The organism is Kribbella monticola (assembly GCF_003261635.1).
Classification (GTDB): Bacteria; Actinomycetota; Actinomycetes; order Propionibacteriales; family Kribbellaceae; genus Kribbella; species Kribbella monticola.
The window spans coordinates 1-115,343 of sequence record NZ_QFXK01000018.1; the positions used below are offsets into that span (position 1 = coordinate 1).

Below are 115,343 nucleotides of genomic sequence, written 5' to 3' on the forward strand. Positions count from 1 at the left end.
CCTCCAGCCATCCCCGCACGCCCACTCCCAGCCATCCCCACACGCCCACTCCCAGCCAAGGCACACCCAACCCGACACCCGAGCCAGCAAAACAAGCCCCAACCACGACCAACCCCCTTGGCCCTGTTCGCGCCTTCCCAATGGCCAGCGACCCACCACCCCTAACCGCCGCCCCCGACTTCGATCCTTGGGGTGAGCGGACCCCCGACACCAGATCCGGCAGCCCCCGACCACTCGCCACCACCGCCGACCCCAGCCACCCCGCGGTTCCACGTAACGGATCCGACAGTCGTCCCGTCGACGCCACTCACGCCTTCGACCCCTGGGGCCTAACGGCACCGAACAACCCATCCAAAGATCGACAGTCCGCCCCCAACCCGCCCGCCTGGGACCCCGTCGTACTGAACACCAACACCGACGCCGACAGCCACGCCGACGCCGACGCCGGAACGTCACCCGTCCCCGCTCCCGCCTTCGACCCATGGGCGACCGACGGTCTCGATACCGGCTAGCAGCCGCCATCACCGGACCGGCCGCAGCTGACGACCGACCTGGCTTCCTCTCGGCACTCTGCGGGACGGACGACAGTGCCCCATGCCCGCCCGTCTACGCGACTCCAACCGCCTTGCAGGACAAGGTTCCGCAGTCGGAGTCGACGACTCTCACCGGTCAGGCGAGAAGTTCGAGCGGCTGGTCAGCGAGATGGAGGCCAACCAGCGGAGGCGCTGTATTCGCGGCTGCGGAATCACCAGCGACTGCTCCGGTCCGGGCAACCCGTCGTACTGGTCGTAGCACTGGAGCGGTGGTACCCATCGCCTGCCACCGAGCCTGGGGTCCCGGTCGCCGCCGGTACTGCGGTAGGCGATCGCCCGTCAGCAACTGCCGCCGCTGCCCACTCCATGGGATCAGTCCACCCCATGGGGTCACTCATGAGCCAGGGGCTCTGGGTCGGCGGCAGACGGCCTCGCTCCAGCGCGCGCCAAGAGCTCTGAGTCGGTGTCAGACGGCATCGATCAGCGTGTGCCACGAGCTCTGGGTCAGCGGCAGGCGGCCTCGCTCCGGCGCGCGCCACGAGCTCGCAGGCGGTGTCAGACGGTATCGGTCAGACGTGAGCCACGAGCTCTGGGTCGGCGGCAGGCGGCATTGTTCAGGCGCGCGCCACGGGCTCGCAGTCGGTGTCAGGCGGCGTCGGTCAGGCGTGAGCAGGAACTCTGGTTCGGTGCTGGCGCATCGGTCGGGTCTGGGCCAGGAGCTTTAGTTCGGTGTTAGGCGGCGTGGCGGTCAGGCGTGGGTCAGGAGTTTTGAGTTTGTCGCTGAGGTGGTGGGGTGGTGGCGGTGGGCGGCTATTGCTGCGGTTAGGGCTAGGGCGGCCATTATTAGGGCTGAGGTTAGGACTGTGGGGGTGGTGCCGAGGGTGCCTAGGAGGAGGCCGGCGGTTAGGGGGCCTAGGGAGTTCGCGCCGGAGGTGACGAGGGAGCTGACGCTGCCGGCTCGGCCCTGCATTTCTTCGGGGGTGATCTGGACCTGGTAGACGCCGCCTACGACGTTCATGAGGCCGCCGGCCCAGCTCATGGCGGCGAAGAGAGCGCCGAGGATGAGAGGGCTGTCGGTGAAGGCGATGGTGGGGATCATCAGGAAGCGGAGCAGGAGGGTGCCGACGAAGAGGATGCTCAGGCTGAGGCGCGACATGAACCATGAAGCGCACAAGGCGCCGAGGAGTCCGCCGATGCCACTGGCTACGCCGATGATGCCGATCGTCGCTACGGAGCGACCGCTCTCGCGGATGATGAGGACCATCGAGAGGCTGAGTACTTGGGTGATGATGTTGGTGCACGAGATCAGTACGAGGGCGCTGCGGAGGAGTTTCTGGCCGTGCATCCAGCGGAGCCCTTCGGCGAGTTCCTTGGGTACGCTGCGGCGCGCGGTACGGCGTTCCTTCTGGAATGGGGTGCGGATGGCGAGCAACGTCAGCAGCGAGAACAGATGGCCGAGCACTGTGACGATGAACGGCATCCACGAGGCCAGCGAGAGCAGCCCGGTGGAGATCGGCTGGCCGAGGAGACCGGCACCTTTGCTGCGGGCCTCGTTCTGGGAAAGGGCCTTCGGCAACTGTTGAGGGTGCACGACAGCTCGTACTGCGGCGCGCTCGCTCAGCTGGTAGCCGATCGCGGCGCTGCCCTCCAGGAAGGCGGCGACCAGCAGATGCGGCAGTGACAGTCCACCCATGAACAACGCTGCCAGCACACTGCCGATCGCAACTATGCCGATCACATCGCAGGCGATCATCACCTTCTTGCGATCCAGCCGGTCGACCACGACGCCCGCCGGCAGCTGAATCACCAGCTGCGGCAGTAACGCGGCGAACCCGACCAAACCCGCCCGCTCCGGCGATCCGCCGTCGAAGACGACCAGCAACGGCCAGGCGATCGAGCTGACCCGCATCCCCAGGATCGAGAATGCCGCGCCGGACCAGAGCAACCCAAAGTCCTTGTTCTTCCACAAAGCCAAGGGCTCCCCACCCCCACCACCTTCGGTAGCGGAGGTGGGGCTCGGAGCGCTGGTCCCACCACGGGCGGGGGCGGAGGCGGGGGCGGAGGCCGGCGCTGGATTGGTTGGGGCGGAGGCGGGAGTCGGGCTGGGGGTGGGGGTAGAGGTCGAAGCGATGGCCCCACCACCGGCGGGGGCGGGGGCGGAAGCCGGCGGTGGTTTGGCTGGGGTGGGGGTGGAGGTTGGCGGCGGGTTGGCGGGGGTGAGGAGCCGGGGTTGGGTGGGTTGGGTGGTCATTGCGTGGGCCCGGGGCGGCACCAGGTGAGGACTGCCATGGCGGCGTGCATCTTGTTCTCTGCCTGGTCGAAGGCGATGCTCATCGGGCCGTCGAGGACTTCGGCGGTGACTTCTTCGCCGCGGTGGGCCGGGAGGTCGTGCAGGAAGATCGCCTGGGGGTTGTCGTCCCAGAGGGCGAGGTTGACCTGGAAGGGGGCGAAGATGTCGCGCCAGTTCGCGTCGGGCTTGGTGGTGCCGGTGGTCTGCCAGCGGGTGGTGTAGATCGCGTCCAGCTCGTCCGGCAGGTCGTCCATGTCGTGGCGCTCGATCATCACAGCTCCACACCGCGCAGCGTGAGCAGCAGCCCGGGCAGCGATCTCCGGGTCCAGCCCATAGCCAGGAGGTGTGCGCAGTTCGAGGTGTACGCCGGGGTAGCGGGTGGCGGCCAACGCGATCGAAGCAGCCGAGTTGTTGCCCTCCCCGACGTACAGGAGTCGGAGGCCCTCGATCTTGCCGAAGTGCCGTTGCAGGGTGACGAGGTCGGTGATCGCCTGCGTCGGGTGTTCGGCGGAGCTCATCGCGTTGATCACCGACATCCGCTCCTGCGATGCCCAGGCGCGCATCTCGGCAGGGTCGCCCGCGGTCCGCGCGACCAGTACGTCGAGCATCCGGGAGAACACCGCACCGGTGTCCTCGCTCGTCTCGCCGGTGTTCAGCTGCAGATCATCGGGGCCATAGGCAACTATCTGGGCGCCGAGCCGCAGAGCGCCTGCAGAGAAGGCAGTACGGGTCCGGGTCGATGTCTTGCGGAAGTAGATCCCGGCGATCTGACCGGTCAGCGGGAGGTCCAGCGAAGCCCGGCGCGACGAGTAGTCGTCCCCGCGGTCAACCACGTAACGCAGGTCCTCATCGGTCAGATCATCGGTCGAGATCAGGTGTCGAACAGTCATCACCAGTACTCCTTAGGAAGAGGCGAGGCCGGAGGCCGGTCACGAAGAGGCGAGCCGGGAGGCCAGTCAGGAAGAGGCAAGCCGGGAGGCGAGGCCGGGAGACCAGTCAGGAAGAGGCGAGGCGGGAGGCGAGGCCCTGGGCGAGGTTCTTGCCGGCGGTGGCGTTGGCGAGCAGGACGAAGCCGTGGCCGGGACCGGTGCGGCAGATGGTGCCGCCGTAGTACCCGCGCGGTTCGCCGCCGTGGCCGAATTGCACGTCGTCGCCGTTCAGCTCGACGGTCGCGCCGAGGCCGAACGAACCGTCGCCGGAAGGCGTCAGCATCTGCCGCGCGATCGCCTGCGACAGCAGGGCTCGCGGCCGGCCGAGGTACGACCGGCGGATCTCCAGCGTGAGCGTGGCGATGTCGCCAGCCGTTGTCCACAATCCGCCAGACGCGGCATCCGCCCGCACTCGCCAACCACCTTCCAGCGGTACGCCGTCAGCCAGATGACCCAACGCGACAGCTCGCCCGACCGGGTACGACGGGTCGTAGCTGGACCCCGACATCCCCAGCGGATCGAGCACGAGCCGGCGCATCACCATCTCGAAGGACGACCCCGTGACGTCCTCGATCACCTGCTGCAGTACGACGAAGTTGGCGCCGGCCTTGACGAACTTCTCCCCCGGCTTGTGCTCGCACCGGATCGGATCGTTGGTCGCAGGCCCGGTGCCATTCAGTACGTCGAGCAGCGTCGGCACCGCAGCGCCCGGAGCAACTCCGCCACCAGGCGACACCGTGAACCCCGACCGATGGCCGAGCAGTTGCCGCAGAGTCACCCGCGGACGACCCGGCACCTCCCAGCTGGTCAAGTAGCGATGTACGTCCTCGTCGAGATCCAGCACCCCTTCGTCGACCAGCTTCAACGCACCGACCGAGCTGACCAGCTTGCTGACCGAAGCGACCGTGAACAGGGTGTCCCCCGTCACCGCCTCACCGCCATCACTCACCACTCCGAATGTCCGAACGGCAACCAGTTCGCCGCCTTCCATCACGGCGACAGCAGCTCCGGGCACGCCCAGTTCGCCCATTGCTGAAGGCAACATGTCGACACCGGGTCCGTACCAGCTCGCCACCGAAGAGCCACGCTCGGCCGCAAGCGCAGCATCGACAGCCAGCGCGAGGTGGTCCAGCCGGTCGCTGTCGTAGTACATGAACAGCGACAGCGGCAGGCCCTTCGCCTTGGCCTTCGAGACCGTCTTCACCAGCAGCATCGAGTAGCCACCGAGGTCGAAGAAGTGGTCGTGCCGGCCGACCCGCGGGAGGTCGAGCAGCTTCGCCCAGATCTTCGCCAGGACCCGCTCGGTCTCCGTCTTCGGCGGCACAAACGCGGGACCCTCAACGGAAGGACCAGCAGGCCGAGCAGTCAACCCAGCCCGATCAGCAGCAGGCAGCAGCTCGTACGTGTCCCACCGAGCGTCCGGTGCCTCCACCAGCGCCTCGAGCGCCTTCCGGTACATCGCGGCCAGCTTCTCGGCCGCCGCCCGGTCGAGCGCATGCGTGTTGGAGCGAACAGCCAAGTACCCCGGCCCGGTTGCCACCGACAGCGGGAACTCGGTCGTCCCGCTGGCAACGCTCGCGTCCAATCCCTCGATCCCGCTCCCGTCGGCTCGAGCCGCCACCGACGAGTAGTCCTGATAGCTGAAGAAGACGTCCAGCAGCCGACGCTCCGCACTGAACTCCCGCTGGATCACCGGCATCGGGAAGAATCGGTACGGCCACAGGTCCGCTTCTGCCGCAAATGTCCGCGCCACCAACTCGCGCCAGCTTCCAGCTGTACGCCGATGCGTCACCGGCAGCATGTTCAGGTGCATGCCGTAGACCCGCTCGGCACCTTCGACCGCCGGCCGGATGTGGCAGGTCAGTCCACTGTGGAACTCACGGCTGTCGGTCAGCGAGCTCAACACCGCCAGATGAGCCGCGAAGAACACACTCTTCAACGACGTCTGCGCCTCGGAAGCGACCGCCCGCAGCTTCTGCTCCAGATCGGCATACGACACCTCGATCCGGTACGCCGTACGCTCGCCCGCCGGATCTCCCGCCCAGCCGGCCGGGATCGTGAACTTCGGCAGCGCCGCCACCTTCGCCCAATACGCCCGATCCTCATCCGAACGCAGCGCACGAAGCTCACCGGCGATCGCGTCCGCGAACCGGACCGGTGGTGCCTCATAAGCCACTTGCTCGACACCGTCACGGAAGCGCAGGTAGTAATCCAGCAACTCCATCACCAGCCCGTGATGACTCCAGCCCTCCAGAATCACGTGGTTCTGGGTGACGGTCGCCTCCCAGCTGTGCTCGTCGATCTTGTGCACGGCCAGCCGTAGCAGCGGCGGCGCCTCGTGGTCGAAGTGCGTCGCCTGCTCCCGAGTCTTGAAGGATGCAATCGCCTCCTCCTGCGCAGAGACAGACGGCCCAGTGAGGTCCTCCACGTGCAGCGGAAGCTCCGCAGTCGCATAGACAAGTTGCATCGGCACGGAGAAGTTCTCCAGGTCGACGCCGGTTCGCAGTACCTCGTGCCGCTCCACCAGCAATGCCGCTGCCTGCCGCAAAGCCTCGACGGACAAGGGCTTCTCGTCGGTGAGCCGGGTCGAGACGACGTTGTGGTAGTTCCGCGGCGTCTCACTCGACAGCAGCTCGACCATCATCCCGGTCTGCGCCTCGGACAACGGATACGCATCCACAACACCAGCGGGAACCAACGCCCTGTCGTCCGGCGAGATCAACTCGAACGGCTCGACAGCAGCCTCGGCCACGACGGCGGGCCGGCCGGTGATCTTCTCGGCAAGAGCAGCCACGGTCCGCAGCTCGAAGACATCCCGTACGCCGGCGTCCAGCCCGGCACGACGCAGCCCGCCGATAACGGAAACGGCACTGATCGAGTCGCCACCCAGATCGAAGAAGCTGTCGTACGCCCCCACCCGATCGATCCCGAGCGCCTTACGCCAAACCTCAGCCACCTGCTGCTCGGCAGCCGTCCGCGGCGCCACGAACTCGGCCGCTTCCACCGTGAAGGAAGGCGCCGGCAAGGCCGCCCGATCGAGCTTCCCACTCGCCGTGAGCGGCAACGAAGGCAACCGCACAAAGGCCGCAGGCACCATGTACTCCGGCAGCCACCCGGCCACGACGTCCCGCAGCTCATCGAGATCCAAAGCGTCACCAGCCGGTACGACGTACGCCACCAGCTTCTTGTCGCTCACCCGGTCCTCGCGGGCGATCACGGTCGCATGCCCCACAGCCGGGTGCCGCAGGATCGTCGTCTCGACCTCGCCGAGCTCGATCCGGTAGCCGTGGATCTTGACCTGGTCGTCGACCCGGGTCGGGCAGGTCAGCGTCCCGTCCGCGTTCCAGGCGGCCAGGTCGCCGGTGCGATACATCCGCTCTCCCGGCGTACCCCACGGGCAAGCGACGAACTTCGCCGCCGACAAGTCCGGCCGGTTCAGATAACCACGGGCGACCTGCGGCCCCGCGACGTACAGCTCGCCGACTACCCCGACCGGAGCGGGCTGCAGATGAGCGTCCAGTACGTAGATCCGGAGGTTCGGCATCGGCCGGCCGATCGTGACCGGCCCGTCGGCCAGCGGATCGCCCGGCGCGAAGCTGATCGCCGTACAGGCCACCGTGGTCTCGGTCGGTCCGTACTCGTTGATCACGGCAACGTTCGGGTTCGCAGCCCGCCAGGCCTGCATGACCTCGCCGAGCAGCGGTTCGCCGCCGGTCATCACCATCCCGGCAGGCGACCAGGCAGCTGACAGCTCGGCCAGCATCGGCAAGTGGCTCGGGGTCACCTTGACGAAGGCCGGCTTGGCCATCGGCTCCTCCTCGGTCCCGTCCAGCGCCCCCACGATCACCGTGCCGCCGAAAGCCAGCGGACCCCAGAGCGCGTTCACGGTCAGGTCGAACGAGGCCGACGAGTGCAGCAGCGACGACTCCTTGAGCGGCGGGCATTCCTCCGCACACCAGGCCAGGTAATTCGCGACCTGGCGGTGCTCCAACACAGCGCCCTTCGGCTTGCCGGTCGAGCCGGACGTGTAGATCACGTAGATCGCGTTCTCCCGCCGCAGCGGGGAGATCCGGTCCGCATCGGTGATCGGTGCACCCGATTCATCGGCGTACGACGCTGCGTCGGTGAGCAGCACCGGTACGTCGCCGACGGGCAGCCGGTCGAGCAAGGCGTCAGCCGTGAGCAGGAGGACCGGCGTCGAGTCGGTGAGGACGTACTCGACGCGGTCGGCCGGGTTCTCCGGGTCGATCGGTACGTAGACACCACCGGCTTTGATGACGGCCAGCAGCGCCACGATCAGCTCGGGCGATCGCGGCAGTGCCACCGCGACCCGAGCCTCCGGGCCGACGCCGCGAGCGATCAGCAGGCGGGCCAGCTTGTTCGCCTGCTCGTCGAGTTCGGCGTACGTCAGCTCGAGCCCGCGTGCGAGCAGCGCGGTCTTGTGCGGGTTCTGGACGACGGAGTTCTCGATCAGGTCGAGCAGGATCGGCGGTTCCGGATCGCCGTCGGGACCGTTGGCGAACTCGCCGAGCACCTGGGCCGCCTCACCGGCGGGCAGGTGGCTCAGCCGGGCATCGCCGTCGGGGTCAGCGGCCATCGCTTCCAGCACCGAGCGGTAGATCCCGGCCAGTCGCTCGGCGTTCTCCAGGCTGATGACGCGGGAGTCGGCGGTCAGGATGATGTAGCCACCCCGAGAAGAGACTGTCAACGGTACTTCGGTGATGCTCTCGTTCTGCAGACTCATCCGCCGCGCCGCGACGACCGGCATGTCGTCGAGACACTCGTAGCTCTCGCCGGCGTACGGGTCGACCAGGTCGTCGTCGAGCTGACGGAAGTCCTGGTAGTTGAAGAACACGTTGATCAGCCGCCGGCCCGCATCGCGCTGGATCTGCGGCATCGGGTAGCGGCGGTGCGGCCAGAGTTCCAGCTCTCGGGCGAAGGTCTGCTCGACCAGTTCGCGCCAGGTACGGGCACCCCGCTCGACCGGGAACGGCAGCGTGTTCAGGTACATCCCGTGCACCTTGTCCGCACCCGCTGCCTCGGGTCGCGCGTCGCAGACCAGTCCGGTGGTGAAGCTGGTCTCGGCGCTCAGCAGGCTCATCACCTTGAGGTGCGCGGCCAGCATCACACTCTTCAGCGACGCATCCGCCTTGGCAGCAAGGGCTCGCAGCCCGTCTTCGAGATCCATGCTCCGCGCACCGGCGTACAGCGCACTCGCTTCGCCAGACTCGCCCCAGCCCGCAGGCAGCTCGACCGGGTTGTAGCCGGTGGCAACATTCAGCCAGTAGGCCTTGTCCTCCGATGAGGCGACGGATGCCAGCTCACCGGCGATGTAGTCGGCGTACCGGACCTTCGGCGCCTCGTGAGCTTCGAGCTCGACGCCGTCGCGGATCGCGCGGTAGGTGGTCACCAGCTCCATCAGCAGCGAGTGGTAGCTCCACCCCTCCGAGACCGCGTGGCACTCGGTGCTGGTCAGCCACCAGCCGTCGGTCTCGCCTGTCGTGTGCACGTGGAAGCGCAGCAGCGCGGGCGACGACAGATCGAACGGGTTCGCGCGCTCCGCGGCTCGGAACGCCCGCAGCGCCTCGTCGCGCTGCTCAACAGTCACGTCACCGAGCGACGTGATCCCGACCGGCATGACAGCTTCGGCGTGGATCAGCTGCAGCGGACGCGAGTACGAACTCAGGTCGATCGACGTCCGCAGGTTCTCGTGTCGTTCGACCAGGATCGCGGCTGCTCGCTGCAGCGCGGCGGGCGCGAGCGGCTGGCCGTCGAGGATCCGGTGCGAGGTCGTGTTGTGGTAGTGCGCCTCGTCCTCTCCAGCCAGCATCTCCGCCACCATGCCGGTCTGCGCTTGAGACAACGGATAGGCATCGGTCACCCCTTCCGGGAGTCGTTCGCGATCCTCCGCCGTGATCAGGGCGAAGGGAGCGACGAACGTCTCCTCCCTCGCCGCGCGGCCGGTCAGCTTCTCCGCCAGCGCCGCCACGGTGCGGTATTCAAAGACGTCCCAGACCGCCACGTCCACGCCGGTCTCGCGCAGCGCGCCGACCACCGCGACCGCGCTGAGTGAGTCGCCGCCGAGCTCGAAGAAGCTGGTGTGCACGTCGACCTCGGTCAGGCCGAGCACCTTGCCCCAGACCGCGGCCAGCTGCTCCTCGGTCGTCGTCCGGGCGACAACCTTCTCGGTCGAAGGCTGCGACGGAGCACCCGGTGCCGGCAGCGCCCGAAGGTCGGTCTTGCCGTTCTCGGTCAGCGGGATCGCGTCCAGTACGACGAAGGCCGACGGAACCATGTACTCCGGCAGCCACTCCTGCACATGTCCACGCAACCCGGCCTGGTTCAACTCCACACCAGCAGCCGGTACGACGTACGCGACCAGCCGCTTGTCGCCGGCCAACCCGTCGCGGGCCACCACGATCGCCTGGCTGATCCCCGCGTGCCGCTGCAGCGTCGTCTCGATCTCGCCGAGCTCGATCCGGTAACCGTGGATCTTGACCTGGTTGTCCACCCGGCTCGGGCAGGTCAGCGTGCCGTCGAGATCCCACGCGGCGAGGTCGCCGGTGCGGTACATCCGCTCGCCGGGCGCACCCCATGGGCAGGCGACGAACTTCTCCGCGGTCAGGTCGGGACGGTTCAGATATCCGCGAGCCACACAGTCACCCGCGACGTAGACCTCCCCGACGACACCGATCGGCGCGGGGCGGAGGAACGCGTCGAGCACGAAGATGCGCGAGTTCGGCATCGGCTTGCCGATCGCCAGTCCGCCTGCGGGCAGCTCGTGGTCCGGCTCGATCCGCAACGCGGTACAGCCAACGGTCGTCTCGGTCGGTCCGTACTCGTTGATCACGGTCACGCCGGGGTGCTTGGCCCGCCAGGCGTCGACAGACTCGCCGGTCAGCGCCTCGCCACCGGTCATCAGGTCGACCGTCGGCGAGAACCCGTCCGGCAGCTCCACGAGGAACGGGAGATGGCTGGGCGTCACCTTGACGAACGTTGGCGCCACCTCGGGAGCAGGCGCACTGCCGTCCAGCGAGCCGATGACCACGTGGCCCCCGAGCACCAGCGGTCCCCACAAAGCGTTCACGGTCAGGTCGAAGGACACGGACGAGTGCAACAGCGAGGAGCCCGCCAGACCGTCGTACTCGCGGGCGCACCAGGCGAGGTAGCCGGAAAGCTGTCGATGCTCGATCACCACGCCCTTCGGCCGCCCGGTCGAACCGGACGTGTAGATCAGGTACGCCGGGTTGTCGGGGCCGGCCGTCACGCCGAGATCCTCGGTGGAGAAGCCGGCGAAGCGGGCCTGGTAGTCGACGGCAACGGTCGGTACGGAAGTTGCCGGGAGCCCCGAAGTCGACGCTCCGGAGACCAGGATCAGCTCGGGATCGGAATCCTCGAGGATGTAGCTGTTCCGGTCGGCCGGGTAGTCCGGGTCGATCGGAACATAAGCACCACCGGCCTTCAGTACAGCCAGTACTGCGACGATCAGGTCGGCCGAACGGGGCATCGCGACAGCGACCCGCGACTCGGGCCCCACGCCCTCGTCCACCAGGAAGCGCGCCAACTGGTTCGCGCGCCCGTTCAGTTCGCCGTACGACAGCCGGGTCTCGCCGTCGACGACCGCGAGCTCATCGGCAGCCTGCCGGGCAACCTGCAGATAGACCGGGTCGGTGATCTCCAGCTCGCCACCACTACTCGCGAACCCGTCCGTCAACTGCTCGAACTCGGCCGCGCCGTACATCTCCAACGCGGACAATCTCGTCGACGGCGCCTCGACAGCGGCCGCGAGCAGCCGGACGAAATGCCCGGCCATCCGCTGCACCGTCGACCGGTCGAACAACGCGGTCGCATACGTCAGTACGCCGTCCAGCGCACCCTCGGCCGTCTCGGTGAGTTTGAGGTTGAGGTCGAACTTCGCCACGGTGAAGTCGCTCCGGACCGGCTCGACCACGACCTCGCCGAGCGTGAACGCGTCGGGCTGCGCCTGCCGCACGATGAAGGCGACCTGGAACAACGGCGGCCGGGACATGTCCCGCTCGGGCTGCAGCTCGTCCACCAGCTTGGCGAACGGCACGGTCTGGTGGTCGTGCGCGTCCAGTACCCGGGCGCGGGTCTCCTTGACCAGCGACTCGAAGGTCGGGTCACCGGTCCAGCGGTTGCGGATCACCAACGTGTTGATCCCGTAGCCGATCAGCTGCTGCAGCTCGGGCCGGGTCCGGCCGGAAACAACGGTGCCCACGGCAACATCCTGCTCACCGGTGTAGCGCGACAGCATCAGCTGGTACGCCGTCAGCATCACCACGAACGGCGTGGTGTCGTGCCGGCGAGCCAGTTCGCGCACCTTGCCCGCCAGACCGTCGGGCAGGGCGAACGGAAGGTCGGCGCCTGCCTTGCTCCGGACGGCCGGGCGAGGCCGGTCCGACGGCAGGTCCACCGGGCGGATCCCGTCGAGCTGGTCACGCCACCAGGCGATCTCCTTGGTCAGGTCCTGCGATCGCTGCCACGCCGCGAAGTCGGCGTACTGGAGTGGCAGTTCGGCGAGCGACGGGCTGATGCCGGCCGCATGTGCGCCGTACAGCTCGCTCAGCTCGGCCGACAGCAACTCGGTCGACCAGGCGTCACCGGCGATGTGGTGCAGTACGACGACGAGCAGGTGGTCATCGGTTGCCGCGCGCAACAGAGTCGCGCGGGCCGGCCATTCGTGCTCGAGATCGAAGCCTGCCGAGGTTTCCAGCGCTACGAGGTCGGTCAGCTTGGCTTCCCGCTCGGCCGCCGGAACATCGCTGACGTCCACCAGGCCGAGCTCGCTGCCACCGGACGAGTCGACGACCTGGACCGGCTCACCGTCGCGCAACTCGTACCGCGTGCGCAGGATCTCGTGCCGGGCCAGCAGGTCCGCCCAGGCCCGGCGCAACGCCTCGAGGTCGAGCGGTCCGCGCATCCGCAGGGCCGCGGGCAGCAGGTACTCCGAACTGTCCGTGTCCAGCCGGTTCAGGAACCACATCTGCTGCTGGCCGAAGGACAACGGCAGCGGCTTGTCCCGGTCCGCGCGGGCGATCGTGGAGCGGGTGCCTCCCCGCCCGCCGGCCAGCCGGCGGCGGAGCAGTTCTTCGCGGGCGTCAGCGGTGCTCATCGCCTAGTTCTCCTCAGCAGTGGTAGCGAGTACTTCGGTGTCGGACAGCGCCTCGATCTCGGCCCGGATCCGGTCCTCGACGGCCGTCGCCAGTTCGGCGACCGTGGGCCCTTCGAACACAGCCCGGACCGGCAGATCGATCTCGAACGCGTTCTGGAGCTTGGCGATCAGCCGGATCGCGAGGATGGAGTTGCCGCCGCTGCGGAAGAAGTTCTCCCGGATGCCGACCTCGCGGTCCAGCAGCTCCGCCCAGATCTCCGCGATCCGTTCTTCGACGACGGTGCCCGGCAGCTCCAGCTCACCGGCTCCGGTCTTCTCCGGGACCGGCAGCGCGGCCCGGTCGACCTTGCCGTTCGCGTTCAGCGGCAGCTTGTCGAGCGCAACGAAAGCGCTCGGCACGAGGTAGTCCGGCAGCGAGCGGGCGGCGTGGGTAGCCAGGTCTTCCTCGGTGGCCGTGCCCACGTAGTACGCGACGAGTCGCAGGTCGCCGGGCTTGTCCTCCCGGGCGATCACCAGCACATCGGTGACATCGGTGTGGGCGGCCAGGACGAGCTGGATCTCCTCGGGTTCGATCCGGTAGCCGCGGATCTTCACCTGATGGTCGGTCCGGCCCAGGAACTCCACGTTGCCGTCGGGCCTGCGTCGTACCAGATCACCGGTGCGGTACAGCCGGCCGTACGGGCTCTCCAGGAAGCGCTCGGCGGTCAACTCGGGGCGGTTGATGTATCCGGTGGCCACGCCGGTGCCGCCGACGTACAACTCCCCCACGACGCCGACCGGTACAGGCTGCTGGTCTGCGTCGAGGACGTACATCGCCATGTTTGGCAGCGGCAACCCGATCGGCAGTACGTCGGAATCCTCGTCCGCCGGCACCGGGTAGATCGACGTACCGACGGATGCTTCGGTCGGTCCGTACTCGTTGATGACCCGAACATCCGGCGCGAGTGCCCGCCAGGCCTCCAACGCGCGACGGGTGAACGGCTCCCCGGCTACCACGAGTACCTTCGCCAACCCCTGTGCCTGTTCGGCGGTCAGTTGTGCCGACAGGATCTCCAGGTGCGACGGCGTCAGCTTCACGAAGCTGTACGGCGCATGCTCGGTCATCGCCTTGCCCAGATCACCGAGGTCGAGGTCGACCGGCATCATGTGCACGGTCTGCCCGGCGAGCAAAGGCGCCCAGAGATTCGGTACGCCGAGGTCGAAGGCGACCGAGGAGAACACCGGGGCACCACCCGTTTCTGCCCCGGCCAGCTCACGCGCCGCCCAGTCAAGATGGTTCACGAGACCGCGGTGCGGAACCTCCACGCCCTTCGGCTTGCCGGTCGATCCGGACGTGTAGATGACGTACGCCGCCGCGTCCAGATCGGCCTCGATCTCCAGCGGCTCACTTGACCGCGCAGCGATCAAGTCCGCGTCCTGGTCGACCAGTACTACGTTGCTCCCGGCAACATCGGCGTACCGGGCCTGCGTGATCGTAGTGTGAACCGCCGCATCCTCTTGCAGATAAGCGATCCGGTCCGCCGGGGTGGAAGGGTCGATCGGCAGGTAGGCCGCGCCCGCCTTCCACGCGCCCAACATCGACGCCAGCAGCAACGGTCCGCGGTCGAGCAGGACGGCCACCACATCACCCGGCTTGACGCCACGAGCGGCGAGGTGGTGCGCGACCCGGTTGGCGTTCCGGTCCAGGCACTTGTACGACTTGCCGCCGGTCTCGCTGGTGACCGCGATCGCGTCCGGTGTCTCGGCAGCCTGTGCCTCGAAGCGCTGCGCGGTGGTCAGCGCCGGAACCTCGACGGCGGTCTCGTTCCAGCCGACGATCAGCTGGTGTCGGTCGGCCGCTGACAGCAGGTCGACCGCTCCGAGTGGGGTCGTCGGTGCGACGGCGAAGCTTTCGAGCAGTTGCACGAAGGCCGCGGTGATCCGCTCGATCGTGCCGCGGTCGAAGAGCGCCGTCGCGTACTCCATTGCGCCGAGCAACGAACCGTCCGCCAGCTTGCGCATGTTGAGGGTCAGATCGGTCTTGGCGACCTGGAATGCGGCCTCGATCGTGGCCAGGTCGGATTCGTTGCCCTCAGCACCGGAGAAGCCTTCGCCGTGGAAGTCGAACGCTGCTTGGTAGAGCGGCGTACGGGACAGGTCGCGGTCCGGGTCCAGCTCGTCGACGAGGCGGTCGAAAGGCAGGCCAGCGTGGGCGAACGCGTCCTCGCATGCAGCCCGGACGAGGTCCAGCGACGCGTCGAAGGTCAGGTCGGCGGCCAGCTTGCAGCGCAGTACGACCGTGTTCAGGAAGAAGCCGACCAGGTTCTCCAGCTGACCGAGGTCGCGACCGGCGACCGGCGCGCCGACCGTCACATCCCACGTCCCGCTGAACCGGGCGAGCACGGTGGCGTAGGCGGTCAGCAGGGTGCTGAACGGAGTACAGCCGTGCTTGCGGCCGAGCGCGTCGAGCGCGGTGGCCAGTTCGGCGGGGATCGTGAAGGTGACCATCGCGCCGTGCGGGTCTCGGGTCAGCGGGCGGCTGTGATCCGTCGGCAGGTCGAGCGGGACGACTCCGTCGAGGGTGGTACGCCAGTGGTCGAGCTCTTGCGCGATGACCTCTTCGGTGAGCGTGCGCTGTTGCCAGGCGGCGTAGTCGGCGTACCCGAACTCCAGCGGCTCGAGGGTCTTGCCTTCCAGCAGCGCGGCGAAGTCGCGGGCGAGCACAGAGGCGGACCAGCCGTCGGTGGCGATGTGGTGGATCGCGAGCGTGAGCAGGTGTTCGCGGGGCGACCGGGTCAGCAGCGCCCGGAGTACGGGACCGTTGACGAGGTCGAAGCCGGTGCTGAACTCCTCGGTCAGAACGGCGGCCAGCTGGTCCGACTCGATGTCCAGGACCCGAAGGTCGACTGGGGCCGGCGCGTCGATGACCTGGGTGGGCTCGCCGTCGACCACCTGGTAGCGGGTGCGGAGAGTTTCGTGCCGCGCGACCAATGCGTCCACGGCCTTCTGCACGGCGCCGAAGGGAGTGTCCGCGGGGACTCGCAAGAAGGTCGGAGCAACCCACTCGCTGCTCCCCGTTTCGAGCTGCTCCATGAACCACAGCCGACGCTGGCTCGCGGACAGCGGCAACACACCCGTCCGCGGTACGGCGGTGAGCTGGGTGCCGTCGTCCATCACAGCGGAGATCAGCTTCGCCTGCGCTTCGACGGTCGTTGCCCGGAGCAACCCGCGGAGCTGGATCTCTCCGCCGGCGGTCGACCGGAGCTGGTTGGCCAGCCGGGTCAGGGTGAGCGAAGTGCCGCCGAGCTCGAAGAAGCTGTCGTGGACGCTGATCTGCTCGACGCCGAGCAACTGCCGCCAGACGTCCGCGACCAATTGCTCGGCCGTCGTCCGCGGTGTGACGTACTCCCGGCCGGCGCGGCTGAACGGATCGGGCAGCGCGTTCCTGTCCACCTTGCCGTTGGGCGTCAGCGGGAACTCGTCGACGGCCACGAAGACACTCGGCACGTGAGTCTTGGGAAGCCGGTCCAGCAGGTGGTTGCGCAGGCCGTCGGTGTTGGGCGCCTTTACATAGCCGATCAGCTGGGTGCTGCCATCCACCTTCGCCTTCGCGGTGACGACAGCGCCGGCGACGTTGTGGTGGGACGTCAGAGCGGCCTCGATCTCGCCCGGCTCCAGCCGTACGCCGTTGATCTTGACCTGGTCGTCGGTCCGGCCGACGTACTCCAGGTTGCCGTCCTCGCGCCAGCGAACCAGGTCGCCGGTGCGGTAGAGACGCCAGCCGTCCTTGCCGTACGGGTCCGGTACGAACCGGTCGGCGGTCAGATCGGGGCGGTTCAGGTAGCCACGAGCGACGCCCACACCACCGGCGTACAGCTCTCCGACGGCACCGACAGCGGCAGGCGAACCGGTGATCGGGTCGAGGACCAGTACCCGCATGCCCTTGATCGGGCGGCCGATCGGCACCGGGCCGGTCTTCTGCTCGGGATCGAAGCGGAAGGCGGTCACGTCGATCGAGCACTCGGTCGGGCCGTAGGTGTTCCACAGTTCGACGTCGGTGCACTTCAGCAACCGCTGGGCCAGCTCGGCGTGCAGCGGTTCGCCCGCGCAGGACACGAGTCGAAGGGTTCCGGTCGCATCCCACCCGGCCTCGTCCACCAGCAACCGCAGTACGGACGGCACCACCTGGAGCACGGTGATCCGCTCCCGGGTGACGGCCTCCAGCAGCGCCTTCGGGTCGCTCTCGGAACCGGCCGGTGCCAGGACGACGGTGCCGCCGCTGACGAGTGGGCCGAAGAACTCCCAGACCATGGCGTCGAAGGTGATCCGGGTCTTCTGCAGGATCCGGTCGGTCGCGGTCAGCGCCTGCGCGTCGACGGCCCAGCGAACCCGGTTCCCGATCCCGGCGTGGGTGACCGCGACGCCCTTGGGTTGGCCGGTCGATCCGGAGGTGTACATGACGTAGGCGAGGGCGTCGGGGTCGATCGCGGCAACCGGGGCGACCGGGCGGACCGCGATGGCGGTCACCAGCCGGGACGGGACGACCACCCGGGCGCCGGTGGTCTCGATCGCCTCGGTGAGGTGGTGCTCGGCAAGCACCACCTCGGCGCCGGTGTCGTTGAGGAGCCATTGCATCCGGGTTGCCGGGTAGGTCGGGTCGATGGTCACGAAGCCGGCACCGGTACGCCAGACCGCGAGCAGTGCGACCACCAGGTCGATGCCGCGCTCCAGTGCGATGCCGACGACGGACTCCGGACCGGCGCCCTCCTCCAGTAGGAGATGAGCGAGCCGGCCGGCCCGCTGGTCGAGTTCGGCGTAGCTGAGTTCGCGCTCCCCGTCCACCACGGCCGTCGCGGTCGGCGAGCTCGCCGCCTGCTGGGCCACCAGGGCGGGGATGCCGGTGAATGCGGCGATCAAAGGGTTCTCGGTGGTCTGCACACTCATGGCAGTCGTCTCCTGGCGGGATTCTGGGAACGGGTCAGGCGGTCTGGGACGCGGCGCTCGCGAGCCGACGGCGCAGGCTGAGCGGGCGCAAGTCGGTCCACGTCGTACCGATGTGCGCCAGGCAAGCTGCGCGGTCGCCCTCGAAACCGGCCGGCTGCCAGCCCTTCGGCAGCGGACGGTCGGCGAGCAGCACCGAGTACTGCTCCTCGTCGTTGCGGACCACCCGGTAGGAGCGGTCATCAGTTGCTTCAGGCATCTTTGGTACTCCGCTCAGGCAGGAATGAAGTTCTCGAAGGAGGCGCCGAGACCGCGGCGCTCCGCCTCGGTACGGACGTAGTCGGCCAGCGCCATGTCCAGCACGCCGAGACCGAACGGCGAGTAGACGACGAGCTCGTCCGGGTCGCGGTCGAGGGTTGCCGTACCGCGGAGCAGCGCGCCGATCGGTGCGTCGATGAAGGCGCGGCCGCCGGTCTGCTGTTCGGCCAGATAGAGCGAAGTGCCTTCGCGGCAGACATGATCGGCGTCGTCGACGATGTTGCGCGCGGCAACGATCGCGTCGGCGTACAGGTCACGCAGCGACAGATGCAGTACGACGGTGCCCGGCTGGCAGGCGTCCAAACCGGTGTGCGGCTCGATCGCCGTGGTGGCGAAGGAGATCAGCTTCTGCGCTTCCAGTGCGTCGTCAATCGTGACCGCCTGGAATGCCTTGACGGGCTTGATCTCCTGGCACTTCTCGGCGAAGCTCGCGGCCCGTTCGGCGTCGGTGTCGAAGACGGTGATCTCCTCGATCGAGGGCAGCGCAACGGTGAGGAAGCGGAACACCTCCAGGTTGATGACACCGGTCCCGATCAGCGTGACGCCGGTCGGCGGGTCGCCCGCGGTCAACTGCTGTGCCGCGACTGCTGCGCTGGCGGCGGTCCGTCGGGCGGAGATCTGGGAGCCCTCGATCAGCGCCTCCGGGTGACCGTTGTCCAGCGAGTTCAGCAGGATCGCCGCACTCGCGCGCTGCATGCCCTTGTCCACATTGCCCGGGAAGGACGCGATCCACTTCATCCCCGCGACCGGCCGGTCGCCGCCGGCGAAGGCGGGCAGCCCGATGATCCGGTTGCGGTTGTCGCCGGGAAAGCGCAGGAAGACCGAGTGCGGTACGGCGGACCGCCCCTCGTCGTGCAGCTGGTACGCCGCGGCGACCACGTCGAGCGTCTGCTGCTCGCTGCCGGACAGGACTTCGTGCACGTCCGAATGACCGAGGATGATCATGCGGGAACGCTCATCTCAAAGGGTTCCTTCCAAAGATGGGAGACCTCGCCGAAGTTCCGGCGGACCCAGGTGTCGGAGTAGACGGTGTCGACGTAGCGGTCGCCGCCGTCGGGGAAGATCAGCACGCAGTTCGATCCGGACGGGACCCGGTCGGAGACCTTCTCCAGCGCGGCCACGGTCGCGCCCGACGAGCCGCCGCCGAGGATCGCCTCGGTCATCAGCAGCCGGCGGCAGGAGACGACCGCCTCCAGGTCGGAGATGTGCACCACCTCGTCGACCATCGAGTTGTCGGCCAGCGGCGGCCGGACCGAGGCACCGTGGCCGGGGAGCAACCGCGCCGCGGCCGGCTGGCCGAAGATCACGCTGCCCACCGCGTCGACGCCGACCACCGTGGTCGGCAGACCGGCCCGGCGGATGTGGTCGGCACAGCCGCGCAGCGTGCCGAAGGTGCTCACCGAGGCGAACAGGTAGTCGACCTTGCCGGCCAGCGCCTCCTCGATCTCACGCATCGTCTCGTGGTGCGCGCGAGGATTCATCGGGTTGGCGTACTGGTTCGGCCAGTACGCGTTCGGGACGGCCGCGGCCAGCTCGCGGACCCGCCGCAGCCGGGCAGCGAGCAGGCCGCCGGCCGGATCGGGCTCGGTGACCACCTCCACCTCGACCTTGAACGCGTCCAGGATCGCGAGGTTGCGCTCCGTCGTGTTCCGGTCGACCACGCAGACGAAGCGCAGCCCGAAGTACCGGCAGATCTGGGCCAGACCGATGGCGAGGTTGCCCGAACTCGACTCCACCACCACCGACCGCCCCGGCACCAGCTCACCCGACTGCAGCGCGGCCCGGATCATGCTGTACGCCGTCCGGTCCTTGATGCTGCCGCTGGGGTTGAACCGTTCCATCTTCGCGAAAACGCGGGAGCCGAAACCGGGGATCAGGTTCCCCAGCTCCACCAGAGGCGTGTCACCGATGCTGTCGAGAATGCTCGGCACAACTTTTCGCGTCATCTTTGTCACCACCAACCTCACTGCTTCGCCGGTGACCGCCCGCAGACGGCCGTTCAGGGGACTCACGAACTCCCCTGAAGACTCACCGGCAGCGCCATACCGGCCCTATATGGGCAAGGCGCCGCGTGCTATCGGCGGAATATAGGCGCGCTCTGGAAGCTGAACCTTGTCGGTGACCTGTGGGTGCCGGCATCCGAGAGCACGCAAAGGAGCGAGACGACATGTCACAGACAGACGAGACCCCGGTGCTGAACCGGGTGGTCACCGCCGCCGAGGTCACCGACTTCCTCCGCGGCCGGGTGGGCCGGATGATCGGCCTCACCCCGGACGAGGTGGACCCGGCCGCGCCGCTGGCGTCGATCGGTGTCGACTCGGTGCACGCGATGGAACTGGTGGCCGAGCTCGAGGAATGGCTGGGCACGCATGTGCCGGACCACCTGGCCTGGTCCTACCCGACCATCGCGCTGATCTCCGAGCAGCTGGCGAGCGCCGAGAGCCTCGCCTGATGTCGACCGCGACCCACCCGGAGGTGAGAGCGGGCCGCAGTACGGTGCACGACACCGTCGAGGACTTCGAGGAGTTCCTCGGCGACCCGCGCGCCCCGGGCTCGCGGATCACGTTCGCCGAGCAGATGGAGTACGACGAACGCGAGGAGAAGGCCGTCCCCGCTTTCGACGCGCTGGCTGAGTGGGGCTATCCGCTGCACTACGTACCCGCCGCCGAGGGTGGCCGGTTCCACGACATGGAGCGGATGTTCGGGCTGATCCGGTCGCTGGCCCGCCGCGACATGACCCCGGCCCTCAGCTCGGGCGCCACCTTCCTCGGCGCGATGCCGGTGTGGGGTTGGGGCGACGCCGCCCAGCGCGCCCGGGTCGCCGACCTGATCAAGGCCGGTGCGTTCGGTGCGTTCGGTCTGTCCGAGGCCGATCACGGCTGCGACGTCGTGGCCGGTGAGGTACTTGCCGAGGGCGGCGACGAGGCCGGCTACCTGCTGACCGGTACGAAATGGCCGATCGGCAACGGCATCCGCAGTACGTTCGCCACCATCTTCGCCCGCACCGGCCCGGCCGGACCGCGGGGCTTCTCCGCCTTCCTGGTGGACAAGGAGAAACTCGACCCGTTGCACTGGGCAACCGAACCGCGGGTGAAGACACTGGGCCTGCGCGGCGCGGACGTCTCCGGGATCACCCTCGAAGACTGTCCGGTTCCGGCCGACGCGGTGATCGGCAGCCGTGGCCGCGGGATGGAAGAAGCGATCAAGACCCTGCAGATCAGCCGGACCCTGGTCACGGCGATGTCGATGGGCGTTGCCGACACCGGTCTGCGCACCACGCTCGACCACATCCGCAGCCGCCGGCTCTATGGCCGGACCGTGCACGAGATCCAGGTGATCCGCGAGCAGGTCCTGGCGGCGTACGTCGATCTGCTGGTCGCCGAATGCACCACGGCTGCCACCGCCCGGGCCATCTCGGTGATGCCGGAGCGGCTCAGTCTGTGGTCCTCGGTCACGAAGTACCTGGTCCCCGGCCTGATCGACGAAGTACTCGGCAGTCTCGGTTCGGTGCTCGCGGCAAGGCACTTCATGCGCGAGGGCGTGAACGACGGCATCTTCCAGAAGATGCTGCGGGACAACCGCATCGTCAGCATCTTCGAGGGAACCAGTCACGTTCACCAGCACGTGGTGGCCAGTCAGCTGCCCTCGCTGTTGCTGCGGCCGGAGTACGACCTGAACACCGAGGCACTGCTGCAGGACCTCTTCGACCACGAGTACGAACCGCCCGAGTGGGATCTGCGGTTCGACCGGTTCAAGCTGACCAACGGCGGCCTCGACGAGATCACCCAGAGCCTGCCGGACGTGGTCGCGGCGATCCCCGCGGAGTACGCAACCCTGAAACAGGTCGCGGCAGAAGTCCTTGCTGTGCAGGAGAGATTGCAGCAGGGCGTCCGGCAATTGGTGAAACAAGGCAACGATCTGCACTCGAACGCCCGCGGCTTCACGCTGGCGCGACAGCACTGCCTGGTGCACGCGGCGGCGGCTTGTCTGCACACCTGGAACGCCAACGCCGGTCGCGGCGGCTTCGTCAGCCGGCCGGAATGGGTCGTGCTCGCCCTGCAGCGGATCCTCACCCGGCTGATCCCCGACCAGCAGCTCGATCCGGACAGCCTCGTCGTCGTCGAGGCCGAGATGCTCAGCAGCTGGGAGGACGAGCGGCTGTTCTCCCTGGTCCCGCTCCGGCTCGGCGGCACCGGAACCGACTGACGTCCCCTCGACCCCCATGGCCACTGCCGCCCCGCTGATGGCCGGCGGACAGGAAGGAAACCCATGCAGCACGAGAACATCTTCGGATCGACCCGCGAGTACGCGCAGACCATCGGCGATCAGAACGCGATCGTCTTCCTGCCGGACGGCCCGGGATCGGCGGTACGGACCGAGCTCAGCTACGCCGAGCTCGACCTGCGGTCGCGGCGACTGGCCTCCTGGCTACAGGAGCATCGCACCGCGGGCGACCGGGTGCTGCTCCTCTATCCGCCCGGCGCCGCCTTCGTGACGGCCTTCTTCGGCTGCCTGTACGCCGGAATGATCCCGGTGCCCGCACCGCTGCCCGCAGGCGATGGCAAGGGCAAGGTCGACCGGCTCCGCACGATCGTCACCGCGGCCGGTTGTTCGGTGCTCTTCACCGACCACGCGAACCTCGCCGACCTGCAGGAACAGCTCGCCGAACTGATCGACACCGACATCCTCTGCGCCGCCACCGACGCCGACGACCTCGGCGACGCGGACAGCTGGCGCGAACCGGTGATTCGCCCGGAAACCCTTGCGCTGCTGCAGTTCACGTCGGGCTCGACCAGCGAGCCGCGCGGCGTGATGGTGTCGCACGGGAGCCTGTGGCACAACCTCAACCTGATCAAGCAGACCTTCGGGTTGCCGACCGGCGCCAAGGTCGCGTCCTGGCTGCCGCACTACCACGACATGGGGCTGATCGGCGGCTCACTGTCCTCGATCTTCCTCGGCGGCACATTGTCGCTGATGTCGCCGATGAGCTTCCTGCGCGACCCGTACCGCTGGCTCGACCTGATCGCCTCCGAGGGCATCGACATCAGCCCGGCCCCGAACTTCGCCTACGACCTGTGCGTACGCCGGATCAAGCCGGCCCAGGTCGAACAACTGGATCTGAGTCGCTGGCGGCATGCCCTCAACGGGGCCGAGCCGGTGGACCCCGCCACCTTGAAGCGCTTCGAGTTGCACTTCGCCGCGGCCGGCCTGAAGCCGGAAACCATCCGGCCGTGCTATGGCATGGCCGAGGTCGGGCTGCTCGTCACCGGCACCGACGAGAACCGGCGACCCAAGCCGGTGCGGGTCGACGCCGCCGACATCGAACGACGCCGGTTCACTCCGACCGACGACATGGCGGCCGGCCGCGAGCTGATCAGCAGCGGCCCGGTGCCGACCGGATTCGACCTGCGGATCGTCGACCCCGACTCCCGGACGCCGTTGGAGGACGGCCGGATCGGCGAGATCTGGCTGGCCGGGCCGAGTGTTGCCCTTGGCTACTGGGGCAAGCCGGACGAGAGCGCAGCCGTCTTCGACGCCTACACCGCCGACGACGAAGGCCCCTATCTGCGGACCGGTGATCTCGGTGTCTGCCACGACGGCGATCTCTACATCACCGGGCGGATCAAGGAACTCATCATCGTCAACGGCCGCAACATCTACCCACAGGACCTGGAGCGCCGGCTCGGCCTGCTGCACCCGGCCCTCGCCGAAGGGGCCAGCGCCGCGTTCGGCGTACCGGGTGACGGAGCCGAGCGGATCATCGTCGTGCAGGAGATCCGGACCGCGGGAGCCGCCGCGCCGACCGAGTTGCAGCAGCTCGCCGACCTGGTGAAGTCCGAGCTCTCGGCGTACGCCGGCAGCCCGGTCGCCAACGTCTGTTTCGTCAAGCGGGGCGGCGTTCTGCGCACCACCAGCGGCAAGGTCCGCCGGACCAGCATGCGCGAGCTGTTCGTCACCGACGGACTGCAGCCGCACTTCGAGGATCTCGAGCCGTCGATCAAGAAGTTGCATCGGGCAACGAATCCGCTGGAGGCACTCGCCGGAGCCGGAGTCTGACATGACCGTGGATGCCCATGGGTTCCCCCCACCGCCGACAAGCGGTGCGGTGCACCTGTTCCGGGGACGGGCCCCGACCGAACCGGAAGCGGCGGATCTCGCGATCCTGGACGCCGCGGAGCTGGAGCGGTTCGCCCGGATGGTGCCGACGGCCGGCGCGCAGTTCGCCGGCTCACGCGCCGCCGTACGCCGGATCCTGGCCGGTTACGTCCGGGAGACACCGGGCCGGCTGGGCTTCGGACGACGAAGCTGTCCAGGGTGCGGCAGCCCGGATCACGGTCCGCCTCAGCTGATCAGGCCGGCCAGCACGCTGGCGTTCAGTCTGTCGAGGTCCGACTACGACTGGCTGCTCGCGGTCACCGCGGACCGACTGGTGGGGGTCGACATCGAAGGAGCAGCAGCGGTCGACTTCGACCGGGTGGCTCCGATGGTGATGACGCCTGCCGAGCTGGCAGCGCTACGCGCCGAGCCTGAGGAGCAGGTCCGGAAGGCCGTGTTCCTGCGCTGCTGGACGCGGAAGGAGGCCGTTCTGAAGGCCAGTGGCATCGGCCTGATGGCGCCACTGCGCGAAATCGACGTCCAGCCTGCGTCCAGCGGACTCGTCACGGTGTCACACGAAGCGATCGTCGGCGCTGCGTCCTGGTTGGTTCAGGACCTGGCCGCCGGGTCGCGCTGCGTGGCTGCCCTGGCTGTCCAAGCAGGCCTGCCGGCGGTCGAGATCAGCTGGCCGGCAGTCGATTGGCAGCAACTTGCAGCCGTCGTTTCATGACAATTCAAAACCGGCCACTGCGGTGACGAAGTCGTCAATACTCGCTGAGAAGCAGCAGAACGGGCTTATCGGTAGGAGGCGATGACGTGAACGAGGATCTGGTCACCAGGTTCGGCCGGCAGGTGCTGGACGACCCGTCCCGCCCGGCGCTGATCGAGGTCAGCCACCGGGACGGGCGGGCCGCCGGCAGCACCGCGACGTACGGGGAACTGCACGACGGGGCCCGGGCCATCGCCGGGTGGCTGCGGGCACACGCAGTACCGGGTGATCGGGTGCTGTTGCTCTACCCGTCCTCGATCGACTTCGCCAAGGCGTTCTGGGGTTGCCTGTACGCCGGGTGTGTGCCGGTGCTCGCTCCCTTGCCGGGCACCTTCGGTCATCACCTGTCGCTGACCACAGGTATCGCACTGGATGCGGGGCCGCGGCTGGTCCTCACCGACACCGAGCACCTGGACGGGGTGGCCGACTGGTTGATCCAGGACCGGCTGAACGAGCTGGCCCTGTTCGCCACCGATCTCGTCGATCTGTCCCGGGTGCAGGCCGCCGGACCGATCGAGGTGCACGGCTCGTCGCCGGCGTTCGTCCAGTACACCTCGACCGGTACGGACCTGGCCGGGCACGCAATCTCGCATGCCGCACTCGCTCGCGACATCGAACTGCTCGACAACACCCTCGACCTAGCCGCCCACGGCACGGTTGGCGGCTGGTTGCCGATGCACCACAACCTCGGCCTGGTCGGCCTGCTGCTGGCGCCGCTGGCGGTCGGCGCGACCAGCGTGCTGATGTCGCCGACCGAATTCCTGAAGCACCCGCAGCGCTGGCTGGAACTGATCGACACCTTCGACCTCCGGCTCACCGCAGCACCGAACTTCGCCTACGACCACTGCGTACGCCGGATCTCCCCCGAGGCCGCCGCCTCCTTCGACCTGTCCCGGCTTCGTACCGCGGTCAACGGGCCCGAGCCGGTCTCGGCCGCGACGCTGGCCGCCTTCGCGCAGCGCTTCGCCCCGGCCGGCCTCAATCCGCGGGCACTCACCCCGGCGTACGGACCGGCTGACGGTGCCCGGCTGATCACTGTGTCCCCACCTGGTGACCGGATCGACGGACCGCTCATCACCCCGGCCGACCGGTGGGCCCTGGAACGAGACACCCTGCAGCCGACGGCCGGTGGACTCGAGCTGATCAGCTGCGGTCCCGTGGAGGGGACTGGTCTGCAGATCTTCAACGCGGCCACGCAGACCGAACTGTTGGACGGCCTGGTCGGTGAGATCTGGCTGGACGGCTATGCACCGACCGGCGACCTCGGAGTGATCCATGGCGGCCAGCTGTACCGAACCGGCCGGGTCAGTGAGCGGCTGGCCATCGACGGCCGCAGCCTCTACGCGCAGCACATCGAGCAAGCACTCTCGACACTCAACCCGGCCTTCGCGGAGCTACCCGGTTGTGTCTGCGCCGTCGACGTACCGCGAGAGGAGCTGGTGGTTCTCCAGGAGGTGCCTGCGCGCAGCAGCAGTGTGGAGCTGACGGCATTGGCCACTGTCGTTCGCGAAGCGCTACGGGATCGGTACCGCGTGCGGGTCGCCAACGTGGTCTTCCTCAGGCCAGGACAGATTCACCGAGTCGCCGGACGGGTGCAGCGCACGCTGATGCGCGAGCTGTTCCGGAGCGACGCGCTTGCTCCTGTCCACGAGGTCCTCGGTCGGCAGACCCGCCAGCGGTTCCGCTTCACCGAGCCATCGCCCGCCCACGCGTCGACCCAGCCCACCCGCCGCAGGAATGCCGCCGTGCCGGCCGTGGCGGCCCAGTGATGCACAAGCCGTACCAGTTGGCTGCTGACCTCGATGCCAAACTGGGCGACCCGACAGACCCGGGCCAGCTGTTCTCGTACGAGACCTGTGCGGGCCTGGACGCCCGGGACGAGTTCCCGGCCGCCATCTGCGAACAGCTCGACAACCTCGGCCTCTCGGCGTACTACGTTCCGCCGCAGTACGGCGGTGCGCTACAGAACTTCGAGGATCTCTTCCAGCTCCTGCGAACGGTCGCCCGACGAGACCTGACCGTCGCGGTCGCCCACGGTACGGCGTACGTCGACGCGGTACCGACGTGGATCGCCGCTAGCCCCACACTCGCGTCGCGACTCGGTGCCGAACTCGTACGCGGCCGTCTCGCCGAGCGACGATTCCAAACCAGTGCAGCGGACAGCAGCGCACCGAAGTCGATCGGGCTGCCTGTTGCCGTCGCCTCACCGGCCGGCTACCTGCTGACCGGTACGACGCCAGCGGCGCCGCGGACCCGTGGACCGCTGACCGGCCTGCTCGCCCGGACCGGCGACGAGCTGGCCGAGCTGTCGATGTTCCTGGTCGAGACCGGCAGCGCCCAGCTCGATCCGCCGGCCCGGCTGCACGGGATTCGCGGTACGGATCACGGCAGCCTCACCTGGTACGGCACTGAGGCCGACCTGATCGGCACGGAGGGTTCCGGTGTCGAGCTGGCGATGAAGAGCCGGCAGCTGACCTGGATCCTCGACGCCGCAGTCTCCCTGGGCGGCATCGACCAGGTACTACGGCTGGCACTCGGCCGGGTGATCGAGGACACCGTCTACGACCTCCGCCTGGTCGACCTGCCGCAGATCCGACGACGACTCACCGAGGCGTACGCCGATCTGCTCGCTGCCGAAGCGGTGTCAATGGTCGCCACCAGAAGCGTCCAACTCAGTCCGGACGAGCTGTCGGTGATCGGACCGGCTACGACGGTCTTCCTTCGTGAGCGGGCCGATGACCTCATCCAGCTCGCCGCGGACTTGACGACCGAAGAGGGCAGAGTCGGCAAGGCACTGCGTGATCACCAAACAGCCGGAGCCGTCACTGGTGCCACGCGAGCGCTCCGAGGCCTTGCCGGGCAACTGCCCTTACTGGCCCGCAGCTATGGACAACCAGCTCCACTGGCTGCTGCCGCGGCGCTGTCCACCGACCTACCCGACCTGCGGCCGGACCAACTCCAGCTGCTGGCCCGCAGCGGCTCAAGCCTGATGAACGGACTACCGGCCGCCGTGGCCGAGCTCGAAATGCTGGCCAACGCGGGAGTGGTCAGCCATCAGCTCGCCGACAGCGCCGAAGTACTGCGCAGCGTCGCCGACGACCTGCACTGCCGGCTGACCGATGCACTGGACCCGCCTGTCGCCCTGGAACTCGCCCGACGCTATTCGCTTTGTTTTGCTGCGGCTGCGTGCATCCAAGTCTGGCTGCGCAATTACGGCGAGCATTCCAAGGACGATCTCTGGACCGGTGCCGTCTGGCTGGAGGCCTGTCTGGTCCGGCTACTCAGCTTGCTGCGCGTCCCGCCGGCCGGCCTTGCCGAGACCGTGCAGATCGCCTACGGCCGTTTGATGCCGACGATGGTCCAGCAGCTTCGCTCCGGCCAGTTGCTGTCTCTCTTTCCGTACCCCGTGCCCGAAGAGAGTCGGGCATGACCTCGACCGAGACGCTACTGCCCGCCGCGATCGAGGCGGCCCTCGGCGACCCTGCCGATCCCCACAACCCGTTCAGCTTCGACGCCGTTCTGGGCGCGGACGAAGCCGCAGTACCGCTGCCCGGTGCCAGTGAACTGCTCACGGCGATCAACTGGAGTGCCGAACTGGTACCGCGCATTCACGGCGGCCGCCTAAGTACCACTGATCGCCTTGTCCAGTTGCTGCGCCCATTGTTCCGCAGAGACGCCACCGTCGGGCTCGGTGCGGGGATAGCGCCACTGCTCAGCGCAGCGCTCGTCTGGTCGTCCAGCGATCCCGGCCACCAGAAGCCACTCGCCACCGCCATGCTGGCCAACCGCCTGCCGCTGGCCTCGTATGGCGAGCCAGACAGCCAACTGCCCGGCTCGGAACTGATCGCACGTCGGTACGGCGACGAGCTGGCACTGGAGGGATCGCGGCCCGCAGTGTCGGCCCTGACCGGCTGGGACGCACCGGTCACCCTCGTCGCACGAACAGGCTCCGCACTGGGCAGTACGAAGTACTCGGTCGTTCTGCTGCCGCACGGGCCCAAGCCACAGGCGCCTCGGCAACACACCGGTGTCCGAGGCTTGCGATTCGGCGATCTGGACCTGGGCGCCCAACGACAGGTCGCACAACTCGTCGGCGGCTTCAACGGTGGACTGGAGCTGGCCACCACTGCTTTGACCGTCACCAGGACCACGTTGGCCGGCGCGACCGTCGGACTGCTGGACACGCAACTGCGGTCTGCACTGGATGCTGCTCAACGACGCAAGCGCCTGCCGTACGTGCGAGCTGCGTTGGCCGGTGCCTTCGTCGACCTCCTGGTGCTCGACTCTTTGGCCACTGTCGCCGGACGAGCGCTGCACCTGATGCCTGGCCGGCCTGCGAGTTACTTGGAGGCAGTGGATCGCCTGACCGCCGTACTCGCTCGTGACGTGGTGTCGGCACTTGACGGCGTGCTCGGCGTGGAGGCGCATCGGCGGGACGCGATCTTCCAGAAGCACCGGCGCGATCTGCTGGCCGGTCCGCTGGTCGCGACAGGTGGGGCACGGCGACGGGCCGGCCTGGTTCCTGGCCTACCAGGCGGCGAGACCGAGCGGGATTCTCCGGAGGCGGCCGCGCTGTTCGGTCTCGACGAGCCGCTTCCCGATCTCGACTTCGCGCGGTTGGCGAGCGCCAGGCTCAGTCCCGGCGACCCGTTGGCCGCGATCACCGCCGAGAGGCTGCCCGGGGACCTCCTCTCGTCGTACGGCGATCAGCTTGCGGCCGGCGTACGGCAGGTGCAGGCGCGTTGCCGGGCGCTGCCGCCACGCGACCGGACGCCGTTGGCGACGCCGGAGTCGTTCGCGTTGGCCGGTCGGTATGCCTTGCTGGTCGCGGCGGCGTCGTGCATCGGGGTCTGGCGTCATAACCAACGCGGCTTTCTTCAGAACCCCGCGTGGCTGACGTCGGCGCTGCACAGGTTGCTGCGGCGACTGGGTGAGCCTGCACTCAGCCTGCCGGTGGAAGTGGAAGAACGGGTGATGGCCGAGTTGCTCGATCGGCACAGCGAGCGGCGGACCTTCGACCTGACCGCAGCCCGGCTTTCGTCAGGCTGAGCAGCGCGGGTCGAGTCCGCTGAGCGCCGTGGGTCGGTTGGGCTCAGGCTGAGTCCGAGCTGGCGGGTGCCGGGACGAACTGGTCGTCGTCGTCGACGGGCAGCCAGCCGGCGCGGATCGCCCGGACGCCGGCCTGGAACCGGCTGCGGGCGTCGAGGCGGACCATCAGGTCGGCCGTCAATCGACGGCTGGTCCGGACCGAGACACCGAGCCGGCGCGCGACCACGTCGTCGGTGTGACCCTCGGCGAGCAACTGGACAACGGCTCGCTCCTGCCGGGTCAGACCGACGTCGTCGCGGCCGGACCGGCTGGCACCGAAGCTCGCGCTCTTCTCCCAGACGGCCTCGAAGAGAGCGCACAGCGCCGCGACTACACCAGTGTCGCGGATCAGCAGCGCTCCCTGCGCGGCATCGGTGACATCCATCGGGACCATCACGGCCTTGCGGTCCGCGATCAGCATTCGCAGCGGGAGCGTCGCGGTCGTCCTGATCCGGGCGCCGCGCTCGTGCAGCCAACCGACGTACCGGGCGGTGGGGCCGTCGTTGGCCAGGCTGTCCAGGTAGACGCCGCGCATCCGGACGCCCCGCTCCAGCATCGACTCGTCCAGCGGCCGGCCCGCCTCCAGAGTCGCCGCGGTCTGCGGGCCGCCGTCGGAGAAGGCCATCACCTCGGTCTCGACGCCGGCGAGCAGAACCTCCAGCCGCAGCCGGATGTTGTCCACCCCGACCAGCCGCTCCGCGTCGTGATACCCACCGGCGGCGGCGCGGTCGCCGTACTCCGCGACGATCTCCTCGATCGCGACCCGGCTGGCGACGACCTCTTTCTGCTTGTCCAGCAAGGCGAGCTCCTGCTGGGTCAGCAGCGGCACCAGGCTGACCTCGGGGCTGACCAGATGCAGTTCGTGCGGGCGTTCCCAGGAGTACCGGACCAGGGCCAGGTCGAGTAGTTCGTTGATCCCTGCCTCGAGGCGGTCGGCCGGCCAGCCCATCCGGGCCGCCAGCGGTGGGATCTCGGTCCGCGGGTCCTCCAGCAGACACCGGTAGATCTTCTCGGCGTCGGCCGACAGTCCCAACGGTCTGAGCATGTGTTCGTCCACGGATCCGCTTCTCACCGATATGCCTCCCCAAGCAGCCGGCTCCTGACCGAGGAGCCTTCCCGGCCCCGTCCTCGCACCAACTCTAAGAGCCGGCACCGACGACAGTACTGACCCGCCGGGCCAGAAGCCCGATTTGATCAGACCCGGTTGAGCGCTGAACCGATGACGCTTCGACCACGATCGAATGCCTTGCGCAGTGGGGATTGTGGGGCTAGATCGAGAGCGTCCCGATCAGCCGGCGCAGCCGCTGGTTGGTGGGCAGGTCCTCGATCATCACCGGCATCCCGTCCGGCCCGCCGAGCGGGATCCGCCAGTTCGGGTACTCGTCGGTGGTGCCGGGCTGGTTCTGGGTACGGCGTTCGCCCACCGCGTCGGTCAGCGCGACCCCGACCAACTTGGCCGGCGTGTGCGCGACGTACCGGTGCAGGGCCTCCACGATCCGTTCCACGTCGCCGTCCGCGATGCCGAGCAGATGCCTTTCCCGCAAGGCGTTCAGCCACGCGTCGCGCTCGGCCTCGTCCACTGCGAGCTCCTCGGCGACCGGCCGGGTGAGCAGGCCGAGGCGGTCGCGAAGGTCCACGTGATCGCCCGCCAGGTAGCCCGCCGTCGGAGGTAGATCGTGCGTCGTGACGGTTGCCAGGCAGAGTTCGCGCCATCGCTCGGGTGCCAGCGGCCGGCCGTCGGCGTCGCGCTCGAACCAGAGCACCGACGTACCGAGGATGCCGCGTTCGGTCAGGTAGTCGCGCACCCACGGCTCGACCGTGCCGAGGTCCTCCCCCACCACGACGATGCCGGCCCGGGCGGCTTCCAGGACCAGGATCCCGATCAGCGCCTCGTGGTCGTAGCGGACGTAGGTGCCGGCGGTCGGCGACTCCGGCGAGGTCACCCACCAGAGCCGGAACATCCCCAGGATGTGGTCGATCCGCAGGCCGCCGCCGTGCCGGATCACCGCGCGGACGAGGTCACGCCACGGCGCGTACCCGCTCTCGGCCAGCGCGTCCGGTCGCCACGGCGGCTGCGACCAGTCCTGGCCCTGCTGGTTGAACGCGTCCGGCGGTGCACCGACATGAATCCCGGCGGCGAGGAATCGTTGCAGCGCCCATGCGTCGGCGCCGTCGGGGTGTACGCCGACCGCGAGGTCGTGCAGGATGCCCAGCGACATCCCCGCGCTCTTCGCACGGGCCTGGGTCCTGGCGAGTTGCTCGTCCAGCTGCCACTGCAGCCAGCAGTGGAACTCGACCGCATCCGGATTTTCGTTGCGGAAGGCAACGACTGCCGCGGCGGACGGGTCGCGCAGTTCCTCGGGCCACTTGCTCCACTCCGGCCCGTGCACGTCGGCGATCGCGGCCCAGGTGGCGAAGTCGATCAGCCCCTGGCCCTCCCGGTCGCAGTACGCGCCGTACTCGGCGATCCGCCCGATCGACGGCCGTACGCCGAACAGCAACTGCAGCGCCTCGCGCTTGGCGGCCCACACGGTGTCGCGGTCCAGCGCGGTCGCGTCCTCGCTGAGCACCCGGGTCTGCAGGCCGAGGGTCCGGACCCGATCGCGCTCGGCCGGCGCGAGGTCGCCGTACTCGTCGATGTCCTCGATCCGCAGGTACAGCGGGTTCGCGAACCGCCGCGAGGCAGGCAGGTACGGCGAAGGCTCCATCCGCCCGGCGGTCTCCGCGGCGTGCAGCGGGTTGACCAGGACGAACCCGGCGCCCAGATCGTTGGCCGACCACGAAGCGAGATCCGCGAGGTCGTGCAGATCGCCGATGCCCCAGGAGCGACGCGAGCGGACGGAGTACAGCTGCAGCACCCAGCCCCAGGTCCGCTGCAGCTTCTGCGGTTCCAGCTTCTGCGGGGTGACGATCACCGTGCCGACGGAGACCTCCGGGCTGCCGCCGATCCGCGCACACAACCGGTGATAGCCGAGCGGCAGATCACCCGGTAGCTGGAAGGTCGCTTCACCCACCTGTACGCCGTCGACCCACTCTGGCTCGACCCAGTGCTCCTGCTGCCGGATGTCACGACGCTGACCGCCGTCCTCCAGGTCGAGCCACACCTCGGCAGTGGACCCGTGCGGCAGATGTACGGCGAACCACGGCGTCCAGCCCTCCCGCATGATCACAGTGGCGGGCAGCACCCGCCGCCAGCGAGCCTGCCGGTGCTCCGCCAACGCAGTGGCCGCCCGTTGCGGCGTCGACGCGTCCACCCCGAGCGCAGCCAGCACAGCGGCGACTACCTCACTGGAGACCTGGACATGTTTGCCCTGCCAGTCCCAGTACTCGGTCGCCACTCCGTGGGCGACGGCGAGTTCGACAAGAGCCGCAGTAGGAGCAGTCACCCGAGCGAGTCTGCCGTATCAACACACCCGGGGTGAACAGACCACCCCACCCGGGGGTGTCGGGAGACCAAGTTGTTGCGCTCGACGGCTACTCGGTGAGGCGGCGTTGGTGGCGGGTGAGGATGAGGACTGCGAGGAGTAGGGCGGCGCTGGCGATTACCAGGCCTACGGCGACGCCGGCCATGTTGTCGGTGAGTTGGTAGAGGGCAGTGGGCCAGATGACCAGTAGGATCGAGCAACCGACCACGGCGTACGCCGATGCGTGGCGGCGGCTGTAGGCGACCAGGAGGGCTGTCGGTCCCGCGGTACCGACAGCGAGGGCCATGATCTCGCCGCGCTCCTGGATGAGCCAGCAGATCGACGAGCTGAACATGGCGGCGCCGGCCAGGGACCATGCGGTCACCTGGTCGCGCACCAGGCCGAGCATCGCCATCACGAACGCCACCAGGATGAACCCGGTTCCGGCGATACCGGCCGAGTTGGTGGCGGTCCCGGTGTCGGGTGTGAGCAGGTCCGAGGTGATCACCAGGACGCCGACGCCGAGTACCGCGAAAGTTGCCACTAGCAACGATGAGCCGGCCAGCCACCAGAGCCCGACGGCGGCCAGCGCGAGCGCCACCGCGACACCGATGACACGACCCGCCTCGCCTTCGATAGCGACGTACGTGGCGAAGCCGGTGACACAGCAGCCGAGTGATGCCAGCGCCGAGCTGAGCTGGTCACGACGCTGGAGCAAGGCCAGGACGACGGCCGTTCCGAGCAGGACGACGGCTGCGCTGCCGCCGGTGCTGATCCGAGCCGCCCGGCTCATCTCACCCCAGTTGGCGAGAGTGAGGAGCGCGACGGCGCCCAGGAGCAGTGCGCCGCCGAGGTAGCCGAGCACCTCGATCATCGCGGAGGCATGCGTGGCGGCGGGCGGAGTACGTGGCGACCGGGGCTCGGCGCTCGCAGTACCGGCTGCTGGGCCGTCCGACGGCGAGTAGTCGGCCTCGGCGGCTTCGCGCAGCGCATCGGCCTGGTACTGGCGGAGCACACCCGCGCTCACCAGCCTGCGCAGCTCGTCATCCAGCCGGCTCGACAAGACCGTGCCTCCTCGGGAACTACTCGGGTCCTCGCGGACTTCTCGGGGTGGGTGCGGCGAACGTGACGGCGAACGCATCACTACAGTAGGGCGGCGAGATGCCTATTCTGCTCAGTCACCCCGTGTCCCTGTACAGTCACCCCCTGTTTTCGGTCCCCGCGACCTTCCCGACGTTCTTCCGCCGAGGTAACGACGGCAAGCTGGAAGTGACCGATCAGATCGTCACCGTGCCGGCCCGGATCGTCGGCCTGGTACTGGCGTTCTTCATCATCAGATGGCTGCTGCACAAGGCGATCCGGCGGTTCGCGCGGCGTACCGGCAACGGTGCCGTGGCCGGCGTGCTGGCCAAGTCCAAGCGCGGCCAGGAGTTCGTCGAACAGACCCTGATGAGCGAACGCCGCACCCAGCGCGCCGAGACGATCGCGTCGCTGCTGTGCAGCACGGTCACCATCATCCTGACCGCCGTCCTGGTGGTGATGGTGCTGGCCGAGCTCGGCTTCAACATCCTGCCGGTGGTGGCCTCGGCGAGCATCATCGGCGTCGCGCTCGGCTTCGGCGCGCAAACGCTGGTGAAGGACTTCCTGGCCGGCATCTTCATGATCTTCGAGGACCAGTACGCGGTCGGCGACCTGGTCGACATGGAGAAGGCCACCGGCGTCGTGGAGGCTGTCGGCCTGCGCGTCACCCAGTTGCGCGGCGAGGACGGCACCGTCTGGTACGTCCGCAACGGCGAGGTGCTGCGGGTCGGAAACCTGTCAACCCGCGACCCCGACGCTCCCCCGTCCTCGACCACCGGCGTCGGCAGCGCCGCCGAGGCGTCGGACGGCCTGGTCCAGGTCGAAGCACCCAGTGAGACACCGGCCACAGAGAGTCGCAGTACGGCGGCCGATGCCGCCGCCCCGCACCGCGGTGTCGGCGGACACGAACGCGAGAGCTGACGCAACGCGGGTGAGAGCGGTTGCAGCGGGCTATCGTTGATCAACTGATGAGCGGTTGGCTGGCGGGAGGACTCGGGGTGGCACGACCGGCAGGTTCGGCGCGGCTGTTGCGCGGGATGAACGAGGCCGCCGCCCTGGCGTACCTGTTCGAGCGTGGGCCGCTGACCCGGACCGACTTACGAGACCTGACCGGATTGTCGAAGCCGACAGCGTCCGAGGTACTGCGCCGGCTGGAGGACGCCGGGCTGGCGATCGTCGTCGGTCATTCCAGCAGCGGCCCCGGCCCCAACGCCGCCCTGTACGCCGCGAACGCCGAAGCGGGCTACATCGCGGCGTTGTCCGTCCGCGACGTCGGCGATCTCGGCCGGCCATCGGTCTCGGCCACCCTCACCGACCTGGCCGGCGAGACGCGCGCCACCGTCGAGAGCGACGTGGCCTTCGGCGGCGCCGACCCGGTCGACATCGTCGCGGACATCGTCACCGAGCTCTGCCGGAAGGCGAAGATCTCCCGCGACCTGCTGCTGCAGGTCCAACTCGGCGTACCGGGCTCCCCCGATCCGCGCACCGGCGACATCCGGTACGTCGATGTGCCGGGGCTCGACCGCCCCGGACTGGTGAACGAGATCCGCGATCGGCTCGACACCGAGGTGATGGTCGACAACGACGTGAACCTCGCGGCGATCGCCGAGCGCTCGCACGGGGTCGCGGCGGAGGTGGATGCCTTCACGGTGCTCTGGCTGGCCGGCGGTTCGGGGTTCGCGATCGACCAGGGCGGCACCTTGATGCGCGGCGCCCACGGCTGCGCGGGCGAGCTCGGCTACCTGCCGGTGCCGGCCGTCGGGACCGAGGCGCGGGACTTCCACGACCTGGTCGGTGGCGGTCCGGTTCTCGAACTCGGTGAGCGCTTCGGCTTCGCCGGCGGTACGCCGCAGGACGTGGTCAGCGCGGCCGTCGGGGCGCTCGGGGAGGACCGCGCCCAGGAATTCCTCAAGAGCCTGGCCGAGCGGGTCGCGATCGGGCTGCTCGCGGTGATCACGCTGATCGACCCGCCGCTGATCGTGCTGGCCGGCGAGGTCTCGCAAGCCGGCGGAACAGTCTTCCGCGACGAGGTGGTGGACGCCCTGGCCGCCCACTCCCCCCTCGGCACCCAGATCGAGGTCACCGGGGTCACCGGCGACGCGGTCCTGCTCGGCGCGATCAGCTCCGCGACCACCGCAGTACAGGATCGTCTGCTGGCCGGTCTCACCACGCCCCAACCAACGGCCGCTTCCAGCTGACGCCTCGCCCCGACTCACCGTCGGGCGAAGGCGCTGTGGCCTGCGCGGTGTGGCAGCATGCGCGGACTGCCATGCCATCAGTAGTCACCAAGCTCCTCCAGCGCCAGGCGGGCGAGAGCTTGGCCAAGCTCATCGAATCGCGCTACTGATGTGCTGGGGGTCCGGCCTGCCGCCCGGGAAACGAAGAACGGCCGTCGCGCAATGCGACGGCCGTTCTGCTGCATCGGGTTTCTCCGCGTCCCCGCCGACCCAACGCGAGTCGGATCGATCGCGCGGTCAGGCCGTGAAGGTGACGTCCAGGGTGATCGTCGTACCGGACAGCGCCTGCGAGACCGGGCAGTTCTTCTTCGCCTCTTCGGCGAACTCCGCGAACTGGTCGGCGGTCAGGCCGGGGACCTTGCCGTTCACCGACAGCTTGATGCCGGTGATGCCCTCACCCGGTACGAAGGTGACGTCGGCGGTGGTGTCGATCGCCTCCGGCGCGTTGCCGGCGCCGGCGAGCGCGTGCGAGAGCGCCATCGAGAAACAGGTCGAGTGCGCGGCCGCGATCAGCTCTTCCGGGCTGGTCTTGCCCTCGGCCTTGTCGTTCGACCGGGCGGCCCAGGTCACGTCGAAGGAGCCGAGGTTCGACGACTCGAGGTTGACCTGACCGGCCCCCTCCAGCAGCGAACCTTCCCAGTGGGCCTTGGCGGTGCGAATGGCAGCCATGCTTGTTGTGTCTCCTCAGAGGTCAGTTGCCGGACACGTCGATCGCGCCGGGGTACTGCGGTTCGTCGGTGTTCACCATGCTGTGCGCGGCCATCACCATGTACGTCCAGATCTCCTGGTCGCGATCGGGCTCCAGCTCGAGCTCGTCCAGCGCCGCGCGCATGTGGCCCAGCCAGCGGTCCCGCGCGGCCGGGGTGACGGCGAACGGGTGGTGCCGCATCCGGAGCCGGGGGTGACCGCGCTGCTCGGAGTACGTGCGGGGGCCGCCCCAGTACTGCTCGAGGAACATCCGGAACCGTTCCTCGGCCGGACCGAGGTCCTCCTCGGGGTACATCGGCCGCAGTTCCGGGTCCGCGGCGACCCCGCGGTAGAACGCCGCCACCAGCCGGTGGAACGTGTCGGCCCCGCCGACGGCGTCGTAGAAGCTCATCGATTCGGTCATCGCGTCCAGTGTCTCAAGTCGCCGAAATGTGCGGCACGAGGGAGTCCCGTTCGGTCTCGCTCAGCGGCCGCTTCGCCTGGGTCCGGCCGTCCACCGCGACGATCACCGACACGGCCCGGGCGTAGACGAGTTCGCTCTCGCCGCCCCGGTCGACGATCCGCGAACCGAGCGTGTACGACGTGGTGCCGACCGACTCGACCCAGACGTCCACGTCGTACGGCGGGTGCCGGAGCAGGATCGGCCGCAGGTAGTCCACCGTCTGGCTGACCAGCACACACGGGTACGCCGCGAAGTAGTCGGCCTCGCCCACCAGGTCGGACAGGAACGCGATCCGGGCTTCCTGGAGGTAGTCGAAGTACCGGACGTTGTTGACGTGGTCGTAGGAGTCGATGTCGGACCAGCGCACCAGCACCGGATACGTGAACGTCATGAGCCCACCAGCTTCGAGAGGGCCTCGCGCTCGACCGGCGTGATCCGGCGCAACCGGTTCGCGGCGAAGTCGAACGGGACCAGCCTGGTCCGCGCTTCGACGTACGTACGGCGTGGCTCGGCGTCGAGGATCTCGTAGTCGACGGTGAAGGAGGCCGCCTTGATCTCGCTGATCCACAGCTCGATCCGGACCGGCTCGGGGCGGAAGACCAGCGGAGCGCGGTACTGCACCTCGTGCCGGGCGACCAGCAGGCCGGTCTCCAGATCGTCCGCGCCGAGCTCCTTGGCCGTCCGGAACAGGAAGTCCACCCGGGCGTCCTGCAGGTAGTCGACATAACGGCCGTTGTTCACGTGACCGAGGGCGTCCATGTCGCCCCAGCGGAGCGGACAGTGATAGACGTGCCGGTTGTGAGGGCTGTCGTGATCAGCGCTGTGATCATGCACACGGCGATCATCCCATCCGGAGCACACCGGCGCCGAGCTGGCGTCGGTAGTCTGCATCCCGGACCTGTAGTCGGCTGATGAAGGAGCAGGGCGCGATGAGCGAGCAGCAGAGGGTGGCGATCGTGACCGGGGCAGCCCGGGGAATCGGTGCCGCTGTGGCCCAGCGGCTCGCAGCCGACGGCAACGCGGTCGCCGTACTGGACCTGGACGAGGCGGCCTGCGCCGGCACCGTCGAGGCGATCACCGCCGCGGGCGGCAAGGCGATCGCGGTCGGCTGTGACGTGAGCAAGGGCGACCAGGTCACCGCCGCGGTCGAGCGGGTCGCCGCCGAGCTGGGCGCGCCCACCATCCTGGTGAACAACGCCGGCGTACTGCGCGACAACCTGCTGTTCAAGATGAGCGAGGACGACTGGGACACCGTGATGTCGGTGCACCTGCGCGGCAGCTTCCTGATGTCCAAGGCGTGCCAGGCCCACATGGTCGAGGCGTCGTACGGCCGGATCGTCTTCCTGTCGTCCACCTCCGCGCTGGGCAACCGCGGTCAGTCCAACTACGCCGCCGCCAAGGCGGGCCTGCAGGGCCTGGCCAAGACGCTGGCCTTCGAACTGGGCAAGTTCGGCGTCACCTCGAACGCGATCGCGCCGGGCTTCATCGAGACCGACATGACCGCCGCCACCGCGGCCCGGGTCGGCGTCGACTTCGAGGAGTTCAAGAAGGCGACCGCCGCGAGCATCCCGGTCCAGCGCACCGGCAAGCCCGAGGACATCGCAGCCGCCGCGTCGTTCTTCTGCAGCGAGGAGGCCGGCTTCGTGTCCGGCCAGGTCCTGTACGTCGCCGGCGGACCCCGTAACTGAAGGAGTTTGCCCATGCAGACCTTCCAAGGCGTCGACGAGGTCGTCCACGCGGTCGGCACACCGCTCGGCGAGACCGAGTGGCTGGAGATCACCCAGGAGCAGGTGAACCAGTTCGCCGACGCGACCGGTGACCACCAGTGGATCCACGTCGACGTCGAGCGCGCCGCGAAAGGTCCGTATGGCGGGACGATCGCGCACGGCTACCTGACGCTCAGCCTGATCGCGCGGTTCGGCGCGGAGCTCTTCGACGTCTCCGGCGTCTCGGCGAAGCTGAACTACGGCGTCAACAAGGTCCGCTTCCCCGCGCCGGTCCCGGTCGGCTCCAGGATCCGCGCGGGCGCGTCCATCGCCGGCGCGCAGGAAACCCCGGCCGGCGTCCAGGTCTCGCTGCAATGGGTCATCGAGCTGGAGAACTCCACCAAGCCGGCCTGCGTCGCGGAGACCGTAGTACTGCTCGTCCCCTGAACCGTTGCGTCCGAAGAACCGGCGGGACGTGTCGCTCAGTTGTTCGGACGGAGCGGGCAGACCAGGACCGAGTGGGTCGCGATCCGGCGGTAGCCGAGCCACTCGTTGACGGCGAGCATCGGGGCGTTGCCGTCGTAGTTGGCGGTGTAGGCGCCCCGGATGCCGGCGTCGGCGGCCCGGTGCAGCGCGGCACATTTCACCAACTTGGCCAGCCCCTGCCCGCGGTACTCCGGCATGGTGGCGGTCATCCGCGACCAGATCTTCTCCTCGTCGCCGCTGGACCGGGTGAAGCCGATCACCCGCTCGCCGTCGAGCGCGGCGACACTCAACTCCTTCAGCGTCGAGCGCGTGTTCCAGATGGCCGTGAACCAGTCCTCGTACGGACGGGTGGTGATCTTCGCGTCACCGGGCTTGGTCCGCTGGGCGACCATGTCGGCCTCGTAGACGAGCCGCGGATCCACCTCGCTCAACGGCACCAGGCTCACCCCGTCCGGTACTGCGGGAAGCTCCGGCGCCGCGGCCGGTTCGATCTCCGCGTAGTGCACCTGCCGGGTCTGCACATAACCCCAGCGGGCTGCCCAGTCGACGGTCGCCGGATCCGCGAACACCCTGCTCCTGGTCGCTCCGGCGGAACGCAACTCGTCGTGCACCGCCTCGAGTAGCTCGGCGCCGATCCCGCGGCCGCAATAGTCCGGATGCACCATCAGCCGGTGCTCGCCGTCGAGCGGCTCGGAGCCGGCGATCAACCCGCAGCTCGCCCAGCCGACCAGCCGCCCGGCGGAGACCGCGACGAAGGTGCCGCTCCCCGGCCGCTTCGGCGCGGTCAGGCGATGCCGCACGTCGGCTTCGGTATAGACGAGGTACGGCACCAGTTCGTCGTGCAGAGCGACCGCGGCCCTGAGGTCGCCCAGCTCAGCAGGCCTGATCACCATCCGAACTCCTTCACCGAAGTTCTGGCGAAGATAACCCCTGCCTGGGCCAAAGTCAGCCCGGGCGGACCATGCCGGTGTGTCTGGCGACCGGCGAATATCCGAGCCAGTCGTTGATCGCCCGCATCGGGCGGTTGTCCTCATGGTTCACCGTGTAGGCACGGGTGATTCCCGCCGCGGCAGCGGCTCGCAGGCCGGTCGTCTTCACCACCTTCGCCAATCCCCTGCCCCGGTACGCCGGCAGCGTGCCGGTCATATCGGTCCAGAGCCGATCGCCGTCGGTCAGCACGTTGGTGAAGCAGACGATCTTGCCGTCGGCAACGGCCACCGTGCTGAGTTCGCGATCGAGACTGGCCGAGTTCCACACCTCCCGCTCGAACAGCTCGAGGGGGAACTGGCTCCAGTCCTGGTCGCCCGGGATGTCTCCGGCCGTGGCCACGAACGCGGCGTACGCGGCTTGCAGGTCGAGCGAGGCCAGGTTGGTCAGCTCGACACCGTCCGGGATCGCGGGCGGCTCCGGCACGAGCCGCGGGTCGACCTTCGCGTAAAGCACGACCTCGGTGGCCTGAAACCCTTGCTGCAAAGCGAATCCACGCCGTCGTCGGTCGCACTCCCGACCACCCGACGAGCGTTCTGCTTGATCAGCAGCTCATCCAGCGACTCGGCCAGCGTCGTACCGATCCCTTGTCTGCGATAGTCCGGATGCACGAGCAGGACCACGTGGTACTCACCGGGCTCCGGCGACCAGGTCGAGAGCGCAGCCGAGGCCCAGCCGACCAAGCGGTCGTCTTCCTCGACCGCGAAGCTGCCGTAATGCTCATCAGCGGCACCGTCTTCCAGCGAACTCCGCAGATCGGTCAGCCGCAGCACGCGGTACGGAAGAACTTCGCTCCTGAGCGCAAGTAGCGCTTGGGCGTCGTCCGCCGTACCAGGCCTCACAACGTCCTCTGCAGACCGTGTTCGGTGGCGATCCGGCGGTAACCGAGCCAGTTGTTGATGGCAAGCATCGGGCCGTTCTCGTCGTCGTTCGAGGTGAACGCGCCGGTGATCCCGGCCGCGGCGGCCCGTCGCAGCGCGGCGGACTTGATCAGCTTGGCCAGCCCCCGGCCGCGGTACGCCGGGACGGTGCCGGTCATCCCCGACCAGACACGGTCGCCGTCCCTCTCGAGGATGGTGAAGGCGGCAACCTCGTCCCCGGCCACCGCGGCGACGCCCAGTTCGTGGTTGGCCGCCGGCGAGTTCCAGATCTCCTCGAGCCAGTTCTCGTAGCTGACGGCGTCCAGCGGCGAGTCACCCGGTTCGTCCAGCGAGGAGATCGAGTCGGCGAGGTACACCTGGCGCGGTTCGAGCTGGTCGATCGTCACCAACTCGATGCCGTCGGGCGTGGCGGGCTGCTCGGGCAGCACCCGCGGGTCGACACCGGCGAAGTGCACCTGCCGCGAGCCGTCGTAGCCACGGCGCTTCGCGAACTCCAGCCCGTCGGGCGTAGCGCTGGTGGACACCCGGACCGCGCCGATCTCTTGGAGGTGCTCGTGCAACCGATCGGACAGGGCCCGGCCGATACCGGCCTGCCGATGGTCCGGATGCACGTAGATGGAGATGTTGCCCTTGCCCTCGTCACTGGTCCAGACGTTCAGGCCGGCTGACCCCCAGCCGACCAGCCGCCCACCGGACTCGGCGACCAGAGCCAGGAACCGCTCACCAGGAGATTGCACGGTGATCATGTGCCGGGCGGCGGCGGCCGACAGCACCTTGTAGCTGAAGGTCTCCCGGCGAACCCGGGCGACCTCGTCGGCGTCGGCGGCCACGGCCGGTCTGATCTGCATGGTCCGGACCATAGCCAGCGACACGGTCGACGCGCCACGGATATAGCCGTCGCCGGGAGTTGGGACGCGATCGCAACAGCCGATGGACGCCCGTGATTCACGGGTGACCGCGTTGGGCCTTAGGGTTGCCCGGTGCCCGTGATCGCGACCACAGCGTTGACCAAGCGCTATCCGCGCGTCACGGCCCTGGACGAGCTGACAGTCGAGGTGGGGTCCGGCGTGACCGGGCTGGTCGGAGCCAACGGTGCCGGCAAGTCGACCCTGCTGAAGATCTTGCTCGGACTGATCGCCCCGACCGCCGGAAGCGCCATCGTGCTGGGACACGACGTGGTCACCGGCGGCGAGGCGGTCCGAGCGCTCGTCGGCTACATGCCCGAACACGACTGCCTGCCGCCCGACGTGTCCGCGACCGAGTTCGTCGTCCACCTCGGCCAGATGTCCGGCCTGCCCGCGACCGCGGCCCGCGAGCGCGCTGCCGACGTACTGCGGCATGTCGGTCTCGACGAGGCGCGCTACCGGCCGATGGGTGGCTACTCGACCGGCATGAAGCAGCGGGTGAAGCTGGCCCAGGCCCTCACCCACGACCCGAAACTTGTTCTCCTCGACGAGCCGACGAACGGGCTCGACCCGGCCGGGCGCGACGAGATGCTCGCGCTGGTTCGCCGGATCGGCACCGAGTTCGGTATCCCCGTGCTGATCACGTCGCACCTGCTCGGCGAGCTGGAGCACGTCTGCGACCACATCGTCGTCCTGGACGGTGGCCGGTTGCTCCGGTCCGAGTCCAAGGCGGCGTTGACCGGCGAGACCGGAGTACTGGCTGTCGAAGTACGGGATCTCGGTGGCCGTGATCGGCTCGGTGCGGCGCTCGATCGGGCTGGTGCGCGGGCACGGCCTGACGGTCCGCTCGTGCTGGTGGAGATCACCGGCGAGGAGACGTACGACGTGGTCCGCGACACCGTGGCCGAGCTCGGGCTCGGGCTCGTCCGGATCGAGCAGCATCGGCACCGGCTGGAAGAGGTCTTCAGTGTCTGATCAGCTGCGTCCGCCCGCCGCAGGTGTCATCCACGACATCGGTTACCGGCACTACGACGGCCCCCGGCTGGGCCGGTTCGCGATCACCCAGGCGTTGACGGTGAGCAGCCTGCGGCACGCCTACGGACTGGGCCGCTCCGGCAAGTCCAAGGTGATGCCGATCCTGCTGCTCGCGGTGATGGTCGTCCCCGTCGCGATCATGGTCGGCATCGAGAACGCACTGCAGTTCGACAATCCGCCGCTGTCCCAGATGCGCTACATCTTCTTCCTGCAGGCCGTGATCGCGCTGTACCTGGCCTCGCAGGCGCCGCAACTGTTCTCCAGGGACCTGCGCTACGGCTCGATCGTGCTCTACCTCGCCCGGCCGCTGCGCCGTACGGACTACGCGCTGGCCAAGCTGACCGCGCTGGCCCTCGCGCTGATGGTCCTGATGGGCCTGCCGATGGTGATCCTGTACGCCGGTGCGCTGCTCGCCAAGTTCGACTTCACGCTGATGACGAAGGAGTTCCTCAGCGGCCTGGTCACCGCGTTGCTGTTGTCGATCCTGCTCGCCGCGATCGGCGGCCTGATCGCGGCCGCCACCCCTCGCCGCGGCTTCGCGGTCGCGGCGATCATCGCCGTACTGATCGTCTCCTTCACGGCCGTCACTGTCGTCACGGCGATCCTCGATCCCGAGGGCACGCACCGCGACGTCGCCTCCCGGTACGCCAACCTGGGTTCGCCGTTCAGCCTGGTCGAGGTGCTGGCGTCCTTCGTCCTGCGCGGCGGTGGCGACTGGGTGCCGAACACCACGCAGGGGTTGGTCTTCGCGGCGGTCTACCTGCTGGTGGTCGCCGGCTGCTGCTGGGGCGTCAACGCCCGCTACGCCAAGGTGGCCCGCGGGTGAGCGTGATCCAGATCGACCAGGTCTCCCGCTGGTACGGCAATGTGGTGGCGGTCAACGACGTCACGATGACGATCGGTCCGGGCGTCACCGGCCTGCTCGGCCCCAACGGCGCGGGTAAGTCGACGCTGATCACGATGATGGCCGGCTTCCTGCCGCCCTCGACCGGGACCGTCACCCTCGACGGCGTTCCGGTCTGGCAGAACCAGGCCGCCTACCGCCACATCGGCCTGGTCCCGGAGACCGAGGCCGTCTACGACACGCTGACCGGCGCCCAGTTCGTCCGGGCCAACGCCGAACTGCAGGGGCTGTCCAATCCGGCGGCCGCGGCGACGGCGGCGATCTCGACGGTCGAGCTGACCGACGCGGCAAAGCGCCGCATCTCGACGTACTCCAAGGGCATGAAGCAGCGGATCAAGATGGCCGCGGCGCTCGTGCACGAACCGTCGGTGCTGCTGCTGGACGAACCGTTCAACGGAATGGATCCGCGCCAACGCCTGCACCTGATGGACCTGCTCCGCAAGATAGGCGCGGACGGCCGGACCGTGTTGTTCAGCTCGCACATCCTGGAAGAGGTGCAGCAGGTCGCCACCCACATCGAGGTGGTCATCTCCGGCCGGCACGCCGCCTCCGGTGACTACCGCGCGATCCGCACGCTGATGACCGACCGACCGGTGCTCTACCGGCTGCGCTCCTCCGACGACCGGCGGCTCGCGTCCGCCCTGATCGCCGACCCCTGTACGTCGGGCGCCGATCTGGCCGCCGGAGCGCTGCAGGTCCAGGTCGCCGACTTCGAACGGTTCAGCCGGATCGTGCCCGCACTGGCGCGCGACCTCGGCATCCGGCTGCTCGAGGTCGCCCCGACCGACGAATCGCTCGAGAGCGTCTTCTCCTATCTCGTCGGGAGGCGCTGACGATGAACGTGACGATCGCCCGGCTGACGATGTCCACCCTGTTCGGTCACCGGCGGGGCCTGCTGCTCTTCATCCTGCCCGCCGTATTGCTCGTACTGTGCGTGCTGCTGGCGCTGACCGTCGACGACACGGCCGATTTCAGTACGGCGTTGCTGCAGATGTTCGGTCTCGCCGTGATCGTCCCGCTGGTTTCGTTGCTCGCAGCAACTGGTGCGCTGGCGTCCGAGATCGACGACGGCTCGATCGTTTACCTGCTCAGCAAGCCGATCAAGCGATCCACGATCATCGTCACCAAGGCACTCGTCGCCGTTGCGGTGATCATCGTGCTCGCCGCGGTGCCAATGGTGATCGCGGGTCTGATCCTGGACTTCGGCGATCCGCAGACCGCGCTCGCCTTCGGGGCCGGCACGCTCGTCGCCGGGATCGCCTACACCGCCATCTTCACCGCCCTGTCGGTGATGTCGGGCAACGCGGTGACGATCGGCTTGATCTACGCGCTGCTGTGGGAAGGCGTGATGGGCCAGTACGTCGGCGGCGCCAAGGCGCTCAGCGTGCAGCAGTGGTCGCTCGCGGTCGTCCAGCACCTCACCGACGCACCGCACGTGAAGTCCGACGTGAAGCTGCCGATCGCGCTGATCCTGCTCGTCGCCGTCACCCTCGTCGGCATCACGCTGGCCATCAGCCGGCTGCGCTCCTTGGTCCTGTCGACCGCCGAGTAAATTCGCCCGCTCTTCGCGCGATCCTGGCGTACGCTGTCGCCATGACAGGAGTGAAAGCGGCTACGGTACTGGCAGGATTGATGGTCTCCGATCAGCCGCGACCCGAGTTCGAGCAGGCGCTCAGCCCGTTCGCGCCGCTGATCGGCAGCTGGGACCTCGACGTCTCGTGGTACGACGACGACGGTCAGGTCGTCCGGGAGACCAAGGGCGAATGGCACTTCGCCTACGCGCTCGACGGCCGCGCGGTCGCCGACATCTGGATCACCCCGAGCCGGGCCCGGCGCGAGGTCGACGGCGACGGCGAATGGGGCCTGTCGATCCGGCTGTACGACCCCGAGCTGAACGCGTTCCGCTCGACCTGGATGGGCCCGAAGTACGCGCTGGTGATGACGTTCGTCGGCCACACCGGCGAGAACTCCATCACGCTCGAGGCCAACGAGCCGAACTCCGCCAAGACCCGCTGGATGTTCACCGACCTCTCCCCCACCGGCTTCAACTGGCGCAACGAGGACGAGGATGCCGATGGCAACATCATCGTCCGCCAGCGCTTCGTCGGCCGCCGCACTCAGCTGTAGGTCGCTACTGCGGCCGATGCCAACTCGAGGAGCCGGCCGCGGAGGTCCGCAGGCTCCAGCACCTCGACATCACCACCGAAGCCCAGCAGTACACCGCACGCCGCCTCGCGAACCCGGAACCGCATGGCAACGTGGGGCCACTCGTCGTCCGCCGGTACGTCGCGCGCCTGCTCGCCCTTCGCCAGTATGGGCGTGGCGATCCGCCTGACCAACTCGGCCCGCTCCGGTCGCACCCTGATCACCACATCCACTCCGGGCGGCAGACTCCGCTCCAACCCGGACCGCAGCCGCTGCCATTCCTCCTGCAGATCAAGGCCTTCCGGCCGTTCGCTTGGCTGGTCCAGTACGTCGACCTGCTCGATCCGCGACACCCTGTACATCCGGGAGACTCCGCGATGCGCGGCCACGAGATACCACCGACCCGCCTGCTCCACGAGCCCCCAGGGGTCGACGGTACGGCGTACTGGGCGTCCTGCTGTTGCCGACGCATACCTGACACGTACGCGCCGACGGGTCACCACCGCCTGGCGTAGTACGGGCAATGCGCCGGTGTCCTCAGCCTCTGCGAACCAGCGGCGCCGGTCGACCACGATCGCTCCCGACAGCGCTTCGGCGTCGTCTTGCAGTTGCAGCGGGAGGGTCGAGGACAGCTTGCCCATGGCGGACTGCAGTGCGTCCCGCAGGCCCAGCTCCTCCGACAGGGACGCGCGTCCGGACCATGCGAACAACGCCTGTGCCTCGCGCGGAGTCAGGCCGCTCACGTCGGCCCTGTAGCCGGGCAGCAGGACGCAACCGCCGTTGCGGCCGCGCTCGGTGTAGACGGGCACGCCTGCTGCCGACAGCGCCTCCATGTCGCGCATCACCGTGCGCCGCGACACCTCGAGCCGCTCAGCGAGCTCGCGCGCGCTCAGCCGCGGGTGCTGTTGCAGCAGCAGGATGATCTGCAACAGGCGATCGGCTCTCATGAGTTCGAATATATGACAGAAGATGTCCCATATCTGCCGCCAGAGTGGTACTCACACCAACTACTGGAGGAAATCGTGACGGACCCACGCCCGATGCTCGTGCTCGCCCTGGACCAGACCCAGGCGATGATCGACACCGTCGGCGCCGACGAACTCGAACTGCCGACACCGTGCCCGGAGTACGACGTACGCACACTGCTCGGCCATCTCGTCACGGTCGTCGGCCGGATCAACCTCGCGCTGACCGGCGGCGACCCGTTGACCATCCCTGCCGTGACGCCCGGCATCACGGACTTCGCCGGCGCTTGGAAAGAACGGCGGGTGGTTCTCGACGGCACCTTGTCCGACCCGGCCGTGCTCGCGGTGACCTGCAAGTTGCCGTGGGGGACGCTGCCGGGAGCAGCGGCGATCGCTGCCTACGTGGGTGAGCTCACCACTCACTCGTGGGACATCGCGAAGGCGACCGGGCGCACGGACCTGCTCGACGAGTCGCTGGCCGAGTACTGCCTGCCTCTGGTGCAGCAGTTCATCCCGGCCGAGCCACGGGGTGGGCACGTGCCGTTCGGGCCCGTGGTGGAGGTGGCGGACGACGCACCGGCGTACGACCGGCTGGTCGCCTGGGAAGGCCGCAGGCCGTAGTACTGGCTCGGCCCGGCTGGTTGGTCCGGCCGGGCCGGGGGTCAGCCGACGATGCCGCCGTTGAGGGTGAGGCCGCCGTCGATGGTGATGGTCTGGCCGGTGATCCAGGAGGCCTCGTCGGACAGCAGGAACCAGACGAGCGACGCGACGTCCTCGGGCCGGCCGAGCCGCTTCATCGGGTACGCCTTGGCGACCTTGTCCTCGCGGCCTTCGTACAGGGCGCCGGCGAACTTGGTCTTCACCACCGCGGGTGCGACCGCGTTGACCCGGATCACCGGCGCCAGCTCGACGGCCAGTTCGCTCGTCACTCGCGACAGCATCGCCTTGGTCGCGCCGTACCAACCGATGCCGGGGGACGGCGCGAGGCCCGCCACCGACGACAGGTTCACCACAGCGCCGCCGTGCACGCCCATCCAGGCATCCCGGCAGGCCTTCACCCAGGCGATGGTCGCCAGCACGTTCGTGTCGACCATCTTGGTGGCCACCGCGTGGTCCACGTCGAGCAGCGAGCCGTAGATCGGGTTGATGCCGGTGTTGTTCACCAGCAGATCCACCGACCCGTACGTCGCCACGGCGGCGGCCACGACGCTCGCGCGATGTTCCGGGTCGGCCGCCTTGCCCGCGACGGCCAGGGCGTTCTCCCGGCCGCCAAGCGACTCCACTGCCTGGTCCAGCGTCTCCTGCGTGCGCCCGGTGATCACCACGCGGGCGCCGTCGGCAACGAGGCGCTGTGCGATCGCCAGTCCGATTCCGCGCGAGGCGCCGGTGACGATCGCCGTACGGTCCTTGAGACTCATCAGCTGAGGCGCTCGAGAATGACGGCCATCCCCTGGCCACCGCCGACGCACATGGTCTCGAGACCGAACTGCTTGTCCTCGAACTGCAGCCCGTTGACGAGCGTGGTCATGATTCGCGCGCCGGTGGAGCCGAACGGGTGACCGAGTGCGATCGCACCGCCGTGCACGTTCAGCCGGTCCTCCTCGATGCCGAGCTCGCGCGCCGAGCCGATCACCTGCACCGCGAAGGCCTCGTTGATCTCGACCAGGTCGATGTCGCCGATGCTCATCCCGGCTCGCGCCAGCGCCTGCTTGGTCGCCTCGACCGGACCGAGGCCCATGATCTCCGGCGACAGGCCGCTCACGCCGGTGGAGACGATCCGGGCCAGCGGGGTCAGGCCGAGCTCGCGCGCCTTGGTGTCGCTCATGATCACCACGGCCGCGGCGCCGTCGTTCAGCGGGCAGCAGTTGCCGGCCGTGACGGTGCCGTCGGGGCGGAACACCGGCTGCAGCTGGCTGACCTTCTCCAGCGTCGTACCGGCCCGCGGGCCGTCGTCCTTCGTGACGACCGTGCCGTCCGGCAGCGTCACCGGGGTGATCTCCCGCTCGAAGAAGCCGTTGTTGATCGCCTTCTCGGCCAAGTTCTGCGACCGTACGCCGAACGCGTCCTGGTCGGCGCGGCTGATCCCCTTCAGCGTCGCCACGTTCTCCGCGGTCTGGCCCATCGAGATGTAGATGTCCGGGATCAGCCCGTCCTCGCGCGGGTCGTGCCAGGTCTCGTTGGTCTCGGCGTACTTCTCGGTGCGCTGGACCGCGTCGGCGAAGACCTGGTTGAACGAACTCGGGTCGCCGACCCCGGCCGACCCGAAGTTCTTGTACCGCGAGACGCACTCGACGCCGGCGCTGACGAAGATGTCGCCCTCACCCGACTTGATCGCGTGGAACGCCATCCGCGCGGTCTGGGTCGACGAGGCGCAGAACCGGTTGATCGTGGTCGCCGGGGTGTTGTCCCAGCCGAGCTGGACGGCGATCCGGCGGGCCATGTTGCCGCCGTGCTCGTCGTGCGGCTCCGCACAGCCGACCATCAGGTCCTCGATCTGGTCCCCGGTCAGGCCGATCTTGCCGGTCGCCGCCTCGATCATCTGGACGGCCAGGTCGTCCGGCCGGATCTCCTTCAGCGAACCCTTGCCGGCCCGGCCGATCGGCGACCGCGCGGTGGAGACGATGACTGCTTCGGGCATGACTTTGGCCTTCTTTCTCAGGGATTCCGCCGATGGAGGACGAGGTCTTGCTAGAGCCCGAGGTCTCTTCCGATCAGCTCTTTCATGATCTCGTTGCTACCGGCCCAGATCTTCGTCACCCGGGCGTCGCGCCAGGCACGGGCCACGCGGTACTCGTTCATGTAGCCGTAGCCGCCGTGCAACTGGACGCACGCGTCCAGGATCTCGTTCTGGATCTGCGCGCTCCACCACTTCGCCTTGGCGGCGTCGACCGCGGACAACCGGTCCTCGTCGTGCGCGACGATCGCGTTGTCGACGTACGCCTGGGTGACCTCGGCCTTGGTGACCAGTTCGGCGAGCACGAACTTGTTGTACTGGAACGAGCCGACCGGCTGACCGAAGGCCTTGCGCTGCTTCACGTACTCGATCGTCTCGTCGAGGATCTGGGTGGCGTGCGCGATGTTCGACACCGCCGCGCCGACCCGCTCCTGGGCGAGCCGCTCCATCATGTGGATGAAGCCGCGGTCGACCTCGCCGATCACGTTCTCGTCGGGGACGAAGACGTCTTCGAAGAAGAGTTCCGACGTACCGGACTCGGTCTGGCCGACCTTGTCCAGCTTGCGGCCGCGGGCGAAGCCCTCCATCCCCTCCTCGATCGCGAACAAGGTGATGCCCTTGGCACCCTTGCTCGGATCGGTGCGGGCAGCGGTGATGGTCAGGTCGGCCATGTCGCCGTTGGTGATGAAGGTTTTCGACCCGTTCACCACCCAGCCGCCGTCGGCCTTCTTCGCGGTCGTCTTCAGCGCGGCCAGGTCGGATCCGCCGGACGGCTCGGTCATCCCGATCGCGGCGATCAGCTCACCGGAGCAGAACTTCGGCAGCCAGCGCTGCTTCTGCTCCTCGGTGCCCAGATCCACCAGGTACGGCGCGGCGCAGTCGAAGTGGATGCCGAAGCAACTCGACAGCGAGGCGGAGACCTTGGAGACCTCCTCGGCGAACACCGCGTTGAACCGGTAGTCCCCGACCGAGGAACCGCCGTACTCCTCCGGTACGTCGAGCCCGAGGAAGCCCTGTTTGCCGGCTTCCAGCCAGGCGGCCCGCTCGATCGTCTTCTCCTCGAGGAACTTCTCCATCCGCGGCACCAGCGACCGGTCGGCGTACTCCTTCGCACTGGCCCGGAAGGCGTGGTGATCCTCGCCGAAGATGATGCGGTCCATCGTCAGGGCCTCCTGAGTCTCAGTGCTGGCTAAGCGCTTGCTTAGCTTTACCAATCTAGGGCAGGGTGTCAACGTGTCCGCAGTCACCAGTCCCCTCGTCTGGGAGCATGTCCAGCCACCGGCCGCGCGCCGGTTGCTCACCGGCGCCGTCGACGCCTTTGCCGAACGCGGCTTCCAGGCGACCACCACCCGCGACATCGCCTCCCGCGCCGGCATGAGCCCGGCAGCCCTCTACGTCCACTATCCGTCCAAGGAACGCCTGCTCTTCGAGATCAGTCTTTACGGCCACCAAGCAGCCCTCGAGATTCTGACGAAGGCCGCCGCAGGCGCCGGGCCGGCAGACCGGCTGCAAGGGATGGTGTCGGCGTTCACGGCGTGGCATGCGGAGCACCACACGATTGCTCGCGTGGTGCAGTACGAGTTGGCCGCGTTGAGTCCTGAGCATTTCGCCGAAGTGGCGACGATTCGGCGGGCGATCTCGGCGCTGATCGAGCGGGTGCTGGCCGACGGCGTCGCCGACGGGTCGTTCGCGGTGGACGACCTGCACGGTACGACGCTTGCCGTGCTCTCGCTGGCGATCGACGTCGCTCGCTGGTACTCACCGTCGCGGCAGGATCCGGCCGAGCTCGGTGCGCTGTACGCCGACCTAGCGCTTCGGATGGTTCAGGCTTAGAAGCCGGTTCCTGGGCGTAGAAAAGGCCGAAGGCCCCGCGCTTCCCGGATCGGGGAGGCGCGGGGCCTTTCAGTTCGCCGCGAGACTCTGCTCAGCGGCGTACCAGCGTACCGGCGTACCGGCGTACCGGCGTACCGGCGTACCGGCGTACCGGCGTACCGGCGTACGGAGGATCAGGCCTGCAGGGCGGCCTGGACGTCGAGGTGGATGTCGACCTTGTCACCGATCAGCAGCTTGCCACCCTCGAGCGGCACGTTGAAGTCGATGCCCCAGTCCTTGCGGCTGATCGAGCTGGAGGCCTCGAAGCCGATGATGGTCTGGCCGTAGGCGTTCTGGTCGACGCCGAGGAACTCGACGGCGAACTCGATCGGCTTGGTGACGTTCTTGATGGTCAGGTCGCCGGCGAGGATGTAGTCGTCACCCTCGGGCTTGAACGCGGTGCTGACGAACGTCATCTTCGGGCTGTTCTCGGCGTCGAAGAAGTCACCGGACTTCAGGTGGCCGTCGCGCTGCGCGTTGCGGGTGTGGACGGAGCCCAGCTCGACGCTCACGTTGGCGGTCGACTCCTCCAGCGAGTCCTTGACGACGATCTCGCCGCTGAACTCCTGGAAAGTGCCACGGACCTTGGTCATCAGGTGCCGAACGGTGAAGCCGATCTCGCTGTGCGCAACGTCCAGCGCGTACGTGCCGGTCACCAGGCCGGGGATGGTGTTGGTGGCGGTCGCTGTCTCGCTCATTGCAGTTCCTCTCAGGCAAAACGGAAGGGGGGCGTCGCTACACTCGGCCGAGTAAGTTGATGTATCAACCGACGAGTACGACAGTAGACAGTAACGGTTTAAAAGTCAACTACATTCCCGGTACACTGGTGCCGTGACGATGACGACTGGGACCCGGTGGCTGAACTCCGAACAGCAGGTGGCGTGGCGCGCGTACCTGCTGGGCACTGCGCGCCTGATGGCCAAGCTCGATGACGACCTGCGCCAGTTCGGCCTGGGCATCAACGACTACGAGATCCTGGTCCGGCTGTCCGAGGCACCCGATCGCCGGCTGCGGATGGCCGAGCTCGCCGACCGGCTGCACCAGAGCCGCTCCCGCCTGACCCACACGGTCGGCCGGCTGGAAGCCGCCGAGCTGGTACGGCGTACGTCATGCAAGAGCGACAAGCGCGGCGTCTGGGCCGAGCTCACCGACGCCGGCATGTCGCTGCTGGAGCAGGCCGCGCCGTACCACGTGGAAGGGGTCCGCGAGAATCTCGTCGACCTGGCCTCGGCGGAGGACTTCGCCGCGGTCGGCCGCGTCTTCGACGCCGTCTCGGAACACATCGGCCAGCGCTGACCCTGACCGAAGCCCTGCTGGCGACCGCGGCGTCAGTGGTGACACAGTCACGGGTTGGCGCGGGCTGCCTCGGACTGGTTGGGGCCGGTGATCTCGAAGGCGGCCTCGTCGCGGTCGGCGCCGCGGAAGGCGAGCATCTTGTCGCGCATCCGGCGCTTGACCGGAGACAGGTGATTGACGAGGCGCATCGACGTACGCATGCCTGCCAGCACGACCCGGCCGATCACCGGCTTGTGGATCGGGTCGTTCGCGCTCATCTGCTCCCGCGACTTGAGCACCGCGTCGAAGCCGTACTCGATCATCTTCGCCTCGTACTCACCGACCGCGGCCACCAGCCCGGTGCGCCCGTCCCGCACGTCGATCAGCTTGCGGCACAGCAGCAGAGCGTCCCGCAGCGCCGTGTTCGCGCCGACGCCCCGACCCGGCGTCATGGTGTGAATCGCGTCGCCCAACAGCGTCACATTGCTACTCGGCCACGGATCCAGCGGCACCGAGGTCCAGATGTTCACCGGGAAACAGGTGCCCAGATCGGTCAGCTCCATCAGGCGACGCAGATTCGGGTGCCAGTCGGGAGTGAGCCGGAGTGCCAGGTCGACCAGCTCCTGCCCGCGCAGGTCCATCACATTGGCCGGGAACTTGTCCGCGGCCGCCGACAGGCCCCAGTTGATGTAGTCGCGGGTGTTGTCGAACTGCAGCCCCGGCCACTGCCGGATCAGCTCCTCGGTGTTGCCGCCGATCCCCTGCTTGACCTTGCCGTCGCGGTCCCACTGGAACTCCATCACGTGGATGATGCAGGACAGCCCGAGCGGGGCGAACACCAACGAGATGCCCTCGAACACCTTCGGCGGAACGAGCTTGCCGCTCTCCTCGGTGAGCGGGAGCTTGCCGGCGATCGCGATGATCCCGGTCTCCTCGGTCTTCGCCTGCGGCAGGTACTGCCGGCGTACCCGCGAGCCTGATCCGTCCGCGGCCACCAGCAGGTCGCCGGTCACCTCGGACCCGTCCGCGAAGTACGCCGTGACGCTGTCGGCGTGCTGCTCGAAGCGGACGAACTCCTTGCCGAACTCGACGACGTCCTCCAGGCCGGTCAGCAGCACCTGCCGCAGCGTCATCCGGCTGATCGACTTCTCGCTCTCCACCGGATCGGTCGAGGCCGGGATCTCCAGCGAGAGCACCTCCTTGAGGTCCTCGGTCAGCATGTTGAAGTACTTCGGGTCGCGAGCCTTCGTGGCCACGAACGTGTCGAACAGGTCGCTGGGCAGCAACGCCTTCAGCGCCCGGCTGCCGTCGGGGTCGATGCCCACCCGGTAGCCGTGCAGCCCGTCGGTTCGCAGTACGTCGCGCTCGAACACGGTCACCCCGATGCCGGCCCGCTTGAGGCCGTGCGCCAGCGCGAGTCCGCCGGTCCCGCCGCCGATCACCAGCACCTTCATCCTGCTCAACTCCTCTAAGATCAGTTCTCTCGGTTGTTCAAGTATCTCGGTGATCCGAGTATCTTGGAGATCCGAGAGAAATGCAAGCGTTGATCCGAGGAGGTCGTGATGAGCACCCGAGAAGAACTCACCGCCGAGCTGCAGGAGCGGATGGTTCGCTTCATCGCGGAGGTGATCCTGTTCAACCACGCCGTCTCGGCCAAGCTCGGCCTCGGCGCGAGCGACTCACAGTTCATGACGCTGCTGCGCTCCTACGGCCCACTGACCCCGCGGCAGCTCTCCGAGCACACGAACCTCACCTCGGGCACCGTCACCGGCGTGATCGACCGGCTGGAGTCCTTCGGTCTCATCACCCGGCAGCCCGACCCCCACGACCGCCGCAAAGTCCTGGTCACCCCGTCCTTCGAGGCCATCCAGGAGAAGCTCGCCCCGCTCTACGAGGAACAGGGCCGCCGCCTACAAGCCGTCCTGGCCACCCGCTCGGACCACGACCTCCGAGTCATCGCAGACTTCTTCGCCGACACCATCGCCAACGCCGACCCCCTCCCCTGAACCCGCGAGACCACTTCCCAGGGGAACTCGCAGAACTACACCCCAAGGCGCCCGCAGGACTACCTCCCAGGGAACTCGCAGGACTACACCCCCAAGGCGCCCGCAGGGCTACCTGCCAGGGAACTCGCAGGACTACACCCCAAGGCGCCCGCAGGGTTACCTGCCAGGGAGCCATGCGGGACTACCTCCCCGGGCTCCCGGGACTGCTTCCAGGGAGCCCTGCGGGACTACTTCCCAGCAAGCTCAGCAGGAGGCGCGAAGGCGGCCAGGAGGGTGGCGCCGATGTAGCCGGCAGCTTTGTCCTGCGTCAAGCGACCCGCATTGATCTCGTCGGCCGCGCCGTGCATCACGCTGTGCATGACTCCGACCAGCCAGGACGTCGGAAGGTCGACTCGGAACACTCCTTCGTCGCGGCCGCGCTCCACAAGACGCTCGATCCGCTCGGCCGGACCGGCGTGCAGCTCACGAATCCTGCCAGGCGGAAGCACGTCCTGAGCTGCGATCAACAGCAACCGCGACTGGCTCACCAACTGCCAACTGGAGTCGATCAGGCGGGCGAGCGCTTCTCGCGGATCGCCGTCCAGGTCCACTGCATCCAGGCCCGCGTGCCCCTCCTCGACGGCACGCCTCAACGCCGCGTCGACAAGGTCCGCCCGGTTGGGGAAATGGCCATAGACCGTCACCCGCCCGACGCCGGCCGCCTTGGCGATCTCGCTGACACTCGCGTCCGGATTCCGGCTCAAGCAGCGGACCGCGGCATCGAGGATCGCCTCGATACTGCGCTGCGCGTCGGCTCGTTTCGCCGGCGTCTTCTCGCGCGTCGCGGCCACCCGACCTCCTCTTGTCGAACACCGGTGTACGAGTTACTGTAGCGCAAATAACTCATACACTGCTGTACGAATTGGAGGCGTCGCCGTGTCTGAACGAACCGTCGGCGAGGTCGGCGCTGTGGCTGCCGATCCTCGGCGCTGGCGCATGCTCGCCCTGCTGGGGGTTGCGCAGTTCATGCTGATCCTGGACGTGACCGTCATCGCGATCGCGCTGCCGCACATCGGCGCCGACCTCGGCCTTACGCGCGACACGTTGACGTGGGTCGTGAGCGCCTACACCTTGATGTTCGGTGGGCTGATGCTGCTCGGCGGCCGGTTGGCCGACTTGCTCGGCGCTCGCCGGGTCGTACTCACCGGCCTGCTCCTGTTCACCGCCGCCTCGCTGCTCACCGGCATCGCGGGCAATGCCTCGGCAATGATCGGTGGGCGGGTGGCTCAAGGCATCGGTGCCGCGCCGCTGTCTCCGGCCGCGCTGTCGATGGTGACCAAGACCTTCCACGGCTCCGAACGCAACAAGGCTCTCGGCATCTGGTCGGCACTTGGCGGTGGCGGCTCGGCGATCGGCGTACTCCTCGGCGGCCTGCTGACCGCAGGGCCTGGCTGGCAATGGGTCTTCTACATCAACGTGCCGATCGGCATCCTCGTCTTCATCGCGCTGAACCGGACGCTGCCGGCCGATCTGCCGACCGGGCCGCGAGCACGCCTGGACGTGCCGGGAGCGTTGCTGGTCACCGCGGGCACCGGTACGGCGATCTACGCACTGATCAACGCCGGTGACCGAGGCTGGCTCAGCGGCAAGACCCTCGGGACGCTAGGCCTGGCAATCCTGCTGTACGCCGTGTTCGCCGCGGTACAGCGGACCGTGAAGTCCCCGCTGATGGATCTGCGGATCCTGGCCCGACGGCCGGTCGCCTCCGGGACGTTCCTGATCCTGGTCGCGACGGCGTTGATGATCGCCAGCTTCTTCCTTGGCTCGTTCTACCTTCAGCACCACGAGGGCTACGGCGCCCTACGCACCGGGCTGCTGTTCTTGCCGGTGGCAGTGGCGACAATCATCGGGGCTCAACTAGGAGGACATCTCATCGGAACCGCAGGCGCTCGCGCAGTTGCCGTGAGCGGGTTGCTGATCACCGCCGCCGGCACTGCGATCGCGGCGCTCTGGACCAGCCCGGTCATGGTGGTGGTCGGTATCAGTGTCGGCACAGCTGGTATCGGTGCGGCGTTCGTCGCCTCGTCGACCACGGCGCTGGCCCAGATCGATCACCACGAGGCCGGCACGGCGTCGGGTCTGCTCAGCACGTTCCACGAGTTCGGCGCCGCACTCGGCGTCGCCACAGTCTCCAGCATCGCCGCCCCAAGCATCGCCGGAACCAGCACCACTGGCTTCACCCACGCCTTCACCGCCGCCACCCTCACAGCCACCGCAGCCGCCCTGCTGGCAATCCTCATCGTCCCCGCCATCAAGCCCCCACCCGGCTCCCCCACCCACGCCCACTAACGCCGTCCGCAAGGGCGCTCACCCTCGGCCCCCCGAACAGGTTGCTGTGCGGGGACTTCCGGGGCGTTCTTCGCACGGCGCACCCCACCCGGCTCCCCCACCCACGTCCACTGACGCCGTTCGGAGGGGCGCTCACCGTCGGCATGCGAAACCCCCGAACAGGTTGCTGTTCGGGGGTTCGTTGGTGTGACTGCGTACGGCATACCGCGGGTGGTGCCGTGGGTGTGAACGGTGGAGTGCAGCCCGGTGGGAGCCGGGTGGATCAGTCGCGGGTGAGTTTGCGGTAGGTGACGCGGTGCGGGCGGGCGGCTTCGGCGCCCAGGCGCTCGACCTTGTTCGCCTCGTACGCGGCGAAGTTGCCTTCGAACCAGAACCACTTGGACGGGTCCTCGTCGGTGCCTTCCCAGGCGAGGATGTGGGTGGCGACGCGGTCGAGGAACCACCGGTCGTGGGAGATCACCACGGCACACCCCGGGAACTCGAGCAGTGCGTCCTCGAGCGACTGCAGCGTTTCGACGTCCAGGTCGTTGGTCGGCTCGTCGAGCAGCAGCAGGTTGCCGCCCATCTTCAGCGTGAGCGCCAGGTTCAGCCGGTTGCGCTCACCACCGGACAGGACGCCGGTCGGCTTCTGCTGGTCCGGGCCCTTGAACCCGAACGACGCCACATACGCCCGGCTCGGCATCTCGAAGTTGGCGACCTTGATGTAGTCGAGCTCGTCCGAGACCTGCTGCCAGACGGTCTTCTTGGGATCGAGGCCGCCGCGCGACTGGTCGACGTACGAGATCCGCACCGTTTCGCCCAGCTTCAGCGAACCCTCGTCCGGGGTCTCCTCACCGACGATCATCCGGAACAGCGTCGACTTGCCGACACCGTTCGGGCCGACGACACCGACGATGCCGGCGCGGGGCAGTGAGAAGCTCAGGCCGTCGATCAGCTTGCGGTCGCCGAAGCCCTTCTCCAGCTTGCTGACCTCGAGCACCGTGCTGCCCAGCCGCGGACCGGCCGGGATGTTGATCTCGTCGATGTCCAGCTTCTTGGACCGCTCGGCCTCGGCCGCGAGCTCCTCGTACCGGGCCAGCCGGGACTTGCTCTTGGTCTGCCGCGCCTTGGCGTTCGACCGGACCCACTCGAGCTCGCGCTCCAGGATCTTCTGCCGCTTCGCGTCCTTCTGTCCTTCGACCACGAGCCGCTGCTGCTTGGTCTCCAGGTACTTCGAGTAGTTGCCCTCGTACCCGTAGGTCTTGCCGCGGTCCATTTCCAGGATCCACTCGGCGACGTTGTCCAGGAAGTACCGGTCGTGGGTGATCGCCAGGACGGCACCCGGGTACTTCTGCAGGTGCTGCTCGAGCCACAGCACCGACTCGGCGTCGAGGTGGTTGGTGGGCTCGTCGAGCAGCAGCAGGTCGGGCTGCTGCAGGAGCAGCTTGCACAGTGCCACCCGGCGGCGCTCACCACCGGACAGGTTGTCCACGATCGCGTCGGCCGGCGGGCAGCGCAGGGCGTCCATCGCCTGCTCCAGCTGCGCGTCGACGTCCCAGGCGTTGCGGTGGTCGAGCTCGGTCTGCAGGTCGCCCATCTCGGCGAGCAGCGAGTCGTAGTCCGCGTCGGGGTCGGCGAGCTCGGCGGAGATCTCGTTGAAGCGGTCCAGCTTCGCCTTGGTGTCGCCGACACCTTCCTCGACGTTCTCCAGCACGGTCTTGCCCTCGGTCAACGGCGGCTCCTGCAACAGGATCCCCACCGTCGCGCCCTCGGCCAGCCGCGCCTCACCGTTGGAGGCCTGGTCCAGCCCGGCCATGATCTTGAACAGCGAGGACTTGCCGGTGCCGTTCGGCCCGACCACGCCGATCTTCGCCCCGGTCAGGAAGTTCAGCGTCACATTGTCGAGAACAACCTTGTCCCCGTGCGCTTTCCGGACGTTGCGAAGGGTGTAGATGAATTCCGCCATACCCCAGAGCCTATGTCCCCACCCCCACCCAAACCCAACCGGCGTCACCCCCCCACCGCTGACACCCCACCACCCCAACACCACCACCGTTGTCACCCCACCACCCCAACACCACCACCGCTGACACCCCACCACCCCAACACCACCACCGCTGTCGCCCCACCACCCCAGCGCCACCACCGCTGTCACCCCACCACCCCAACGCCACCACCGCTGTGACCCCACGACCCCAGCGCCACCACCGTTGCCGCCCCACCACCCCACCGCCACCACCGTTGCCGCCCCACCACAGCCCATGTCCAACCACCCGCCCGGCCCAGCGCCCAACGAACGCGGGATTCCCAACTCCACACAACGGTGAAAGCGGTCGCGGGTCCGAAGACTGACGCTGCACGCGAACGCCGCGATGAAGCTGAGGCAGACGGTGATTGCGGACCGCCGGGCGTGGATGCGCAGGCCACACGTGGATCCGCAAGCCGGGAGCGGCCGAAGCAGGTGGTGAATGCGGGGGGCGGCTGACCGTAAATGGAGCGCTGGGAGGGCCTCAGGCTGCTTGTTGGGTTGGGGTGTCGGGGTGGTGGGCTTCGTCGGCGGGCGTCTCTGGCAGCTCGGCCTGGTCGGTGGGTGTTCGGAACTGGGCGCGGGACGGTGTTCTGGTGAAGGTTGCGGCTCCTTTGGAGAGGTCGTGCCCGACGGAGGTTGCTTCGATGACGGTGCGGGACTTGGGGTTGCCGGCTTCGTCCTGCCACTCGGTGGTGCGGAAGCGGCCGGTGACGAGCACCGGGTGGCCGCGCTCGATGGAACGGCACACGTTGACGGCCAAGGCCCGCCAGCACTCGACCGTGAACCAGTTCGTCGGGCGGTCGACCCAGCTCGCGTTGGCAGGGACGTACTGCTGCGGCGTCGCCGCCAGCCGGAACGAGGCGACCGACACTCCCTCCGAGACCTCCTTCAGACGAATATCACTGCCGACCCAGCCCTGTACGGCCAGATAGGTCTCACTCATGGTCATCAACCTTCCTTGCGTCGCGAACTCCTGACACCAGAGAAGATGCCCGCCGGCAGCGCCCTTCTCCGCACCGACTTCCGTCCTGGGGATAACTATTTCAGGCTTGACTTATATAAGTCGTGGCTGGCAATCTGACCGGCACAGACTCCAACCGCAGCAGAGAGGCCGACAGGTGATCGACATCCTCGAGCACATCAACGCGATCCAGCGCCAGGTGAGCAAGACCGGCGAGGAGGTGCGCGTGACGCTCCGGCGTACCTATCAAGCAGAGGTGGAGGACGTGTGGGACGCGCTGACGGATCCTGACCGCATCCGTCGCTGGTTCATGCCGATCACCGGCGAGCTGAAGGTCGGCGGCAGCTTCCAGCTCGAAGGCAACGCAGGCGGAGAGATCCTCGAATGCGAGCCGCCGGAACGCTTCAAGGTCTCGTTCGGCGGTCCAGCCAGCCTGGTCGAGATCCGCTTGTCCCCAGGCCCGGGCAACGACACCACGGAGCTCCAGATGGACCACTCGGTGCCGGCCGACTTCGGCGGTCCCAGCGGCGCGCTGTACGTCGGTCCCGGCTGGGACGGCGCCCTGCTCGGCGTCGCCCTGTACGTCGAAGGCAAACTCAAGGAGACCGACGACCCTCAGCAGATGGCCAACTCCCCCGAGGTCATCGAGTTCAACAAGGCGTCGATCCGTGAATGGGTGAAGGTGCTCCGAGACTCCGGCCTGGTCAGTGCCGAAGAACTGCGAGCCGCCACCGAAGCCTCGGCCAACCAGTTCGCCCCACGCACCCCGGTCGACGACTACCTCTGACCAGTACTGCGAATCGCCTACGTCTGACCGGTACTGCGAATCGTCGCGCTGCCGGCCGCTCGACCCGCGGCGGAGCTGACCACCCAGCGGCAGTTCCGTCGCGTCGAGGCCGAGCGAGTGGTCAGCGGCGCGCGATGGCCAGTTTGTCCCGGCAGAGCGTGTAGGCCTCGAGCTCCTCGCGCGCCGGCGCCACCACGTGGCTGTCGGCAACCTTCTCCAGCTCGGTACGAAGCGCCTTCGCCACCAGCCGAGCCCTGCGGTTCGCTCCGCTGCTGGCGAAGAGCCGGCACGCGACGGACACCAGTACGCCGAGCACGACGCCGCCGACGAGCATGATCGTCGCGTACGGAATGCCTTCCCACTTCGGCAGCACCAGGTCACCCACCTGCAGGAACCCAACCAGTGCGAGCCACACAGCGCCGCCCAGTGCGACCAGGAAGAGCACCCATTGCAGGAACCGCGCAGCGCCCCACCAACCAGGGCTGGTGTTCGCCCCGAGGTCAGTGCGAGCTACGGCCTGGTCCAGCTCGTCCCCGAGCGACTCCTCGCGCCGGCGAATCGCAGTACGGACAGAGTCTGCCCACGGGCGTGACAGGCCGGCCGCTGCCTTGTTGGTGATGTTGCGAACCGCTGTGTCCATCCGCGCGCGTTGCACAGGTGTTGCCGCGGGCAACGAAGACCGGGCGATCGACACCTCGTTGGACGCCGACTTGCGCGCCGCCTTGCCCTGCTGCTTGCTGCCCTGGTCCAGGTGGAGCCGGCGCAGCGGGTCCGGCTTGAACCGCCCGAGCCACTTGGTGACCGGCCAACCGGTCGCTGCCCGAGCGCGCTGCAGGTACGACCGGCGTACGGCCTCGACGACGACAGGGACACCGGATGCGTCGGACAGTGCCTCGACCAGTTCGGCGATGTCGGACTTGGCAATCTCGGGCGTCTTGGCGTTGCCGCACTGACTCGCCATCCGGTCGGCCACCCGGTCGACGTCGGCGGCGAGCCGCTCGCGGGCAGCACGCTTGGCGTTGACCCGCTTCACCAGCAGGGCGCGCAGATCATCCAGACCAGTACCGCTCACCGCCGAGGTGGCGACAATCGACGGGGACTTGAGGCCGTCCGACTTGAGCAGCCGGGTCAGGTCGCTGACACAGCTGGTGCGCTGCTCGTCGGTCAGCTTGTCGGCGTGGTTCAGCGCGAACACCATCACCGACGAGTGCGACGCGAACGGCTTGATGTAGCGGTTGTGCAGTGCGGCATCCGCGTACTTCTGCGGATCGACCACCCAGACCAGTACGTCGACCAGCTCAACCAGGCGGTCCACGATGAGCCGGTGCTCCACCTCGGTAGAGTCGTGGTCCGGCAGGTCCAGCAGCACCAGACCGTCGAGGTCCTCCGACTGCGCGTCCTCCAGTGAGCTGCGGTGCGCCACCTGATGACGTCGCGGGATCCCCAGCCAGTTCAGCAACTCACCAGCGGGCTCCTCGCCCCACACACAGGCCAGCGGCATCGAACTGGTCGGCCGACGCGTACCGATGGCTGCCAGGTCGAGCCCGGTGAGTGCGTTGAACAGCGACGACTTGCCGGAGCCGGTCGCACCGGCCAGCGCGACCACTGTGAGATCGCCGGACATCCGCAACCGTTGGCCGGCCCGATCCACGATCTGCGAGGCCTCACTCAGTACTACGGGATCCAGCCGACCCTGGCCGGCCTCCGCTGCGTCCTCGAGTGCCTCGATCTTCGTCAGGACATCGGTAGAGCCCCGCACGAGGCCCTTGACCGTATCCACAATTCCCGTCACGTGCAGTCCTCCACCGCGCGCGCGGCCTCCGTCAGTCGCCTGGGTGCGTCGGGATCGACCGGATGCTGGTCGAGCACAGCCAGGTAGCGGGCGAATTCGGCATCCATCAACGCATGCACCCTACCGTCCAGATCGGCGCGCGCCTTCGCCGCCAGGGTCCGGACCGCCTGGTCACCGAAGACGGCTTCCAGCAGCTTCTGCCCGACCACTGCGGTACCAGCGCCGACACCGACCTCGGCGCCGCTCAAGCCTGCGGTGTGGGCGAAGATCACGATCATCAGCGCGAGGCCGAGCCCGTTGACGCCGTACGCAAGGATCCGGGCAGTGGACCGCTTGTCCGCACCCTCCTTGCGGACCAGCTCGAGCACGTAGCCCTGCCACTCCCGTACTGCGCGGCTCGCCGCCGCCGGGAACTCCTTGGACATGCGGCCCATGTCCTTGTCCCCCGCAGCGAGCAATTGGCGCCCAGCAGCCAATGACTGCCACGACTCCTCGGCTCGCTCGGCTGCTGCCTCGGCATGCTCGCGCAGCAACGACTCCAGCCCGGATTCGACCGCATCGTTGAGGTCACGCGTAGGCGGCGGCTTGCCGACCACCGCAGTACGGACCTTGTCGCGCAGACGGCCGACGTTGGTCTGCAGACCCTTCAGCAGCTCACCGGTGCCGACGAACTCCTGCCAACGGGCAAGCACCTCGCCGCGCAGCATCGTGCCGTCCTGCGTCGCCTGCGCGATGTCCTTGACGGCCCGCTCGTACGCCGTTTCCGCGGTCGCCCGCAGCTCGACGACCGTGTCGGCCTGGGCACGCACCGCCGTCGCGAACGCCGGCGTCTTCTTAGTCATCGCGGTGACTGCGCCATGCAGAGTACGGCGTACTACGGCCGACCGGCCTTCGGCGTCGGCGGCCAGGTCGATCAGCCAGTCCTTGATCGAGGCAACCGTCTCAGGCGGCAGCATGCCGTTGCTGTCGACAACGGTCTCCTTGATGCTGAACAGCGGCGAGTCACCCAGGCCACGCTCAAGCAGCATCTGCGCGAGGTGACCGGTGATGTCGTCGATCGTGTCAGCCGGAGCACGGTCGAGCACCACCGCGACCGCCGTACTGCGGTCCGACGCGCTCTGCAGGAACTCCCACGGGACGGCATCGGCGTACCGGGCTGCAGTCGTGACGAACAGCCACAGGTCCGCGGCCGCGAGCAGCTGGGTGGCGAGTTCACGGTTCGCTTCGACGACCGAGTCGATGTCGGGTGCGTCGAGGATCGCCAGGCCCTGCGGAACGGTGTCGGCGGCAACCAAACGGATCTGACCCGGATCCTCCATCCCACCAGGCTTCTCGCCGGTGGAACGAGCCATGCCGGGCAGCACCCGGTCGCCGGTGAACCACTCGGCGTCCACCGGATTGTGAATCAGCACAGGTGAACGCGTGGTCGGCCGCAGTACGCCGGGCTCGCTGACGACCTGTCCGATCAACGAGTTCACCAGCGTCGACTTGCCCGCGCCGGTCGAACCACCCACGACAGCAAGCACGGGCGCTTCCAGCTGCACCAGCCGCGGCAGGATGTAGTCGTCCAGCTGATCCAGCATCGCCTTCTGCTGCTGCCGAGCCTCGTCAGCCCCCACCACATCGATCGGCAATTTGCTACTCGCAAGCGCTCCACGCAGACGCATCAGCGCGGTGATGAGCGCCATAGCAGCCTGCTCAGCAGCAGACTTCTCCGCCGCCGCGGCCTCATCCAGTACTACGTCCTCGCCGCCCGCATCCGCCGAGTCGCCGCCCTCCACACCCAGGTCGTCCGGGTCGCCGCCCTCCGCACCCGACTCCTCCGGGGCGGCGCTGGCAGCGCTCAGATCCTCCGAGTCGCCGTCCTTCGCACCCGACTCCTCCGGCTCGGCGCTGGCAGCACTCAGACCCTCCGAGTCGCCGCCGTCCGCACTCAGATCCTGCGAGTTGCCGTCGCCGGAGCCCAGGTTCTCCGCATCGACGTCCTCGGCACTCAGGTTCTGGGCGGCGCTCTCGGCGCTCTGCTCGCCGTCTACGGCCGCCTCAGCCTCAGTGTCGGTCTCCGGTCCCGCATCATCCGCTTCGGCCTTCTCCGGACCATCCGCGGATTCGACCGCTCCGGGCTCACCGTTCGCAGCGTCAGCGTGATCCCCCTCGGGCTCACCGTTCGCAGCGCCGGCGTGGTCGCCCTCGTGCTCAGCGTTCGCCGCGTCGGCGTGATCCTGCTCGGCCTCAGGCTCCGCATGCTCAACCTGCGTAGCCTCACCCGCCGGCTCGCCGCCCTCGGCCGCCTGCTCCGCCTCCTCAGCGTTCGCCTTCTCCGCGTCGCCGGCGTCGGGCTCTGCCGGATCCGCCAGGGCAGCCTCATCCACCAGCCCGGCACCTTCGCCGCCTGACACGAACTGCTCGCCACCCGCGACCATAAGCTCGCTCAGCTCAGCCGGAGCCTCGGTCTCAGCCGCGGGCTCCGTGTGCTCAGCCGCAGGTTCGGACTCGTCTGCGTGCTCCGCTTGCTCAGCCGCGGGCTCGGTCTCGTCCGCGGGCTCGTTCTGACCGTCCTTGGGGTCGGTCAGCTCGGCGGCCGGCTCGTCCTCTTCGGGGTGATCGGCGGCATCCTCCGACGACGCGGCGGTGTTCTCGGCGGGTGTTCCTGGGTTCGGCTTGCTCTTCTTGAGTTCGACCGGCTTCGGGAGTCCGATGATGATGTCGCCGTACTCCAGCGGGAATCCGTCCGGCGACTCCTCCGGCTCGTACACCACACCAACCGTCCGCCGGTGACGCTCGTCCGCCTCGTCGTCCGTCCCCTCGGCCGCAGACTCGTTGCCTTCCGCCCCTACCTCGTTAGACGTCCCGCCCTCAGCGCCCGGCTCAGCATCGCCTGCCTGCTCCGGCTCAACCGAAGCATCCGGCTTGACCGACGCATCCGGCCTGACCGAAGCATCCGACTCGTCTGCCTTCACCGGCTCCGCGGCACCTTCGGCGTCAGCCGTCTCGGCCTCCGCAGCGTCGTTCTCCGCATCAGACGACTCACCCTTCACGCCGACCTCGGCGTGATCAGTTGACGCAGCCGAGCCGACCTCGGCCGTCACGGACTCAACCTCGCCCGACGCCGAGCCGGCCTTGCCGCTCGCCACCCCGGAGCTGTCCGTCGAGTCCGCCCTGTCGCTCGCCGCACCGGAGTCGTCTGTCGAGTCCGCCCTGTCGCTCGCCGCGCCCGAGTTGTCCGTCGAGTCCGCGTCGGGCTTTGCACCCTCGACCTCAGCCGTCGCCGTGTCAGCCTCGTCCGTCGACCCGGGCGCGTCTGTGGCTGCTCCCGGCACGGTCGAGTCGACCTGATCGGTGGTCGACGCTGCCTTGTCGGTGGTCGACGCTGCCTTGTTGGTGGTCGACGAGGACCGGTTGGTGGTGGACGAAGACTTGTCGGTGGTCGCCGAAGGCTGGTCGGTGGTCGCCGAAGGCTGGTCGGTGGTCGGGTTGGCGCTCGGTGACGACGGGGTTGCGGCGTCCGGCGTACCGGGGGTCGGCGAGGTCTCTGCCGACTCGGGGGCGCCGGCGGGCGCAGTACCGGGTTTGGGTTTGCGGAGGCGGCGCCAGAAGCCCTTGCCCTTGGCATCCGATTCGGCGATCAGGTTCGCCAGTTCGTGGGCAGGCTCTGCCTGGGCCGGAACCCGCGGTTCCGAACCCTCGCCTGCTGCTGACCTGGTGTCAGCCACGGCTTCCGCCCACGAGCACAGAGTGCCCGGTCGGACAGCGCAGAAGCAAAGTCATCTTGACCCCGTTTGGCGGCTTGGACGGGTGGCGTTCACTGCGACGGTGGATACGGACCGTATCCTCCCGGCGATCCTTGCGCTCCAGGGGGTCCCTGTGGGTAACCGGATTGGGTCGCAGGGTAGCTGGGTTGCCCCGAGGGATACCCCGGCTGGGCAGGTTGATAACCAGTACCCCCCGGATATCCCCCACCCCCCGGACCGGGACCCACCGGAGGCCCCACCGGACCAGGCCCCACCGGCCCGGGACCGGGACCCATCGAAGCGGCGTACATGCCACCAGGACCTTGCGGTACCGCCTGCGCGAACGCCGGCATCGGCGGGAACGGCACGCTCGGCCGCCGGCGGCGCAGCTCGTCCAGCAACTGCTTCTCGGTCTCCAGCGCCTCCGGCCCGATCACCTGGCGGACGATCTTGTCCCGCAGGTACGCCAGCTCGGTGGCGTTGTGCTGGAACGCCTTGGCAGCCGTCTCAGCCTGTACGCCGTACCGCTTAGCGTTCTGCCGCAGCGCCTTGCGACCCCGCAAGGTGGCGATCAGCGGCACGTCCTGCGGGATCAGCCAGCCGAAGCGCACATAGTCGTACAGCCGCGAAGCGATCATCTGCCCTTCGCGGGACCGCATCACCAGCGCGAACGCCACCATCGCGGCGAACAGCGGGAACATCAGGATCACGTAGACGGCGATGAAGCCGCCGCCGGCCCAGCTCGCTCCGGCGTTCCACAGCCCGTGAGCCAGTACTGCGGTCAGGTAGCCGACGATCGGGGCCAGGTAGCGCACCGCAGTACTGCGGTGTCGCACTGCGACCCCGATGCCGATCGCGGTGAACGACGTGAAGAGCGGGTGGGCGAACGGTGTCGCCAGGCACCGCAGCAGGAACAGCAGGAACGCGCCGCGCAGGCCGGCCGCGCTGCCGGACTCCTTGGAGAGCTCGTCGAAGATGCGGCCGATGTAGAGGATGTTCTCGGTGAAGGCGAAGCCGACGCCCACCATGCCGGCGTACACGAGTCCGTCGATGATCCCGTCGAACTCCTTGCGCCGGACCAGCGCCAGCAGCAGGATCACCGAGCCCTTGGCGAACTCCTCGACCACCGGCGCGACGAACACGGCCGACCGGTTGCCGCCGCTGTGCGCCTCGTGCAGCAGATCGGCGACCTGGGTGTTGATGAAAATGGCGGCCAGAGTCGCGATGAACGCACCCCAGCAGAACGCGAAGATGATGTACTTCGCCGGCTCCGGCTCGTACCGGTCCAGCCACAGGTACACCGCGATCACCGGTACGACCGGTACGAACGCGAACAGCAACCCCCAGGCGAACCCGCCGAGACCGGTCGCCCTCGCCACGATCCCGAAGATGAGCAGCCCCGCGACCGCGAACACCACCACGATCACAACACCGATCAGTACCCCCTGGTTACGCCGCTGACCGGGGACCGGATGTGTCCCGAGCACGTTCGGCTGTGGTTGGGGGCCACCGGGCGGGTAAGCCGGCCCTGCCGCCGCTTGTGGCGACTCGGCCGGGCCTCCTGAGGGGTAACTCATGCCCGCAGCCTAGTTGTAGAGCCCACGCCGCGGCAGGACAGCCCACTCAGCGTTACCGGGATGGAACGACAGTCCACACTTCTCACTCCCCGTGCGCGCCCCCGCGCGTGTTTCCCGATCTTTCCCGTACTGCGCACGCCTACCCGCCCGACGCACCCGGTAACCCACAAGCACGATCGCCCCCGAATCTGAGAGACTCTGATCCGTGCCGCGCTCCCCCAGCCCGGCCATGCGCCCGTAGCTCAGCTGGATAGAGCGTCGGACTTCTAATCCGTTGGTCGCAGGTTCGAATCCTGCCGGGCGCGCTTTGTGATGTCTCAAGTCATCGGCGACAGCTGAACCTACGTTTCGTGGGTTCAGCTGTTGTCATTTGGGGTGTCTGGTCGCGGAGGCCGCGCGACTTGATCAATTGTTAGGCAGCTGACAAGATTGTTAGGTGGCTAACAGAATACGAACTCCTGATCTGGACGGTGCTGGGGTCTGGGCCAAGCGGTACTTTCTGGCCAGCCGGGCGCTGATGGATTCGGTGCTGCGTCCCTACGATCTCGGGCACACCCAGTGGTACGTGCTCCAGTTGCTCGCCACCAACGGGCCGTTGAACCAGCGTGAGGTCACCCGCCTGCTCGAGGTGGAGCGAGCGACACTTAGCACGATCACGGGCGTTCTGGTCCGTAAGGGGCTGGTCGAACAGCTTGCCGACGACGTGGACCAGCGGCAGAAGGTCCTGCGCATCACGGCGGCCGGCACCGAGCTCTGGAGCACGATCCCGGATCCGATCGAGCTGATCACCACCGTCGCCTTCGCCGGCGTCGATCCGGCCGACCTGGCGACCGCCCAGCGCGTACTCAGCGAAGCCACCCAGCGTCTTCTCAACCACAGAACGGAGAACAGGTAACCATGACGATCCTCGTCACCGGTGGCACCGGATTGGTCGGCTCACGTCTGCTGAAGCGATTCGCTGCGAGCGGCATCGACTGCAGAGCGCTGGTGCGTCCCGGGAAGACCGTTCCCGAAGGAATTCAGGCAGTCGAGGGAGACATCCTGCATCCGGAGACGCTTTCCCGAGCTCTGGCCGGCGTCACGGCCGTGGTTCACCTGGCCGCCGTGTTCCGCACCACGGACGAAGCCCGGATCTGGGCGGTCAACCTGGACGGCACCCACAATCTGATCGCCGCAACGCAAGCCATCAGCCCCCAAGCCCGGTTCCTGCTGGCTAGCACCTCCAACGTCTACGGTCCAGACCTCACCCATCCTGGTCGCGAGACCGACGCCACGACGGCGACGCACGCCTACCCGGCCAGCAAGATCCAGGCCGAGGCGGCAGTCCGCTCCAGTGGACTGAACTGGGTGATCCTGCGCTTCCCCTTCGTGTACGGCGACCAGGACGGTCATCTCGAAGCGGCACCGCACCAACTGGCCGAGATGGGATGGCATCCCGCGCGCAAACTCAGCGTGATTCACCACGAGGACATCGCGACCGCGATCAATCTCGCCCTGACCGGCGAACTGGACGGACAAACGGTCAACATCGCCGACGACTCACCCCTTACCGCCTACGAAATGGCCCAGCTCGTCGACTCGAGCTACGAGTCCTCCGGCGAGCCGCTGTCCAACCCCTGGCAAGGCCACATGGACATCTCGCTGGCTCGAAGCCTCGGCTTCCGGCCGAAGGTCCCCACCGCCTACCAGGCCCATCGCGACGGAAGAATCTGACCGAGCCGAGCCCGCACCGCTGGCAAGACGACAACCGGCCAGGAGGGCTCAGCGGCTGAATTGGGCCGCGACCGCGTCGCGGTCGATGAGGGACCAGACGTGCGCGATCCGTCCGCCCTCGAACCGGTAGAAGACGTGCTCGGCAAAGGAGACCGCACTCCCTGTCGGTTCAAGGCCGAGGAACGTACTCGTCGGGGTGCAGTCGAACCAGAGCCGACAGGCCACCAGATCGCCATCGATGGACAGCAGGTGAGCCTCGAAGCGTAGATCCGGGACCGCACGAGCATCCGACGCGATCATCTCGGCGTACTCCTGGCGCGTGAGCACCTTGTCGTTGTAGACGAGTTCGTCGCACACGTAGCGATCCAGCTCGTCGAACCGCCGGTCGTTCATTGCGTCGAGGTACGCCAGGTATGTGGACTCCAGGTTCCCGTCGTCACGGGATTTCTCCTTCGAATCATCCGGCTTGCTGGCGGCGCTCGCGGTAGACGCGGGTCTTGTGGCGGTTGCCGCAGACATTCATGTCGCACCAGCGCCCTCGACCGCTGCGCGACGTGTCATGGAAAGCCCACCGGCAATCCGGCGCCGCGCAGAGCTTCACCCGGCTCCAATCTCCCCGGCCCACGGTCACGACCACGGTCTCGACGATGGTGTCGAGCCATGGCCTTCCCGACCGCGCCGCGATTCGCAGCCCGCCCGAACCGTCATCGGCGAGCTGGAGCGGATACGCCGCGAAGGCCGGCGCCGCATCGACCTCACCCGAGAGCGACTGACGCAGCGCCGTACGAAGGGCGATGGCGGTGTTCAGATCCTCCGGATCCAACTCGTCACCGGCCACGAGCAGGTCGTACTCCGCGAGCCAGTCCGCCAAGTCCCCCGGCGACGCCAGCCGCTCGCCGCCGGCATGGTTCTGGCCGTGCCGGCTGAACGATCGATGGTCGACCGTGTTGAGGAACTCGGCGATCAAGTCCAATCCATCCACGACACCACTGTACACAATCACTGGTGTTGCAAACGGGTCAACACCGCTGTTAGCTTTCAATGGTGTCGATGGAAAGGATTGAGAAGATGCCCGGATCCCAACGAGTACTCACGGTGTCCGACGCCGACCTCGACGACCTTCGCGCCCGCCTGCGCGGAACGCGGTGGGCGAAGCCATGGCCGGTCGACGCCTGGACAGCCGGTACCGACAGCGACGAGTTGCGTCGACTGGTCGACTACTGGTCCACGGCGTACGACTGGCGTGAGCAGGAAGCGGCAATTAACGCCCTGCCGTCCGGGTTCGCCGACATCGGCGACACGTCCGTTCACTACCTGCGTTTCGACGCTGAGCGCGAGGGGCTACCGCTCCTGCTGGCCAACGGCTGGCCCAGTTCGTTCCTCGAACTGACCGGACTGGCCGACCGGTTGTCCGCGCCCTCGCGCTATGGCGGCAGCGCGGAGAACTCTTTCACCGTTGTCATCCCGAGCCTGCCCGGGTTCGGACTGTCTCCGCAGCGGCCCACTCTCGGCAAAGACCTGCTGACCCACGACATCTGGCACCGGCTCATGCACGACGTCCTCGGTTTCGAGCGGTACGGCGTACACGGATCCGACCTCGGTGCCGGCGACTCCAGCTTGCTCGCAGGGGCCTACCCAGAGGCAGTGGTCGGCGTACATCTCCTGGACGCCGCCGGACCGCAAAGTTACGACCCGGCAGCGTTGACAGACGAAGAACGCGCTTATCTGGCAGCAGAAAAGGCATGGTTCGACGCCGAAGGCAGCTACTCCCACCAGCAGCAGACCCGCCCGCTGACCTTGGCCCAGGGCCTGTCCGACTCCCCATCGGGCCTGCTCGCCTGGATTCTCGAGAAGTACCGGGCATGGAGCGACTGCGATGGCGACCCGGCCGGCCGGTTCGGCGACGACTTCCTCCTGACCCAAGCATCGCTGTACTGGTTCACCAACACGATCTCGACCTCGTTCCGGCCGTACTACGAGCGAAACCACGGAATCAGGCCGAGCGTCGAGCATGTCGATGTGCCGACCGCGATCGCGCTCTTCCCCCACGACCTCGGCGGCCGGCCGCCCCGCGAGTGGGTCGAGCGGACCTACAACCTCACCCGCTACACCACGATGCCCCGCGGAGGACACTTCGCCGCCCTCGAGGAACCAGACCTGCTCGCCGACGACCTCACCGCCTTCTTCTCCGAGCTGGCCTGACGTCCCCCTCGATCTGCACCCTGCCGTGACACCACGGCCGCGCTGCTGCCTCGGCAGTGAGGGTGTTGATCAGCAAGGAGTGGCGACGCCTGTTGAGGGAATTTGTACGGACTGCTTCAACGTGCGGATGCGGTCGATCATCGACTTGGTCTCCGCGTCCTGCTCGAGTTGGGTGTACAGGGGTCGCACGGCTTGGGTGAGGGCCTGGAGGTTGGCGGGTGTCGCGGTGACGATCTTGCCGCCGCGGTTGCAGAAGGCTGCTGCGTTGGCGGCTTCTGTGGTGCGGTGGCTGAGCGCCCACTGAAGCGTCGCGGTCGCGGCGTTTCGCAAGACGGCTTGATTCTCGGGCGACAGTCCGTTGAGGGCGGCGGAGTTCGCCACCAGGGTGTTCACCTTGGTGGTGAAGGTGACGTTGGCGGCCGCGATTCCTGGTACCGGCAAGGCGTCGGACAAGACGAAGCCGGTCTCGGCGCCGCCGAGCGTTCCGTCCCGGATGCCGGCTCCGACGGCGTCGCCGACCGGGTCGTCGGGCTTGCCACCGAGCGCACGGATGGTGGCATCGCCAAGGTCTGATTTCGCCGTACGGATGACCTTGCCCTGGAAGGCGACCGGGGTGACCAGCGCCGGACCGAAGCTGAAGGGGTGGCGCAGACTTTCGGGGATCAGCGCGAGACCGGTCGCCCCGTCCTTGTCGAGGCCTGCCATCAACTCAGCGGACAGGTCCTTGCTGGTGACGATCTCGTCAGCCAGCGCATCCGAGGTCACCAGGAACGGTGCACCGAGCGCACGCAGGGAGGTCACCCCTTCGGTGTCCCAGGTCCGGCTCGGGATCATGGCCAGATCGAGTTTGCGGTCCTTCAGCATCCGCGCGACGACCTGGTCCCACTGCTGTACGTCGTGTCCTTGCGCTTCCCACTCCGGATAGACCAGCAGCTTCCCACCGGACAACGTCCTCACCTGCTCGACGAACTGTACGATCGCGAGCCCTCCCGGCCGGCTGTCGTCATCAGCCGTTCCCAGCTTCAACGTCACCGGCGCCGACGTGTCCACAGTGTCGGTCTTTTCCGCCTTGCCGCCGCACGCTGTCGCTGCAAGCACCAGCGCGGCAGCGATCGGAAGTGCCCAATGATGTGCTGCCTTACTCATCACAGCCCCCAAGTACTTCGAGGGCGTGGCCGCACCCGGCGACACATTTCCACTGCACCGTCGATACCCTCCGGCGCCGAAAGGCCCCCAGCCCCAACGGCACTGGCCTGCACGAATACGTGCGGGCGCCTGCCGACCACACTTGCACCGGACTGCCCCGCCCGCCACCTCCCACACACCGAGACCTTCCTACGCCTGATCACTGCTAGTGGAATGCGGCAGCCGCGTCTGGTGATCGCCGGCAATTGAGCGCACAGTCGCAGGAGGACCTGGACGCAGCAGGCATCTGCCTGGCGACAGTGACGAAAGGAAAAGACAATGAGCGGACCTCTCCGCTCGAAAGCCTCAGCACTCACCGCTGTCGTGCTGCTGACTGCCCTGGCCGGCTGTACCGGAACCAGCGAATCACCGAGCACCGCCACGTCGTCGCCTGCCGCGGCGTCCAGTCCAGCGCAGTTCACCAGCCGGGTCTTCTCCCTGCCCTTGACGGTCACGCTGCCCGCTTCGCTGATGCCTGAGCCGAGCGAGGACACCAAGAACTTGATCAGCTGGAACGCAGTCAGCGGGAGTGGCGGCATGAGGTTCCTGCTCCCGATCGTGGTGTACCACCCGGACAGCACCACTCCGGCGCCACTGCCCAAGGACTACCCGGCATATCTCCGCGGGCTGGTGGACGCCGGCGGCACGCTCGCTGACGAAAGCAGGACCACGGTCGCCGGTCACGCCACGATCTTGCTGACCGGCACCACCTCACGAGCACTGGACGGCACGTTGGGTTGCCCCGCACCGACCACCCCGAGGGAAGTCTGCTTCGGTCTACAACCCGACCTGGTCCTCCGCATCGCCATCATCGACCTCGGCGGCAGAACGCTGCTGGCCTGGGCCAGGAGCCCGCAAGGCGATTCCGGGGCACCGCAGTTCTTCACCGACTTCGAGGCCATGATCCACAGCCTGAAACTCACCTGACAACGGTCACTGTGGCGGGGCTGTCGTTGGCTGTGGGTGACGGTCGGCGCAGGGAATCCCTGGACCTTGAGCCCGGGCTCTTCCTCCCTGCACGGGCGCGACTTACGTTGTGCTGGCAAGTCCCCTGCGTCGAGATGGAGACTCCGATGGCGCTCAAGAGCTGGACCACACCTGTCGCCCTCGTCGCGACTGCCGCGCTTACTCTGGCGGGGATCACAGCACCTGTCGCCAGCGCGAAGCAGCCGACCGGCGCCACCACGGCGAAGGCGCTGGTCTTCATACCGAACCCAGTGCAGTCCAGCGGCGACCAGACGCTCACTGACCAGAAGGACTCCGCGACGGCGGTTCCCCGCGGCGAGTACTACGAGGTCACGTTGACCGACCTCGACGGCTCGGGCTACCTGCGCGGCAAGTGGGCGAACGTCCGGAGTACGACCGGCACCCCGGCGTACACCACCAACGGGACCTATTACTACAACCGGCACGACGACCAGTTCGAGCAGGTGATGGCGTACTTCTGGGGGACCGAGGCGCAGAAGTACCTGCAGTCGCTCGGCTTCGGCAGCGAGCTGCCGCCGGTGAACGCCGAAAGCCAGGACTACAAGGTCGACCAGTACGGCGTGGACAACTCGTTCTCGTGGGACAAACACGACACGATCACGCTGGGCAAGGGTGGCGTGGACGACGCCGAGGACGGCGAGGTGATCGTGCACGAGACCGGACACGCCGTGCACGACGCCCAGGTGGCGGGTTTCGGCGCCTCACTCGAGGCCGGCTCGATCGGCGAGGCCTGGGGCGACTACTTCGCGGTGACTGTCGGCGACTGGGTGGCGAAGAAGTACGGCGTACCGGTGAAGGCGCCGCTGGTGTGCGTGGCGGACTGGGACTCGGTTTCGTACACGTCGACGGTTCCGCACTGCCTGCGTCGCCTGGATGCCGGCAAGCACTATCCGGAGGACGTCGAAGGAGAGGTGCACGCCGACGGCGAGATCTGGTCGCAGGCACTGTTCCAGATCCGTACGGCGCTCGGCCCGACGGTTGCCGACCGCATCATTGTCAACGCACAGTTCGGCTTCGCGCCGGACACCAGCTTCGCAGCCGCGGCCCGGCACACGGTCGCGACCGCGCAGTCGATGTACGGCGCCACCCAGGCCGCCGCAGTACAGAAGGCCTTCGCCGACCGCGGCATTCTCTGAGCAGGCGCGCAGTGGCGCCGGCCTCAGGGGAGGCCGGCGCGAGGCGTTGGTGTCACATACCGCGTTTGTAGTAGTCGCCGTAGTAGTTGCCCAGACGGTCGCGGTAGTCGCGGTCGTCGTAGTCGGACGTGTCGGGGTCGTACTCAGGGGCGTCCTTGATCTGGTCCTTGGTGCGGTCGACGTAGATCTTCTTGTCGGCGTCGTCGATCCGTTGGACGACGCCGGCAGGCAGGAGAACCTTGTGGCCGAGGATCCACGGCCCGGTGTCGACCACGATCGACGCGGCGCCGACGTCGTCGGTCGCCTTGTCGACCTTGCCGATGTCGCCATCGGTGGCCGCGATCTTGTAACCGACGATGTCGGTGCCCTGGGTGTAGCCCACATCCTCTCGGTAGTTCCACGGATCGAATGTGCTCATGGTGGCCTTCCTTCCACACAGGGCCGGTCCCAGTGACCGGGGTGCTGCGGTACCCACCTGAGTCCCTTAAATGCGCGAACACCCGGTCCGCCGACTCCTGCGCGGTCGATTACCGGATAGTTCGCAAGTTGCCGGGCTTGGGCGTGGGGTGGTGGGTACGTCGGGGAGATGACCTCCTCGATTCAGCAGCTTGGGGCGGCCCTGGAGATCGACGGGCGGCTCACCGAGATCGAGCGCAGTCTGAATCTGCTGCTCAACACGACGCCGGTCAACGCGGCCGAGGCGTGGGTGGACTTCGAACGCGGCGATTTCGGAGCCGCTCCCACGCTCCGCCTGAGACCGCTGGAGTTCGACCCCGACCTGGTACGACGCGACCTCTACAACCTCGAGATCGAGAACGTCGCCGATCCCGCGTTGCACACCCTCTTCCGGGCCAAGCGTGACGAGCTGAGCCGGGTGATCACAGCTTTGGAGGACCGCGACACCTCACGCTTCGTGTACGGATCACTGCAGCTGTACGGCGAACTCGCACCGACTCTCGTCTCCGCCGCGGAGGAGTTGCTCGAACTCATCCCGCCCCAAGCGGCCAGCACGAGCAGCGTCACGGCCGGCGCGTTCGCGCAGGCGGCCCGGGAGGAGTTCGACCGGTACCGCGCTGTGTATCCGGACTTTCCAGCAGACGTCGAGGTACGAGAAGACGTCTCGGAGCTGATGGTGTCGTTCGGTCGCCTACTCATCCCCGAGTCCGCCGCCATCAGGAAGGACCGCGTCGAACCTCTGTTGCACCACGAGGTCGGCACCCACGTCGTCACCTACCAGAACGGCGCGCGGCAACCCCTGACCCTGTTGACGATCGGCCTGCCTGGCTACGACGAGACCCAGGAGGGCCTTGCCGTACTGGCGGAGTATCTGACCGGTGGGCTGGATCCGCGGCGCCTCCGTGTGCTGGCGGCGAGGGTGGTCGCCATCGACAGGCTGCTCGACGGCGCCGAGTTCCTGGAGATTTTCGAGTCTCTGCGAGCGCAGTACCGGATGCCGACCAGAACGGCGTGGTCGATCGCTACTCGTGTCGTGGTCGGCGGTGGGTCCGTGAAGGACGCCATCTATCTGCGAGGCATCACCCGCATCCTCGACATCCTCGCGGAAGGCGGCAGCCTCGACGTCCTGTTCGTCGGCAAGCTCGCAGTCGACCACATCCCGTTGATCCAGGACCTGCTCGACCGCGAGGTGCTCAGCCCACCGTGGGTTCGTCCTCGCTGGCTTGACGTTCCCGGCGCAAAGGAGCGCCTCGACAGATTGCGCGCAGGCGCATCGGTCACGGATCTCTACGAAGGAGAGGTGGCGGCATGAGGCTCGCCTTCTTTGTCAACGACGTCGAAACCGAGATCGACGAGTACACCACCACGCGGCTGGCGCGCGCCGCCGCCCAGGGCGGCCACGAGGTCTGGTACGTCGGCGTCGGTGACGTGGAACTCGGCGAAAGCAACCAGCAATTGCTCGCCCGCGCTCATGCTGCCGAGTTCGCAGCGGACGACACGCTGGAGACCTTCATGCTCCGGGTCAAGGAGCGCCCCGCCGAGCGGATCGTGATGGACGACCTCGACGCGCTGTTCCTGCGCAACGAATCGATCGACGATCTGCAGGCCCGGCCGTGGGCGAGTCCGCTGGGCGTGGTGTTCGGCCAGATGCTCAAGGCTCGCGGCGTCACGGTGGTGAACGAGCCGACCTCGCTGGCCCGGGCCACGAGCAAGCTCTACCTGGAGGAGTTCCCGGAGAAGATCCGGCCGCGCTCGCTGGTGACCCGCGACCCGGAAAGCATCCAGCGGTTCGCCGACGAGGTCGGCCACTGCGTGGTCAAGCCGCTGTACGGAGCCAAGGGCCGCAACGTGTTCATGGTCCAGGGCCCAGGCGAGGCGAACCTCGCGCAGATGACCGAGGCGGTGCTCCAGGACGGCTACGCGGTCGTTCAGGAGTTCGTCGACGGCGGTGAGGACGGCGACGCCCGGATCTTCCTGCTCGACGGGCAACTCCTCGAGCGCGACGGGAAGACGGCCGCGTTCCGCCGGGTCCCCACCGGCAACGACCCGCGAGCCAACATCAGCGCCGGCGGACGCTCGGTCCCGCTCGAGATCGGTCCGGTGGAACGCGACATCGTCGAGGCGATGGGTGACAAACTCGTTGCCGATGGCATGTACTTCGTCGGCATCGACGTGATCGGCGGCAAGGTGGTCGAGATCAACGCGGAGAGCCCGGGCGGCATGCAGAGCGTCGAAAGGCTGTACGACATCGACGTCTGCCCCACGGTCATCGAGTCCCTGGAACGCCGCGTCGCCTCGAAGCCCTGAGCCCCACGTCACCAGATGCCGGGGACGAGGCGGCGCTTGCCGGCGGCGTACTGCGTGTAGGCGGCGCCGAGATTGTCGAAGAGGGCGGCCTCCTCGACACGGATCCGCAGGATCAGGCCGATCGTGGGGAGCGTGCCGATGAACAGCAGGGACAGCCAGTTCCCGAAGGTGAGGCCGATGCCGAGCAGAACCAGGACGACACCCGAATAGCTGGGGTGCCGGACCCAGCGATACGGGCCGGACTGGACGACCGGCTGGCCCTCGGTCACGCGTACGTCGTACGTGAACCACCTGCCCAGGGTGACGATCGCCCACAGCCGCACGGTTGCACCGGCGAGGATCGTGGCGATCCCGAGGCCGAAGACGAACCAGCGGATCGCCGAATGATCCGGCGCGATCGTCGCGCTCCTGACGCGGATGGCACTGAGGGTGGAAGCGATGAAACCGGTGGCGGCGAACAGGAGCACCAGCGGCAAGGTGCCCCGATCCAGTCCGACGTGGCTCGCCCTCGCGCGTCGCCGTCGTACGAGCGCTACCACGGACGAGCCGGCCTGCAGTATGGCGAACAGCCCGACCGCGATCCCGAAGAGCAACTCGGCCCGGCTGTCGGCAAAGGGAAGGGGATCCATGAGCAACCCCCTTCCCTTCACGTGTTCAGCCGAGCATATGGGCTAGTCGATGCTGGGCAACGCGTTGAGCGTCGCCAGTTCGGCGTGGCTTAGGTGGACGGTGGCGGCGGCGAGGTTCTCGATGAGGTGGGCGGGATCGCCGGTGCCGGGGATGGCCAGGACGTGCGGACCCCGAGCGAGCGTCCAGGCGATCCGGATCTGGGCAGGAGTGGCGCCGCGGTCGCGGGCGATGGTCTGCACCGGGTCGGAGTGGGTCAGTCCGCCCACCTCGCGTCCCGTGCCGGTCAGGGCGAAGAACGGTACGAACGCGATGCCCTGTTCACCGCAGGTGGTCAGGAGCGCGTCGTTGACTCGCCCGAAGTCGACTCCGTACCTGTTCTGTACGGCGACTACCGGCGCGATCTCCTGCGCTTGCGAGATGTGCTCGGCGCGGACGTTGGACAGACCCAGATGCCGGATCATGCCGGCTTCGCGGAGTTCGGCCAGTACGCCGAAGTGCTCGGCCACGGACGCCAGGCCGGTCTGGCGGAGGTACACCAGGTCCAGGCAGTCCAGCCCGAGTTGGCGCAGGTTGTCCTCGACCAGTCCGCGCAACTGGTGCGGCCTGGCGAGCCCGGACTCGGTCGGGCCGACCTTGGTGGCGATCACCAGGTCGTTGGGGTAGGGGGCGAGCGCCTGCCGGATGGAGTCGTTGGCCCAGTTCAGGCCGGTGAAGTCGCGCGGCCGGTCAAGGTGCGCGAAGGTCGGGTAGAAGGCGGCCGTGTCGATGTGGTTGACGCCGAGCTCGACAGCCCGGCGGAGCAGGCCTTTGACCTGCGCCGCGTCGCCCGGCCGGCCGAGGTCGACGACCCCGCGCCCGCCGAGCCGCTTGGCCCCGAATCCGATCCTGCGAACGGTCAGATCACCTAGCCGCCACGTACCCGCCGTGAGTGATTTGCGTTCTTCGAATTGAGGTGCTACGGTTGAGATGAGTTGTGTGCCCAATTCACTCAGATGCATTCTTGCAGGGTACGCCACAGCTGCCTTTCCGGTCCAGCTTTTTCCTTCTGTGGAACCACAAGCCGGGTGTCGGCGTTCTGCCGTGCAGGAGATGGTTCCGATCGACGGGATCTGGTTGCTCTTCGTCAGCCTGGCCGCGGTCGCGGGCTTTCTGGCTCTGCTCGCGCGGGCAGCGGCGCGGGCCCGGCGGCGTGGGATCAGCGGCTCGATGATGGGCGTGTTCGACCAGATGTGGCACCCGGCCGCCGCCGAGTCACACCTCGAGCTCCAGCTCGAAACCGACCGCAAGAAGCCGTTGCCGTCCCCCGACGATCTCTGACCCTTGCCATCGGCAACTAAACCTGTACTGCGATGGGCTCGGCCACCGGTTCGCTCTGCGGCGCCGGGCTGCTCTGCACCACCGTTTCGCGGCCGGCCGGGGCCGGGGCTTCGGATGCTGCCCGTTCGTTGCGGGCGAGCAGGATGAACGGCAGTACGAGCAACTGGATGCCGGCGCCGAGAAGGTAGGACGGGCCGTAGCCCCAGACGTCGGCGGCCTTTCCGAGAGCCGGCTGGATGGCTACTCCCCCACCTGACGCGAAGAGGTTGTCCGAGGACAGCACGGTGGCCCGCTGTGCCGAGGGGATCAGACCGTTCAGGTACGCCTGCCGCACCGGTCCCGCTGCGGCGAACAGGATGCCCCAGACCGACAACAACACCAGCGCCGCCCAGAAGTTGTGGACCAGACCCATCATCAACAGCACGACCGCTGTGGCGACAGAGGTGATGAGCAGCACCGAAGTACGGCGCCTGAACACGCGTGCGACCAGGGGTGCGGAGGCGCCGCCGACAACTTGCGCTGCAGCTACGAGCGCAGCAGCAAGGCCCGCTACCGCATAGGAGTCGCGACTGCCGTACAGCTCGAGCAGGTAAGGCTGTGCGGCGTAGAAGCCGTAGCCGCTGACTCCCATGCTGAACGGCGCCGCCAGCATCAGCCAGCGCACAGGACGGTTCCGCAGACCGTGATCGAGCGACGCCCGCAGGATGCCCTGCATCTCCGAGACGACCGAGACCCGCGGCTTCGGCGCGAAGCCGACGTCCCGCATCGAACGCCACGCCACCACGAACGTCAGACCGAGCAGGATGGCGCGTACGGCGTACGGAACGCCCAGGTTGGTCGACTGAGCCAGGACGCCGCCTGCGATCGTGCCGCCCATCATCGCGATGCCGCTCGCCATCTGGCCCTTGGCGAACGCCGACTCCAGCGAACCGCGATACCCGGTCGCCTTCAGTCCGTCGACCAGCCAGGCCTCGGTGGCGCCGCTGAAGAAGGTGAAGCCCAGCCCGAGCAGGATCGACGCGCCGGCCCATGCTGCGAAGGGGGCATGCGTCTGCCACAGCAGTAGATAGAGCAGAGTCGAACCGAACAGCGTTGCAGTGCCGAGCAGGTACGACGCTCGCCGGCCGACCGTATCGGCCACGACGCCGGTCGGAACCTCGAACAGCACCATGCCGGCCGTGAAGAACGCGTTGGCAGCGAACGCCTCGCCGACGCTCAGCCCGGCATCGAGCAGGAACAGCGTGTTGATCCCCCAGATCATCGACGACGCCGCGGTCGACACCACGGTGAGCATCACGTACGTCCGCAAAAGCTGTTCGCTTCTCATCACATCTCCTCGGTCTCGGGCTGTCATCCGTGACGTCGGAGCGGGACGACTTCCCTCGACACCGAAATCCCACCGAAGATTCCTTGGTTGCGATTGGTTCGCGATATATCGTCGACGTATCGGAGAAGTTCCTTGGGAAGGGTGGCCCCAACATGACCGGATCGACGTACGCGGCCGGGTGGCCGTGGCAGCAGCTCGCACAGCATTGTTCGTTCGTCGACGACCTCAAGAAGGAATGGATGGCCGCGATGAGCGGCCGGCGCGGGCACAGCTCGTACGCCGGCCAGCACCCGTTCGGCGCGCAGTGGGGCACCCTGTTCGGCGGTGGCCCAGGTTTCGGCCCGGGATTCGGCCAAGGACCGGGCTGGGGTGGGCAGCGTGGCTGGCGTGGACCGAAGGCGCGCCGTGGAGACGTGCGGGCCGCGATCCTCGCGGTACTGGCTGAGCAGCCGATGAACGGCTACCAGATCATTCAGGAGGTCGCGGAGCGCAGCGGCGGGGCGTGGAAACCCAGCCCTGGTTCGATCTACCCGACTCTGCAGCAGCTTGAGGACGAAGGCCTGGTGACCGCGGATGCGGCAGTCGGCCGGCGCACGTTCACGCTGACCGACGAGGGCCGGGCGTACGTAGCCGAGCACGCGGATGAAGTCTCCGCTCCTTGGGAGGCGATGACGGCACCACCGAGCGATGACGACAACAGCCTGAAGCCGCTCCTCGGCCAGGTCGGTGCAGCGCTGTGGCAGATCCTCGCGGCGGGCACACCGGACCAGCAGGAGAAGGCACGCAAGGCGCTGTCCGAGCTTCGCCGCACCCTCTACTCGATCCTGGCCGACGACGACCGCGACGAGCAGGACCGCTCATGATGCAGGACGAACCGAGCCCTTTCCGGCGCGCGACCGGGCAGGTCCGGATCGGCGATGCCGAGCGCGACCAGGCGGTGGCCGCGCTCAGCGAGCACTTCGTGGCCGGGCGGATCACTCAGACCGAGTTCGAGGAACGCAGCGACCAGGCCACGCGAGCGCGGTACGTCGACGACCTGGCGCCGTTGTTCGCCGACCTGCCGGACGACCGGGCCGTCGAGCAGTTCCCGTACGCCGTCGTCGTACGGCCGGACCGGGCGCCCTGGGCGCGAGGCTCCTCGAGGCCGCAGCGGTTCAGCCCGCCGCCGTTGTTCTGGCTGCTGCCGCTGATGATGACGGGCCTGGTGGTCGCGAGTGTGGCGTTCGCGGCGCCGTGGGTGCTCTGGATCCTGTTCTGGGTCTTCATCATCGGTGGGCCGCGCGCCCGTTACCGCCGGCAGCACCAAAGTTCAGGAGACGGCAGGTTCCAGCGCGGGTTCGGCCGCTGAGCTCCGGACGATGAGCTGGGTCGCCAGCTCGACGTGGTGTGAGTCGACCTTCTCCCCCGCGGCGAGTTGGAGAGCGGTGCGGAGCGCGACGGCGCCCATCTCGCGGAGCGGCTGACGGATGGTCGTCAGTTGCGGCGAAGCGAGCCGTGCCACCTGCGTGTCGTCGAAACCGACCACACTGAGCTGCTCCGGAACGCGCAGGCCACGGGCACGTGCGGCCTCCAGCGCACCGAGGGCGACCTCGTCGCTCCCGGCGAAGATCGCGGTCGGCGGCTCCGGCAGGTCGAGCAGCGCCGCGCCGCCCGCCAGCCCGTCCTCGTACAGGAACTCGCGCAACCACACGTACTCCTTGGGCACCGGCGCGCCGGCGGCCTCCATCGCACCGCGGAAACCGTTCATCCTGGCCTGGTTGCAGCCGGAGGTCGGCGGGCCGCCGAGGTAGGCGATCCGCCGGTGGCCGAGCGACAGCAGGTGCTGTGTGGCTGCCATCCCACCGGCGAAGTTGGTGGAGCCGACACTCGTCACATCCGGCTGGGCGATGTTGAGTGGGTCCACGACGACGAGCGGCAGCCTGGCCCGCGACAGCGCGGCGAGGTCGGCGGCCGTCAGTTCCGAGGTGATGCCGATCGCGGCACGACGGCCGGTCGCCGCCAGCTCGCGGACCCACGGCTGCGCCCGGCCACCCGAGCTGCGGGTCTGCGAGTGCTTCGGCCTGGAGGTCACCACGACGTCTACATCGGCAGCCTGGCCCGCTTCCACCACGCCCTGGATCACCTCGACCGAATAGCTGTTGAGGAATCCCTGGTAGAACAGCTCGACCGCGGGGCGCTCGACGGGTTCGGGGCGGCGTCCGACGTACTCGTGTTCCCGCAGCACCTCCTGCACGCGGGCCCGGGTCGCCTCGGAGACATCGCTGCGCCCGTTGAGCACCTTGGAGACCGTCGCCACCGACACCCCCGCTGAGGCAGCGACGGTGGCCAACGTCGTACGGCCACTCAAGCGCGGCACCAGCTCACACTCCTCCGGCTACAGGTGTCAGGTCGACAGGGGTGATCATCCTACGATCGTGTCCGACGACACGCGTATTTCCGGTCAGCCGGACGGTTCCGCTGCAGGGCAGGTCCGCCGACGACGTGCCGACCAGTACCTCGAGGTCGCCGGCTTCGACGATTCGGCGAAGGTCCGGCCCGCTGTACGCCGTCCGGTCGGCGTGCACGTGGAAGGTGACGTCTATCGCGGCGCCGGGCTCGAGCGACACCCGGGCGAAGCCGGTCAGCAGCTTCAGTGGTCGCGCGATCTGGGCGACAACGTCGTGCAGGTAGAGCTGAACCACCTCGTCACCGGCGCGGGTGCCCGTGTTGCGGACGCGGACTGTTGCGGTGAACTCGCCGTCGGTGGAGATCTCGGTATCGCTGAGGCGGAGATCGCCGACCTCGAACGTCGTGTACGAGGAGCCGTAGCCGAAGGGGAACAGAGGCACGGTCTCCAGTCCGCTGATGCCGGCACTCTCGACGCTGCCGAGCGCGGGCTGCAGGTACGTCGCCGGCTGTCCACCTACGTGCCGCGGGATCTGCACCGGCAGCTTTCCGCCCGGCATCACGCGTCCACTGAGGATCCCGGCGATCGCCGAACCGCCTTCCTGGCCAGGGAAAAAGGCCTGAACGACGCCGGCCGCGCGCTCGGCGATGCCATCCAGCGCGTAGGGCCTTCCGGACACGACCACCACGACGACCGGCTTACCGGTGTCGAGAAGTTGCGCCAGCAGGTCAGCCTGTACGCCGGGCAGGCGCAGGTCCTCCGCGTCGCAGCCCTCCCCCGACGAACCGTGGCCGAAGAGGCCGGACAGGTCGCCGACGAAGGCGATGCAGAGGTCGGCCTCGCGCGCCTTGTCCACAGCCTCGGAGAATCCCGATCGGTCGTCGCCCAGAACCGGGCATCCTCTTGAGTACAGGAGTTCGGCGTCCGGGAGTTCCTTGCCCAGGGCATCTAGCGCGGAGGGGACCTCGATGCCGAGGTCGCGACCGGGATAGCGAGGTAGGACATGGTTGGGGAAGGCGTAGCAGCCCATGAAGGTGCGCGGGTCGTCCGCGCAGGGCCCGACGACGGCGATCCGTTGCGGAGCAGGGCGATCGTCGCCGAGCAGCGGAAGCGCGGTGCCGGCGTCGAGCAGCACGATCGAGCGTTCGGCCAGCTCGAGGGCGAGAGCTCTGTTCGCCGGCGAGTCCAGGTCGACTCCATCGGCCTGGACAGAACCGGCCGGGGTCCACTCCGGATCGAGCAGACCGAGCCGGATCTTCTGCAGCAGCAGGCGACGGGCGGCGCGGTCGACGAGGTCTTCCGAGAGCTCACCCGCTTCGACCCGCTCGATCAACCCACCGCCGAAACCGATGGTGTCGGGCAGCTCGACGTCGGTTCCGGCGGTGAGAGCAAGGGCGCCCGCGCCATCCACGTCGGCGGCGACGCGGTGCATGGTGGCGAGGAACGGCACGGCCCAGTAGTCGGAGACGACCGTGCCCTCGAAGCCCCACTGGTCGCGCAGCAATTCGGTGAACAACCAGGGATCAGCTCCGGCCGGGAGTCCGTCCACATCGGAGTACGAGCTCATCACCGAGCCGGCGCCGGCGGTCGCGATCGCGGCCTCGAAGGTCGGCAGGATGACGTCGAGCAGTTCGCGGCGCCCGATCGACACCGGCCCGTGGTTGCGTCCGCCCCGGGCCGCGGAGTAGCCCGCAAAGTGCTTCAGGGTCGCGATGAGGCCGGCACTCTGCAGCCCACGCACGTACGCCGAGCCGAGCATCGCCACCAGATGTGGGTCCTCCCCCATCGTCTCCTCGACCCGGCCCCAACGGTAGTCGCGCACGACGTCGAGCACCGGCGACAAGCCTTGATGGACTCCGACGGCGGCCATGTCGCGGCCGATCGCTGCCGCCATCCGCTCCACCAGCGCGGGATCGAAGGTGGCGCCCCATGCGAGCGCAGTCGGGTAGACCGTCGCGCCGTACGTTGTGAAGCCGGTCAGGCATTCCTCGTGGACCAGCGCCGGCACACCCAGCCGGGATTGGGCGAGGACGAGCTCGTGCTGACGAAGCAGTTCCGCCACGCCTTCTTCGACCGTCAGCGGGACACTGCCCCAGACCCGGGTGAGATGACCGAGGCCGTGCCGGCTGGCGTCCTCCAGCGAAACGGATCCGCCGGCGGCGAAGACGTCCTGCATCGGCGCGACGTTGAGCGTCTCGTCCGCGGGCAGTTCGGGCTCGGCCATGTCGTTGCCCACCCAGCGGCTGCCGAGCTGGGCCACCTTCTCGGCCAGCGTCATCGCCTGCAGGAGCAGTTCGGCCCGCTTCTCGGCCGGCAGGGAGGTGTTCTGCCAGGGACGGTCGTCCGGGGTCACCGGCGCAGAGGTCGTCACGAAATTCTCCCTAGTTTTCGGCGGAAGCAGTAACAAAGTATCGAAACTTTTCGAGACTTTGTGTGGATCAGGTCGTCACCGGTAGAGCCCGGAGCGATACTCCATTTCGCCTGCTGGTACGGCGTATCCGCATCGTAACTCTGACTCCTCATTGTGCTGAGTTCAAGACCTTGACAGCAACACGCTCGAAACCTACGTTACGAAACATCGCAACTTGTTAACCGGTTAGTGCTTCGGCACGGAGTACGGAGATCACAGTGGATCCCATGACGACATCCCGGCGTACCTTCCTCACCTTGGTCGGTGGCGGCGCCGTGGCAGCCGGTCTGGCCGCCTGCGGCGGCACATCCGGCCCGAAAAGCTCCGGCAGCTCGACCGGTGGTGGGGCGGCCGGTTCGGGGGCTACCTACTGGTCGCTCACCGGCCAGCCTCAGCAAGCGATCCGCGAAGCCCAGGTCAAGCGGTTCAACGACGCGAACCCGAACACGAAGATCAAGCAGACCGAGTTCCAGAACGACGCGTTCAAGCAGAAGATCAAGACCGCGATCGGCGCCGGACAGGGGCCGACGCTGATCTGGGGCTGGGGCGGTGGCGGCCTGAAGGCCTACGTCGAAGCCGGCCAGGTCGAGGACCTGACCGACTGGCTCGCCCAGCAACCCGACCTGAAGAACTCGATCTTCCCGTCCGCCTTCACGGCGGCGACGGTCAACGGCAAGATCTACGCGGTGCCTGGTGAGACCGTGACGCCGATCGTGTTGTTCTACGACAAGCGCGCGTTCGACAAGATCGGCGCCCAGCCCCCGCAGTCGTGGGGCGACATCATGGACCTGGTGCCGAAGTTCAACGACAAGGGCATCGCGCCGTTCTCGCTCGGCGGCCAGTCACGCTGGACCAGCATGATGTGGCTGGAGTTCCTGTTCGACCGGATCGGCGGCAGCGAGGTCTTCCAGAACATCTTCGACGGCCAGCCCGACGCCTGGTCCGACCCGTCGGCACTCAAGGCGCTCGACGAGATGCAGAAGCTGATCAAGGCGAACGGCTTCATCAAGGGCTTCTCCTCGATCACCGCCGACTCCAACGCCGACCAGGCCCTGCTCTACACCGGCAAGGCCGCGATGATGCTGCACGGCGCCTGGACGTACGGCGGCATGAAGGGATCCGGCAAGGACTTCGTCACCGGCGGCCACCTCGGGTACATGAACTTCCCACCCGTCGACGGCGGCAAGGGCGACCCGAGCGACACCGTCGGCAACCCGGGTCAGTACATGTCGATCTCCTCCAAGGCCAGCCAGGCCGAGAAGGACACCGCGAAGAAGTTCATCGCGAACAACACGCTCGACGACGCCACGGTGGATGCCTGGGTGAAGTCCGGAAACATTCCGGTCGTGAAGAGCGCGAAGGACAAGCTCTCGTCGATCACTGACAAGAACGACGCCGAGTGGCTGAAGTTCGTCTACGACACGGCGGCGAACGCCAAGAACTTCGCGCAGTCCTGGGACCAGGCGCTCAGCCCGACCGCGGCCGAGACGCTGCTCGACAACATCGCCAAGCTGTTCCAGCTCTCGATCTCGCCGCAGCAGTTCGCGTCCAGCATGAACGCGGTGATCGGCAAGTGACGGCGGCCGCTCCCCCCGGCGTACCGGTCCTGCGGCCTCACTCTTCGCGCGCCGGGCGGAGCGGCTCGGTCAGCTGGATGGTCGTCCCGGCGCTGGCGATGTTCGTGGTGTTCGGCATCGTCCCGCTGGTCGGCGTGCTGCTGCTCAGCTTCGCGCAATGGGACGGTCTCGGTGCGATCCACACCGCCGGCATCTCGAACTGGCGCACGGTGCTCAGCGATCCCGCGCTGCCGCACACCGTCCTGGTGACCTTCGAAATCATGTTCCTGTCCTGGGCCGTGCAGACTCCGCTGAGCCTGCTGCTCGGCGTCTTCCTGGCCGGCCGCCAGCGATACCGCGCCCTGCTCGCGGTCCTGTACTTCGTTCCGCTGCTGCTCAGCTCGGCGGCGATCGCCATCACCTACAAAGCCCTGCTCGACCCCAATTTCGGGCTGGGGCCGGGCCTGCACCTGGGTTTCCTGACTCAGGACTGGCTGGGCAAGGGCAATCTCGCCGTGGGTGTGGTGATCTTCGTCGTCTCCTGGCAGTTCATCCCGTTCCACTCGCTGATCTACCAAGGCGGCGTCCGGCAGATCCCGACCACGATGTACGAAGCGGCCGCGATCGACGGCGCCGGGCGGATCCGGCAGTTCTTCAGCATCACCGTCCCGCAACTCAAGTACACGATCATCACGTCGTCGACGCTGATGGTGGTCGGCTCACTGACGTTCTTCGACCTCATCTTCGTACTCACCGCCGGTGGCCCTGGTGACGCCACCCGGGTGCTTGCTCTCGACATGTACAAGCGCGGGTTCCAGGCCAACCTGATGGGTCCGGCCAGCGTGATCGCCGTCCTGCTCGTGGTGCTCGGCCTGATCCTGGCCCTGGTGCTGCGCCGACTGGGCGGCAGCACGACGGCAAGCCAGCAAGAAGGGGCGTGAGATGGCAGTCCTGACCTCGAGTGCGAGGACCCAGCCGGCCGGATCGAAACCGGTGGGGATGCGCCGGCTCAGCCAACTGAACTGGTTCGGCGGTGCGGCAGGCTGGCTCTGGCTCGTGATCGTCCTGGTCCCGCTGTACTGGATCGTGGTGACCAGCTTCAAGGACCAAGGCGCGTTCTTCACCCAGAACCCGTTCGCCCTGCCCACTGATCCGACCATCGAGAACTACCGGCTCGTGATCGAGTCCGACTTCCCGCGGTACTTCGTGAACAGCGTGATCGTCACGGCCGGCACGATCATCCCGGCGGTGGCGATCTCCTTCATGGCTGCCTACGCCATAGTGCGCGGCGCCGGCAGCCGGCTGCTCGCCGGCGTGAACGGGCTCTTCCTGATGGGACTGGCGATCCCGCTGCAGGCAACCATCATCCCGGTCTACCTGCTGATCATCAGGATGCATCTCTACGACAGCCTGCTGGCCCTGATCCTGCCGTCGATCGCGTTCTCCATCCCGCTGTCCGTACTGGTGCTGACGAACTTCATCCGCGACGTTCCGAAGGAACTGTTCGAGTCGATGCGCGTCGACGGCGCCAGCGAATGGGGGATGTTGCGCAAGCTCGCGCTGCCCCTGACCAGGCCGGCGCTGGTGACGGTCAGCATCTACAACGGGCTCGGCGTCTGGAACGGGTTCCTCTTGCCGTTGATCCTGACCCAGAGCCCGGACAAACGCACGCTTCCCCTTGCGCTGTGGACGTTCCAGGGGCAGTACAGCGTCAACGTTCCTGCCGTGCTGGCGTCCGTCGTACTGACCACCCTTCCCATCGTCATCCTGTACGCGCTCGGGCGACGCCAGCTGCTCAGCGGTCTGACAGCCGGTTTCAGCCGGTAACCCCATCAGTAATCAGTAGGAGGAGCACCATGACCGATGCCGACTTCACGCCCACTCGCGAGGACAAGTTCTCGTTCGGCCTGTGGACCGTCGGTTGGCAAGGGGTCGATGTCTTCGGCGGCGCGGTCCGGCCGGTGCTCGATCCGGCCGAGGCTGTGCACCGGCTGAGCGACATGGGTGCCTACGGCATCACGTTCCACGACAACGACGTCTTTCCCTTCGGCAGTTCGATCGCCGAGCGCGATGCCCACCTGAAGCCGTTCCGGTCGGCGTTGGAGGAGACCGGGCTGGCCGTCCCGATGGTCACCACGAACCTCTTCTCGCACCCGGTCTTCCGCGACGGCGGCTTCACGAACAACGACCGTGACGTCCGCCGGTACGCGATCCGCAAGACCGCCGACCAGCTCGATCTCGCGGCCGAGCTGGGGGCGGAGACGTTCGTCGCCTGGGGTGGCCGGGAGGGAGCGGAATCGGGTGCGGCCAAGGATGTGCGGGCGGCACTCGACCGGTACAAGGAAGCCTTCGACATCCTCGGGTCGTACGCGATCGAGCAGGGCTACGACATCCGGTTCGCGATCGAGCCCAAGCCGAACGAACCGCGCGGCGACATCCTGCTGCCGACGATCGGGCATGCGCTGGCGTTCATCGAGTCGCTGGAGCACTCCGAGCGGGTCGGCCTCAACCCCGAGGTCGGGCACGAGGAGATGGCGGGGCTCAACTATGCGCACGGGCTCGCGCAGGCGCTGTGGCACGGCAAGCTGTTCCATGCCGATCTCAACGGGCAGAACGGTCCCCGCTACGACCAGGATCTCCGCTTCGGTGCCGGCAACGCCCGCGGTGCCTTCTGGACTGTCGACATCCTCGAGAACGGTGGCTACGAAGGCCCGCGGCACTTCGACTTCAAACCGCCGCGGACCGAAGACATGGACGGCGTCTGGGCCTCGGCCGCAGGCTGCATGCACAACTACCTCGTACTGCGCGCGAAGGTGCGCGCGTTCCGCGCCGACCCCGAAGTACAGCAGGCGCTACTCGATGCCCGGCTCGACCAACTCGCCCAGTCCACCTTGTCCGAAGGCGAAACGATCGCCACTCTCCGCGCCGAATCCTTCGACCCCGACGAAGCCGGCCGCCGCGGCATGGCCTTCGAACACCTCGACCAACTAGCCCTCGACCACCTCTACGGCACCCGCTGACCCCACCGGCAGCCGACCCGAGTCCCGCGGGCCGGCTGCCGGTCCCCCTCCGCGCCTGTTGGCCGCGGACAGTCGCCGGCCGGCGGCGATGGGCGCGCCGCCGCCGGCGACACAGACGCAACCACCGGCATCCACACTCTGCAGTCGGCATCTAGGGTGGGCGGATGGTGGTTAGTGAGCGTGGGCTCAATCGGGCGACGTTGGGGCGACAACTGCTGCTGCGGCGGGAGCCGTTGGGGGTGGTGGAGGCCACGCGGCGGATCGTTGCGATTCAAGGGCAGCAGGCTGCGTCGCCGTACGTTGCGTTGTGGAACCGGATCGACGGGTTCGAGCCGGACGAGCTTGATGCGGCGTTCGCCAGACGCGAGCTGGTGAAGGCGACGTTGATGCGGTTCACCTTGCACGTGGTGCATGCGGAGGACCATCTGCCGATGCACAAGGCGATGCAGCCGTCGTTGCGGACGAGACTCGGCGACGCGCGCTACACCGAAGCAGGGTTGACCCGCGACGACGCCGACGCGGTCATCGCGAAGCTGCTGGAGTTCCTGGCCGAGCCGAGGTCGAACGCCGAGATCGAAGCCTGGTTGCAGGACCAGATCGACGGGCCGCCGAAGAGCATGTGGTGGGCGCTGCGCGCGTTCATGCCGGTGCTGCATTCGCCGACCGGTGGACCGTGGGCCTTCGGGTACCGCCCCACCTACCGGGCAGCAGTAGCAGCCCACACCCCACTCGACCCCGACGCGTCGGACGCCGCGCTGCAAACCCTGGTCTGGCGTTACCTGGAAGGCTTCGGCCCGGCGACCATGGCAGACATCGCCCAGTTCGCCTCGGTCCAGCGAGCCCGCGCACGAGCAGCAATAGAGGCCCTCGGCAACAAACTCGAGACGCTGGAAGGCCCGGACGGCAAGGACCTGTACGACGTACCGGGCGGTCTGCGACCCGACGAGGACACACCCGCGCCGTCGAGGTTCCTGCCGATGTGGGACAGCACGCTCCTCGCGTACGCCGACCGCGGACGGCTCGTGCCAGCGGAGTACCGCAAGATCATCACCAGGACCAACGGCGACACGCTGCCGACACTGCTCGTCGACGGATACGTCGCCGGCGTCTGGCGGACCGTTGACGACGGCATCGAGGCGACCGCGTTCCACCGGCTGCCCGCGAAAACGTGGAAAGAGCTGGCCGTCGAGGCGCGCGCCCTCACCAAGTTCCTCGCCAAGCGCGACCCGCACCCGTACAGCCGCTACCACCACTGGTGGGCCAAGCTGCCCGACCACGAGACGCGCGTCCTCCCGCGCGATGTCAAGAAGCGCCCCGCTGCTCCGACTGAGGTCTGACAACCCCGATCAACGGAGTCCGCGATGAAATACAACGAGTACTGCGACCAGATCGTCGTCCAGGCCGGCCTGTTCGCGCAGCACCTGATCGACGCCGATCTCGCCACGCCGGTACCCACTTGCCCGGGCTGGACCGTCGGCCAACTGGTCCGGCATGTCGGTGGCGCTCATCGGGAGGCCGAGCAGGTTGCCCAGAAAGGCCGGCCGCCGGGGCAGGACGACTTCCGCGACCCGACCCACTTCACCGACACCGACCCTGTGCAACTCGGCGCCTGGCTGGTCGAGGGCGCCAACCGGCTCGCGGCCGAGCTGCGCGCAGCCGGACCGGACAAGGCGGTGGCCACCCCGGTGGCCGACCAGACGACCAAGTTCGTGGCTCGCCGAATGACCCACGAGACGGCCATCCACCGAGCCGACGCGGCGCTCGCCCTCGCATCGGCGGACCGGCTGGAGACCGGGAGCGCCATCGGATCGGAGTACGGGCTGCAGGCTGAGCTCGCTGTCGACGGGATTGATGAGTGGATGGAGCTTTGCGCGCTGCCGCTGCATTTCGAAGTTCATCCCTGGATGCGTGAGTTGCTGGGTCCCGGCCGGACTCTGCACTTCCACGCCACCGATACGCAGGCAGACTGGCTCGTGGACCTCACCGGCGATGTGATCGCCTGGCGGCACGCCGATGAGGAAGCGGCGGTCGCCGTCCGCGGTACCGTCCTGGACCTGCTGCTCCTGATCTACAAGCGCCGCCCGGTCGAAACCGTCGAGGTCCTCGGCGACCGCGAACTACTCGACTTCTACCTCGATCGCGTCAGCTTCGGTTGAGGGCTAGCAACGAGCAAGGCCTGGCAGCGGAGTGCCCTGTACTACGTGGTCCACGAAGCCGGATACATCAGCGTTCTGCTGCAAAAGCACTTTCCGCCCATCAGCGTTGCCGAGAGCAAGGAAACTCCGAAGCGGCGCAGCCAGGTAGTAGATGCCGTAATCGGTGAAGTTGAAATGCCGCGCCCCGGTGATCGTCGAACACCACGTCGGTCCGGAACTCGCCGCCAGCAAGCGCTTCGCTCGATCGACGTCGTCCTTGTTCTCGGCTGCCGCCGGACCGCACCTACCTGTGATGCAGGAGTCCTCCGAGCCGAGCAGCAGCATCGGCGCCTTCAGGCCGGCAGTGACCACCTCCCCGAACTGACTGCCGTCCAGGTCGACCGCTCCCCCGCACCGAGCGTCCAACCGGCAAGCCTCCAGCGACGCCGCGCCGCCGAACGAGTGCCCCACATAGACGACTCGCGCGCCAGTGTCGACGTGCCCAGTCAGCAACCCACCTGCACTTGCCACCTGGTGAGCCGCGAACCGCGCATCAGCGGCCCACGTCCTCACCAGCCGATCTCCTTCCGAAACGGCCGACGAGGTGTTCTCTCCCAAGTCCTCAGGGTTCGCCGACTTCAAACTGCCAACCACCTGCCCGTCCAGCACCGTCACGTTCGCGCTGTAGGTCGGAGTGACGCCCGCGACCAGGTAGCCATGGCTGGCAAGGTCTTCAGCCAGTACTGCGTACTGCGGCGCCGAGAACCCCATTCCCGGCTCCAGTACGACGACCGGATGCCGCCCGGTCGCCACGGGAACGTCCCGCAACGCCTTGTCCTGCAGCGACTCGAAGCGTCCCTCGAACGGCGCGATCGGCCCCTGGAGGTGCAGGCGGTCCCACAACCCGGGCGCGTACTCCGCTCGCTGTCCGCCGGCGTCCGCCGCGGCCGGATACCAGAGCCAGACGGACAACTTGCGCGGCAGCCCGGACACGAAGGGATCCGGCCTTGCAGTGTCCGTCCATTCGAAGCTCGTCCGGCCGACCTTGTACTGCCCCGTCGGCGCCGGCAGCGCGATCTGGTCCGAACGGCGGGACAGCACGTAGCCGAAGTAGCCGATCCCCGCCGCGAGTACGAGCAGCACCAACGCCGCCGTACCGGCTGCCAGTCGCTGAAGCCAGCTCCTCCGACCGCGCTGCTTGGTTCGCATGACGGCAATAGTACACATCGCGTACTACGCGGAACGTAGTACCGTTGGCTCATGAACGGCAATGACGCCCAGACGCTGGTGCTCTGCGTGCTCGCGGACGGGCCGCTGCACGGCTACGCGATCAACACCGCCATCGAGGAGCTCACCGGCGAACGGCTCGGCCCTGGCAGCCTGTACGGCGCGGTCAGCCGGCTCGAGGCCAAGGGCCTGATCGAATCGCTCGAGGAGACCGGCCGGCAGCGGCCGCTCCAGCTCACCGACGCCGGCCGCAAGGCGCTGACCGAGCAACTGCGGGCGATGGCCAAGGTCGCCGAAACAGGGCTGCGCAGCCTCGGGCTGGCGACATGAAGCTCGCCGGCGCCCTGATCAGGCTCTATCCGAAATCGTTCCGCGACCGGTGGGCGGACGAGCTCCGGCTCGAGGCCGAGGCCGCCGGAGTACGAGGCCTTCCAGACCTCGCGGCGGGAGCCTTGAGCCAATGGCTTCATCCGGCCTTGTGGCCCGCCACCCGACCTGACCAGCGCTACGGCCGGGCGACCGCCTCGCTGACCGCCGTCACCCTGGCAACCTGGCTGCTCGCCTATCTGACCGGCGAGCAGGACCAGACGGCCATCCTCCACGGACTCAATTTCGCCGCCTACCTGATGGTGTTCGCGATCGTGCTGAGCTCGCCCTGGCCGAAACGAACGGTCGCGGCGTTGACGACTCTGGCCAGACGCGGCCTCGCCCGCCTGGCCATCCCTCTCCTTGCCGGCGCCGCCGTGGTGGTCATCGCGAATACCACCACCGGACCAGCCACACCTGCAGTCCGAGACCTCCTACCGGCCGTCTGGTGGGTCAGCCTTCTCGCCCTCGCGCTCCAGGTGCCCCGGGTGATCACCGATGTCTGCGAGCAAGCCGTGCGACCCGCCGGCCGGACCCGTCTGTGTACGTCGATCGACCTGATGACTGCCGCGAACCTGGCCATCTCGGCCACGATTCTCGTGCGCGCGGCGAGCAGCCGCCATTTCCTGTCCGCAGCTACCGCGGTAGTGATCGCCGCGCTGACGATCCCCGCGCTGTTCACGCGCCGAGATCTGACCAGCTTGCGCGAGCCCACCGGGTGACGGCCGGCCACGGCCACAGCCCGGAAAGAGGAAGGTTCCAGCGGGCGAAAATCAGTTCCTGAAATACCTCTGGAAACGGCAGCGAATGACCTAACAGCGGCCGCTATATCACTTACGCTCGGTAGTGAGAACGGCCCGATCTGCCGAATCCGTGCCGAAACTCTTGCACGCAGCGTGGCTGAATGCCATTGTCAGCCCTGGGGATCCGGGGGGCGGATCTTTGGGGTGGATTCTCGGTCACTGGGGGGTGGCGAGCAGTGTCGGTCGACGACGTCTTTGTCACACGCGTGCCTGCGGCCGCTACGGCAGCCGGATTCCAGCCAGAGCACGCCTCACCCATGGGAACTCCAGCAACGGCCTGGCAGCTTGCCGGGCCGCGTCCTGTTCTCTGAATCTGGTTGGTGAGTGATTGTGTCCCAGCTCTTCGCTCGATCCGTTCGCGGCCGAAGGCGTCCTGTCAGTCTGCTCCTCGCGGCACTGATCGCCCTGGTCCCCGCACTGACGTTGACCGCGGTCCTCGCCGGGTCGGCCTCTGCCGCCACCGGACAGATCTCCTTCGTCGCTGCCACGAGCAACGGTGGAAACCGGACCGCGCATACGGTCCGCGTGCCCGCGACGGCGCAGCCCGGAGACGCTCTGGTCCTCTACATCACCACCAACGAGACAGCCAGCGTCATGAACGACACGCTGGCCGGCTGGACGTTGCTGCAGTCTCGCAACGGCAACGGTGTCCGCGGCCGGCTGTGGACGAAGACGGCCGTCGCCGCCGACGTCAACGCCAACGTCACGGTGACCACCAGCGTCGCGGCCAAGTCCGTGATCGGTGTCGCCGCCTACCGCAGTACCGGGAATGCGACGGTGTCCGCGTCGGCTGTCGGCGGTGTCGACACGACCGCGACCTCGCACACCACCCCGGCCGCGGCCGTCGCCGACACGAACTCCTGGCTACTCAGCCTGTGGTCGGAGAAGTCCTCGGTCGACCCGATCACCTGGACCCTCCCGGCCGGCGCCACCTCCCGTACGACGGCGGCCGGTACCGGCTCCGGCAAGGTCAGCGCGGTGCTCGGTGACTCCGCCGGCGCGGTTCCGACCGGTACGGCGGCAGGACGGACCGCGACGACCAGCGCGGCGACCTCCCGCGACGTGATGTTCTCCGTCGTGCTGAACCCCGGCCAGACCGCGGACCCGGTGAACCAGCCGCCGGTGGCCGCCTTCGTCTCCAGCTGCAACGGCCTGGTCTGTGGCTTCAACGCCTCGACTTCCAGCGACCCGGACGGCAACACCCTCACCTACGCCTGGAACTTCGGCGACGGCCAGACGGGTACCGGCGTCAACCCCAACCACACCTACGCGAGCGACGGTCCCCGCACCGTGACCCTGACCGTCAGCGACGGCAGCCTGACCAACACCAAGACCGGCCAGGTCAGCCCGGTGGCCAACGTCAGCCAGGGCGAGGTCTCGTTCGTCGGTGCTGCCAGTACTGCAGGCAACCGGTCGGCCCACTCGGTCAAGATCCCGACCGCCGTGCGGCCCCAGGACCGGCTGCTGCTCTTCCTCACCACCAACGACACCGTCAGCACGATCACCGACACGCTGCCCGGCTGGACTCTGCTGCAGAGCCGCGACGGCAACGGTGTTCGGGGTCGCGCGTGGACGAAGCAGGCAACCACCACCGACGCCGGTAGTGACGTGACAGTCAACGGCAGTGCACTGACCAAGTCCGTGATCAGCGTGGCGGCGTACCGCAGTACAGGTATCGCAACCGTTTCGGCGTCGGCCATCAGCGGTCTGGACACCTCGTCGGCCAGCCACACCAGCCCGACGGTGACTGTTGCCAAGGGCAACTCCTGGCTGGTGAACGTCTGGAGTGAGAAGTCGTCCACCGACCCGATCACCTGGACCCTGCCGGCCGGCGTGACCTCCAGGACGACGGCCGCCGCCACCGGCACCGGCAAGACCAGCTCGGTCGTCGGCGACTCCAACGGCAGCGTCCCGATCGGTACCGCGGCCGCCCGGACGGCGACCACCAGCGCGGCGACTTCGCGCGACATCGACTTCTCCGTCGTCATCGACCCGGGTGCGGATGCCTCCGGCACCAACGAGGCGCCGATCGCAGACTTCAAGACCGGCTGCGCGACGATGACCTGTGAGTTCGACGCCAACCTGAGCTTCGATCCCGACAACGACCCACTGACCTACAGCTGGAACTTCGGCGACGGCCAGACCGGTACCGGGGACAGCCCGGCCCACACCTACACCACCGTCGGCACCCGTACCGTCACCCTGACGGTCAGCGACGGCACCCACACCGCCACCAAGACCGGTACGGCGGTCACCACCGCCAAGCTGCCCGGCCCCGGCCACAACCGGATCGTGCCGGACATCCCGCGCACCAACATGCCGCTGATCAGCGACGGCGAGATCTGGGACATCGAGGTGGTCGGCAACCGCGTGTACGTCGCGGGTGGGTTCACCTCGATCCGCAACCAGGTGACCGGTAACACCACCAGCTACGCGCAGGCGAACCTGGCGGCGTACGACCTGTCCACCGGTCTGGTCGACCCGAACTTCCGCCCGAACTTCGGCGGCGGGGGTGTCGAGTCCGTGGAGGCTTCGCCGGACGGCACGAAGCTGTACGCGGCCGGGTCCTTCAACTCCGTCAACGGGGTCACCAAGCGAGGCGTCGCAAGCCTCAGCCCGACCACCGGCGCACCGGTCGCAGGCTTCACGGCCAACACCGACCTCAAGGCGACCGAGCTGGCCGTCACCAACTCCACCGTGTACGTCGGTGGCCGGTTCAGCACGGTCAACGGCGTACCGCGTAACGCGCTTGCCGCGGTCGACGGCGTCACCGGCGTGGTCCGGGCCGACTTCGTCAACAACATCACCGGCGGCATCGGCAGCAACGGTGAACTCACCGTGCAGCGGCTCAAGCTGACCCACGACGAGGGCACGCTGATGGTGGTGCACACCGGTCGGCAGGTGAACGGCCAGGACCGGTACGGCATCGCGCTCATCAACACGCGCACGAACAAGCTGCTGCCGTGGCGGACCAGGCTGTGGGACGACAACCTGCAGTTCGTCGGTGGCATCAACCGCATCTACGGCGGCGACATCGCGCCCGACGACTCCTACTTCGCCGTCACCAGCGGTTCGGGCGGCGACCGGCCGCCGATCAACGACACCGTGGTCGCCTACTCCTTCACCGGTGGCGACAACGTGCAGCCGTTGTGGATCGCCCGCGACTTCGACTCGACGTACTCGATCGCCATCTCCGAGGTCGCGGTCTACATCGGCGGCCACTTCGCCTGGAACGAGTCCCCGACCTCGCCGCAGCCGTGGCCCGGTCTGGACGATGTCGGCTACGGCACCGGCCAGGGGCTGTCCGGCTACGGACTCGGCGACGCCGTCGTCCACCGCGAGCACATCGGCGCGCTGAACCCGGTCGACGGTACGGCCTTGCAATTCAATCCGGGCTCCAACTCCTTCGAGGGCAACAAAGCCATGGAGCTGACACCACGGGGACTCATCACCGGCGGTGACGCGACCACCCAGGGCGAGTACAACGTCGGCCGGCTGGCGTTCTACGACTTCAACTCGGTGCCGGCCGCCAACGGGGTGGAGACGACGATCAACGACCCGATCGAAGGCCGGGTCAAGCCGATCAACCAAGAGTTCACGATCAACGGTGACGCGTCGGCCAGTGCGGGCCGGACCGTCCAGCGGGTCGAGGTCGAGATCCAGGACCGGGACACCCGGCGCTATCTCAACGACGACCTGACCACCTGGGGATCGACCACCAGCAACACGATCAACGCCACCCTGGCGACCCCGAACGCGGCCTCGACCGGCTGGTCGCTGCCGCTGACCATCCCCAACAACCGCGCACTGAAGGTGCTCGCCCGCACGATCGCGAACTCCGGCGCCGCGGACCCGTCCAAGGCGACCAAGAAGTTCGAGACCTTCGGTACGACGGACGCACCACCGACAACGACGATCACCGGGCCCACCACGAGCGTGGTCCCGACGACCACGTTCACGATCACGGGCCGGGCCACCGACGACCTCGGCGTCAACTCGGTGACCTTGACGCTGCGGGATCCCAACAACCGCTACCTGCAGGACGACGGATCCGTCTCGGCGATCTACAACGCGTTCCGGATCACTCCGGACGTCGTGGGTGGGACGAACACCACCTGGTCGTACGAGCTCACGGTGCCGACCGAGGGCACCTGGCAGGCGCAGGCCAGATCCACCGACACCACCGGCCAGTCCGCCCTGGACACCGCGGATCGGTCCTGGATCGTCTCCGACACGGCCAACCCGCCGACGGTGACGATCACGGCACCGGTCGCGATGACGCCGCCGCTCGCCGCGCCCACGGTGACCGTTGCTCCAGGTGGCCAGCTGACCTTCGCCGGTACGGCCAACGACGACGAGCAACTGGACACGGTCGAGATCCAGCTGCGCAACAGCACCACCCGCGAGAACCTCGGCTCCGACGGCACCTGGGGCGTGGACGTCATCCAGGGCTGGTACCGCGTCTCGCCGGTGCACATCAACGCGACCAGCTACAACTGGACGTATACGACACCGTTCAACCTCAAGCCGGGGACGTACAGCTTCTCGGTCCGGGGCACTGACCAACTGGGTCTGTCCACCGCCAACACCAACCAGGGCCGGCTCACGATCAGTGCCCAGATCCCCGGCGACAGTCCGCCGGACACCACGATCACACCGACCGGCACGATCACCGGCCTGCAGGCCCTGCACCTCGACCTGGCCGGCTCGGCGACCGACGGCCAGGGGGTGTCCGCGGTACAGGTCTCGCTGCGGGACAACGACACCAGTCGTTACCTGCAGCCCGACGGGACGATGTCGGCCAACTTCGCCACCCTGCCGGCGAACCTGGCATCGCCGGGTGCCACGAGTACGACGTGGACCCTGCCGGTCAACCTGCCGACCGAGGGCGACTGGTCGGTGACGGCAATCGCCTACGACACCGCCGGCCAGCAGGACCCCTCGACCACCGGAGCGACGTCGCGGTACCCGATCTATCCGGGTGACACGCCGCCGGTCATGAACGAGAGCCTGCTCACCCCGACCGAAGGCACCACCTTCAGCGACGGCAAGATCTTCATCTCCGGCCGCGCCGAGGACGACCAGGCGATGCAGCGGGTCGAGATCGCCATCGTCGACTCGCTCGGCCGGTACATGGGATCGAACGGCACCTTCACCAGCACGAACGCCAGCTGGCGGACCGCGTTCCTGACCAGCCCGGGTACGCCGGGGTCGAACTTCTCCTACACGTCACCGGTGATCCCCGACGGCGCGTACACGGTTCGGGTTCGGGGCGTCGACCAGCACAACTTCGTCACGGCAGTGCCGTCCGAGCGGCACGTGACAGTCACCCACCCGGCCAACAACCCGCCGGTGGCGGCGTTCACCGTGTCGTGCAACCAGAACGTCTGCACGTACGACGCTCGCAGCTCCACCGACGAGAACCCGACGGCCCTGACGTACTCCTGGAACTTCGGCAACGGCACCGGCACCGGACCGTTGGTGACCAGGACCTACACCAGCGCCAACACCTACACGGTCACGCTGACCGCCACGGACGAGTGGCTGTCGACCAGCACGGCCACCCAGACGGTCACGATCACCGAACCGACGAACAACGTCGCTCCGGTCCCGGTGATCAACCCGCCGGTCTGCTCCGGACTGGTCTGCAACATCTCCGGTGCCGGGTCCGCCGATCCGAACGTCGGCGACACCTTCACCTATCGCTGGGACTTCGGTGACGGTACGGCGGTGAGCACGTCGTCCGCACCCAACCACACCTTCCCGGCAGCCGGCACCTACACGGTCACGCTGACCACGACGGACGGCTGGGGCAAGGCAGCCAGCCTGACCAGACAAGTCACCGTCTGAGTCGACTAGCAACACAGAGGGGCGCCGGCGAAACCGGCGCCCCTCTTGCTTTGCCCTACTGAACGATTTCCTGCCGGCCGATCAGCAGCCGCCCGACCCCATCGCCCAGATGTGGCAGCGCAGGTTCGGATCCGGCACCGGGGCGGGTGGCGGGGGCGGGGGCGGCGGCTGGTTCTTCAACCGCTGCTGCTTCTGGAAGTCGGTCCCCATCCGGAAGCTGAGGTACTGATCCTCCAGACTGTTGCCCTGCATGGAGTTCAGCTCGCGACGGGGTCCGCGGTAGTGGTCGTCGGTCTGCGTCTGCTGCCATTCCTTGGTGAGATGGTCGTCGAGCTTGGAAATCCCGTACGCCGCGCCCGGGCCGGTGACGATCACGCACCAAGGGCAGCCGATCGCGATCAGGGCGTTCGCACCGGCCCCGAGGATGCCCATCTCGAGCAGCACTTCCTCCTTGTTCGGGTAGGCCGTGTCACCCGGTGCCGGCGGCGGCGGGGTCCATCCACCACCACCAGCAGCCGCTCCTCCACCGCCACCGCCACCGGAGCCGCCGCCACCGCCGGTCCTGCCGTCGTCGACCAGGATCTTCGTCGCGACCAGCACGTAGTCCCGGATCAGTTTGTTGATCGTGACAACGATCCGTTTGATCTGGACGATGTCGCGATGCACCTGCATCACCATCCGCGCGGCGAGCCCGTAGTTGCCGAACATCATCGCGATCGCCGCCGCCACCACGTTCACCACGATGTTGACCACCAGGTGAATGATCTCGCGCCGGTACTCCACGATCCGCTCGGTCACCATCCGGGTGACCGTGATCAGCCGCATCACGGTCACGAGCGTCGGGAACTTGCCGTCGGCGTCGCTGAAGCTGATCGGGTTGTTGTTCGCATAGGAGTACGCGTTCAGTTGCTGTGGATCCTTGAAGTCCATCACCGGGTCGACCGAGATGAACCGCCCACGCGCCTGGTCGTACTCACGCGCCCCGAGATGCACCAGCCCGGTGCTGTCCTCCGTGCCGCCGACGAACCCCCGCTGCCCCGGCCACGATGCGGGCGCCGCACCACGGATCTCGCCGTACGGCGTGGTGTTGCGTCGCTGCACCGCGAGTGTGTCGGGGTCCACCGAGACTGTCGCCGTACCGTGCAGGTCGGTCTTGAGCCAGGTCAGCTTGGTCCCGACGCGGACGGCGACCGTCTTGTCGCCCAGGTTGTAGTACCTGGTGCCCAGCAGGCTCTTGTCCGGTTTCATCAGCAACTCGGTGCCACCGAGGTACAGCGTCGTACCGGTGGTGTCCTTCTTCAGCAGACGGTTGCCGTCGGCATCGTAGATGTACGAGCTACTCTTGCCGCCGCCACTCAGGTCGCTGAGGTGGTTCTCGGCGTCCCATGTAAGGGTGTCGGTCACGCCTGCAAGCGATCGGGTCTTGAGGTTGCCGGAGGCGTCGTAGCTGAACTGGTCGGTGCGGTCACCGCCGAGACCGGTCGACGTCACCTTCTGCAGGGCGTGCGGCTGGGCAGCCCCTGCTGCCGGGTAGAAGTACGTGCTGGTCGTCGTACCGGCAGGCGTCGTGCTCGTTTGCGTCTTGCGGTTACCGGACTTGTCGAAGGTCCAGTTCTGCCAGTACGGCGCGGGCCCACCGAGCGCAGCCTTGGACGGAGTGGCGGCGCAGTTGCCGTCACCGGGAGTCCAGGCCTGAGTGAGCCGTCGGTAGCTGTCGTAGCTGAAGCACTGCGTGTCGTCGGCCCGGGTGTCCGAAGCCGCGCCGGCCTCGGTGAGCTTGGTGATGTTGCCACCGGGGTCGTAGCCGTAGCTGACGTTCGACACCTGCTCGTTCGGCGTCTCTACTGCGCTGTTCAGCAAGCGCCGCGTTCCCTCGTCGTAGTCGAAGGTCTGCTGCAACCAGTTGTCTCCCTTGGCCAGCGAGATGATCGACGGCTCCCGGTACGGCGTGTAGGAGGTGTAGGTGACGTAGTTGTCGGCACCATTGACCGAGATCGGCAGGTTCTGGTCGTTGTACCCGACGTTGACGGTTTCGGCCGGTAGCCCACCGACAGCGGGAACGGTGCTGGAGGCGACCTGACCGTCCGTCGTGTAGGTAGTGCCTACCGGGTAGGTGCCGGCGAGCGCACCCTCAGCGGCCGGGATGACGACCTCGGTGGCGGTGGGCCGGCCGGCGTCGTCGAAGGCGGTGTTCTTCAACGTGTAGGCGTTGCCGTTGACGTAGTGCGTCGCACTCGTCAGCGAGCCCGCACGGACCGTGTCGTAGAGCCACGAGCTCAGCATGTTCGCGGTACTGATCGAATCCCGGTACGTCGCGATCTTGCGGCCACCGTTGTCGTACTGGAACAGCGTGGTGATCCCCCGGCTGTCGGTCGACGAGGCGACCTGGTCCAGGTCGTCGTAGGTGTAGGTGGTGACTCCCTTGTCCGGGTCCTGGTCGCGGACCTTGCGGCCGCGCAGGTCGTAGTCGTACTTCCACAAGTTGCCCGAGGCATCCTTCACCGTCGCCAGCTGGCCGGCTGGGTGATAGGTGTAGACGGTCTTGTCGCAGCTGGCCGGATCGCAACTGGTGGTCACCTGCGAACCGGTGAACTGCCACAACTCGAGCAACCTGCCCTGCGCGTCGGTGATCTTGGTGCTCGCCTGCTCACCCTGCGGGGGAATGATGGTCTCCCGATCGGCAGTGTTGACGTGCGTGGTCCGCCAGAGCTCCTTGCCGAAGGACATGGTGATCTCCGCGGCCGGCCTGCCCTGGTCGTCGTACTGCGTGACCTTCTGCGTCGGCAGCTTCGATTCGTCCGCCGGTGTCGCCACCTCGGGACTGACCGGCGCGTCGCTGTAGTACGGACCGTTCTCCTTCACCTGCAGGCCGCGCGAGTCGTACAGGTAGTCGGTGATCACCCGGCCGCTACCGTCCCCGGACGTCTGCTGGGTCTGCCGTTTGCGCAACAGACCGTCGGTGAGGTCGTAGGTGACCGCAGTACTGCCGTCGGCCTGCACAGTCGTCGTCGTGGTGAGCCCGGGCTTCAGCGGATCGAGCTGGTAGGTGTAGACCTGGCTCGCAGGAGCCGACCGGTCCCGACCGGGAAGCCAGGTCTTGGACTTGCGGCCGAGCGGATCGAGCTTGATGTCCGTGCGGTCACCGGACGGATCGACCAGGGCCGTGGTGGAGCCGAACGCCGGATCGAGCTCCTCGACCTTCGCGAGCCCGTTCTGGTCCACCGACTTGCGCTGGGTCAGCGGACCGCCGGAGGCCGTCGCCGGAGTGTAGGTCACCGTGGAGACCTTGTCCGCCGCGTCCTTCTGGCTGGTCAGCCGGCCGAGCGCGTCGTACCCCATCGCCGCCACGGTCTGGTAGGTCGGGGTGCCGTCGGCGGCGAACCCGGAGAGCCGCTCGATCTTCGTCTTGTCACCCTTGACCGGCGCGTCCTCCGGTTTCGCGTTGCCGTCGTATGTCGTCCGCTCGTCGGTGACCACCTGATCCTTGGTCCACGGCTGGTCACAGGCGACATCGACCACCTGCTTGCCGATCTGTACCTCGGCCAGTCCCTTCGACGGGTTCTCCGCGTACTTGTAGCGGGTGCAGGTGTCGTCGGCGGCGGTGCCCTGGTCGTTGAAGTTGCTGGTGGCAACCAGTCTTCCGTCGGCATCGTAGTCGTTCGACGACGACAGCTGCCGGCGTCCCGTTGCGGTCACCTGGTCCTGCCGGACAGCCTTCTCCTGCGTCTCGTAGGACTTGGTCGTCCCCCAGGAGCGGACCCGGGTGGCGCGTGCCGGCGACAGCCACGGATCGGTGATCGCGCGGTCGACGACCGTGGTGCCGTCGAGTGTCGACTGTTCGCGGATCATCCCCGACAGGGCGTTCTGGTCGGTGACCTTGCCGCCGGTCGAGTCGGTGACCTGCACGCTCTTCGTACTGCCGTCCGCCTTGACGTCGCCGTCCATACCGCGGAAGTAGACGTTCTCCTTGACGATCGGCGCGCTGGTTCCGTCGCCCTTGGTCACCTTGACCTTCTCGTAGCCACGCCACTGCGACCAGGTCTTCTTGCCGACCTCGACCAGGCCGTCCTCCTCGTCATGACGCCAGGCCGGCGGACCTTCGTACTGGATCGTCGTCATCACCGGCGGAACTCCGCTGACCAGGTCCGACTCGGTGACGCTGGTGACGACGTACTTGCCGAACCAGTCCTCCCGCTCTGCCTGGTCCTGCGGCGTCCACTTGATCGGGTGACACCGCTTGTCGTTCGAGTCCGGCGTCGGGACGTTGCCCGGCAGACTGCAGTCCGGGTCCAGGTAGCCGACGGTGAGCTGACCGCCGGTGCCGTAGGTGATCGAGGTGATCCGCGGCCAGTTCATCGCCGGGAGGCCGTCCGTGCCGACGACCCGGTTCGGCTTCATCGTGCCGGCGAAAGAGGTCTCCGGCATCGCGGCCGTACCACCCACCAGACCGGTGTTGGTGATGCCGTCCAGCCACAGCAACGGCGATCGGGTGTCGTTCGGGTTCAGGAAGTTGTGCCGGAAGGTCCACGAACTGACCGGCTGGAAGGTGCCTGCGCGTAGTACGGAGGTGGTCACCTTCGCCAGTCGCTTCTTGGTCCAGAAGCTCGGGAAGAAGTGGTTGTTGCAGTTCGACGTGCTGGTGCACTCCAGGTCGAGCGGAGTGTCCGGGTAGTCGGAGGCCGCACACGTGCTGCCGGCGTAGCACCTGTCCGCGGTGACGAAGTCGACAGCCGCGACCGGCTTGTCCTTGAACAACCGGTCCTCGGTCTGGCCGTACTCGATCCGCCTGATGTTGCCGGCCCGCGTGTAGGTGCTGACGCTCGTGGCCGTGACGTTCCGCGCGTACTTGTTCGTCTCGACGTCGTAGAACAACGACATCGTGCTGCCGTGGGTGTCGACGACGTAGTCCAGGTTCCAGCGGTAGGCCTGGTCGCACGCTGAACTGGCGAACGTCGCGGTGTGGCACGGCTCGTCAGCCGGGTGGGTGGCGTCCTTGCCGTTGTTGCCGAAGACGGGCACGGTCCAGACCGAATGGGTGTCCTGAGTGTCGCTGGTGCTGCCCGGCAGCTTGTTCTTGCCGAAGTAGAACCTGGTGCCGGCCTTGTCGGTCAGCACCCAGTACTCGCCCTTCCCGCCGTCGCCGGTTCCGTCCGGGCCGAGGTCGCCGTTGATCGCGCCGTACAGGTGTTCGACCTTCGTACCGTCGTCGACGCGCGGGTGCCAGACGCCGGTCGCGTCGTCCTTGACCAGCTCGCCGCCGGAGCCGTTCAGCGTGAAGGTCGCGTTGTCGGTGGCCCAGCACAGGTCGCCGGTCGGCTTAGTGCCGTTGTTGCCGGACTGCTCCGACTTCGAGCTGCAGGAGGCGTACTTGCGCTCGATACTGCCGCCCGGTGCGAGTTCGAACCCAGCCCCGGCCCAGGACGACTGGCTGTTGGCCGAAGTGGTCCGTCCGTCCAGGCTTCCGGAGGAGTAGGTGAGGGCCACGTCGGCACTCGGGCCGCCGAGCGACGGCGGTGCCTTCATCGGGTAGTTCCAGGTGAAGTCGCCCGACGAGCCGCCCGCCTGCCAGGTCGCTGTCTCGTTCAGCGAGGTTGCCGTCGAGTCGCCGGCCGGCCCGGAAGCCGCTGCCTGCAAGGCGAAAGTCGTCGGTTTGGCCGTCGCCGGCACATCCGCCGACAACTCACCGGATCCGTCGTTGCGCGTAGCAACCGGTACTGCGGCGCAGGCTGCCTTTCCGGGTGTGGTCAGCGCGCAGTCCGGCAGCCTGACGACCCGGAGCCGGCTGTTCCAGTCGCCACCGTAGGCATGCGCGAAGGCCGAGTAGTCGACCCGCAGCTGAACTGCGCCCGCCTGCTGAACTCCGTCGCTGCGATTGAGCTGCAGCCGCAGCTGATCGCCGCTGCGCCCGAGCAGCGAAACCTTCACCTTGGTCGGCGTCGCGGCAGCCGCTTTGGCGGCCGACCGGTTGGCAGTGTCAGTTGGGCCGACCTTCACAGGAAGACCATTGGCCTTGGCAGCAGGTCCGGCCGCCTTGGTGTGCTGCCCAGTGAGGACAGCGGACCAGTCTGTTGCCGGCTGCACCGGCCGCGGCACTGCGACCTCGGCGACACCCGGCTTCGGCCAGACCACCGCGGGCGCCCGGGTGACCGTACGCCGGCCGTCCAGGTCGGGGACCCCGGGTTTCGGCTTGATCGTGGTGACCGGAACGGACTTCGCCTTCGGAGCGGTCGCCGAAGGCTTGGGCGGCTTCGCCGTCGTCGCCGCCTCCGCCTCCAGGCCGCGGGTGGTGATCAGCAACGTCAAGCTGAGTAGGCAGGCAACGGCAGCGGTGGATTTGCGACGGGTGGAGCGAGGCATGGACGGACCTCCAGCAGACAGGGCAGGTGCGGCCAGTGCACACCCCGCCGATCTAGACCACAATCGATTCAACCGACGTCGAATGGCGAGTGGGGGTGGGCTTCGGGGGAGAATGTGGAGGTGAAGAAGTCCGAGGTCGATCCTGTGGTCGCGCGTAACCGCAAGGCTGCCCATGACTACGAGTTGGGTGAGTCCTGGGAGGCGGGGATCGTGCTGCAGGGTCCGGAGGTGAAGGCGCTGCGGGCCGGCCGCGCGTCGCTGGTCGGCGGATTCGCCATGGTCGAGAACCGGGAGCTCTGGCTGCACGGCGTGCACATTCCGCAGTACTCGCAGGCCCGGTGGTTCAACGACGGGTCGCGCCGCAAGCGGAAGTTGTTGCTGCATCGCGCGCAGATCGACAAGATCGAGCGCAAGGTCAACGAGAGCGGCCTGACCATCGTCCCGGTGGTCCTCTACTTCAAGGACGGCCGCGCGAAGGTCGAGATCGCTCTGGGCCGCGGCAAGAAGACCTGGGACAAGCGACAAACACTCGCCGAACGCGAAGCGACCCGGGAAACCGAACGCGCCGTCAGCCGCCGGCTGAAGGGCCACCGGGACTGATCAACAGTCACCCTACGAGGCGGCAGGTCAGCTTCGGGGCGGCGCTGTGCTTTCCCGGATCACCAGCTCGGTGGCTACGGCGACGGGCTGGTGGTGATGCTCGCCGGCCTGGATCTCGCTGATCAGGGCGTCGACACTGCGCCGGCCGACCTCGGCGAAGAACTGCCGGATCGTCGTCAACGGCGGCCAGAAGTGCGCGGCCTCCTCCATGTCGTCGAACCCGACGACGCTGACATCGCCCGGGATCGACCGGCCGTGCTCGTGCAACGCGCGCAGCAGTCCGAGCGCCATCTGATCGTTGGCGACGAAGACCGCGGTGACGTCCGGGTCCGCGGCGAGCTCGCGGCCGGCTTCGTACCCCGAACCCGCTGACCAGTCGCCGGTCAGCACCGGTGGCACCGGGCAGCCGCGGTCCATCAGCGTCTGCCGCCACGAACGCAACCGGCGTGAAGCGGCGAAGGACTTCGCCGGACCGCCCAGATGCCAGACCGTCCGATGCCCGAGGTCCAGCAGGTGCTCGGTCGCGAGCCGGGCGCCCTGGGCCTGATCGGTGTCGACGATCGGGTAGTCGAAGTCGGCGTTCGAGTCCACCACGACCACCGGCAACCCGTCGGGCAACTGCACCTCGGCCTCGTCGAGCTGATGCGCCTCGATCAGGATGACCACCCCGTCCACCGCCTGCTCACCGAGCCGGTTGAAGGCCCGGTCGAAGGCGCCCGACAGGGTCCCCTGGGTGGCGTTCAGCACGGGGATCAGGTTGACGGCGTACCCGCTGCTGGTGGCGGCTGTGGCGATCGCGTCCAGGGTGCGGGTGTTGCCGAAGCTGGAGAGCTCGAACACGATCACGCCGATGCTGCGGAACTGCCCGTTGCGGAGTGCGCGGGCCGCACTGTTCGGCCGGTAGCCGACCTCGCGCATCGCCGCCAGCACCCGATCGCGGGTGGCCTCGTCGACGTTGTGCCGGCCGTTCGCGACCCGCGAGACCGTCTGCCCGGAGACACCGGCCAGGCGGGCGACGTCGGCCATCGACGGCCCGCGCCGTCGGCGCAGCAGCGGTTCCTCCGCGGTCATCGGCCACCTCCTGGTGTCTCGCTGACTATAGACATGTTGACGTAAACACGTTAGCGTCCCGGCGAGTCATGTTGACGTAAACATCGGAGGACGGCGACCAGATGCACCGAGATACCAAGGGATGGATCTTCGTCGGTCCGTTCCTGGCCGTGTTCGCGCTGACATTCCTGGCGCCGATCGGCTACGCGATCTATCTGAGCCTGTTCCGCGAGCAGGCGTTCTTCGGCGGGAACGTGTTCGTCGGCCTGGACAACTACGCCGACGTGATCGCCGACTCCAAGTTCTGGGAGTCGTTCCTGCGGGTGCTCTCCTTCCTGGTCGTCCAGGTGCCGGTGATGCTGATCCTGGCCCTGCTGGCCGCGCTCGCGATCGACAGCGCCCGGCTGCACGGAGCGAGCTTCTTCCGGATCGTGATCTTCCTGCCGTACGCCGTACCGGGTGTGGTCGCCGTCTTGATGTGGGGCTTCATCTACGGCGACAACTTCGGGCTGGCGGCAGATCTCAACAACCTGCTCGGCAGTACTGCGATCAAGCCGCTCAGCGGGCACTGGATGCTCCCGTCGATCGCCAACATCGTCACCTGGGAGTTCGTCGGCTACAACATGCTGATCTTCTACTCGGCACTGCGGACCGTGCCCGAGGAGTTGTACGAGGCTGCCGCCATCGACGGCGCGAGCGCGTTGCGAACCGTCCGCGCGGTCAAGCTGCCGGCCCTGCGCGGCGCGGTCGTGATCGCCACCATCTTCTCGATCATCGGCAGCTTCCAGCTGTTCAACGAGCCCAACATCCTGCGCACGCTGGCGCCGAACGTGATCACGACGTACTACACGCCGAACATGTACGCCTACAACCTCTCCTTCGCCGGCCAGCAGTTCAACTACTCCGCGACGGTCGCCATCGTGATGGGCGTCATCACCGCCGTCATCGCGTACGTCGTCCAGCTGCGCGGTACCCGGGAGGCATTGTGAGTACGACGTCGCCGCTGCGGCCCCGGCGTTCGCCGCTGCTGACCGGGCTGATGATTCTCTACCTGGCCTACACGCTCATCCCGTTGCTCTGGCTGTTCCTGAGCGCCACCAAGACCCAAGGCGATCTGCTCTCGAGCCCTGGGCTGTGGTTCGGTCACCGGTTCGCACTGTTCGCCAACATCCGCGACACGCTGACCTACAACGACGGCATCTTCCTGCGCTGGCTCGGAAACACCTTGCTGTACGTGGTTGTCGGAGCAGGTGGCGCGACCCTGCTCGCGACGGCGGCCGGCTACGGACTCGCGAAGTACAAGTTCAAGGGCCGCCGCGCGGTCTTCGCCGTACTGCTGGGTGCTGTTGCGGTACCTGGTACCGCGCTCGCCGTACCGACGTTCCTGATGTTCTCCCACCTCGGTCTGACCAACACCGTCTGGGCGATCATCATCCCGTCGCTGGTCAGCCCGTTCGGCCTTTACCTGATGTGGGTGTACGCCTCGGACGCCATTCCGCACGACCTGCTCGAGGCGGCCCGGATCGACGGGGCCGGCGAGGTCCGGATCTTCTTCACGGTCGCGCTGCGACTGCTTGCCCCCGGCATCGTCACCGTCCTGCTGTTCGCGGTGGTCTCCACCTGGAACAACTACTTCCTGCCGCTGATCATGCTCAGCAAACCCAACCTCTACCCGCTCACCGTCGGCCTGACCCAGTGGAGCAATCAGGCCACCGGCGTGGGTGCCCGCCCCATCTACAACCTGGTGATCACGGGGTCGTTGCTGACCATCGTGCCTTTGGTGGTCGCCTTCCTCCTGCTCCAGCGGTTCTGGCAGTCGGGCCTGACCGCAGGCAGCGTCAAACAGTGAGGTGTCAATCAGTGAAGGGAAACCGAGTCTGATGAAAGCAGCAGTTTGGCGGAGAGTTCTCGCCGCGGTCGTCCTGGTGACCACCACGGCAGCGATCCCTGCGGCCACCGCCGCGATCCCAGCGGCCACCGCCGCGGTTCCGGCGGCCACCGCCGCGCCGGCGACCGGCCCGGCCGGGACCCGTGAGTTCCGCGGCGTGAACTGGGCGGATCCGCGCGACAACTACGCGTCCGACGCGGTCGTCCCGTCCGGGCTCAGCACCGCGGACAACTACGCGACGACGTACCGCAAGTCCACCGGCATCGTGCTGGAGTTCCGGCACGAGCTCAAGGCCAACACGATCCGGCTGCCGATCAACCCGTCGAGTGTCGGGACGACCTGGTGGAAGTCCTACCAGGCAGCGATCGATGCCTCGGTCAACAACGGCTTCAAGGTGATCCTCAGCTACTGGGAGGCCAACGACGCCAAGGACGGCCGGGTCGACGACCCCGCGGCGTACGGCGCGATGTGGGACACCGTGGTGAAGAAGTACGCGAAGAACCCGCGGGTGTACTTCGAGCCGATGAACGAGCCGTTCGGCTACTCCCTCGACGAGTGGGTCGGTCTCACCTCGGCCTGGCTGGCCCGGCACAAGGAAGTCCCGCGCGACCGGGTGGTCATCTCGGGTACCGGCTACAACGACAACGTCACCGGCGTCGGCGCGGCCCCGCAGTTGAAGGGAACCCTGCTGTCGCTGCACTTCTACGGCTTCTGGGCCTCCGACACGACCGAGGCCGCATGGCTGGCGAACCTGCAGCCCCGGATCGGTTCGTACGGCTGGCGCACCATCATCGACGAAGCCGGCTCGCCGATGACCATCGGCCTGAACTACGGCAACCACGAGGGCAACGTCTACACGGCGTACCTCGGCGCCCTCACCCAGACGGCGCGCGAACAGCACATGGGCATCGTCTACTGGCCCGGCCTGCGCAACGGCGACTCGTACTCGATGACCACCCAGGTCGCCGAGAACGACCTAGTGGTCAACAGCCGCAGCGGTCTCGCGCAGCTGCAGTGGGGCTGGGGACTGCTCAAGACGGAGCCGTCCAACAACCTGCCGCCGGCTCCTCCGGGTGAACCGCTGCGAAGCGTCGCGGGCGGCCGCTGTGCCGACGTACCGGGTTTCTCCACGGCTCCCGGGACGGCGCTGGATCTGTGGGACTGCAACAACGGCGGTAACCAGTCGTGGAACTACACCGCCGACAAGCAACTGACTGTGTACGCCGACAAGTGCCTGACGATCAGCGGCGACGGATCGAGTGCGGGCAGCCCGGTCACGATCGAGAACTGCACCGGTGCGTCGACGCAGGCCTGGGACGTCCGGGCGGACCTGTCGGTCGTGAGCGTCGGCCACCCGGCGCTCTGCCTCGAGGCCGTCGGTACGGACAACGGATCGCCGGTCGCTGTGGGGACCTGCAACGGGCAAGCAAATCAGCAGTGGACGCGCTCGTAGCGCTCGTCCTTCATCAGTGAAAGGAACACCCATGAAGACCAGTCATCGGCACGGCCTGAGGCGACTCGTCGCCGTCGGCGCCGCCGTCACGGCCGCGTCGGTTCTGCTGGCCGCTTGCGGCGGCTCCGACAAGACCGCCACCAGCAGCGGGCAGGCGCAAGGGTCGCCGGATGCTGTCAACGCCGCCCTGGAGAAGGGCGGCACGATCACCTACTGGAGCTGGACGCCGTCCGCCGAGGCACAGGTGAAGGCCTTCGAGCAGGCGTATCCGAACGTCAAGGTGAACTACGTCAACGCCGGTACCGGCAACGACCAGTACACCAAGCTGCAGAACGTGATCAAGGCCGGTTCCGGCGCACCGGACGTAGCGCAGATCGAGTACCAGGCGCTCCCGCAGTTCGCGCTGCCGGGCTCGCTGGTCGACCTGCGCCAGTACGGTTTCGACAGCTTCCAGTCGGCGTACACGCCGTCCACGTGGACCGCCGTGCACGCCGGTGACGGTCTGTTCGGGCTGCCGCAGGACTCGGGCCCGATGGCCCTGTTCTACAACAAGGAAGTCTTCGACAAGTACGGCCTCACGGTTCCGAAGACGTGGGACGAGTACGTTGCCCAGGCCAAGAAGCTGCACACGGCCGACCCGAAGAAGTACCTCACCAACGACACCGGCGACGCGGGCTTCGCCACCAGCATGATCTGGCAGGCCGGCGGCAAGCCGTTCAGCACTTCGGGCAAGAACGTCACCATCAACCTGCAGGACGCCGGGACGCAGAAGTGGACCGGGGTCTGGAACCAGCTGGTGACCGGCGGCCTGCTCGCGAACATCCCCGGCTGGTCCGACGAGTGGTTCAAGGCCCTCGGCGACGGCACCATCGCGTCGCTGTCCGTCGGCGCCTGGATGCCGGGGGTGCTCGAGTCGTCGGTCAAGGGCGGCGCCGGCAAGTGGCGGGTCGCCCCGCTGCCGTCGTACGACGGTCAGCCGGCCACCGCGGAGAACGGTGGCAGCACCGAGTCGGTCCTCAAGCAGAGCGCGAACCCCGCACTGGCGGCCGGCTTCGTGCGCTGGCTCAACCACGACGGCGGCGTGAAGCCGTTCCTGGCCAGCGGCGGCTTCCCGTCCACCACGGCCGACCTGGCCGACCCGGCGTTCCTGGACAAGAAGAGCACGTACTTCGGCGGTCAGCAGATCAACCAGGTGCTCACCAGCGCGGCCGGTTCGGTGGTCAAGGACTGGAGTTACCTGCCGTTCCAGCTCTACGCGAACAGCATTTTCGGTGACACTGTCGGTAAGTCCTATCAGGCCAAGACCGACCTGGACGCCGGGCTCAAGGCCTGGCAGGACGCCCTGGTCAGCTACGGCAACCAGCAGGGTTTCCAGGTCAACGGCTGACGGTCCGGAATCTCGAGAAAGAGGCCCATGTCCGACTTCACGATCGGTGAGTCCGATTTCCTGCTCGACGGTGAGCCGTTCCGGATCCTGTCCGGTGCGCTGCACTACTTCCGCGTCCACCCGCAGTCCTGGGCGGACCGGATCGAGAAGGCCCGCCTGATGGGACTCAACACCATCGAGACCTACGTTCCCTGGAACGCCCACAGCCCGGTCCGTGGGACGTTCGGCACCGAGGGAATGCTCGATCTGGCGGCGTTCCTGCGCCAGGTCGACGAGGCCGGCATGTACGCCATCGTCCGCCCAGGTCCCTACATCTGTGCGGAATGGGACAACGGTGGTCTCCCCGCCTGGCTCTTCGCGGAGCCGGGCGTGGGGGTCCGCCGGTACGAGAAGCAGTTCCTGGCAGCGGTCGAGGAGTACCTGGAGCAGGTACTGCGGATCGTCCGGCCGCTCCAGGTCGACCAGGGCGGCCCGGTGCTGCTCGTCCAGGTCGAGAACGAGTACGGCGCGTTCGGCGATGACCCGGCGTACCTGAAGTTCCTCGTCGATGTCACCCGGCAGGCGGGCATCACGGTGCCGCTGGTGACGGTGGATCAGCCGGAGGACGCCATGCTCGCCGCCGG

89 protein-coding genes and 1 tRNA gene (1 of these 90 running past the window's edge) are annotated in these 115,343 nt (G+C 67.7%); 48 read left to right on the forward strand and 42 right to left on the reverse strand.

The window, feature by feature from the left end:
• Window positions 1–1,281 precede the first annotated feature (1,281 nt).
• From DIZ26_RS08375 to sbnA, 7 genes are all read right to left on the reverse strand, one after another.
• Window positions 1,282–2,508 carry an MFS transporter gene (locus DIZ26_RS08375; RefSeq protein WP_112239143.1) on the reverse strand — a complete coding sequence of 409 codons (1,227 nt, stop codon included), beginning with the start codon at window positions 2,506–2,508 and terminating at the stop codon, window positions 1,282–1,284.
• 272 nt (window positions 2,509–2,780) lie between these two features.
• Window positions 2,781–3,713 carry an ornithine carbamoyltransferase gene (locus tag DIZ26_RS08385; protein WP_112239145.1) on the reverse strand — a complete coding sequence of 311 codons (933 nt, stop codon included), beginning with the start codon at window positions 3,711–3,713 and terminating at the stop codon, window positions 2,781–2,783.
• Between the two features lie 106 nt (window positions 3,714–3,819).
• Complete coding sequence (locus DIZ26_RS08390; protein WP_112239146.1) at window positions 3,820–12,885, reverse strand: non-ribosomal peptide synthetase; 9,066 nt, start codon at window positions 12,883–12,885, stop codon at window positions 3,820–3,822.
• Between the two features lie 3 nt (window positions 12,886–12,888).
• On the reverse strand, window positions 12,889–17,808 hold the full coding sequence (locus DIZ26_RS08395; RefSeq protein ID WP_232828202.1) for a non-ribosomal peptide synthetase: 4,920 nt from the start codon (window positions 17,806–17,808) through the stop codon (window positions 12,889–12,891).
• 34 nt (window positions 17,809–17,842) lie between these two features.
• Window positions 17,843–18,064, reverse strand: coding sequence for an MbtH family protein (locus DIZ26_RS08400; RefSeq protein ID WP_112239147.1), 222 nt, complete (start codon window positions 18,062–18,064; stop codon window positions 17,843–17,845).
• 14 nt (window positions 18,065–18,078) lie between these two features.
• Window positions 18,079–19,068, reverse strand: a complete 990-nt coding sequence (gene sbnB, locus DIZ26_RS08405; RefSeq protein WP_112239148.1) for a 2,3-diaminopropionate biosynthesis protein SbnB — start codon at window positions 19,066–19,068, stop codon at window positions 18,079–18,081.
• Window positions 19,065–20,069, reverse strand: coding sequence for a 2,3-diaminopropionate biosynthesis protein SbnA (gene sbnA, locus DIZ26_RS08410; protein ID WP_112239290.1), 1,005 nt, complete (start codon window positions 20,067–20,069; stop codon window positions 19,065–19,067). Before sbnA ends, sbnB begins: the two co-directional genes overlap by 4 nt.
• Before the next feature lie 221 nt (window positions 20,070–20,290).
• Between sbnA and DIZ26_RS08415 the strand changes: the two genes are divergently transcribed.
• The 7 genes from DIZ26_RS08415 to DIZ26_RS08445 all read left to right on the forward strand — a co-directional run bounded on the left by DIZ26_RS08415 (window position 20,291) and on the right by DIZ26_RS08445 (window position 30,037).
• Window positions 20,291–20,575: an acyl carrier protein gene (locus DIZ26_RS08415; RefSeq protein ID WP_112239292.1), complete on the forward strand. Its 285-nt coding sequence runs from the start codon at window positions 20,291–20,293 to the stop codon at window positions 20,573–20,575.
• Window positions 20,575–22,329 carry an acyl-CoA dehydrogenase family protein gene (locus DIZ26_RS08420; protein WP_198675990.1) on the forward strand — a complete coding sequence of 585 codons (1,755 nt, stop codon included), beginning with the start codon at window positions 20,575–20,577 and terminating at the stop codon, window positions 22,327–22,329. Before DIZ26_RS08415 ends, DIZ26_RS08420 begins: the two co-directional genes overlap by 1 nt.
• 63 nt (window positions 22,330–22,392) lie before the next feature.
• A complete protein-coding gene (locus tag DIZ26_RS08425) occupies window positions 22,393–24,180 on the forward strand; it encodes a fatty acyl-AMP ligase (protein ID WP_112239150.1) in 1,788 nt (595 codons plus the stop codon).
• 1 nt (window position 24,181) lies between these two features.
• Window positions 24,182–24,949 (forward strand): 4'-phosphopantetheinyl transferase family protein, encoded by a 768-nt coding sequence (locus DIZ26_RS08430; RefSeq protein ID WP_112239151.1) that lies wholly within the window; start codon window positions 24,182–24,184, stop codon window positions 24,947–24,949.
• An 86-nt stretch (window positions 24,950–25,035) separates the two neighbouring features.
• Window positions 25,036–26,757, forward strand: coding sequence for an AMP-binding protein (locus tag DIZ26_RS08435; protein ID WP_157979650.1), 1,722 nt, complete (start codon window positions 25,036–25,038; stop codon window positions 26,755–26,757).
• Entirely contained in the window at window positions 26,757–28,418 is a 1,662-nt protein-coding gene (locus tag DIZ26_RS08440) for an acyl-CoA dehydrogenase family protein (protein ID WP_112239153.1), read from the forward strand. Before DIZ26_RS08435 ends, DIZ26_RS08440 begins: the two co-directional genes overlap by 1 nt.
• The gene (locus tag DIZ26_RS08445) at window positions 28,415–30,037 is read left to right on the forward strand and encodes a hypothetical protein (RefSeq protein ID WP_112239154.1); all 1,623 of its coding nucleotides are present in this window, start codon (window positions 28,415–28,417) and stop codon (window positions 30,035–30,037) included. The genes DIZ26_RS08440 and DIZ26_RS08445 overlap by 4 nt, the downstream gene beginning before the upstream one ends.
• A gap of 43 nt (window positions 30,038–30,080) precedes the next feature.
• Here DIZ26_RS08445 and DIZ26_RS08450 read toward each other — a convergent pair whose 3' ends face one another.
• The 3 genes from DIZ26_RS08450 to DIZ26_RS08460 all read right to left on the reverse strand — a co-directional run bounded on the left by DIZ26_RS08450 (window position 30,081) and on the right by DIZ26_RS08460 (window position 34,543).
• Window positions 30,081–31,121, reverse strand: coding sequence for a helix-turn-helix transcriptional regulator (locus DIZ26_RS08450; protein ID WP_112239155.1), 1,041 nt, complete (start codon window positions 31,119–31,121; stop codon window positions 30,081–30,083).
• Window positions 31,122–31,344: 223 nt separating this feature from the next.
• On the reverse strand, window positions 31,345–33,462 hold the full coding sequence (malQ, locus tag DIZ26_RS08455) for a 4-alpha-glucanotransferase (RefSeq protein WP_112239156.1): 2,118 nt from the start codon (window positions 33,460–33,462) through the stop codon (window positions 31,345–31,347).
• An 88-nt stretch (window positions 33,463–33,550) separates the two neighbouring features.
• Complete coding sequence (locus tag DIZ26_RS08460; RefSeq protein WP_112239157.1) at window positions 33,551–34,543, reverse strand: DUF2157 domain-containing protein; 993 nt, start codon at window positions 34,541–34,543, stop codon at window positions 33,551–33,553.
• Between the two features lie 122 nt (window positions 34,544–34,665).
• Between DIZ26_RS08460 and DIZ26_RS08465 the strand changes: the two genes are divergently transcribed.
• Both DIZ26_RS08465 and DIZ26_RS08470 read left to right on the forward strand, forming a co-directional pair.
• Window positions 34,666–35,481: a mechanosensitive ion channel family protein gene (locus DIZ26_RS08465; RefSeq protein ID WP_232828203.1), complete on the forward strand. Its 816-nt coding sequence runs from the start codon at window positions 34,666–34,668 to the stop codon at window positions 35,479–35,481.
• Window positions 35,482–35,558: 77 nt separating this feature from the next.
• A complete protein-coding gene (locus tag DIZ26_RS08470; protein WP_112239294.1) occupies window positions 35,559–36,758 on the forward strand; it encodes an ROK family transcriptional regulator in 1,200 nt (399 codons plus the stop codon).
• A 276-nt stretch (window positions 36,759–37,034) separates the two neighbouring features.
• Here DIZ26_RS08470 and DIZ26_RS08475 read toward each other — a convergent pair whose 3' ends face one another.
• From DIZ26_RS08475 to DIZ26_RS08490, 4 genes are read right to left on the reverse strand one after another with little or no spacing between them, the layout of a single operon-like run.
• Window positions 37,035–37,466: an OsmC family protein gene (locus DIZ26_RS08475; RefSeq protein WP_112239159.1), complete on the reverse strand. Its 432-nt coding sequence runs from the start codon at window positions 37,464–37,466 to the stop codon at window positions 37,035–37,037.
• A gap of 22 nt (window positions 37,467–37,488) precedes the next feature.
• Entirely contained in the window at window positions 37,489–37,908 is a 420-nt protein-coding gene (locus DIZ26_RS08480) for a globin (protein WP_198675991.1), read from the reverse strand.
• A 13-nt stretch (window positions 37,909–37,921) separates the two neighbouring features.
• A complete protein-coding gene (locus tag DIZ26_RS08485) occupies window positions 37,922–38,338 on the reverse strand; it encodes an acyl-CoA thioesterase (RefSeq protein WP_112239160.1) in 417 nt (138 codons plus the stop codon).
• On the reverse strand, window positions 38,335–38,781 hold the full coding sequence (locus DIZ26_RS08490) for an acyl-CoA thioesterase (protein ID WP_232828204.1): 447 nt from the start codon (window positions 38,779–38,781) through the stop codon (window positions 38,335–38,337). The genes DIZ26_RS08485 and DIZ26_RS08490 overlap by 4 nt, the downstream gene beginning before the upstream one ends.
• A gap of 95 nt (window positions 38,782–38,876) precedes the next feature.
• On the opposite strand from DIZ26_RS08490, the gene fabG reads away from it, so the two are divergent.
• Both fabG and DIZ26_RS08500 read left to right on the forward strand, forming a co-directional pair.
• Complete coding sequence (gene fabG / locus DIZ26_RS08495) at window positions 38,877–39,635, forward strand: 3-oxoacyl-ACP reductase FabG (protein ID WP_112239162.1); 759 nt, start codon at window positions 38,877–38,879, stop codon at window positions 39,633–39,635.
• Window positions 39,636–39,647: 12 nt separating this feature from the next.
• On the forward strand, window positions 39,648–40,100 hold the full coding sequence (locus DIZ26_RS08500) for a MaoC family dehydratase (RefSeq protein WP_112239163.1): 453 nt from the start codon (window positions 39,648–39,650) through the stop codon (window positions 40,098–40,100).
• Between the two features lie 35 nt (window positions 40,101–40,135).
• Here the strand turns inward: DIZ26_RS08500 and DIZ26_RS08505 are convergent, their stop codons facing one another.
• From DIZ26_RS08505 to DIZ26_RS08520, 4 genes are read right to left on the reverse strand one after another with little or no spacing between them, the layout of a single operon-like run.
• Window positions 40,136–41,032 (reverse strand): GNAT family N-acetyltransferase, encoded by an 897-nt coding sequence (locus DIZ26_RS08505; RefSeq protein WP_112239164.1) that lies wholly within the window; start codon window positions 41,030–41,032, stop codon window positions 40,136–40,138.
• Window positions 41,033–41,084: 52 nt separating this feature from the next.
• The gene (locus tag DIZ26_RS08510) at window positions 41,085–41,612 is read right to left on the reverse strand and encodes a GNAT family N-acetyltransferase (protein WP_112239165.1); all 528 of its coding nucleotides are present in this window, start codon (window positions 41,610–41,612) and stop codon (window positions 41,085–41,087) included.
• Entirely contained in the window at window positions 41,513–41,968 is a 456-nt protein-coding gene (locus DIZ26_RS38835) for a GNAT family N-acetyltransferase (RefSeq protein ID WP_157979652.1), read from the reverse strand. Before DIZ26_RS38835 ends, DIZ26_RS08510 begins: the two co-directional genes overlap by 100 nt.
• Window positions 41,965–42,855, reverse strand: coding sequence for a GNAT family N-acetyltransferase (locus DIZ26_RS08520; protein WP_112239298.1), 891 nt, complete (start codon window positions 42,853–42,855; stop codon window positions 41,965–41,967). Before DIZ26_RS08520 ends, DIZ26_RS38835 begins: the two co-directional genes overlap by 4 nt.
• A gap of 132 nt (window positions 42,856–42,987) precedes the next feature.
• Between DIZ26_RS08520 and DIZ26_RS08525 the strand changes: the two genes are divergently transcribed.
• Genes DIZ26_RS08525 through DIZ26_RS08545 form a run of 5 tightly spaced genes read left to right on the forward strand, consistent with a single transcriptional unit; the run spans window position 42,988 to window position 46,978 of the window.
• A complete protein-coding gene (locus tag DIZ26_RS08525; RefSeq protein ID WP_112239167.1) occupies window positions 42,988–43,887 on the forward strand; it encodes an ABC transporter ATP-binding protein in 900 nt (299 codons plus the stop codon).
• Entirely contained in the window at window positions 43,880–44,773 is an 894-nt protein-coding gene (locus DIZ26_RS08530) for an ABC transporter permease subunit (protein ID WP_112239168.1), read from the forward strand. The genes DIZ26_RS08525 and DIZ26_RS08530 overlap by 8 nt, the downstream gene beginning before the upstream one ends.
• Window positions 44,770–45,684 carry an ABC transporter ATP-binding protein gene (locus DIZ26_RS08535; RefSeq protein WP_112239169.1) on the forward strand — a complete coding sequence of 305 codons (915 nt, stop codon included), beginning with the start codon at window positions 44,770–44,772 and terminating at the stop codon, window positions 45,682–45,684. The genes DIZ26_RS08530 and DIZ26_RS08535 overlap by 4 nt, the downstream gene beginning before the upstream one ends.
• Before the next feature lie 2 nt (window positions 45,685–45,686).
• Window positions 45,687–46,403 carry an ABC transporter permease gene (locus tag DIZ26_RS08540; RefSeq protein ID WP_112239170.1) on the forward strand — a complete coding sequence of 239 codons (717 nt, stop codon included), beginning with the start codon at window positions 45,687–45,689 and terminating at the stop codon, window positions 46,401–46,403.
• Between the two features lie 41 nt (window positions 46,404–46,444).
• Window positions 46,445–46,978, forward strand: coding sequence for a hypothetical protein (locus DIZ26_RS08545; RefSeq protein WP_112239171.1), 534 nt, complete (start codon window positions 46,445–46,447; stop codon window positions 46,976–46,978).
• On the opposite strand, the gene DIZ26_RS08550 is transcribed toward DIZ26_RS08545, so the two are convergent.
• Window positions 46,969–47,943: a helix-turn-helix transcriptional regulator gene (locus tag DIZ26_RS08550; RefSeq protein WP_112239172.1), complete on the reverse strand. Its 975-nt coding sequence runs from the start codon at window positions 47,941–47,943 to the stop codon at window positions 46,969–46,971. The genes DIZ26_RS08545 and DIZ26_RS08550 overlap by 10 nt on opposite strands.
• A 75-nt stretch (window positions 47,944–48,018) precedes the next feature.
• Here DIZ26_RS08550 and DIZ26_RS08555 point away from each other — a divergent pair, with 75 nt between their 5' ends.
• Entirely contained in the window at window positions 48,019–48,582 is a 564-nt protein-coding gene (locus tag DIZ26_RS08555; RefSeq protein ID WP_232828206.1) for a TIGR03086 family metal-binding protein, read from the forward strand.
• 41 nt (window positions 48,583–48,623) lie between these two features.
• Here the strand turns inward: DIZ26_RS08555 and DIZ26_RS08560 are convergent, their stop codons facing one another.
• Genes DIZ26_RS08560 through DIZ26_RS08570 form a run of 3 tightly spaced genes read right to left on the reverse strand, consistent with a single transcriptional unit; the run spans window position 48,624 to window position 51,795 of the window.
• A complete protein-coding gene (locus tag DIZ26_RS08560; RefSeq protein ID WP_112239174.1) occupies window positions 48,624–49,379 on the reverse strand; it encodes an SDR family oxidoreductase in 756 nt (251 codons plus the stop codon).
• Window positions 49,379–50,599 carry an acetyl-CoA C-acetyltransferase gene (locus tag DIZ26_RS08565; protein WP_112239175.1) on the reverse strand — a complete coding sequence of 407 codons (1,221 nt, stop codon included), beginning with the start codon at window positions 50,597–50,599 and terminating at the stop codon, window positions 49,379–49,381. The genes DIZ26_RS08560 and DIZ26_RS08565 overlap by 1 nt, the downstream gene beginning before the upstream one ends.
• Before the next feature lie 50 nt (window positions 50,600–50,649).
• Window positions 50,650–51,795 carry an acyl-CoA dehydrogenase family protein gene (locus DIZ26_RS08570; protein WP_112239176.1) on the reverse strand — a complete coding sequence of 382 codons (1,146 nt, stop codon included), beginning with the start codon at window positions 51,793–51,795 and terminating at the stop codon, window positions 50,650–50,652.
• A 73-nt stretch (window positions 51,796–51,868) separates the two neighbouring features.
• Here DIZ26_RS08570 and DIZ26_RS08575 point away from each other — a divergent pair, with 73 nt between their 5' ends.
• A complete protein-coding gene (locus tag DIZ26_RS08575; RefSeq protein ID WP_112239177.1) occupies window positions 51,869–52,468 on the forward strand; it encodes a TetR/AcrR family transcriptional regulator in 600 nt (199 codons plus the stop codon).
• Between the two features lie 173 nt (window positions 52,469–52,641).
• Here the strand turns inward: DIZ26_RS08575 and DIZ26_RS08580 are convergent, their stop codons facing one another.
• Window positions 52,642–53,205 carry a YceI family protein gene (locus DIZ26_RS08580; RefSeq protein ID WP_112239178.1) on the reverse strand — a complete coding sequence of 188 codons (564 nt, stop codon included), beginning with the start codon at window positions 53,203–53,205 and terminating at the stop codon, window positions 52,642–52,644.
• Window positions 53,206–53,344: 139 nt separating this feature from the next.
• Here DIZ26_RS08580 and DIZ26_RS08585 point away from each other — a divergent pair, with 139 nt between their 5' ends.
• A complete protein-coding gene (locus DIZ26_RS08585) occupies window positions 53,345–53,803 on the forward strand; it encodes a MarR family winged helix-turn-helix transcriptional regulator (RefSeq protein ID WP_112239300.1) in 459 nt (152 codons plus the stop codon).
• Window positions 53,804–53,850: 47 nt separating this feature from the next.
• Here DIZ26_RS08585 and DIZ26_RS08590 read toward each other — a convergent pair whose 3' ends face one another.
• Window positions 53,851–55,236, reverse strand: coding sequence for an FAD-dependent oxidoreductase (locus tag DIZ26_RS08590; protein ID WP_112239179.1), 1,386 nt, complete (start codon window positions 55,234–55,236; stop codon window positions 53,851–53,853).
• 108 nt (window positions 55,237–55,344) lie between these two features.
• Between DIZ26_RS08590 and DIZ26_RS08595 the strand changes: the two genes are divergently transcribed.
• Window positions 55,345–55,788, forward strand: coding sequence for a MarR family winged helix-turn-helix transcriptional regulator (locus DIZ26_RS08595; protein ID WP_198675992.1), 444 nt, complete (start codon window positions 55,345–55,347; stop codon window positions 55,786–55,788).
• A gap of 227 nt (window positions 55,789–56,015) precedes the next feature.
• Here the strand turns inward: DIZ26_RS08595 and DIZ26_RS08600 are convergent, their stop codons facing one another.
• Window positions 56,016–56,618: a TetR/AcrR family transcriptional regulator gene (locus tag DIZ26_RS08600; RefSeq protein WP_112239180.1), complete on the reverse strand. Its 603-nt coding sequence runs from the start codon at window positions 56,616–56,618 to the stop codon at window positions 56,016–56,018.
• 85 nt (window positions 56,619–56,703) lie between these two features.
• Between DIZ26_RS08600 and DIZ26_RS08605 the strand changes: the two genes are divergently transcribed.
• Window positions 56,704–58,116, forward strand: coding sequence for an MFS transporter (locus tag DIZ26_RS08605; protein ID WP_332872719.1), 1,413 nt, complete (start codon window positions 56,704–56,706; stop codon window positions 58,114–58,116).
• A 262-nt stretch (window positions 58,117–58,378) separates the two neighbouring features.
• Here the strand turns inward: DIZ26_RS08605 and ettA are convergent, their stop codons facing one another.
• Both ettA and DIZ26_RS08615 read right to left on the reverse strand, forming a co-directional pair.
• Entirely contained in the window at window positions 58,379–60,061 is a 1,683-nt protein-coding gene (ettA, locus tag DIZ26_RS08610) for an energy-dependent translational throttle protein EttA (RefSeq protein WP_112239181.1), read from the reverse strand.
• A 544-nt stretch (window positions 60,062–60,605) separates the two neighbouring features.
• Window positions 60,606–61,067: a single-stranded DNA-binding protein gene (locus DIZ26_RS08615; protein ID WP_157979653.1), complete on the reverse strand. Its 462-nt coding sequence runs from the start codon at window positions 61,065–61,067 to the stop codon at window positions 60,606–60,608.
• Window positions 61,068–61,242: 175 nt separating this feature from the next.
• Here DIZ26_RS08615 and DIZ26_RS08620 point away from each other — a divergent pair, with 175 nt between their 5' ends.
• Complete coding sequence (locus DIZ26_RS08620; RefSeq protein WP_232828207.1) at window positions 61,243–61,872, forward strand: SRPBCC family protein; 630 nt, start codon at window positions 61,243–61,245, stop codon at window positions 61,870–61,872.
• Between the two features lie 121 nt (window positions 61,873–61,993).
• Here DIZ26_RS08620 and DIZ26_RS08625 read toward each other — a convergent pair whose 3' ends face one another.
• The 3 genes from DIZ26_RS08625 to DIZ26_RS08635 form a co-directional block, all read right to left on the reverse strand.
• Window positions 61,994–63,664 (reverse strand): GTPase, encoded by a 1,671-nt coding sequence (locus tag DIZ26_RS08625; protein ID WP_198675993.1) that lies wholly within the window; start codon window positions 63,662–63,664, stop codon window positions 61,994–61,996.
• The gene (locus DIZ26_RS08630; protein WP_112239184.1) at window positions 63,661–67,377 is read right to left on the reverse strand and encodes a dynamin family protein; all 3,717 of its coding nucleotides are present in this window, start codon (window positions 67,375–67,377) and stop codon (window positions 63,661–63,663) included. The genes DIZ26_RS08625 and DIZ26_RS08630 overlap by 4 nt, the downstream gene beginning before the upstream one ends.
• A gap of 89 nt (window positions 67,378–67,466) precedes the next feature.
• Window positions 67,467–68,972 (reverse strand): PrsW family intramembrane metalloprotease, encoded by a 1,506-nt coding sequence (locus tag DIZ26_RS08635; protein WP_112239185.1) that lies wholly within the window; start codon window positions 68,970–68,972, stop codon window positions 67,467–67,469.
• A gap of 231 nt (window positions 68,973–69,203) precedes the next feature.
• Here DIZ26_RS08635 and DIZ26_RS08640 point away from each other — a divergent pair.
• The 3 genes from DIZ26_RS08640 to DIZ26_RS08650 all read left to right on the forward strand — a co-directional run bounded on the left by DIZ26_RS08640 (window position 69,204) and on the right by DIZ26_RS08650 (window position 70,685).
• A tRNA-Arg gene (locus DIZ26_RS08640) sits at window positions 69,204–69,277 on the forward strand.
• 131 nt (window positions 69,278–69,408) lie between these two features.
• Window positions 69,409–69,867: a MarR family winged helix-turn-helix transcriptional regulator gene (locus DIZ26_RS08645; protein ID WP_198675994.1), complete on the forward strand. Its 459-nt coding sequence runs from the start codon at window positions 69,409–69,411 to the stop codon at window positions 69,865–69,867.
• A gap of 2 nt (window positions 69,868–69,869) precedes the next feature.
• Complete coding sequence (locus DIZ26_RS08650) at window positions 69,870–70,685, forward strand: NAD-dependent epimerase/dehydratase family protein (protein ID WP_112239187.1); 816 nt, start codon at window positions 69,870–69,872, stop codon at window positions 70,683–70,685.
• Between the two features lie 48 nt (window positions 70,686–70,733).
• On the opposite strand, the gene DIZ26_RS08655 is transcribed toward DIZ26_RS08650, so the two are convergent.
• Both DIZ26_RS08655 and DIZ26_RS08660 read right to left on the reverse strand, forming a co-directional pair.
• Window positions 70,734–71,204: an ester cyclase gene (locus DIZ26_RS08655; RefSeq protein ID WP_112239188.1), complete on the reverse strand. Its 471-nt coding sequence runs from the start codon at window positions 71,202–71,204 to the stop codon at window positions 70,734–70,736.
• Entirely contained in the window at window positions 71,143–71,667 is a 525-nt protein-coding gene (locus DIZ26_RS08660) for a CGNR zinc finger domain-containing protein (RefSeq protein WP_112239309.1), read from the reverse strand. The genes DIZ26_RS08655 and DIZ26_RS08660 overlap by 62 nt, the downstream gene beginning before the upstream one ends.
• An 86-nt stretch (window positions 71,668–71,753) precedes the next feature.
• Here DIZ26_RS08660 and DIZ26_RS08665 point away from each other — a divergent pair, with 86 nt between their 5' ends.
• Window positions 71,754–72,887 carry an epoxide hydrolase family protein gene (locus DIZ26_RS08665; RefSeq protein ID WP_112239189.1) on the forward strand — a complete coding sequence of 378 codons (1,134 nt, stop codon included), beginning with the start codon at window positions 71,754–71,756 and terminating at the stop codon, window positions 72,885–72,887.
• 69 nt (window positions 72,888–72,956) lie between these two features.
• Here the strand turns inward: DIZ26_RS08665 and DIZ26_RS08670 are convergent, their stop codons facing one another.
• On the reverse strand, window positions 72,957–74,033 hold the full coding sequence (locus DIZ26_RS08670) for a TRAP transporter substrate-binding protein (protein WP_157979654.1): 1,077 nt from the start codon (window positions 74,031–74,033) through the stop codon (window positions 72,957–72,959).
• A 318-nt stretch (window positions 74,034–74,351) separates the two neighbouring features.
• Here DIZ26_RS08670 and DIZ26_RS08675 point away from each other — a divergent pair, with 318 nt between their 5' ends.
• Entirely contained in the window at window positions 74,352–74,999 is a 648-nt protein-coding gene (locus DIZ26_RS08675; RefSeq protein ID WP_112239191.1) for a hypothetical protein, read from the forward strand.
• Window positions 75,000–75,145: 146 nt separating this feature from the next.
• Window positions 75,146–76,195: a M4 family metallopeptidase gene (locus tag DIZ26_RS08680; RefSeq protein ID WP_112239192.1), complete on the forward strand. Its 1,050-nt coding sequence runs from the start codon at window positions 75,146–75,148 to the stop codon at window positions 76,193–76,195.
• A gap of 52 nt (window positions 76,196–76,247) precedes the next feature.
• Here DIZ26_RS08680 and DIZ26_RS08685 read toward each other — a convergent pair whose 3' ends face one another.
• A complete protein-coding gene (locus DIZ26_RS08685; RefSeq protein WP_112239193.1) occupies window positions 76,248–76,613 on the reverse strand; it encodes a PRC-barrel domain-containing protein in 366 nt (121 codons plus the stop codon).
• A 168-nt stretch (window positions 76,614–76,781) separates the two neighbouring features.
• On the opposite strand from DIZ26_RS08685, the gene DIZ26_RS08690 reads away from it, so the two are divergent.
• Window positions 76,782–77,963, forward strand: coding sequence for a flavohemoglobin expression-modulating QEGLA motif protein (locus tag DIZ26_RS08690; protein WP_112239194.1), 1,182 nt, complete (start codon window positions 76,782–76,784; stop codon window positions 77,961–77,963).
• A complete protein-coding gene (locus DIZ26_RS08695) occupies window positions 77,960–78,958 on the forward strand; it encodes an ATP-grasp domain-containing protein (RefSeq protein WP_112239195.1) in 999 nt (332 codons plus the stop codon). Before DIZ26_RS08690 ends, DIZ26_RS08695 begins: the two co-directional genes overlap by 4 nt.
• A gap of 8 nt (window positions 78,959–78,966) precedes the next feature.
• Here DIZ26_RS08695 and DIZ26_RS08700 read toward each other — a convergent pair whose 3' ends face one another.
• Together DIZ26_RS08700 and DIZ26_RS08705 are read right to left on the reverse strand one after the other, a co-directional pair.
• Window positions 78,967–79,587, reverse strand: coding sequence for a methyltransferase family protein (locus DIZ26_RS08700; protein WP_112239196.1), 621 nt, complete (start codon window positions 79,585–79,587; stop codon window positions 78,967–78,969).
• Between the two features lie 42 nt (window positions 79,588–79,629).
• Window positions 79,630–80,586, reverse strand: coding sequence for an aldo/keto reductase (locus DIZ26_RS08705; RefSeq protein WP_112239197.1), 957 nt, complete (start codon window positions 80,584–80,586; stop codon window positions 79,630–79,632).
• A gap of 91 nt (window positions 80,587–80,677) precedes the next feature.
• On the opposite strand from DIZ26_RS08705, the gene DIZ26_RS08710 reads away from it, so the two are divergent.
• Window positions 80,678–80,905, forward strand: a complete 228-nt coding sequence (locus DIZ26_RS08710; protein ID WP_112239311.1) for a hypothetical protein — start codon at window positions 80,678–80,680, stop codon at window positions 80,903–80,905.
• Window positions 80,906–80,921: 16 nt separating this feature from the next.
• On the opposite strand, the gene DIZ26_RS08715 is transcribed toward DIZ26_RS08710, so the two are convergent.
• Window positions 80,922–82,232, reverse strand: a complete 1,311-nt coding sequence (locus DIZ26_RS08715; protein ID WP_112239198.1) for an MFS transporter — start codon at window positions 82,230–82,232, stop codon at window positions 80,922–80,924.
• A 152-nt stretch (window positions 82,233–82,384) separates the two neighbouring features.
• Here DIZ26_RS08715 and DIZ26_RS08720 point away from each other — a divergent pair, with 152 nt between their 5' ends.
• Window positions 82,385–83,095 carry a PadR family transcriptional regulator gene (locus tag DIZ26_RS08720; protein WP_112239199.1) on the forward strand — a complete coding sequence of 237 codons (711 nt, stop codon included), beginning with the start codon at window positions 82,385–82,387 and terminating at the stop codon, window positions 83,093–83,095.
• Window positions 83,092–83,580 carry a DUF1707 SHOCT-like domain-containing protein gene (locus DIZ26_RS08725; RefSeq protein WP_232828208.1) on the forward strand — a complete coding sequence of 163 codons (489 nt, stop codon included), beginning with the start codon at window positions 83,092–83,094 and terminating at the stop codon, window positions 83,578–83,580. Before DIZ26_RS08720 ends, DIZ26_RS08725 begins: the two co-directional genes overlap by 4 nt.
• On the opposite strand, the gene DIZ26_RS08730 is transcribed toward DIZ26_RS08725, so the two are convergent.
• Both DIZ26_RS08730 and DIZ26_RS08735 read right to left on the reverse strand, forming a co-directional pair.
• On the reverse strand, window positions 83,542–84,588 hold the full coding sequence (locus tag DIZ26_RS08730; protein ID WP_112239200.1) for a LacI family DNA-binding transcriptional regulator: 1,047 nt from the start codon (window positions 84,586–84,588) through the stop codon (window positions 83,542–83,544). The two genes, DIZ26_RS08725 and DIZ26_RS08730, sit on opposite strands and share 39 nt — an antisense overlap.
• 4 nt (window positions 84,589–84,592) lie before the next feature.
• Window positions 84,593–86,989: a glycoside hydrolase family 3 N-terminal domain-containing protein gene (locus DIZ26_RS08735; protein ID WP_112239201.1), complete on the reverse strand. Its 2,397-nt coding sequence runs from the start codon at window positions 86,987–86,989 to the stop codon at window positions 84,593–84,595.
• Between the two features lie 266 nt (window positions 86,990–87,255).
• Between DIZ26_RS08735 and DIZ26_RS08740 the strand changes: the two genes are divergently transcribed.
• The 6 genes from DIZ26_RS08740 to DIZ26_RS08765 all read left to right on the forward strand — a co-directional run bounded on the left by DIZ26_RS08740 (window position 87,256) and on the right by DIZ26_RS08765 (window position 93,760).
• Window positions 87,256–88,605: an extracellular solute-binding protein gene (locus tag DIZ26_RS08740; RefSeq protein WP_112239202.1), complete on the forward strand. Its 1,350-nt coding sequence runs from the start codon at window positions 87,256–87,258 to the stop codon at window positions 88,603–88,605.
• 77 nt (window positions 88,606–88,682) lie between these two features.
• Window positions 88,683–89,525: a carbohydrate ABC transporter permease gene (locus DIZ26_RS08745; protein WP_112239203.1), complete on the forward strand. Its 843-nt coding sequence runs from the start codon at window positions 88,683–88,685 to the stop codon at window positions 89,523–89,525.
• Between the two features lies 1 nt (window position 89,526).
• Window positions 89,527–90,411 carry a carbohydrate ABC transporter permease gene (locus tag DIZ26_RS08750; protein WP_112239204.1) on the forward strand — a complete coding sequence of 295 codons (885 nt, stop codon included), beginning with the start codon at window positions 89,527–89,529 and terminating at the stop codon, window positions 90,409–90,411.
• A gap of 29 nt (window positions 90,412–90,440) precedes the next feature.
• Entirely contained in the window at window positions 90,441–91,604 is a 1,164-nt protein-coding gene (gene xylA / locus DIZ26_RS08755; RefSeq protein ID WP_112239205.1) for a xylose isomerase, read from the forward strand.
• 164 nt (window positions 91,605–91,768) lie between these two features.
• The gene (locus DIZ26_RS08760; protein ID WP_112239206.1) at window positions 91,769–92,941 is read left to right on the forward strand and encodes a winged helix DNA-binding domain-containing protein; all 1,173 of its coding nucleotides are present in this window, start codon (window positions 91,769–91,771) and stop codon (window positions 92,939–92,941) included.
• Window positions 92,942–92,965: 24 nt separating this feature from the next.
• Entirely contained in the window at window positions 92,966–93,760 is a 795-nt protein-coding gene (locus DIZ26_RS08765) for a maleylpyruvate isomerase family mycothiol-dependent enzyme (RefSeq protein WP_112239207.1), read from the forward strand.
• 3 nt (window positions 93,761–93,763) lie between these two features.
• Here DIZ26_RS08765 and DIZ26_RS08770 read toward each other — a convergent pair whose 3' ends face one another.
• A complete protein-coding gene (locus DIZ26_RS08770; protein ID WP_112239208.1) occupies window positions 93,764–94,948 on the reverse strand; it encodes an alpha/beta hydrolase family protein in 1,185 nt (394 codons plus the stop codon).
• A gap of 51 nt (window positions 94,949–94,999) precedes the next feature.
• Between DIZ26_RS08770 and DIZ26_RS08775 the strand changes: the two genes are divergently transcribed.
• From DIZ26_RS08775 to DIZ26_RS08785, 3 genes are all read left to right on the forward strand, one after another.
• Window positions 95,000–95,296 (forward strand): PadR family transcriptional regulator, encoded by a 297-nt coding sequence (locus DIZ26_RS08775; protein WP_112239209.1) that lies wholly within the window; start codon window positions 95,000–95,002, stop codon window positions 95,294–95,296.
• Window positions 95,293–96,054: a hypothetical protein gene (locus DIZ26_RS08780; protein ID WP_112239210.1), complete on the forward strand. Its 762-nt coding sequence runs from the start codon at window positions 95,293–95,295 to the stop codon at window positions 96,052–96,054. The genes DIZ26_RS08775 and DIZ26_RS08780 overlap by 4 nt, the downstream gene beginning before the upstream one ends.
• 411 nt (window positions 96,055–96,465) lie before the next feature.
• Window positions 96,466–101,985, forward strand: a complete 5,520-nt coding sequence (locus DIZ26_RS08785; protein ID WP_112239211.1) for a PKD domain-containing protein — start codon at window positions 96,466–96,468, stop codon at window positions 101,983–101,985.
• A gap of 81 nt (window positions 101,986–102,066) precedes the next feature.
• On the opposite strand, the gene DIZ26_RS08790 is transcribed toward DIZ26_RS08785, so the two are convergent.
• On the reverse strand, window positions 102,067–108,342 hold the full coding sequence (locus DIZ26_RS08790; RefSeq protein WP_112239212.1) for an RHS repeat-associated core domain-containing protein: 6,276 nt from the start codon (window positions 108,340–108,342) through the stop codon (window positions 102,067–102,069).
• 120 nt (window positions 108,343–108,462) lie between these two features.
• On the opposite strand from DIZ26_RS08790, the gene smpB reads away from it, so the two are divergent.
• Window positions 108,463–108,942 carry an SsrA-binding protein SmpB gene (gene smpB / locus DIZ26_RS08795; RefSeq protein ID WP_112239315.1) on the forward strand — a complete coding sequence of 160 codons (480 nt, stop codon included), beginning with the start codon at window positions 108,463–108,465 and terminating at the stop codon, window positions 108,940–108,942.
• A gap of 27 nt (window positions 108,943–108,969) precedes the next feature.
• On the opposite strand, the gene DIZ26_RS08800 is transcribed toward smpB, so the two are convergent.
• Window positions 108,970–110,013, reverse strand: coding sequence for a LacI family DNA-binding transcriptional regulator (locus DIZ26_RS08800; protein ID WP_112239213.1), 1,044 nt, complete (start codon window positions 110,011–110,013; stop codon window positions 108,970–108,972).
• A gap of 101 nt (window positions 110,014–110,114) precedes the next feature.
• Between DIZ26_RS08800 and DIZ26_RS08805 the strand changes: the two genes are divergently transcribed.
• The 5 genes in view from DIZ26_RS08805 to DIZ26_RS08825 are tightly spaced (at most 31 nt apart) and all read left to right on the forward strand, a layout consistent with a single transcriptional unit that may run on beyond the window.
• The gene (locus DIZ26_RS08805; protein WP_198675996.1) at window positions 110,115–110,981 is read left to right on the forward strand and encodes a carbohydrate ABC transporter permease; all 867 of its coding nucleotides are present in this window, start codon (window positions 110,115–110,117) and stop codon (window positions 110,979–110,981) included.
• Window positions 110,975–111,841, forward strand: a complete 867-nt coding sequence (locus tag DIZ26_RS08810; protein ID WP_408610218.1) for a carbohydrate ABC transporter permease — start codon at window positions 110,975–110,977, stop codon at window positions 111,839–111,841. Before DIZ26_RS08805 ends, DIZ26_RS08810 begins: the two co-directional genes overlap by 7 nt.
• A gap of 31 nt (window positions 111,842–111,872) precedes the next feature.
• On the forward strand, window positions 111,873–113,333 hold the full coding sequence (locus DIZ26_RS08815; protein WP_112239215.1) for a ricin-type beta-trefoil lectin domain protein: 1,461 nt from the start codon (window positions 111,873–111,875) through the stop codon (window positions 113,331–113,333).
• 31 nt (window positions 113,334–113,364) lie between these two features.
• On the forward strand, window positions 113,365–114,720 hold the full coding sequence (locus DIZ26_RS08820; protein ID WP_112239216.1) for an ABC transporter substrate-binding protein: 1,356 nt from the start codon (window positions 113,365–113,367) through the stop codon (window positions 114,718–114,720).
• A gap of 27 nt (window positions 114,721–114,747) precedes the next feature.
• A protein-coding gene (locus DIZ26_RS08825) for a glycoside hydrolase family 35 protein (protein ID WP_112239217.1) crosses the window boundary here: on the forward strand, window positions 114,748–115,343 show its start. 1,177 nt of this gene lie beyond the right edge of the window; 596 of the gene's 1,773 nt are visible here — the first part of the coding sequence; its start codon is at window positions 114,748–114,750; the stop codon falls past the right edge of the window.

Coding starts and splice junctions, on each gene's coding strand:
- DIZ26_RS08420 (WP_198675990.1), top strand. CDS start 20,575: ATGTCGACCGCGACCCACCCGGAGGTGAGAGCGGGCCGCAGTACGGTG.
- DIZ26_RS08425 (WP_112239150.1), top strand. CDS start 22,393: ATGCAGCACGAGAACATCTTCGGATCGACCCGCGAGTACGCGCAGACC.
- DIZ26_RS08695 (WP_112239195.1), top strand. CDS start 77,960: ATGAGGCTCGCCTTCTTTGTCAACGACGTCGAAACCGAGATCGACGAG.
- DIZ26_RS08740 (WP_112239202.1), top strand. CDS start 87,256: ATGACGACATCCCGGCGTACCTTCCTCACCTTGGTCGGTGGCGGCGCC.
- DIZ26_RS08675 (WP_112239191.1), top strand. CDS start 74,352: ATGAGCGGACCTCTCCGCTCGAAAGCCTCAGCACTCACCGCTGTCGTG.
- DIZ26_RS08485 (WP_112239160.1), bottom strand. CDS start 38,338: ATGACGTTCACGTATCCGGTGCTGGTGCGCTGGTCCGACATCGACTCC.
- DIZ26_RS08475 (WP_112239159.1), bottom strand. CDS start 37,466: ATGGCTGCCATTCGCACCGCCAAGGCCCACTGGGAAGGTTCGCTGCTG.
- DIZ26_RS08720 (WP_112239199.1), top strand. CDS start 82,385: ATGACCGGATCGACGTACGCGGCCGGGTGGCCGTGGCAGCAGCTCGCA.
- DIZ26_RS08710 (WP_112239311.1), top strand. CDS start 80,678: ATGGTTCCGATCGACGGGATCTGGTTGCTCTTCGTCAGCCTGGCCGCG.
- DIZ26_RS08450 (WP_112239155.1), bottom strand. CDS start 31,121: ATGCTCAGACCGTTGGGACTGTCGGCCGACGCCGAGAAGATCTACCGG.
- DIZ26_RS08540 (WP_112239170.1), top strand. CDS start 45,687: ATGAACGTGACGATCGCCCGGCTGACGATGTCCACCCTGTTCGGTCAC.
- DIZ26_RS08400 (WP_112239147.1), bottom strand. CDS start 18,064: ATGCCTGAAGCAACTGATGACCGCTCCTACCGGGTGGTCCGCAACGAC.
- DIZ26_RS08415 (WP_112239292.1), top strand. CDS start 20,291: ATGTCACAGACAGACGAGACCCCGGTGCTGAACCGGGTGGTCACCGCC.
- DIZ26_RS08650 (WP_112239187.1), top strand. CDS start 69,870: ATGACGATCCTCGTCACCGGTGGCACCGGATTGGTCGGCTCACGTCTG.
- DIZ26_RS08700 (WP_112239196.1), bottom strand. CDS start 79,587: ATGGATCCCCTTCCCTTTGCCGACAGCCGGGCCGAGTTGCTCTTCGGG.
- DIZ26_RS08430 (WP_112239151.1), top strand. CDS start 24,182: ATGACCGTGGATGCCCATGGGTTCCCCCCACCGCCGACAAGCGGTGCG.
- DIZ26_RS08685 (WP_112239193.1), bottom strand. CDS start 76,613: ATGAGCACATTCGATCCGTGGAACTACCGAGAGGATGTGGGCTACACC.
- sbnB (WP_112239148.1), bottom strand. CDS start 19,068: ATGATCATCCTCGGTCATTCGGACGTGCACGAAGTCCTGTCCGGCAGC.
- DIZ26_RS08585 (WP_112239300.1), top strand. CDS start 53,345: ATGACGACTGGGACCCGGTGGCTGAACTCCGAACAGCAGGTGGCGTGG.
- DIZ26_RS08770 (WP_112239208.1), bottom strand. CDS start 94,948: ATGCGAACCAAGCAGCGCGGTCGGAGGAGCTGGCTTCAGCGACTGGCA.
- DIZ26_RS08780 (WP_112239210.1), top strand. CDS start 95,293: ATGAAGCTCGCCGGCGCCCTGATCAGGCTCTATCCGAAATCGTTCCGC.
- DIZ26_RS08725 (WP_232828208.1), top strand. CDS start 83,092: ATGATGCAGGACGAACCGAGCCCTTTCCGGCGCGCGACCGGGCAGGTC.
- xylA (WP_112239205.1), top strand. CDS start 90,441: ATGACCGATGCCGACTTCACGCCCACTCGCGAGGACAAGTTCTCGTTC.
- DIZ26_RS08745 (WP_112239203.1), top strand. CDS start 88,683: ATGGTCGTCCCGGCGCTGGCGATGTTCGTGGTGTTCGGCATCGTCCCG.
- DIZ26_RS08560 (WP_112239174.1), bottom strand. CDS start 49,379: ATGAGTCTCAAGGACCGTACGGCGATCGTCACCGGCGCCTCGCGCGGA.
- DIZ26_RS08505 (WP_112239164.1), bottom strand. CDS start 41,032: ATGGTGATCAGGCCTGCTGAGCTGGGCGACCTCAGGGCCGCGGTCGCT.
- DIZ26_RS08815 (WP_112239215.1), top strand. CDS start 111,873: ATGAAAGCAGCAGTTTGGCGGAGAGTTCTCGCCGCGGTCGTCCTGGTG.
- DIZ26_RS08775 (WP_112239209.1), top strand. CDS start 95,000: ATGAACGGCAATGACGCCCAGACGCTGGTGCTCTGCGTGCTCGCGGAC.
- DIZ26_RS08440 (WP_112239153.1), top strand. CDS start 26,757: ATGCACAAGCCGTACCAGTTGGCTGCTGACCTCGATGCCAAACTGGGC.
- DIZ26_RS08705 (WP_112239197.1), bottom strand. CDS start 80,586: ATGCATCTGAGTGAATTGGGCACACAACTCATCTCAACCGTAGCACCT.
- DIZ26_RS08580 (WP_112239178.1), bottom strand. CDS start 53,205: ATGAGCGAGACAGCGACCGCCACCAACACCATCCCCGGCCTGGTGACC.
- DIZ26_RS08550 (WP_112239172.1), bottom strand. CDS start 47,943: ATGAGAGCCGATCGCCTGTTGCAGATCATCCTGCTGCTGCAACAGCAC.
- DIZ26_RS08790 (WP_112239212.1), bottom strand. CDS start 108,342: ATGCCTCGCTCCACCCGTCGCAAATCCACCGCTGCCGTTGCCTGCCTA.
- DIZ26_RS08590 (WP_112239179.1), bottom strand. CDS start 55,236: ATGAAGGTGCTGGTGATCGGCGGCGGGACCGGCGGACTCGCGCTGGCG.
- DIZ26_RS08570 (WP_112239176.1), bottom strand. CDS start 51,795: ATGGACCGCATCATCTTCGGCGAGGATCACCACGCCTTCCGGGCCAGT.
- DIZ26_RS08715 (WP_112239198.1), bottom strand. CDS start 82,232: ATGAGAAGCGAACAGCTTTTGCGGACGTACGTGATGCTCACCGTGGTG.
- DIZ26_RS08565 (WP_112239175.1), bottom strand. CDS start 50,599: ATGCCCGAAGCAGTCATCGTCTCCACCGCGCGGTCGCCGATCGGCCGG.
- fabG (WP_112239162.1), top strand. CDS start 38,877: ATGAGCGAGCAGCAGAGGGTGGCGATCGTGACCGGGGCAGCCCGGGGA.
- DIZ26_RS08615 (WP_157979653.1), bottom strand. CDS start 61,067: ATGAGTGAGACCTATCTGGCCGTACAGGGCTGGGTCGGCAGTGATATT.
- DIZ26_RS08750 (WP_112239204.1), top strand. CDS start 89,527: ATGGCAGTCCTGACCTCGAGTGCGAGGACCCAGCCGGCCGGATCGAAA.
- DIZ26_RS08820 (WP_112239216.1), top strand. CDS start 113,365: ATGAAGACCAGTCATCGGCACGGCCTGAGGCGACTCGTCGCCGTCGGC.
- DIZ26_RS08670 (WP_157979654.1), bottom strand. CDS start 74,033: ATGAGTAAGGCAGCACATCATTGGGCACTTCCGATCGCTGCCGCGCTG.
- DIZ26_RS08445 (WP_112239154.1), top strand. CDS start 28,415: ATGACCTCGACCGAGACGCTACTGCCCGCCGCGATCGAGGCGGCCCTC.
- ettA (WP_112239181.1), bottom strand. CDS start 60,061: ATGGCGGAATTCATCTACACCCTTCGCAACGTCCGGAAAGCGCACGGG.
- DIZ26_RS08690 (WP_112239194.1), top strand. CDS start 76,782: ATGACCTCCTCGATTCAGCAGCTTGGGGCGGCCCTGGAGATCGACGGG.
- DIZ26_RS08385 (WP_112239145.1), bottom strand. CDS start 3,713: ATGACTGTTCGACACCTGATCTCGACCGATGATCTGACCGATGAGGAC.
- DIZ26_RS08390 (WP_112239146.1), bottom strand. CDS start 12,885: ATGAGCACCGCTGACGCCCGCGAAGAACTGCTCCGCCGCCGGCTGGCC.
- DIZ26_RS08500 (WP_112239163.1), top strand. CDS start 39,648: ATGCAGACCTTCCAAGGCGTCGACGAGGTCGTCCACGCGGTCGGCACA.
- DIZ26_RS08800 (WP_112239213.1), bottom strand. CDS start 110,013: ATGACCGCGGAGGAACCGCTGCTGCGCCGACGGCGCGGGCCGTCGATG.
- DIZ26_RS08680 (WP_112239192.1), top strand. CDS start 75,146: ATGGCGCTCAAGAGCTGGACCACACCTGTCGCCCTCGTCGCGACTGCC.
- DIZ26_RS08395 (WP_232828202.1), bottom strand. CDS start 17,808: ATGAGTGTGCAGACCACCGAGAACCCTTTGATCGCCGCATTCACCGGC.
- DIZ26_RS08635 (WP_112239185.1), bottom strand. CDS start 68,972: ATGAGTTACCCCTCAGGAGGCCCGGCCGAGTCGCCACAAGCGGCGGCA.
- DIZ26_RS08765 (WP_112239207.1), top strand. CDS start 92,966: ATGAAATACAACGAGTACTGCGACCAGATCGTCGTCCAGGCCGGCCTG.
- DIZ26_RS08595 (WP_198675992.1), top strand. CDS start 55,345: ATGAGCACCCGAGAAGAACTCACCGCCGAGCTGCAGGAGCGGATGGTT.
- DIZ26_RS08805 (WP_198675996.1), top strand. CDS start 110,115: ATGCACCGAGATACCAAGGGATGGATCTTCGTCGGTCCGTTCCTGGCC.
- DIZ26_RS08480 (WP_198675991.1), bottom strand. CDS start 37,908: ATGACCGAATCGATGAGCTTCTACGACGCCGTCGGCGGGGCCGACACG.
- DIZ26_RS08655 (WP_112239188.1), bottom strand. CDS start 71,204: ATGTCTGCGGCAACCGCCACAAGACCCGCGTCTACCGCGAGCGCCGCC.
- DIZ26_RS08760 (WP_112239206.1), top strand. CDS start 91,769: ATGGTGGTTAGTGAGCGTGGGCTCAATCGGGCGACGTTGGGGCGACAA.
- DIZ26_RS08545 (WP_112239171.1), top strand. CDS start 46,445: ATGACAGGAGTGAAAGCGGCTACGGTACTGGCAGGATTGATGGTCTCC.
- DIZ26_RS08665 (WP_112239189.1), top strand. CDS start 71,754: ATGCCCGGATCCCAACGAGTACTCACGGTGTCCGACGCCGACCTCGAC.
- sbnA (WP_112239290.1), bottom strand. CDS start 20,069: ATGACGCGAAAAGTTGTGCCGAGCATTCTCGACAGCATCGGTGACACG.
- DIZ26_RS08520 (WP_112239298.1), bottom strand. CDS start 42,855: ATGCAGATCAGACCGGCCGTGGCCGCCGACGCCGACGAGGTCGCCCGG.